Origin of the sequence: Marinifilum sp. RC60d5 (assembly GCF_052400665.1) — a bacterium.
In the GTDB taxonomy this organism is placed as follows: domain Bacteria; phylum Bacteroidota; class Bacteroidia; order Bacteroidales; family Marinifilaceae; genus JBQTGK01.
Genome location: NZ_JBQTGK010000002.1, coordinates 734908 through 850250 on the forward strand (window position 1 = coordinate 734908; position 115343 = coordinate 850250).

At 33.3% G+C, this 115343-nt stretch carries 82 protein-coding genes and 2 pseudogenes (1 of these 84 running past the window's edge); 66 read left to right on the forward strand and 18 right to left on the reverse strand.

From position 1 onward, the window contains the following. Nucleotides 1–234: 234 nt before the first annotated feature. The 11 genes from ACT3CE_RS06990 to ACT3CE_RS07040 all read left to right on the forward strand — a co-directional run bounded on the left by ACT3CE_RS06990 (nucleotide 235) and on the right by ACT3CE_RS07040 (nucleotide 17633). Nucleotides 235–1341 carry a helix-turn-helix domain-containing protein gene (locus tag ACT3CE_RS06990; RefSeq protein WP_444709047.1) on the forward strand — a complete coding sequence of 369 codons (1107 nt, stop codon included), beginning with the start codon at nucleotides 235–237 and terminating at the stop codon, nucleotides 1339–1341. Between the two features lie 597 nt (nucleotides 1342–1938). Beyond that, the gene (locus ACT3CE_RS06995; protein WP_444709048.1) at nucleotides 1939–2481 is read left to right on the forward strand and encodes a 2Fe-2S iron-sulfur cluster-binding protein; all 543 of its coding nucleotides are present in this window, start codon (nucleotides 1939–1941) and stop codon (nucleotides 2479–2481) included. 18 nt (nucleotides 2482–2499) lie between these two features. Further along, nucleotides 2500–3054: a 2Fe-2S iron-sulfur cluster-binding protein gene (locus ACT3CE_RS07000; RefSeq protein WP_444709049.1), complete on the forward strand. Its 555-nt coding sequence runs from the start codon at nucleotides 2500–2502 to the stop codon at nucleotides 3052–3054. Nucleotides 3055–3090: 36 nt separating this feature from the next. After that, nucleotides 3091–3720 carry a hypothetical protein gene (locus ACT3CE_RS07005; RefSeq protein WP_444709050.1) on the forward strand — a complete coding sequence of 210 codons (630 nt, stop codon included), beginning with the start codon at nucleotides 3091–3093 and terminating at the stop codon, nucleotides 3718–3720. Between the two features lie 390 nt (nucleotides 3721–4110). Beyond that, nucleotides 4111–5973: a 4Fe-4S binding protein gene (locus tag ACT3CE_RS07010; RefSeq protein WP_444709051.1), complete on the forward strand. Its 1863-nt coding sequence runs from the start codon at nucleotides 4111–4113 to the stop codon at nucleotides 5971–5973. 37 nt (nucleotides 5974–6010) lie between these two features. Then, the gene (locus tag ACT3CE_RS07015) at nucleotides 6011–8986 is read left to right on the forward strand and encodes a SusC/RagA family TonB-linked outer membrane protein (protein ID WP_444709052.1); all 2976 of its coding nucleotides are present in this window, start codon (nucleotides 6011–6013) and stop codon (nucleotides 8984–8986) included. A gap of 21 nt (nucleotides 8987–9007) precedes the next feature. Continuing rightward, nucleotides 9008–10438: a RagB/SusD family nutrient uptake outer membrane protein gene (locus ACT3CE_RS07020; RefSeq protein WP_444709053.1), complete on the forward strand. Its 1431-nt coding sequence runs from the start codon at nucleotides 9008–9010 to the stop codon at nucleotides 10436–10438. Nucleotides 10439–10524: 86 nt separating this feature from the next. Further along, nucleotides 10525–12066 carry a hypothetical protein gene (locus ACT3CE_RS07025; protein WP_444709054.1) on the forward strand — a complete coding sequence of 514 codons (1542 nt, stop codon included), beginning with the start codon at nucleotides 10525–10527 and terminating at the stop codon, nucleotides 12064–12066. An 86-nt stretch (nucleotides 12067–12152) separates the two neighbouring features. Further along, nucleotides 12153–14510, forward strand: a complete 2358-nt coding sequence (locus ACT3CE_RS07030; RefSeq protein WP_444709055.1) for a zinc-dependent metalloprotease — start codon at nucleotides 12153–12155, stop codon at nucleotides 14508–14510. A 53-nt stretch (nucleotides 14511–14563) separates the two neighbouring features. After that, nucleotides 14564–16750 carry a S46 family peptidase gene (locus ACT3CE_RS07035; RefSeq protein ID WP_444709056.1) on the forward strand — a complete coding sequence of 729 codons (2187 nt, stop codon included), beginning with the start codon at nucleotides 14564–14566 and terminating at the stop codon, nucleotides 16748–16750. Nucleotides 16751–16799: 49 nt separating this feature from the next. Next, nucleotides 16800–17633, forward strand: a complete 834-nt coding sequence (locus ACT3CE_RS07040; RefSeq protein ID WP_444709057.1) for a hypothetical protein — start codon at nucleotides 16800–16802, stop codon at nucleotides 17631–17633. A gap of 137 nt (nucleotides 17634–17770) precedes the next feature. On the opposite strand, the gene ACT3CE_RS07045 is transcribed toward ACT3CE_RS07040, so the two are convergent. Continuing rightward, nucleotides 17771–18517: an NYN domain-containing protein gene (locus ACT3CE_RS07045; protein ID WP_444709058.1), complete on the reverse strand. Its 747-nt coding sequence runs from the start codon at nucleotides 18515–18517 to the stop codon at nucleotides 17771–17773. Nucleotides 18518–18882: 365 nt separating this feature from the next. On the opposite strand from ACT3CE_RS07045, the gene ACT3CE_RS07050 reads away from it, so the two are divergent. The 16 genes from ACT3CE_RS07050 to ACT3CE_RS07125 all read left to right on the forward strand — a co-directional run bounded on the left by ACT3CE_RS07050 (nucleotide 18883) and on the right by ACT3CE_RS07125 (nucleotide 45361). Continuing rightward, nucleotides 18883–21798, forward strand: a complete 2916-nt coding sequence (locus tag ACT3CE_RS07050; protein WP_444709059.1) for a hypothetical protein — start codon at nucleotides 18883–18885, stop codon at nucleotides 21796–21798. Between the two features lie 313 nt (nucleotides 21799–22111). Beyond that, on the forward strand, nucleotides 22112–25246 hold the full coding sequence (locus ACT3CE_RS07055; protein ID WP_444709060.1) for a SusC/RagA family TonB-linked outer membrane protein: 3135 nt from the start codon (nucleotides 22112–22114) through the stop codon (nucleotides 25244–25246). A 17-nt stretch (nucleotides 25247–25263) separates the two neighbouring features. Then, on the forward strand, nucleotides 25264–26784 hold the full coding sequence (locus ACT3CE_RS07060) for a RagB/SusD family nutrient uptake outer membrane protein (RefSeq protein WP_444709061.1): 1521 nt from the start codon (nucleotides 25264–25266) through the stop codon (nucleotides 26782–26784). 20 nt (nucleotides 26785–26804) lie between these two features. Then, complete coding sequence (locus ACT3CE_RS07065) at nucleotides 26805–28571, forward strand: PKD domain-containing protein (protein WP_444709062.1); 1767 nt, start codon at nucleotides 26805–26807, stop codon at nucleotides 28569–28571. A 74-nt stretch (nucleotides 28572–28645) separates the two neighbouring features. Next, the gene (locus ACT3CE_RS07070) at nucleotides 28646–29746 is read left to right on the forward strand and encodes a family 16 glycosylhydrolase (RefSeq protein ID WP_444709063.1); all 1101 of its coding nucleotides are present in this window, start codon (nucleotides 28646–28648) and stop codon (nucleotides 29744–29746) included. A gap of 46 nt (nucleotides 29747–29792) precedes the next feature. Further along, nucleotides 29793–30629, forward strand: a complete 837-nt coding sequence (locus tag ACT3CE_RS07075) for a glycoside hydrolase family 16 protein (RefSeq protein WP_444709064.1) — start codon at nucleotides 29793–29795, stop codon at nucleotides 30627–30629. A 46-nt stretch (nucleotides 30630–30675) separates the two neighbouring features. Then, complete coding sequence (locus tag ACT3CE_RS07080; protein ID WP_444709065.1) at nucleotides 30676–32232, forward strand: sugar porter family MFS transporter; 1557 nt, start codon at nucleotides 30676–30678, stop codon at nucleotides 32230–32232. 63 nt (nucleotides 32233–32295) lie between these two features. Further along, nucleotides 32296–35745, forward strand: coding sequence for a hypothetical protein (locus ACT3CE_RS07085; RefSeq protein WP_444709066.1), 3450 nt, complete (start codon nucleotides 32296–32298; stop codon nucleotides 35743–35745). An 87-nt stretch (nucleotides 35746–35832) separates the two neighbouring features. Next, nucleotides 35833–36720: a glycoside hydrolase family 17 protein gene (locus tag ACT3CE_RS07090; protein WP_444709067.1), complete on the forward strand. Its 888-nt coding sequence runs from the start codon at nucleotides 35833–35835 to the stop codon at nucleotides 36718–36720. Nucleotides 36721–36726: 6 nt separating this feature from the next. Further along, complete coding sequence (locus tag ACT3CE_RS07095; protein WP_444709068.1) at nucleotides 36727–37665, forward strand: glycoside hydrolase family 17 protein; 939 nt, start codon at nucleotides 36727–36729, stop codon at nucleotides 37663–37665. Between the two features lie 15 nt (nucleotides 37666–37680). Next, on the forward strand, nucleotides 37681–38748 hold the full coding sequence (locus tag ACT3CE_RS07100; protein ID WP_444709069.1) for a glycoside hydrolase family 17 protein: 1068 nt from the start codon (nucleotides 37681–37683) through the stop codon (nucleotides 38746–38748). Nucleotides 38749–38821: 73 nt separating this feature from the next. Next, entirely contained in the window at nucleotides 38822–40255 is a 1434-nt protein-coding gene (locus tag ACT3CE_RS07105) for an MFS transporter (RefSeq protein ID WP_444709070.1), read from the forward strand. A 20-nt stretch (nucleotides 40256–40275) separates the two neighbouring features. Further along, nucleotides 40276–41757 carry a glycoside hydrolase family 30 protein gene (locus ACT3CE_RS07110; protein WP_444709071.1) on the forward strand — a complete coding sequence of 494 codons (1482 nt, stop codon included), beginning with the start codon at nucleotides 40276–40278 and terminating at the stop codon, nucleotides 41755–41757. Nucleotides 41758–41917: 160 nt separating this feature from the next. Then, complete coding sequence (locus ACT3CE_RS07115) at nucleotides 41918–42928, forward strand: glycoside hydrolase family 2 TIM barrel-domain containing protein (protein WP_444709072.1); 1011 nt, start codon at nucleotides 41918–41920, stop codon at nucleotides 42926–42928. Nucleotides 42929–43023: 95 nt separating this feature from the next. Continuing rightward, nucleotides 43024–43908: a hypothetical protein gene (locus ACT3CE_RS07120; protein WP_444709073.1), complete on the forward strand. Its 885-nt coding sequence runs from the start codon at nucleotides 43024–43026 to the stop codon at nucleotides 43906–43908. A gap of 94 nt (nucleotides 43909–44002) precedes the next feature. Next, nucleotides 44003–45361 carry an MFS transporter gene (locus ACT3CE_RS07125; RefSeq protein WP_444709074.1) on the forward strand — a complete coding sequence of 453 codons (1359 nt, stop codon included), beginning with the start codon at nucleotides 44003–44005 and terminating at the stop codon, nucleotides 45359–45361. Nucleotides 45362–45529: 168 nt separating this feature from the next. On the opposite strand, the gene ACT3CE_RS07130 is transcribed toward ACT3CE_RS07125, so the two are convergent. Continuing rightward, nucleotides 45530–46417, reverse strand: a complete 888-nt coding sequence (locus ACT3CE_RS07130; protein WP_444709075.1) for a mechanosensitive ion channel family protein — start codon at nucleotides 46415–46417, stop codon at nucleotides 45530–45532. A gap of 210 nt (nucleotides 46418–46627) precedes the next feature. Between ACT3CE_RS07130 and ACT3CE_RS07135 the strand changes: the two genes are divergently transcribed. Then, nucleotides 46628–47536, forward strand: coding sequence for an ATP-binding protein (locus tag ACT3CE_RS07135; RefSeq protein ID WP_444709076.1), 909 nt, complete (start codon nucleotides 46628–46630; stop codon nucleotides 47534–47536). 570 nt (nucleotides 47537–48106) lie between these two features. Here the strand turns inward: ACT3CE_RS07135 and ACT3CE_RS07140 are convergent. The 3 genes and pseudogenes from ACT3CE_RS07140 to ACT3CE_RS07150 form a co-directional block, all read right to left on the reverse strand. Beyond that, nucleotides 48107–48439, reverse strand: a pseudogene (locus tag ACT3CE_RS07140) (inner membrane CreD family protein); the annotation flags it as partial. Nucleotides 48440–48643: 204 nt separating this feature from the next. Next, nucleotides 48644–49246 (reverse strand): rubredoxin-like domain-containing protein, encoded by a 603-nt coding sequence (locus ACT3CE_RS07145; protein WP_444709077.1) that lies wholly within the window; start codon nucleotides 49244–49246, stop codon nucleotides 48644–48646. 133 nt (nucleotides 49247–49379) lie between these two features. Next, nucleotides 49380–49640: pseudogene (locus ACT3CE_RS07150) on the reverse strand (cysteine-rich small domain-containing protein). 250 nt (nucleotides 49641–49890) lie between these two features. Between ACT3CE_RS07150 and ACT3CE_RS07155 the strand changes: the two are divergent. Further along, on the forward strand, nucleotides 49891–51060 hold the full coding sequence (locus ACT3CE_RS07155) for a hypothetical protein (RefSeq protein WP_444709078.1): 1170 nt from the start codon (nucleotides 49891–49893) through the stop codon (nucleotides 51058–51060). Between the two features lie 59 nt (nucleotides 51061–51119). Here the strand turns inward: ACT3CE_RS07155 and ACT3CE_RS07160 are convergent, their stop codons facing one another. From ACT3CE_RS07160 to ACT3CE_RS07170, 3 genes are all read right to left on the reverse strand, one after another. Beyond that, a complete protein-coding gene (locus ACT3CE_RS07160) occupies nucleotides 51120–51605 on the reverse strand; it encodes a hypothetical protein (protein ID WP_444709079.1) in 486 nt (161 codons plus the stop codon). Nucleotides 51606–51748: 143 nt separating this feature from the next. Then, nucleotides 51749–52873 (reverse strand): efflux RND transporter periplasmic adaptor subunit, encoded by a 1125-nt coding sequence (locus ACT3CE_RS07165; protein WP_444709080.1) that lies wholly within the window; start codon nucleotides 52871–52873, stop codon nucleotides 51749–51751. Nucleotides 52874–52885: 12 nt separating this feature from the next. Next, a complete protein-coding gene (locus tag ACT3CE_RS07170; RefSeq protein WP_444709081.1) occupies nucleotides 52886–57229 on the reverse strand; it encodes a CusA/CzcA family heavy metal efflux RND transporter in 4344 nt (1447 codons plus the stop codon). Nucleotides 57230–57778: 549 nt separating this feature from the next. Between ACT3CE_RS07170 and ACT3CE_RS07175 the strand changes: the two genes are divergently transcribed. The 16 genes from ACT3CE_RS07175 to ACT3CE_RS07250 all read left to right on the forward strand — a co-directional run bounded on the left by ACT3CE_RS07175 (nucleotide 57779) and on the right by ACT3CE_RS07250 (nucleotide 76435). Continuing rightward, entirely contained in the window at nucleotides 57779–58141 is a 363-nt protein-coding gene (locus ACT3CE_RS07175) for a response regulator (RefSeq protein WP_320120014.1), read from the forward strand. A gap of 7 nt (nucleotides 58142–58148) precedes the next feature. After that, entirely contained in the window at nucleotides 58149–59351 is a 1203-nt protein-coding gene (locus ACT3CE_RS07180; RefSeq protein ID WP_444709082.1) for a sugar transferase, read from the forward strand. Between the two features lie 10 nt (nucleotides 59352–59361). Continuing rightward, a complete protein-coding gene (locus tag ACT3CE_RS07185) occupies nucleotides 59362–60120 on the forward strand; it encodes a TolC family protein (protein WP_444709083.1) in 759 nt (252 codons plus the stop codon). Further along, nucleotides 60117–62330: a GumC family protein gene (locus tag ACT3CE_RS07190; protein ID WP_444709084.1), complete on the forward strand. Its 2214-nt coding sequence runs from the start codon at nucleotides 60117–60119 to the stop codon at nucleotides 62328–62330. Before ACT3CE_RS07185 ends, ACT3CE_RS07190 begins: the two co-directional genes overlap by 4 nt. Nucleotides 62331–62354: 24 nt before the next feature. Next, on the forward strand, nucleotides 62355–63881 hold the full coding sequence (locus ACT3CE_RS07195; protein WP_444709085.1) for an oligosaccharide flippase family protein: 1527 nt from the start codon (nucleotides 62355–62357) through the stop codon (nucleotides 63879–63881). A 28-nt stretch (nucleotides 63882–63909) separates the two neighbouring features. Then, nucleotides 63910–64908 carry a nitroreductase family protein gene (locus tag ACT3CE_RS07200; protein ID WP_444709086.1) on the forward strand — a complete coding sequence of 333 codons (999 nt, stop codon included), beginning with the start codon at nucleotides 63910–63912 and terminating at the stop codon, nucleotides 64906–64908. A gap of 18 nt (nucleotides 64909–64926) precedes the next feature. Continuing rightward, nucleotides 64927–66069: a polysaccharide pyruvyl transferase family protein gene (locus ACT3CE_RS07205; protein ID WP_444709087.1), complete on the forward strand. Its 1143-nt coding sequence runs from the start codon at nucleotides 64927–64929 to the stop codon at nucleotides 66067–66069. 20 nt (nucleotides 66070–66089) lie between these two features. Further along, on the forward strand, nucleotides 66090–67589 hold the full coding sequence (locus ACT3CE_RS07210; RefSeq protein ID WP_444709088.1) for an O-antigen ligase family protein: 1500 nt from the start codon (nucleotides 66090–66092) through the stop codon (nucleotides 67587–67589). Continuing rightward, nucleotides 67586–68509: a glycosyltransferase family 2 protein gene (locus tag ACT3CE_RS07215; protein WP_444709089.1), complete on the forward strand. Its 924-nt coding sequence runs from the start codon at nucleotides 67586–67588 to the stop codon at nucleotides 68507–68509. The genes ACT3CE_RS07210 and ACT3CE_RS07215 overlap by 4 nt, the downstream gene beginning before the upstream one ends. Before the next feature lie 32 nt (nucleotides 68510–68541). Then, nucleotides 68542–69750 carry a glycosyltransferase gene (locus tag ACT3CE_RS07220; RefSeq protein ID WP_444709090.1) on the forward strand — a complete coding sequence of 403 codons (1209 nt, stop codon included), beginning with the start codon at nucleotides 68542–68544 and terminating at the stop codon, nucleotides 69748–69750. 45 nt (nucleotides 69751–69795) lie between these two features. Next, nucleotides 69796–71001 carry a glycosyltransferase gene (locus tag ACT3CE_RS07225; RefSeq protein WP_444709091.1) on the forward strand — a complete coding sequence of 402 codons (1206 nt, stop codon included), beginning with the start codon at nucleotides 69796–69798 and terminating at the stop codon, nucleotides 70999–71001. A 9-nt stretch (nucleotides 71002–71010) separates the two neighbouring features. Then, nucleotides 71011–72144: a sugar-transfer associated ATP-grasp domain-containing protein gene (locus ACT3CE_RS07230; RefSeq protein WP_444709092.1), complete on the forward strand. Its 1134-nt coding sequence runs from the start codon at nucleotides 71011–71013 to the stop codon at nucleotides 72142–72144. A 63-nt stretch (nucleotides 72145–72207) separates the two neighbouring features. Then, a complete protein-coding gene (locus ACT3CE_RS07235) occupies nucleotides 72208–73347 on the forward strand; it encodes a sugar-transfer associated ATP-grasp domain-containing protein (protein ID WP_444709093.1) in 1140 nt (379 codons plus the stop codon). A gap of 1 nt (nucleotide 73348) precedes the next feature. Continuing rightward, nucleotides 73349–73957: an acyltransferase gene (locus ACT3CE_RS07240; protein ID WP_444709094.1), complete on the forward strand. Its 609-nt coding sequence runs from the start codon at nucleotides 73349–73351 to the stop codon at nucleotides 73955–73957. A gap of 30 nt (nucleotides 73958–73987) precedes the next feature. After that, nucleotides 73988–75175 carry a glycosyltransferase family 2 protein gene (locus tag ACT3CE_RS07245; RefSeq protein WP_444709095.1) on the forward strand — a complete coding sequence of 396 codons (1188 nt, stop codon included), beginning with the start codon at nucleotides 73988–73990 and terminating at the stop codon, nucleotides 75173–75175. A 120-nt stretch (nucleotides 75176–75295) separates the two neighbouring features. Continuing rightward, on the forward strand, nucleotides 75296–76435 hold the full coding sequence (locus tag ACT3CE_RS07250) for a glycosyltransferase family 4 protein (RefSeq protein WP_444709096.1): 1140 nt from the start codon (nucleotides 75296–75298) through the stop codon (nucleotides 76433–76435). Nucleotides 76436–76532: 97 nt separating this feature from the next. On the opposite strand, the gene ACT3CE_RS07255 is transcribed toward ACT3CE_RS07250, so the two are convergent. After that, nucleotides 76533–77660: a hybrid sensor histidine kinase/response regulator gene (locus tag ACT3CE_RS07255; protein WP_444709097.1), complete on the reverse strand. Its 1128-nt coding sequence runs from the start codon at nucleotides 77658–77660 to the stop codon at nucleotides 76533–76535. Between the two features lie 237 nt (nucleotides 77661–77897). Between ACT3CE_RS07255 and ACT3CE_RS07260 the strand changes: the two genes are divergently transcribed. The 5 genes from ACT3CE_RS07260 to ACT3CE_RS07280 all read left to right on the forward strand — a co-directional run bounded on the left by ACT3CE_RS07260 (nucleotide 77898) and on the right by ACT3CE_RS07280 (nucleotide 87486). Continuing rightward, complete coding sequence (locus tag ACT3CE_RS07260; RefSeq protein ID WP_444709098.1) at nucleotides 77898–78440, forward strand: heme NO-binding domain-containing protein; 543 nt, start codon at nucleotides 77898–77900, stop codon at nucleotides 78438–78440. Then, entirely contained in the window at nucleotides 78437–81409 is a 2973-nt protein-coding gene (locus ACT3CE_RS07265; protein WP_444709099.1) for an ATP-binding protein, read from the forward strand. The genes ACT3CE_RS07260 and ACT3CE_RS07265 overlap by 4 nt, the downstream gene beginning before the upstream one ends. 203 nt (nucleotides 81410–81612) lie before the next feature. Continuing rightward, nucleotides 81613–83982, forward strand: coding sequence for a hypothetical protein (locus tag ACT3CE_RS07270; RefSeq protein ID WP_444709100.1), 2370 nt, complete (start codon nucleotides 81613–81615; stop codon nucleotides 83980–83982). A gap of 150 nt (nucleotides 83983–84132) precedes the next feature. Further along, the gene (locus ACT3CE_RS07275; protein WP_444709101.1) at nucleotides 84133–86337 is read left to right on the forward strand and encodes a patatin-like phospholipase family protein; all 2205 of its coding nucleotides are present in this window, start codon (nucleotides 84133–84135) and stop codon (nucleotides 86335–86337) included. A 93-nt stretch (nucleotides 86338–86430) separates the two neighbouring features. After that, complete coding sequence (locus tag ACT3CE_RS07280) at nucleotides 86431–87486, forward strand: DUF6268 family outer membrane beta-barrel protein (RefSeq protein ID WP_444709102.1); 1056 nt, start codon at nucleotides 86431–86433, stop codon at nucleotides 87484–87486. A 56-nt stretch (nucleotides 87487–87542) separates the two neighbouring features. Here the strand turns inward: ACT3CE_RS07280 and lysA are convergent, their stop codons facing one another. The 5 genes from lysA to ACT3CE_RS07305 all read right to left on the reverse strand — a co-directional run bounded on the left by lysA (nucleotide 87543) and on the right by ACT3CE_RS07305 (nucleotide 92105). Further along, a complete protein-coding gene (gene lysA / locus ACT3CE_RS07285; protein WP_444709103.1) occupies nucleotides 87543–88706 on the reverse strand; it encodes a diaminopimelate decarboxylase in 1164 nt (387 codons plus the stop codon). A gap of 26 nt (nucleotides 88707–88732) precedes the next feature. Beyond that, a complete protein-coding gene (locus tag ACT3CE_RS07290; RefSeq protein ID WP_444709104.1) occupies nucleotides 88733–90043 on the reverse strand; it encodes an aspartate kinase in 1311 nt (436 codons plus the stop codon). A gap of 324 nt (nucleotides 90044–90367) precedes the next feature. Then, complete coding sequence (locus ACT3CE_RS07295; RefSeq protein ID WP_444709105.1) at nucleotides 90368–90712, reverse strand: phenylpyruvate tautomerase MIF-related protein; 345 nt, start codon at nucleotides 90710–90712, stop codon at nucleotides 90368–90370. A 128-nt stretch (nucleotides 90713–90840) separates the two neighbouring features. Continuing rightward, on the reverse strand, nucleotides 90841–91188 hold the full coding sequence (locus ACT3CE_RS07300; protein WP_444709106.1) for an arsenate reductase family protein: 348 nt from the start codon (nucleotides 91186–91188) through the stop codon (nucleotides 90841–90843). Nucleotides 91189–91205: 17 nt separating this feature from the next. Beyond that, on the reverse strand, nucleotides 91206–92105 hold the full coding sequence (locus ACT3CE_RS07305) for a LysR family transcriptional regulator (RefSeq protein ID WP_444709107.1): 900 nt from the start codon (nucleotides 92103–92105) through the stop codon (nucleotides 91206–91208). Between the two features lie 94 nt (nucleotides 92106–92199). Between ACT3CE_RS07305 and ACT3CE_RS07310 the strand changes: the two genes are divergently transcribed. The 11 genes from ACT3CE_RS07310 to ACT3CE_RS07360 all read left to right on the forward strand — a co-directional run bounded on the left by ACT3CE_RS07310 (nucleotide 92200) and on the right by ACT3CE_RS07360 (nucleotide 102356). Continuing rightward, nucleotides 92200–92871: a type 1 glutamine amidotransferase domain-containing protein gene (locus tag ACT3CE_RS07310; protein ID WP_444709108.1), complete on the forward strand. Its 672-nt coding sequence runs from the start codon at nucleotides 92200–92202 to the stop codon at nucleotides 92869–92871. A 21-nt stretch (nucleotides 92872–92892) separates the two neighbouring features. After that, nucleotides 92893–94044, forward strand: coding sequence for an iron-containing alcohol dehydrogenase (locus ACT3CE_RS07315; protein ID WP_444709109.1), 1152 nt, complete (start codon nucleotides 92893–92895; stop codon nucleotides 94042–94044). A 201-nt stretch (nucleotides 94045–94245) separates the two neighbouring features. Continuing rightward, nucleotides 94246–94572: an ArsR/SmtB family transcription factor gene (locus ACT3CE_RS07320; RefSeq protein ID WP_444709110.1), complete on the forward strand. Its 327-nt coding sequence runs from the start codon at nucleotides 94246–94248 to the stop codon at nucleotides 94570–94572. A gap of 15 nt (nucleotides 94573–94587) precedes the next feature. Continuing rightward, nucleotides 94588–95010, forward strand: a complete 423-nt coding sequence (locus ACT3CE_RS07325) for an arsenate reductase ArsC (RefSeq protein ID WP_444709111.1) — start codon at nucleotides 94588–94590, stop codon at nucleotides 95008–95010. A gap of 4 nt (nucleotides 95011–95014) precedes the next feature. Then, nucleotides 95015–96088 (forward strand): ACR3 family arsenite efflux transporter, encoded by a 1074-nt coding sequence (gene arsB, locus ACT3CE_RS07330; protein ID WP_444709112.1) that lies wholly within the window; start codon nucleotides 95015–95017, stop codon nucleotides 96086–96088. A gap of 94 nt (nucleotides 96089–96182) precedes the next feature. Next, a complete protein-coding gene (locus ACT3CE_RS07335) occupies nucleotides 96183–97721 on the forward strand; it encodes a sensor histidine kinase (protein WP_444709113.1) in 1539 nt (512 codons plus the stop codon). Nucleotides 97722–97733: 12 nt separating this feature from the next. Then, the gene (locus ACT3CE_RS07340; RefSeq protein WP_444709114.1) at nucleotides 97734–98423 is read left to right on the forward strand and encodes a response regulator transcription factor; all 690 of its coding nucleotides are present in this window, start codon (nucleotides 97734–97736) and stop codon (nucleotides 98421–98423) included. 389 nt (nucleotides 98424–98812) lie between these two features. Beyond that, complete coding sequence (locus tag ACT3CE_RS07345) at nucleotides 98813–99178, forward strand: hypothetical protein (protein ID WP_444709115.1); 366 nt, start codon at nucleotides 98813–98815, stop codon at nucleotides 99176–99178. Nucleotides 99179–99202: 24 nt separating this feature from the next. Continuing rightward, complete coding sequence (locus tag ACT3CE_RS07350) at nucleotides 99203–100279, forward strand: beta galactosidase jelly roll domain-containing protein (RefSeq protein ID WP_444709116.1); 1077 nt, start codon at nucleotides 99203–99205, stop codon at nucleotides 100277–100279. A 3-nt stretch (nucleotides 100280–100282) separates the two neighbouring features. Then, nucleotides 100283–101311, forward strand: a complete 1029-nt coding sequence (locus ACT3CE_RS07355) for a beta galactosidase jelly roll domain-containing protein (protein ID WP_444709117.1) — start codon at nucleotides 100283–100285, stop codon at nucleotides 101309–101311. A 391-nt stretch (nucleotides 101312–101702) separates the two neighbouring features. After that, entirely contained in the window at nucleotides 101703–102356 is a 654-nt protein-coding gene (locus ACT3CE_RS07360; protein ID WP_444709118.1) for a hypothetical protein, read from the forward strand. A gap of 91 nt (nucleotides 102357–102447) precedes the next feature. Here the strand turns inward: ACT3CE_RS07360 and ACT3CE_RS07365 are convergent, their stop codons facing one another. Both ACT3CE_RS07365 and ACT3CE_RS07370 read right to left on the reverse strand, forming a co-directional pair. Beyond that, nucleotides 102448–105705 carry a S41 family peptidase gene (locus ACT3CE_RS07365; RefSeq protein ID WP_444709119.1) on the reverse strand — a complete coding sequence of 1086 codons (3258 nt, stop codon included), beginning with the start codon at nucleotides 105703–105705 and terminating at the stop codon, nucleotides 102448–102450. A 265-nt stretch (nucleotides 105706–105970) separates the two neighbouring features. After that, nucleotides 105971–107758 (reverse strand): C45 family autoproteolytic acyltransferase/hydolase, encoded by a 1788-nt coding sequence (locus ACT3CE_RS07370; protein WP_444709120.1) that lies wholly within the window; start codon nucleotides 107756–107758, stop codon nucleotides 105971–105973. Nucleotides 107759–108080: 322 nt separating this feature from the next. Here ACT3CE_RS07370 and ACT3CE_RS07375 point away from each other — a divergent pair, with 322 nt between their 5' ends. The 5 genes from ACT3CE_RS07375 (at nucleotide 108081) to nfo (ending at nucleotide 114183) form a co-directional block, all read left to right on the forward strand. Then, nucleotides 108081–108776, forward strand: a complete 696-nt coding sequence (locus ACT3CE_RS07375) for an SIMPL domain-containing protein (protein ID WP_444709121.1) — start codon at nucleotides 108081–108083, stop codon at nucleotides 108774–108776. 333 nt (nucleotides 108777–109109) lie between these two features. Then, nucleotides 109110–109691, forward strand: coding sequence for a lysophospholipid acyltransferase family protein (locus ACT3CE_RS07380; protein WP_444709122.1), 582 nt, complete (start codon nucleotides 109110–109112; stop codon nucleotides 109689–109691). A 4-nt stretch (nucleotides 109692–109695) separates the two neighbouring features. Beyond that, on the forward strand, nucleotides 109696–110553 hold the full coding sequence (locus tag ACT3CE_RS07385; RefSeq protein ID WP_444709123.1) for a patatin-like phospholipase family protein: 858 nt from the start codon (nucleotides 109696–109698) through the stop codon (nucleotides 110551–110553). 201 nt (nucleotides 110554–110754) lie between these two features. Continuing rightward, nucleotides 110755–113205 carry a TonB-dependent receptor domain-containing protein gene (locus ACT3CE_RS07390; RefSeq protein ID WP_444709124.1) on the forward strand — a complete coding sequence of 817 codons (2451 nt, stop codon included), beginning with the start codon at nucleotides 110755–110757 and terminating at the stop codon, nucleotides 113203–113205. Between the two features lie 135 nt (nucleotides 113206–113340). After that, nucleotides 113341–114183, forward strand: a complete 843-nt coding sequence (gene nfo / locus ACT3CE_RS07395) for a deoxyribonuclease IV (protein WP_444709125.1) — start codon at nucleotides 113341–113343, stop codon at nucleotides 114181–114183. Here the strand turns inward: nfo and ACT3CE_RS07400 are convergent, their stop codons facing one another. Continuing rightward, the gene (locus ACT3CE_RS07400; RefSeq protein WP_444709126.1) at nucleotides 114184–114927 is read right to left on the reverse strand and encodes a sulfite exporter TauE/SafE family protein; all 744 of its coding nucleotides are present in this window, start codon (nucleotides 114925–114927) and stop codon (nucleotides 114184–114186) included. Nucleotides 114928–115025: 98 nt separating this feature from the next. Continuing rightward, nucleotides 115026–115343 carry the 3' portion of a MarC family protein gene (locus tag ACT3CE_RS07405; RefSeq protein ID WP_444709127.1) on the reverse strand. The gene runs 288 nt beyond the window's last position, so the window shows 318 of its 606 coding nt (coding positions 289–606); its start codon lies beyond the right edge, outside the window; the stop codon is at nucleotides 115026–115028.

The following is a 115343-nucleotide window of genomic DNA, read 5'->3' on the forward strand; positions in this document are numbered from 1 at the left end:
AGAGCGACATTACAATTAAAAAGTAGAAAAGGAAATGTTTTGGTCCTTATTTTTTTTGTTTTCAATTGCGTACTCTTATTTTACTTTTGTTATTAAATTATGTAATAAACATCTGATTTGGTTAATGTAAAGAAAGTATTAAGAGAAATTAAACCTTGCATCTAATTGTTAAAATAGTTAAAATTGCAATGCTTTAGTGGGGGGAGATTTATTAATTAGAAGAGGAAGGAGTGTATGGATTATTTCTTTGTGATTTGTTTGGCTATTTTGGTATATTTTATTGTATCAACTCTATCACGTAATACAAATCATCTTTCCGACCGTATATTTATATTCTGGTTATTTCTTGTAGCTCTGGCTGAAGTTACTTTTTTTCTGTCTTCTCAAAACCTGTTCGAAGATTTTCATACTGTATATGAGTTTGCTTGTGGTAGCCATGTTTTGCATGGAACAGTATTTTATTTCTACATACAGAGTTTAATTAATAAATCTTTTCGTTTCCAAAAAAAGCACCTGCTGCATTTAATTCCATTTACCATTTATATGGGTTATAAAACTACGGTAAAATCGATGGGCTTGGTCGATTGTATTGGCGAAGGTGGATGTTCTCATTCCGATAATATTTATTCGGTCGTTTCTGTCTATATGAAATTTGCTATTACTCTGGCTTATGTTCTGGTTACGTGTGTCAAAATTTGGAAGGAGAGGAGAAACAACATTTTCTGTAAAGAAAATCCTTGTGTGATTAAATGGATCAACAGTGTTGGAAATGGAGTGTTAATTCTACTATCGCTTATTTTTTTAATAAAATTATTATCTGGTTTGGGTGTTAGTTTTCTAATCGATCAGGTAATGTTAATCGATATTGTTGTTACTATTTTTGTAATTTCATTTGTTCATATTTACTCTAGGTATGCTTATGTTTTTGCACAGCCATTTAATGCTGAACTAGGTCAGGTAGTTATTAAAAATGAGATTGAAGAGGAAGACAATACACAACAATTTGACAAGCAATACCAGCAAATTTGCGATTTTATATTGCTTAATAAAGTATATAAAGATGGCGATTTAACATTGCGCAAATTATCGTCTATGATAGAATTGCCTGAGCATATTATTTCGCAATCGATAAATCGTTGTGCTAACCGATCTTATTCCGATTTTATAAATTCCTATCGTGTAAAACACTTTGTGGAGCTTATCGAGCAAAATGCACATAAAAATGAGACTTTATTGTATTTGGCTTATGAATGTGGGTTTAACTCCAAATCTTCATTCAATCGTGTGTTTAAACAATTTTACGATATTACTCCTACCGAATATATTAAAAGTAAAGAGTAGATTGCTGACCATTTGAGAATAACTTATTGATATTCATCATGTGTTTAGCAACTAATTTTTAACAATCTTTCGGATTATTTGGTGGAGTTTACAGTTTTAGAGTAGATGCTTATAGTTTTTTTCGACCTACTCGCAAACTTTTTACAGGTACTCACAAGGTTTTTCTACCTACTCACAATTTTTTTGCAGGTACTCGCAATTTTTTTGTTTGGCTTCGCAAGGCTTTCGTTCGACTGCGTGACATTGTTCATAACTCTGTGTCAGCATACTCGACAGAGAGAGCTTTTCTTTGCGCACATTTTTTGTTTGGCTTTGTTTTTTGATAGAGAAATTTGTTATGGTACATTAGAAATGAGATGCTTTTATTACGCCTATAGTTATTATGTATATATTTTAGAGAGAATATAGATAGTATTGTAATGAAAAGACAATTAACCTATTAGGCGGGGCATATTACGAAATTATACCTTTTTTATAGTGCCATATTACAATATGGCACTTAATTTAGTACATGATTTTGTTAATTAGAAAAGCATAAGCACTGGTTTGCTTATGTGTAAAAACTAACAAGTATTATTAATTTAAATTTTTCTAATTATGAAAAAATTATTATTTGCCAGCCTAATAGGCCTGGTATTGTTTACTGCATGTTCCAATGACAGTCAGGAAGAAGATAAACTTACTTTTGCTGATATTGAGGAGGAGTTTGGGTTTCAAACTCCTTTATCTGATTATGCAAAAAAGAAAATAATTGAGAAGTTTCAAAATGTTAATGACTATAGAGACTTTTTATTGGTAGCGAAAGATAAATTGTCAAAACGTTTATTTGAAACTCAAACTAAGGAAGGAGCTAATAAAGAGGTTACTTTAATTGCTCCAGATGATATCTTGACTATGACTTGTAGTCGATGTGATATCATTTTAGAACGTGCAGAAGAGGAAGGTTTTGATCTTCCAGTTTCTTGCAGAGCAGGAGCTTGTTCAACTTGTGCTGGTAAAATAACAGAAGGAGAAGTTGATCAGTCTGATCAATCGTTTTTGAATGAAGATCAGCTGGCAGCTGGTTTTGTTCTGCTTTGTGTTGCATATCCTAATTCGAATTGCGAAATATTGACCCATAAAGAAGGAGAGTTAGAATAAACTTTAAAATATTAAATTATGAAATATATATACATAAAAGTAGGCATAATAATAATGTTTATATCTTTAATTGGATGTAGTGATGAGTCTAGTAATGATGGGTTGGATAAAGAATTTGATAAAATAGAAAAAGAATATAACTTCCAAAAACCATTAAGTGATTTAGCAAGGGAACATATAATTGAGCGATATCATAATATTGATAATTTCAGAGAGGCAATAGATAATCAAATAGCGAGGATTAAATTGTGTGGTGATACAGTGAAGTCAACAGTTAAATCTGATAAGTATTATAAGGTTACTCTGTATATGCCTGATGGTGAGGTTGATATTTATCCTGATCGTTGTACATATATACTTGATGAGGCTTTATCCGATGGAATAGATCTTCCATATTCATGTAAAGCTGGGGCTTGTAGTTCATGTGTAGGAAGATTATTGTCAGGCGAGGTAGATCAAGATGAACAGACATTCCTGAATGAAGATCAAATTGCTGAAGGTTGGGTATTGTTATGTGTTGCATTTGTAAACTGTAATTGTGATATTGAAACTCATCAGGAGGCTATGTTATAACATATACATTTAAACTAAATTAAAGTATCAAAAATAATGAAAAAAATAGTTGTTATATTATTTGTGTTTGTTGGTTTATATGCAAACTGTCAAAAAATAGATAAAGAGTATTTGAATTATGATTATTTAAATCATGATTATAAATATTTGGACAAGAATTTCGAAATAAATATAGCTTCAGAAACATTTCAGTTTTTAATCAAGAAGTACAAATATTTTCCGGAAAGAATAAACACTTGCAGAGATTCATTGGGGGTTGTTTTAATGGGAGAGTTTAATGATTGGACAAAAGCGAGAATTGCAAAACAAAGAATTCTGTTTAGTCCGTTGAGAGCTAGTTATTATCTGTGGACGACAGAAGATAAAATACGAGAGCTATGTAAAAAGTATGAATATAGATATGTTTATCGCTTTTATGAATATTTCAGTTCTGAGGAATGTAAATGGGATGATGATATGAAGTTGTTCATGTCTGAATTAAGAAAAAAGGTAATTGAACACACAAATAATGAATCTGTATCTGAAATGGCAAACAAGGAATTTTTGAATTTTGCCTTATTGCATAATCCCAAACGAATAAAAGATTACGAAGCAATGAAAGCCAAACGGGCAAAAGGTGATATGTCCTGTGGTAAAAAAGACTGTTGTCAAAATAAGAAAAAGTAGTATTTAAAATGAGTAGTAAGAAGCTTGTAGCATTTAGTTGTTGCAAGCTTTTTTTGTGAAAAATACCAAAATCATGGTATTGATATGCTGATGATATCCCATGATATTTGCATCGGCTTTTTAACAGGGATTTTGTAAGTATATCGAAATGGTAAATGAGAAAAGCAAGGTAGTTTTAGGGGAATTGTGCTGGTTTCATGCTATGAAATAAGTAAATACCTCCTTTTTAGAGTGAATCCATATAGAATTGTAAATAACAGAAAAAGAAAGCTATAGAGGTGTCAAAATACAAAATGACACCTTGCAAAAGGTGTCATATCACAAAATGCGGCGATAGAGCGTGTATCATTTCCCACTTTTCGGTCAGTTTAAAAAATCAATCTAAATCTTATGAGTAAAAAACGAGTTAGCCTTTTCAGGAATATAATACAGTTTTCTGTTTTAGGACTGATTGTACTATTTTTTATAGGAAATCAAGTAGGCTTAAGTGTAGTCGATTTTGAGACTTATTGTCCAATGGGTGGAATACAAGCATTACTTACTTTAATGCAGGATGGTATTATAGCCTGTAATATGACAGTAACACAAATGGTAATGGGAATTATATTCCTATTAACAGTATTGGTGTTGGGAAAGTTATTCTGCAGTCATTTGTGTCCTTTAGGAACAGTAGCCGAATGGTTAGGTAAGTTAGGCGATAAATTAAAAATTCGTAAAGATATAAATGGTGTGCCAGATAAAGCACTAAGAAGTTTGAAGTATATATTACTGTTTTTAACTCTTACCATTACTTTAAAGACAGGTGAATTATTTTGTAAAACTTACGATCCTTTTTATGGAAGTGTAACCATGTTTGGGCATAGAGTAAACTATTTATTTGCCACAATTTCAATCTCTGTTTTTGTATTGGGATCTGTAATTTTCAGATTATTCTGGTGTAAGTATTTGTGTCCGCTGGGAGCAATTTCTAATATTTTTAAATATTGGATAAGTGTTAGTGTTGTAGTTGTTGTTATGACAGCAATGTATTTTTTCGAAGTAGGAATTGATATTGCTTATGTTTTTGGAATTATTTGTTTGGTGGGTTATGTACTCGAGATCTTTAAAATAGATACCAAGCAACAATCAGTACTAAAAATTACTCGTCATACACATACTTGTATCGATTGTGGATTGTGCTCAAGAACCTGTCCTCAGGGAATTGATGTTGCAGACCTTGAAATGGTGAAGCACCCCGATTGTAATCTTTGTGGCGATTGTGTTTCGGCATGTCCTAAAGAAGGAGCTCTTACTTTAAACGAAAAGTTAAATGTAAAATGGTTGCCTTCTTTAATTGTTGTGGTTCTTTTTGTAATCGGTTTAATAATTGCTGGTCAGTTTAATTTACCTACAGTTTCAAAATCATGGGGAACAGCTCCTCAAATGGAAAAATCGAAAGAATTTACCATTAATCACATGAGCCATTTAACTTGCTTTAGTAGTTCTATGGGCTTTGTACGCCAAATGAAAGAAGTTGAAGGTATACTTGGAGTTTCTACCTATATCGGCGATAAAAAAGCAGAGATAACTTATGATACAACAAAAATTGACGAGCTAAGCATTCGTAAAATGTTGTACAGTCGATCAAAGCAATTTATTCATGCGCCAGAATTAAATCAGGAATTGGTTGTTCACAAACTTCGAATAGCAAAATATTTAACCAAAGACGATCTAGCTATTATGGCAGAAGCTCTTAAAGGGGAAAAAGTTTATCAGCTCGAGACACAGTTCGATACAGAAGTTAGAATGCTTGCTTTTTGCGATGCAAATGTAAGCGAATCGGATATTGAAAACTTAATTGCTTCAATTAAATATCGCAGAAGTAATCCTTTCGAAGTTAAAGATGTAGTGAAATCTGCCATCCCAATTAACGGTTTAGGTTTAATGAAGCGAACATTTAAAAAGTATAAAGCAATATTTAACGATTACAAAACTTACCCTAGAGAGCAATTGAGATCTGTAATGTTGGTATTGGAAGATTTTCCTAAAAATGAAAGCAAATTTAAGGAACTGGCCAATCATCTTGCTAAAAAGTACAAAGGTGTTGTTGGTATTACCGCAGACTACGAGACTCAACCAGAAGTAAGATTCTTCTATATCGAAGGTATGGCTAATCCACAGGAAATTGTCGATTGGGTTTCTCAGAAAGAAATGACTTTGGTTTATACAACAGGAGAAACAGCACAAGTTGATAACCCTTATAGATTTAAATAAATATAATCCCCCAATAGAATCATTAAATAACCAATCTATGAATAAAATTTATCTAATAGCACTTCTAGTCTGCCTTCAGTTCCAGGTTTTTGCTCAGGGATTTATGGTAAAAGGAACAGTCACCGAAGCAGGCAATAAACTGGGAATACCAGGTGTTACTGTGCTGGAAAAAGGTACATCGAATGGTGTTACTACCGATATCGATGGAAACTACAGATTAAAACTGACCCAAAAAGATGCAGTATTGCTGTTTTCTTTTATTGGTTACGAAACTCAGTTTATATCGGTAAAAGGTCAGTCTGTAATTAATGTAAAATTAAAAGCTGCCGATCAGAAACTAGGCGAAGTTGTTATACTTGGTTATGGTAGCGTAAAATCTCGCGAAGCAGTAGTTGGTTCTGTTGAGCAGGTAAAATCAGACGATTTATTAAAGCACTCTAATGCACAAAGTGTCGACCAAATGCTCGAAGGACAAGTTGCAGGTGTGTATTTGGAATCGGACGATGGAGATCCAACTAGTCCTGTTAAGGTCCGTATTCGTGGTAATAATTCTTTACCTGATTTAGGAACAAGTTTTACAGCCTCAAGTGAGCCATTGTATATTTTAGACGGTGTGCCATTGATTGATGCATTGAACCCTAATGTAAATACAGGGACGGAAACTGTAGTTAATCCATTAGCTCTGATTAATCCCGAGGATATTGAGTCTGTTTCGATTTTGAAGGATGCTTCAGCAGCAGCAATTTATGGTGCGAATGCAGCAAATGGTGTTGTTATTATTACTACCAAAAAGGGTAAACAGGGCAAAACAAGAGTGACAGTTTCGCAAAAAATGTTAATCAATACTCCCATTAATAAAATTGAGTATCTGAATGGAGAGCAATACGTTGAGTTAGCTTCTGAATTTTATAAAAATACTGGCTATGCTGAAGAAGATATTTCTGATTTAGTGGGTACTACTGATGTTTACACCAATTGGAGAGACTTAACACTTCAAAATTCAGTTTCGAATCAAACTAACCTTACTATCTCTGGTGGTGGAGAAAAAACTCTTTATCGTTTATCTCTTGGTTATAAGGATAATGAAACAACAACCAAGGGAAACGATTATGAATCGATTACCTCTCGCTTAAGTTTAGATAGTGAATTAGCAAAAGGAGTACGATTATCATATTCGGGAGGTATAACTTCTTTTAAAACAAATAAGTACAGTGCTTATGCTACTTATGCCTATAAGCCTAATATTTCGGTTTATGATGACAATGGGGATTATACGCAGATGGAAACTTATGCAAATCCTTTGGCGGCATTAGAACAAAACGAAAACTATTCAAAGAAATTTTATTCGAATAATAGTTTGAAATTAAACGTAAAGATTTCGAAGAACTTTAGTACGAGATCGATGTTTGGTTTGGATTATACCAATACTAAAAACTATACTTTTTACTCGAAAGAGAATGGTTTAGGACGAAAGAAAAATGGATATATTAAAGAAGTCCGTCGTGAAAATATGAACTGGATTGCCAATTCACAATTGGAGTATAACGGAATTTATAGAAACCATACAGTAGGAGTTTCGGCAGGTATTCAGTTCAGACATGATGATACCAATAGTACATCAGTTTCTGAGCAAAATTTAATTACCGAGAAACTAAGAATACCTGGTCAGGCTCAAGATGACGAGTATAGCACAGTTTCGGCTTATGAAAGTGAAAATGCCATGAGATCATATTATGGTAGATTGAACTATGATTTCAATAAAAAGTATTTCATGTCAATTAATTATCGTGCGGATGCATCATCTTATTTTGGAGGTGATCAGCAGGTAGAAAACTTTGCTTCCATTGGTGGTTCATGGATTATTTCAAAAGAGAATTTCTGGATTGAAAATGATATCATCAACTTTGTAAAATTAAAAGCTTCTTATGGTAAGTTGGGAAATGCAAAAGTTGGATCTTATTCAGCTAGAGGATTATATAGTTACAATACTTCGTCAAATTATAATGGTAAACTGATTGCAACGCCTTATGCCGCACCAAATGAAGATTTAGGATGGCAAAAGTCGTTTAAATTCAATACAGGTTTAACCATTAAATTTATGAAGAAATTTAATTTGGATGTTGAATACTACAACAACAAAACTAAAGATGGTATTATGTCTTTAGATGTGGTTCCTGAAACAGGTTGGAATACAATATCAGTTAATACTGCCGATTTAACAAATTATGGTTTAGAAGTTACATTGAAAGCCAGTAATATTAATATTGGTGATGTAAAGTGGAATTCGAATTTTAATGTAGGTTTTAATAAAAGCCGTCTGGATAAACTAAATGCTTATGCGGATAGATTAGTTTCAGGAACTGCAGGTTTAATTGTTGGAGAGTCCACGTCTTTAATTATGGGAAATAAATATGCTGGAGTAAATCCTGAGAATGGTAATCCGCAATGGACAATGAAAAATGGCACTGTAACTGATAATTATAGTGATATCTCCGGTGATATAAATGAGAAGGTAATTATTGGTAAGAGCAATCCTGATTTTACAGGAGGTTTCTCTAATAATTTTAAGTACAAAGGATTCAATTTAGGATTTATGATCGCTTTTGAATATGGTGCCGATAGAATGCTTCCTTATGCTGCAAGAGACATGGAAAATATCAAAACATTCCATTTGTATAACAAGAGTGTAAACTTACTAGATAGATGGCAAAATCCTGGTGATATTACTGATATTCCTCGTTTAGATCAGAATATCTCATTTAATGCTTATAGTGATAGATTTTTATTCGATCAAACAAATATCTCTCTTCGTTCAGTTTCACTAAAATATGATTTTCCTGAGCACATTTGTCAGGTTCTTAAATTAAACAGAGCATCAGTGAGTGCGAATGTTTCGAATATTTACACTTGGTATAAAGATCCGGGTAAATCAAACAGAAACGGATTAAAGGAATATCGTTACACTTTCCCTCAATCAAGAATATTTGCTTTCCAATTGAACTTAGGAATTTAATCAACATTTAAAAAAGAAGAGATGAAAAAATTAATATACATAGGATTACTGGCAATTGGTTTTGCATCATGTTCTGATTTTTTGGATATAGATGACGAAACTAAGATTTCCAACGATAAGTTGTTTTCAACTCTAAGTGGAGTAGAAGAAGCATTGAATGGTGCTTATTATGAAATGGGCGATTTCAATTACTATGGTTGTAATTTAATTATGGCAGCTGAAGTTAAAGGAGGAAATTTAAAATTTAACGACTTAGCTCAGGGCTCACCTTTTGCAGCATATTATTTACCGGCATTTCAATTTACCCATGCCGAGGATGGGCAGGATGATTATTTCGATGATTTTTATGCTGAGATTTATAATGTTATCAGTCAGGCAAACAATGTAATTGAAAATATAGAGTATGTGACTGATGCAACAGATGCAGAAAAGGCACAGGCAGTTGCAGAAGCAAAAGCAATTCGTGCATTGGCTCATTTCGATTTAACTAAGTTATATTCTCAGCCATATACCTATACTGCAAATGCTCAACATATGGGTATACCTTATATGCATAAGAATATTGCCTACGATGAATACACAACAAGAGATCTTTTATTTAATAATTATGAAGATATAATTTCAGATTTATTAGATGCTGAAAATTCTTTAGGAACTGCAATTGGTATAGAAGAAGCCAAGTATGCAAAAGCTTACATGTCAAAAGTAGCTGCACAAGCTCTATTGGCTCGTGTATATCTTTATAAAAACGATTGGGATAAGGCGAAAGAATTTGCTACCAAGGTTATCGAGAATGGAAGTATATCATTGATAAGTAATTCAGAAGTGGTTGACTATTATGCCAATAGCAATCCAACAAGTGAAGATATTTTTATCATTGACAATTCAGGAATGAACCAAGCGGCTCCACTTTCCGATAGAATTGGAATAAAAGATGATAGAACAACATTGTATTTAATTGCAAGTAATGATATTATCGATTTGTATGAAGATGGTGATGTTCGTGCTCAGTTATTTGCTCAGCAACTGGGACAGACTTTAACAAGTAAATGGACAGAATTTAGCGATAAGGATCATTACACTCCAGTAGTTCGTTTGGCGGAAATGTATTTGATTCGTGCTGAGGCTTCCTTAAACCTTCCAGTTAGTGATGAAGTTCAGGCTCGTGCCGATTTGGATGTGATTCGTAAGCGTGCAAATCCAAATGCAGCAAATTTACAATTATCAGGTTCGGCTTTAAAAGAAGAATTATTCCAGGAAAGAAGACGTGAATTAGCATTCGAAGGTCATTTGTTTTTTGATATGGTAAGAATGGGAAGAGACTTACGACGTGTCGATTGTAATGCTCTTCAAAATGTAAATATCGATTATCCAAGTGATTTGTTTGTGTTGCCTATTCCAGAGGATGCTATTGAAGGTAATCCATATATGGTACAAAATGCTGGATACTAATAAACAAGTAAGAAAAATTAATATTTAATCATAGGTATTCCTGATTCCCCTTGGGGATATCTAATAACCAAAAATCTATTAACAAGATGAAGAAAAGTTATTTAAACCTAATGTGGTTAATGGTAGCCACGCTATTTTTAGCAAGTTGTAGTGATGATAATGATCCTGTTATCCCTAAATTATCAATATCTGCAGATGCAGTAGAAGTTTCAGAAACAGCTACTTCTGCTTTGGTTGTAAAAGTAAATGCTGATGCAGTTTTGGAAACTGCTTATACTGTTGGGATTGCTCTTTCGGGAACTGCAGTTGAAGGTGTAAACTATCAGGATATTGCAAAAACAGTAACCATTCCGGCAAATTCTGCTTCTGTTAACATTTTTGTTACTCCTATTAATGTTTCGGCTATTGAGGATAGTAAAGTTGTAACTATTGCTTTACAGCCAGGAACCGATTATGAATTATCGACTCCTGCAAATGTAGATATCACGATTGTTGACAATGCAAATCCTCCTTCAGACGCTCCTGAAGTATCGTTTGCTACATCTAATATTGTAACCAATCCATACCTGGAAGAAGTAAAAACAATTACTGTTGGTTTAAGTAAAACTTATGCTTCTGATCTTGTAATTCCTTTGACTATTGGTGGTGATTTAGTTGCTGATACTGATTTCGAAATTGAAGGTTTAACAAATAATGCAATTACAATTGTTGCCGGTAATGTTTCTGCTGATTTCACAGTAACTATGAAAAATACTGCAGTTGTTGATATGGATAAAACTGTAACATTTGGATTTGCAACTCCAACGATAACTGATTATGCTGTAAAAGCAAGTGAAAATACTGTCGCAATTAATGCTGTTGACCCACAGGTAGATTTCTCTTCTTGGTTTAATGAAGAAAATAAATATGGTTATTTCTTTGGTGATCAGACAACTAGTACAACTACTTATAAAACTGACTTGGTTGGATATGATACAAAACGTTACTACTGGAATGAAACAGATGCTGCCTGGAAGACATTTACGGGAGAACATTATTTTAATATTGCAGAAAGTGATAATAATCAGTGGGGAGAAGTGATTAATACTTTTCAAAAAGTTGTTGGAGGAAGATTTATTTATTCAGATGTTTTTGAACGATATGAAATACAGTCTGGTGATTACTTGGGACTAACAAAGTTTTTTACAAATGAAGCAACTTATTTGAAGACACCTTTTAAGTCTACTGGATGGTTCCGTTTTGCAACAACTGATGCTTCTGCTACAGAAGGAGTTGTTGTGATTCCTGAGCAAACGTTAACCTTTTACAAGGCTGATATGGATGTTTGGAAAGAAAAAACTACGATAGAGGTGGAGATAGATGATGCTGGTACTTTAAAGGATAAGAGCTATTATGCTTGGTATGCTGATTCAAGAGAAACACAAGGTGATGTAACTAAATCAACATTGGTAACTCCTGTTACTGTTCATGTTGCAAAATCTGTTGGTACCTTTGATTCTGTAACAAAAGAAATTCTTGTAGACGTTACATTTACATGTGATGATGCAGATATTTCTTTTGACGAAAAATATGGAACAAAAGATGGAGATACTTATACATTAAAACTTAAGTACATTCCAGCAAAATAAAAAATAGATAAAAGAGTGATTGGGTGTTGATCCAATCACTCTTTCTTATAAGAATTCAACAATTCAGATTAATTTAATCTTACCCAATGTTTCGATTCAAATTATCAACTATCTTCATTATTTTGGTGCTAAGCTTTTCGGTAAGTGCACAAACCAATAATGAAGCCTTAGCAAAAAAATATCAGGCTTTGGTAAATAAAGCAGATCTCAGTGATAACGGTTTTATAAGCCTTCATAAAAGCGATAGTAAGCTGTGGCTCGAAATTCCTGATAGCATAATGAGAAGAGATTTGTTAATTGGCAGCCGGATAGAAGAAACTAGTTCTACAAAAAGTGCGGTAGCGGGTCAAATGATGCACAATCCAATGATGGTACGATTCAGCCATGATAATAAGACTGTGTTTATGCATTTAATGAATAATCCGGTGTCGGTTGATAAGAACGACTCAATAGCTATTTCGTTCGCTCGTAACAATAAGCAAACTGTTATGCATGCCTTTAAAATTGAAGCAGTAAATGCTAAGAATAATGCCTGTGTAATTGATGTGACCAAATTTTTTAATTCTCAGATAACTCAAATCTCACCTTTTGGGGGAGGTAGCCTGGGAAAAGCAATACCAGAAACAACAAAAACAATTGATGCGAGAGCTTATTCACGTAATGTAGAAATTGTTACCCAAATGGGATTTTACGGAAAACGTAAACAGTTTATGTGCAGCATGCATCGTTCAATAGTATTACTTCCTAAAAAACCTATGAGACCACGTTTATCAAGTAAACAAATAGGTTATTACGACGAAGTAAAAAAAGAATTATCCTCAAATTATATGAATTCGAAATCGTATGGTTATATTAAACGATGGAGAATAGAGGCAAAAAAAGAAGATATTAAACGTCATAAAAATGGACAATTGGTTGAACCTAAAAAACCAATAATTTATTATTTAGACAATTCTATTCCTGAAAAATGGAAACCTTATATAAAAGCCGGAATTGAAGACTGGCAAAAAGCATTCGAAAAAATTGGATTTAAGAATGCCATAATAGCAAAGGATTATCCGTTAAACGATACGTCCTTTCATGCCAACGATTTTACGAATAACTGCTTTAGATACATTACAACTGAAAAGGCAAATGCCATGGGAAATGCCTGGATTGATCCACGTTCCGGTGAGATTATTCAGGGAGATGTGTTATTTTATCACAATGTAATTAGTAAATTGTATCAATGGCGTTTTGCACAAACAGCAGCATGCGATCCAGCTATTCGCGGTGATATAAATAATGTAGATGAAAAAATATTAGGAGATTTAATTCGTTATGCTACTGCTCACGAAATTGGACATTGCTTAGGTATGAAACACAATTATCGTGCATCTTATTCGTTTCCTGTAGATTCATTGCGTTCGGCAAGTTTTACTCAGAAGTACGGAACAACAGCTTCGATTATGGATTATGCACGAAACAATTATATTGCTCAACCTAAAGATAAAGGTGTAAAATTGACACCTCCTTTGTTGGGGATTTTCGATTACTTCTCCATTAAATGGGCTTACCAGCCAATTTACGAAGCAAATACTCCAGAGGAAGAAACAGCAACATTAAACAAATGGTTCCAGGAGCGTAGTGAAGATGATATGTATTTGTTCGGAACTAAAAACGGAATGGGCGATGGTACATTAGATCCATCTGTGCTAACCGAATCCTTAGGTAATGATTTGGTTAAAGCAAGCCGTTACGGAGCCGCAAATATTAAAATTATAATGCATAATTTAATTGATTGGACAGATGCAGATAAGTATGGAGCTGCTTATTTAAAGGAGATGTATACTGTGGTAGTAAAGCAATACAATCAATATTTTAAACATGTTGAAGCTCTCTTGGGTGGCGTTTATGAGTATAATATATGCAACGAGACTCATCCCGAAAAATTTGTGGCTGTTCCCCGCGATAAGCAAAAGGAAGCATTAAAATTTGCCATGGAGGAACTATTGTCGCAATACGATTGGTTAAATCAGAATGATTTTATTCAGAGAATGGGTTCTCTGGATCGGGAAATTATGAAAGCACAGGGGAAGACAATTGGAAGCTTAGTTAACAGGAATGTGTTAGTGAGAATGTCTACTTGTTCAAGTCAATCATCCGATCCTTATACAGTTGGCGAATATTTGGGAGATATTACCCATTATCTTTTTAATGTATCTGATAAAAAGCAAAACACAAAGTGGTTGCGAAATCTTCAAATTGAATATGTGAAAGTTTTGCATGAAATGTTGAAAGATAATGCTAAAGATAAAGGGCATGTTTTTAATAATATTATAATGGCTGATATCTATTCGGAAATATTTTCGATATCAAAAATTGCATTGAAACAGAAAATGGAAAAAACTCCCGATGATGTTAGCTATAAACATTTCTCTTTCTTATTGCACATAGTAGAATAACAAGAACTATAAAGGAATAACGATTAATAATTGATGAGTTTTAATTCATCAAAATGGGAAACCTACAATCATATATTAACATGCTTAGACTAAAATTATTATTTATTTGCCTTGTGCTATCGGTTGCATCGGTAAAGGCTGACGAAGGAATGTGGATTCCTGCTTTATTGAAAAAGTACAATATCAAAGATATGAAAAAGGCAGGCTTTAAATTATCTGCCGAGGATGTTTATGATATCAATAAAATTTGCTTGAAAGATGCTATTGTTGGCTTAGGAAGCAAAAGTAATCCTACAACTTTTACAGGAAGTGGATCTTTTATTTCGGAAAAGGGTTTGGTACTGACTAACCATCATACTGTAGTTTCTTATTTGCACAAACATAGTAGCGAAGAGAATAATTATTTGCGAGATGGTTTTTATGCACAAAACAAAGAAGCAGAGTTGCCTGCAAAAGGATTAACGCTTTCGCGTTTAATACGAATGGAAGATGTTACAGATCAGTTAAAAGAGGGTACAGAAAAATTAAGTGCACAAGAGGCAAGTAGATTAATGAATACTCGTGGTAAAAAGTTGGTTAAATCTGTGAAAACGGATGCAACAATAATCGCTAATATTAAAGCATATTTTGGTGGCTCTCAATTGTTTCTTCAGGTGTATGAAGTGTATCGTGATGTTCGTATTGTTGCAATGCCTCCTCTAAAACTAGGTAAGTTTGGTGGTGAGAGCGACAATTGGAAATGGCCACGTCAATCTGCTGATTTTGGTATTTTAAGAGTGTATGGAAATTCAAATAATGAGTCGTTAAAATATTCAATTACTAATCAACCGATTACTCCTGTTAATCATTTGGAACTATCGTTAAAAGGATACGAAGAAGATGATTTTGCAATGGTTTATGGTTTTCCTGGTGGAACAAAGCAATATCTCACAGCAAGAGCTATTCAGCAAGTTGCAGAGGTGAAGAATTACCACGGAATTAAAATTCGTGATGCCAAAATGGAGGTAATCACCAATGCTATGAATTCGAGTGAAGAGCTTTGGTTGAAGTATTCTGATTATATGGCTAAAACTTCAAACAGTTTGTTACGGTGGAAAGCTGAATCGAGAGGAATAGAGAAATTAAACCTTGTAAAAGTTAAACAGGAAGAAGAAAAGGAATTTACCAATTGGGTAAATTCATCGAAAGAATTAAAACTTAAATATGCCGATATCATACCGGGAATAGCATCTTGTGTTGAACGTTTGGATACCATCGAAAAATTAAATGTATATGTATTAGAAGCCGGAATTAAGGGATCGAATTTTACATCCTTTGCCGGAACTTTTGATATGCTGAATGCGATTTGTTCGCGTAAAAATGTAAATGAAAAAAGATTGAATAAAGAGTTGAGAAAATTGCGGGTAGGAGTGTCTAATTTCTTTGCTGAGTATGATTTAGAGACAGAGAAAAAGTTTTTAAAAGTGATGGTAAAATTGTATGATGAGAATGTTGGCGACTCCTTAAAACCAAATTCCATTATCGAAGCTCGAAAGAAGTATAATGGTAATTTCGATAAATTTATTGATGAGGCTTTTGAACAATCGATATTTGCTTCGAAAGATAAATTAAACGATTTTTTAAAATATTTTACCAAAGAGGATGCCAAAAAACTCGATAATGATCCTGTTTTTAAATTGTGTTTAAGTTATTTTCTGATCAATAAAGATCATGTAATGAGACAGCGAGGAAATATAAGAAAAGAATACGGTAAGTATCATAACAGATATCTGCAAGCGATTAAGGAGATGAGAGAAGGTGAAAAAATGATTGCAGATGCAAACAGAAGCCTACGTGTATCTTACGGAAACATAAAAGGTATTAATGATAATGGTGTGCATTACCCATATATGTCGAGTTTGAATGATTTGGTAGAAAAGAATGAGAAAAACCCTAAAATTTATACTGCACCAAAGGGCTATGTTCAAACTTGTAAGGATGCAATAAATAATAGCAAAAAAACAATTCCAACTTGTTTTATTAGTAATTGTCATACTACGGGTGGAAACTCGGGAAGTGCAGTTTTAAATGCCAAAGGGAAATTAATTGGTTTAAATTTTGATAGTGCAGGAAATGGCTTGGTAGGTGATTATAAATTTATGCCGGAATTAACTCGCCAAATCTCTGTTGATATTCGCTATGTTCGATTTGTTCTGGAAAATCAGCTAAAAGCTAAGGCATTATTGGAAGAATGGAAGTAATAAGTTTAGACTTATAATCTTTAAAATGAAAACTGTAAAAGATATATTTATGAAATATTCACTTTATTTATTCATGATTGTTCTGCTGTTATCAGCATGTAATTCTTATGATCATGAAGCTTACATTGCTCAATTCAAAGCTAATTTTGATAATAAGATAAATAATTTTGATTTAAGTGAAGCTGATTCGGCTCGTATTCTTAGCAATAGGAAACAAACCATAGAGGAATTTAAAGTTGAAAAAATTGCCAACGATCGTTTTTATATTGATAACTATTCGTGGTATCAGTTGGGGAAAAATCTGATTCTTTCGCCAGCCAAGGCAAAAGAGGAAGCTATAAAATATGGTTTTAATCGTCCATATTATTTCCTTCAATTTTTAAAGAATGATACAACTACAGGTCCTGCAAAATCTCAAGTAATTGGAAGTATTCGTAATAGATTATACAAAAAGCATAACAGAGATTCTGCTCAAATATTTGCGTGCTCTTCATCAGATTTGTTTCGAGCTGTAAAACGATACGAGAGATCGAAATACTTCTTTTTCATAAAAGTAGATTTTGAGAAGGTGATAAATGCCAGCGATAGACAAAAGAAAGTGGCAGGACAAATGTTTCAGGGGGCGTTAAAAAGGTTATTGGCTAAAACAGAGGTGAAAGATAATTTATATCATATTACAATTACGAAGGGAGAGGAAATTGGTATATCCGAAGAGTTATTTACAATTGGAAAAGGAATGTTGGATGACTCAAATAAAGATTTTCTTATGATGCGCGAGAAACATTCGGATTATGCAATGAACTTAGACCCTAAACAAACTCGTTTGGTTAGAAACGATTGGGATGCTGTATATAGTCTTTATAAACGATATATTAAGCAATAAATATATTAGGTGTTGTAATTTAAAACATCCAATTTTTAGTTAGTGTTATAATGCAAAATAGCCCTTGTTTTCAAGGGCTATTTTTGTGATGTCTAATTTTATTTGCAATTATAAGTCAAGTAATCGTTACTACTTATTTATTCTCTTATTCGAACATAAATATGTTTAATATGACGTTTGCCACTTTCGCGTTCATCTATTTCAAAATGCTTTTGCAGCGATTTAATAAGTGGAGTTAATTTGTTAAAACCATAATTTCGGGGATCAAAATCGGGTTTCTTTTTATTGATAAGAGAACCTAATTCGGCCAGGAATGCCCAGCCATTATCATCAGCAATATCATCAATAGAATTTTTTAGCAGGTTGATAAATTTACGATCGATTTTATCGAATTTTTCCTGCTCAACAGGCGTGTCTGTTTTTTTCTTTTCTGCAACTTGTTTGCCACCAATAATCTCAATGTAAATAAATTTATCACAAGCTACAATAAATGGTTTTGGTGTTTTTTTCTCACCAATACCAATAACTAATTTACTCGATTCTCTTAAACGAGTTGCCAGGCGTGTAAAATCACTATCGCTCGATACCAAACAAAAACCATCAATTTTATCGCTATGTAAAATATCCATAGCATCAATAATCATGGCCGAATCGGTTGCATTTTTACCCGTAGTATACGAATATTGCTGAATGGGTGTAATGGCATGCTCAAGTAAAGCCGGTTTCCATCCCGAAACAGTAGGTTTTGTCCAGTCGCCGTATATTCGTTTAATACTTGGAGTTCCAAACTTTGCAATCTCATCGAGCATTCCTTTAATATTTGAGTAGGGAATATTATCTGCATCTATTAGAACCGCAAGGTTCATATCATTTTGTTCTTTCATTATAGTACTTTAATATTATATTTAACTAAGATAGTAATTTGTTAGGAATTTAAGCGATATTGCCAAAGGAATCATAAAATTAAGCTTGTAGTTCTTAAGAATACAAACCTTCTAAACTTAAATTGCTTTACTTTGTTTTTATAATGTATGCTGTATTATGGCTTTAACTTTTAGAATTTTATTTTTAAGAAAATGGGAATAGATATTTTGTAGGAATTAAATACTTTAACTTGTTTAATTTCAAGTAAAAAAAATATCAGAATTAGCTTCCATATTCAAATAAACATAATAATATTGCTTAAAACTAAAAAATATCTTTACTTTAGAAAATCAATTGTATTAGTATTTACTTAAATCGAACTTTCTTGAAACGGATATATCTATTTATATTAATGTTTTTTTGCTTACAAATAGTAGGTAATGCAAAGATAAAAAGTAATGGAGTCCCTTTTATAAAGAATTATTACAAAAATCAATATCAGGGAGGCACGCAAAACTGGGATATTGTTCAAACTTCTAATGGCTTACTTTATTTTGCCAATAACGAAGGGGTTTTAGAGTTCGATGGAAATAACTGGAGGCTAATATCGATGCCAAACCAGTCGGTTGTTAGATCCCTGGCCGTTGATTCATTAGATCATATATTTGTAGGTGCAGCCAACGAATTTGGTTATTTAAAGCCTGATTTAAAAGGTAAGTTAACTTATAAATCTTTGGTTGATTTATTACCTGAGGGTGAAAGAGATTTTCGCGAAGTTTGGAATATTTATCCTTACCGAAAAGGGATTATATTTCATACGTTTGGTTCTGTTTTTTACTATAAAAATGGGAAAGTATCGCAAATTAAAGCATCAAACGAATTTCGCTTTAGCTTTTTAGTTAACAAGCAGTTTTATGTGCTTGAAAAAGGAATAGGTTTACAAAAACTTGAAGGAAGTACTCTTAAACTTTTGAAAGGTGGAGAAATTTTTAATGAAATGGAGATTTCGGGAATACTTCCTTTTAAAGACAAGTCTATATTAATTGCTACTGCTTTAAATGGATTATTTATCAGCAATGAAAATGGAATTAAAGCCTGGAATGTAGACTTAAACTCTCATTTAAAAAACGAGCAAATATTTTGTTCCTTAAACTTATCGGAATCTACTTATGCTTTTGGAACAGTTCGTGATGGCGTATTTGTGTTGGATAATTCTGGAAACTTAATACAACATGTTAATAAAAAAACAGGTTTGCAGAATAATACGGTTTTAGATCTTTTTTTAGATAGAGATGAAAATTTATGGCTTGCATTAGATAATGGAATTGATTTTCTCGAAATTAGTTCTCCTCTTACGGTATTTCCCCGTTATAAAGACTTAGGTGCAGGTTATGCTTCTATATATTACAAAGGCTACTTATATCTGGGAACAAATACGGGATTATTTGCACGGCCCTATAACTTTTCAAATGGTGCTGACAATGTAAGTGGAAAATTTGAGTTGGTACAGAATACCTCGGGTCAGGTTTGGTCGCTTCAGGAGATTGCTGGTGAGCTAATTTGCGGCCATAATAAAGGAACTTTCCGGATTAAAAAAAATAAAAGTGAGTTATTATCCAATGTGGAAGGAGGATGGAAGTATCTATATAAAAAAGAATTTCCTAATAAAATGATCGGGGGTACTTATAATGGCTTGATTTTATTTGAAAAAGTACAAGGGAAATGGCGTTTCATAAAAAGAATTAGCGGTTTTGAAGAATCATCAAGAGAAATGATTTGGGATAATGACAATAGCATTTGGATGTGTCATGGTTATAAAGGTGTTTATAGAATTTATTTAAATCAGGATTTAACCAAATGCACAAATTATCGGTTTTATGGACTTAACGATGGATTACCCTCTAATCTGAATATCAGTATTCATTTAATAAAAAATGAGAAGGTATTTTCCTCAGATAGTGGATTTTATAAATATGTATCAGAAATAGATAGGTTCGAACCATACAAAAATTTAAATATTTTATTTGGCGATAATGGTAATGTGAATAAATTGTTTGAGCAAGCTAAAGGCGATATTTGGTTTTTTCAAGGGGATGGGGTAGGAATATTAAAACCTCAGCTAGATAACAGCTATAAAATTTATAGAAAACCTTTTTCATCTATAAAGGGAGAATTTATTGATGCGTTTGAAAATGTACTTTCCGTAGATAAGGAAAATGTACTCATTGGAACAGAAAGAGGTTTTATTCATTACGATCCCAGTATTACTAAAAGTTACGATCGTTCTTTTAAAACTTTTATAAGAGAAGTGAGTCTAACTAATTTAGAGGATTCTTTATTGTATTATGGAGGATATAATAAGATTTCTACAGTACAAAATAAAACCAGTAAATCAATAATTTTACCATATAAAGAAAATTCAATTCGGTTTAAATATTCCGCACCTTTGTATACCAATACAGAATTTATTCATTATAAAAGTCAACTAGTTGGTTTTGATAAATTGCCTACAAAGTGGACAAAAAGTTTACAAAAAGAATATACAAATTTAAGAGAAGGAGAATATACTTTTAAAGTTTTAGCCAAAAATCAGTATGGAGTAAGTTCGGTAGCTGATGAGTTTAAATTTTCAATTTTACCACCTTGGTACAGATCGGTTGTTGCCTACATTTTTTATTTTATTGTATTTATTTTTTGTCTCTATTTTGCAGTTTGTTTAGTTCGCAGGAGAATGAAACGCATGCAGGTTTTACTGGAGAAAAAGCAAGCTGAAGAATTAAAAGAAAAAGAACGAAAGTACCGTGAAGAGGCTTTAATTGCCGAACGTGAAATTGTACAGCTTAGAAACGAAAAATTAAGAAGCGAAGTAGATTATAAGAATAAAGAACTGGCTAGTTCTACAATGAATATTATTCACAAAAATGAAGTTCTATCCTATTCGGTAGGCGAGTTAAAGAAAGCCTTAAAGAAAATAAAAGATCCAACGGCACTTGTTCAGGTTCGTCAGTTAATGAAAACAATAGATGCTGAATTTAATAGTAAACAGGATTGGGAACAGTTCGAAATACATTTCGATCAGGTTCATGAGCATTTTATAAAAAGACTAAGAACAAGATATCCGAAATTAACACCTAAAGACTTACGATTGTGTGCTTATTTAAGAATGAATTTATCTACCAAAGAAATTGCTCCTTTAATGAACATTTCGGTTCGAGGAGTGGAAATTAGTCGCTATCGTTTGCGCAAAAAGTTTGAATTATCACGAGACGAAAATCTAATCGACTTTATTTTGGAAGTATAATAAGGGGTAATTCTTTTGATATAGAAAAGGGCTAATGATAAAAATCATTAGCCCTTTTAATTTTTTGATGTATCGAATGTGAATAAAATGTAGACTTGTTAATAAAGGTTAATCCTCTTATAATTAAATATTTAATATTACAAAAAAACATACTGATGTAGTAATGATGTATAGTAGTTTTTCTTCTGTATGGTTTATGATGTAATCGTTTTTTTTGGTTTTGAATAATAACATTGGATATTGCAAACGATATAATTGCTCAGCGAGTTCTTGTATTGTCTGAATTAATTTTTCTAATCTTAACTAATAATTTATGAAAAAAACAGTCTTGTTTTTAGTTATGGCTTTCTTTTGCTTACATACGTTTGCACAGAAACATGTCGTAACAGGTCTAGTTACTTCATCCGAAGATGGTATGACATTGCCATTTGCATCGGTTGTTGTTAAAGGTACTACTATAGGTACTTCTACCGATATGGACGGGAAGTATACTATTGAAGTTTCAAATGAAGATGTTTTAGTTTTCTCTCTAATTGGTTTTACTACACAAGAAATTCCAGTTGGCGATAAGACTGAGATAAATGTAATTTTTGATGTTGAAACAACTGGTCTTGACGAAGTTGTTGTTGTCGGTTATGGTGTTCAGAAAAAGAGTGTTGTAACTGCTTCTATTAGTAGTGTTGATGCTGAAGATTTAGAAAAATCAACACCATCGCGTATCGAGAATGTTCTTAAGGGTAAAGTATCTGGGGTTCAGATTACTCAAAGTTCTGGTCAGCCAGGTGCCGATTCAAAAGTAAGAATTCGTGGTATTGGTACAATTAATAACAGTGATCCATTATATATTGTTGATGGAATGGCTGTTGATGGAGGTATTAGCTATTTAAATCCTTCGGATATTGAGTCTGTGGAAGTATTGAAAGATGCTGCTTCTTCTGCTATTTATGGTGCCAGAGGTGCCAATGGTGTTATCCTTGTTACCACAAAATCAGGTAGCAAAGGAAAAGCAACTGTTAGTTACGATTTTTCTTATGGTTTCCAGAATCCATGGACTAAAAAATCCGTTCTAAACGGACAGGAGTATATGCTTATCATGAACGAAATTGAGTTAAATGATGGCAACAGTGCAAAATATACTTCAGAACAGATTGCAAACGCAGGCAATGGAACTGATTGGCAAGATGAAACATTTAATTATGACGCACCTGTTCAAAACCATCAGGTAAGCATAAGTGGTGGTAGCGACAAGTCTAATTATTTTGTTTCGTTTGGTTATTATAATCAAGAAGGTATTGTTGGTGGAAATTACGATAAATCGAATTACGAGCGCTATAGTTTACGTGTAAACAATACTTACAATATTTTTGAGGAAGATCGTAAATTTTTTAAGAATTTAAAAGTAGGAGTGAATGCTGGTTATTCCCGAATTAAATCTACAGGTATCGAAACCAATTCTGAATATGGTTCAGTTCTAGGTAGTGCTTTGGCTTTCGATCCTAATGTATCTGTTTATGCAAATGATCCAGATGCTGTTATAGCAGCTCATCCAACAGCAGTTACAGATGCTAGTGGTCGTGTGTATTCTTTACCACCATCAGGATTTCAGGAAATTGCCAATCCGGTAGCAATGTTAAATGCACCTGATAATTCAGAAGATAATTCTGATAAGATTGTATCAACACTTTGGGCTGAGTTGGAAATTATTAAAGATTTAAAATTTAAATCTAGTTATGGTATTGATTTAGCTTTTTGGGGTTCAGATGGATATAGATTTGAATATTATTTGACTTCTCAAGGGAAAAATTACGATCGCAGTTCTGTATGGTCTAGTATGAATAGAGGATACAATTGGCAGATTGAAAACACATTACATTATACAAAAACGATTAACGAAAAGCATAACTTCTCAGCTTTACTTGGTCAATCATCTAAAGAGTATACTTACAGATCATTATCAGGAACTGACTACGATTTGTTGGAAGAAAATGCTACAAAAGCTGTTATTGATTACGCTATAGCAGATGAAGATGATTCATCAGTTTCTGGTGGAACAGGTGGTTATACTGCTAAAACGTTAGCTTCGTATTTTGCTCGTGTTGATTATAACTTCGATGAAAAATACATGATTCAAGCAACAGTTCGTCGCGATGGATCTTCAAATTTTGGTCCTGATAACAAATGGGCAACTTTCCCTTCTTTCTCTTTAGGTTGGAATGTTACCAATGAATCGTTTATGGATGGTATGCCAGAATGGTTTGATTACATGAAAATTCGTGCTAGTTGGGGTAAAAATGGTAACGAAAATATCGATGCTTTTTCTTACACCAGTTTAATGGACGGTGGAACAAATTATTATTTTGGTTCAGGTGATTATTCGACCATGCAATATGGTTCAAATGCATCAAGAATTTCTAATCCTAATGTAAAATGGGAGGAATCAGAGCAAATCGATATAGGTTTTGATTTAAGAATGTTTAACCATGCCTTAACTGTAGGTTTCGATTACTTTAAAAAAGATACTGAGGGAATGTTGATTTCTCAACCAATTCCTTCTTATGTTGGAAAAGGTGCACCAATTGCCAATGCTGGTGATATGGAAAATCAGGGTATCGAATTAGAAATTACATATAAAGATAATATTGGAGATCTTCACTATTCAATTAGTGGTCAAGCTTCTTATATCAAAAACAAATTGGTTGATATGGGTAATGATTCTGGCGAAGCTATTTACGAAAGTAACAGTACTTCAGGTGTTGGTAGTTACGTAAAAGGTCAAAACGGCGAAGTATTTCCATTCTTTTATGGATATAAAACCAATGGTTTATTACAAAACGATGCAGAAGCAAGCCTGTATAATGCTACTTATGGTGAAAATGCATCGGCAGGTGATGTTAGATTCGTTGATTACAACAATGATGGTATTATCAATGATGATGATAGAACCAAAATTGGTAAAGGTATGGCCGATTGGACATTTGGTTTAAATATTTCTGCCGATTGGAGAGATTTTGATTTTAGTGCTTTCTTCCAGGGAAGTTATGGAAATGATATTTATGATTTTTCTCAAAGAGCAGATATACCAGCAATGAACCGTGCTGCATGGATTCTTGATCGTTGGACAGGAGAAGGAACTTCTAATTCAATTCCAAGAGTAACATCAGAAGATCCTAATAACAACTCTCGTTCATCAGACTTGTATGTTAAGGATGGATCATTTATCAGATTGAAAACAATTCAATTAGGTTATACGATTCCGGAATCTATAATTAGTAAAAATATTATTAAGAAATTCAGAGTTTATGTAGCTGCTGAAAACCTACTTACATTAACTGATTATGAGGGCTTTGAGCCGGAAGTTGCTTCTGGTGGTTATACCACAATCGGTGTAGATAAAGGAGTTTATCCACAATCACGCACAATTACATTTGGGGCAAATATTACTTTCTAACTCAAAAACGAAAAATTATGAATAAATATATAAAAACATTATTCTTCGCTGCATTAATAGGATTTACATCCTGTAGCGATGATTTCTTAACTGTGGAGCCAACTTCTTCTCAAGAGGCAGGAGGCGATGCAACCGATGGTGCTATCTTATCTAATTTAGGAGCTGCTTATCAGATTCTTTTATTCGATAGTTATGCTGATTATCAATACAACAGTGTTCCTTTGATGTCTGATCTTTTATCGGATGATATTTATAAAGGTGGAGGTTCTGCCGGCGATCAGCAGGTTCTTTATAATATGTCTCAATATAACTTGAATGGTGATTTAACAGCAAGTGGATTGTGGAATATTTATTATGCTGGTTTGAGTCGTTGTAATGGTGTAATTACAGCATGCGAAAATGCAATAGGTGTTGATGAAGCAAGTCTGAATCAATATGAAGCGGAAGCTCACTTTCTAAGAGCTTACTATGTACATTGGTTATGGAAATTCTGGGGAAATATTCCTTATTTCGAAGAAGAATTAGAAGCTCCATATTTTGCACCACAGTATACTGCTGATGAAATTTACGCTCAGTTAATCGAGGATGTTGATTTTGCAATTGCCGGTGATAAGTTACCAATGCAGACAACTGCTGCTAACGATGGCCGTGCTACAAAAGCTGCAGCTATGATGTTAAAGGCCAGAATTGTAATGTATCAAAAAGATCAAAGTAAATATGCTGAGGTTCTTGCTGATATGGAAGCAATTTACGCAAGTAATGAATTTGAATTAGCTGATTATGCTTCAATTTGGGACAGATCAGGTGAGTTTGGATCAGGTTCTATTTTTGAGGCTAATCATTTAGCTGAAGGTAGAGATTGGGGTGCTGCATGGACTGGTTACGGAACCAACTTACCAACTTTTATTTCTCCTAATGAGTTAAGCGGTACTGATTTATTAAGCGGAAGTACAGAATATCAGGGAGGATGGGGATTTGCTCCTGTTCGTTCTGAGATTGTTGATATTTTTGAAGATGGTGATACCAGATTAGCGGCTTCTGTGAATCAGTTTCAGGATGGAACTTATACAGCTCGTTTTCAGAATACAGGTTACTTTATGGCTAAATACGCTGCTCGTGAAGAATACAATGATGCGCCTTATACCGCAGATTTGAATTATGAAAACAATGTTCGAATTTTTCGCTATGCTGAGGCTTTATTAAATGCTGCCGAGCTTATTGTTATTCATGGGCAAGTTGCTTCTACAGGATTAACTGCTGAAACTTGTTTAGATGCTGTTAGATCCAGAGCTGGAGTAGCTTCTATTCCTGCAACAGCCGATAATATTAAACTTGAACGAAGACGAGAATTTATTGGTGAAGGAATGCGTTACTGGGATTTGGTACGCTGGGGAGATACCGACTTATTAAATGAGAGTATTCCTGATTTTTCTTCAGAAAGAACCTGGGATGCTACAAGAAAATACTTTCCAATTCCTCAATCAGAGATTGATAAAACATCAGGAGAATATAAATTAGAACAAAATCCTGGTTACTAATCACATTTAAAGCTAAAATCATGAAGAATATTATAAAATCAGGATTTGGAATTGCATTGGTAATGCTGATGTTTTTGGTTGCCTGCGATCCAAATGAATTTGATAAATCAGAATTAAATGGTAGCACAGCTCCAACTACTGAGCAAATGAGTTTCTCAGTTGAGCAGGGAGAGGATGCATATCATTATAATCTTGAAAACTTAACTCCATTATCTGGAATTACAACGGTAAAGTGGGATTTTGGAAACGGAAGTACTGGAGAAGGCAATAGTGTAATTGCTTATTATCCTCTTCCTGGAACTTATGAGCTTACCTTGACAATTACTGCTGCTGATGGTTCAGAAGGTATCAAAACAGCGACTATTGATCAAACAGAAACAGATTATGAGTTTTTGGATAGCCCTGTGTTGACAATGATTTCAGGTGGTGCTTCGGCAAGCGAAGGAAAAACTTGGGTTGTTGATAGTTTAACTTCAGGTCATTTCGGAATTGGTGATCCTGCTTTAAATACACCAAACTGGTGGGCTGCGACACCTTTGCAGAAAACAGGATCGGGCTCTTACGACGATGAATTTACTTTTAAATTGGTTGATTTTATTTTCGACTATGTGAATAATGGAAATTCATATGCTAAAGATTTCCGTTTAGATGATTCTAATTATTCTAATCCGGTTGAAGTTGATGGTACTGATGCTAAAGTTGACTTTACACCAGCAGATGCAAATTGGTCTTTCTCAGAAGTCGATGGTACTTATTACATCACTCTTTCATCGGAGAAACCTTCGTTTTTCGGATTTGATTATGGTGCAGTTAATAATGAATATAGAATTGAATCTATCACAGAAACTAACATGACTTTAAGTTGTATTGGCGGCGATGGTAACAGATGGTATAATGGTTTAGTTCTTAAAGGATATGTTAAGCCAATAGTATCTTTTAATCTTGACGTAGAAGCTACAGGAGAGGAGAATACCTGGGCAGTTAGTTTAGCTGATCTTGTTATTCCTGATGGATTGTTTGTGAATGGTTTTTCTGTAGACTTTGGTGATGGTGGTGAACTTATGGAAACAGAAGATGTAAATGCTACTCTTGAAAATACATACATGAGAAAAGGTACTTATCCTGTTACTGTAACAGTTAAGGCTTCTAACGAAGATTTAGTATCTACAAGTTCTATTGTTGTTGAGAATCATCACTCTACTTACGAACCATTTTTATTGGATATGATGGTAATGTATGTTGATAACAGTGAAGTTGAATTGTCTCCAGTATTGGGACAAGATTGTGCAGTAAGCTTAGTAGAGAATCCTGATAGAATTTATCCAAATAAAGGAGCAAATGTGCTTCATTATTCAAAGGAAAATCAGGAATGGGCGAATGCATATATGCAATTACCTGCTGGTTACCGTTTTGATATTGGTAACAACAGTGTTTTTAAAGTTATGGTTTATGGTAAAGCCGGACAACAAGTATTGTTAAAGCTCGAAAATACTGATAAAGGTGGAAACGCATGGCAAACTGGAACTTACGATGTGATTTATACCATACAGGAAGATGATACTTGGGAACAAGCTGAATTTGATTTCTCAGGAGTAGCTGCAGGTTACGATTGGACTGGTGATCAGTTTACTTCAGATGTAACTACAGATACTCGTTTTAGTCAGGATTTCTACAATGTGATAAGAATCATGTTGAATCCAGGAAATAAAGATGGTGTTCATGAATTCTATTTTGATGATTTGGCAGGACCTCATGTAGAGGGTGTTAAGTCTGGGAAATTGAACTAATAAAAAAATGTTTAAGAGGGTTTTGAGGCAACTCAAAACTCTCTTATTATAATAATTAATAAAATAATAATTCAATGTCTGGATTTAAGAATAATGTTACAGCAATGCTATTTATCCTATTTGTGTTTGCATTTGGTTTTTTGTCTTGCTCGAGTACTGGTGGTGACGATGAAGAAGAATATACAGCAAGTTTTGAATATGAACTTGATGCAAGTAATCCTAATGTTATAAATCTTACAAATACATCAGTAGGAGATTATCTTTATCTTCAGTGGAATTATGGTAATGGAACAACAAGTTCAAAAGAAACAGATAAAACATCTGTAAGATCAATTCATTATCCACAGAAAGGAACTTATGATATTAGCCTAACTGTATGGGGAAATCTAAATACTTTGAGTGATACAAAAACTGTAACTCATTCTATTACAATTGAGGATAATGATACGGATTATATTGAAGGTGAAACTTTGGTATGGTCGGATGAGTTCGATGGTACAAGTGTTAATATGAACAATTGGACTTTTGAAACGGGCGATAATGGTTGGGGAAATAATGAGCTTCAGAATTATACCAATGGAGATAATGCTCATATCGCAGATGGAAAACTGATACTTACCGCCGAAAAAATTAATGATAATAAAACTACCGGATCATATACTTCTACCAGAATGATTACCTGGGGAAAACAGGAATTTACCTATGGTAGAATAGAAGTAAAGGCCAAATTACCTTCAGGAACAGGAATCTGGCCTGCAATTTGGATGCTGGGTGCAAATCTTGATTCTTATGGATGGCCCGCTTGTGGAGAAATTGATATCATGGAATATGTAGGTTATCAACCCAATACTGTTCATGCAACAGTTCATACTTCTGCAGCATCGGGTGCCGATGGCAATGGTAGTTCTAAAGAATTGGAAACTTGCGAAGAGGAATTTCATGTTTATGGAATGATTTGGGATGCAAATAAGATTCAGTTTTATATTGATACTGAGAATAATATTACTCATACTTACTCACCAACTACTAAAACGGCTAAGAACTGGCCATTCGATAAACCTCAATTCTTTATTTTAAATGTAGCAGTTGGAGGTAATTGGGGGGGAGCTCAGGGAATTGACAATACAATTTTCCCTCAGACTATGGAAGTTGATTATGTGAGAGTATATCAGTAAATAAAAAAGTGTTAAGAGGCTACGGCCGATTCAAAATATACAAATTATGATGCAAACTAAGATCACTCTATTTCTAGTTGGTTTATTGCTTTTATCTAGTTGCAAGTTGAAAACAACGGATGGATCGAAAAGCGATCAGAAGTTTATAGATGAAGAATATCAACTGGTTTGGAGCGACGAATTTGATTATTCAGGATTACCTGATTCAACAAAATGGATTTACGATACGGAAGGTAATGATGCTGGATGGGGAAATCAAGAAGCACAATATTATACGGTAGCTAAAAAAGAAAATGCTTGGGTTGAGAATGGAGTACTGAATATTACTGCACTAAAAGAACAAGTTAAGGGAAAGGAATATACCTCTGCTCGTTTAAATTCAAAAGAAACCTGGCTACACGGAAGAATTGAAGTTAGAGCTAAACTTCCAAAAGGAAGAGGTACTTGGTCTGCTATATGGATGATGCCGAAAGATTGGACTTTTAATGATGGAGGTTGGCCTAGAATTGGTGAAATCGATATCATGGAACATGTTGGTCATAATTTAGGAACAATACATGCATCTGCTCACTCTAAGGATTACCAATGGCAAAAAGACACGCAACAAACCAATACTATTCAACTACCTAATGTTGATGAAAAGTTTCATTCCTACATATTAGAATGGACTCCAGAGATTATGAAAGCCTATGTGGATGACCAACTTTATTTTGAATATAAAAATGAAGGGCTGGGGTTAAGTAAATGGCCATATATAAAACCATTCTATTTGATTCTTAATCTTGCAGTAGGTGGTGCCTGGGGAGGTGTTGAGGGTATTGATGATAGTGCATTTCCACAAACAATGGAAATTGACTATGTAAGAATATATCAGAAAAAATAATTGGCCTTAGAAGAATACTGCATACTATATTAAATACCTGAATTTTATGAATTTAAGATATACTGTTTTTATTTCACTTATTGTAGCCTTAGGTGGATTCCTTATGGGATTTGATGCATCTGTTATATCGGGTGTTGTTAAGTTTATTGAACCACAATTCGATTTAACAAAAATTGAATTGGGTTGGGCAGTTAGTTGCTTAACCTTAACAGCCACTTTGGCTATGTTGATGGCAGGTCCTTTAAGCGATAAATTTGGAAGAAGAACAATTCTTAAATATGCTGCAGCATTATATTTTATTTCTGCAATTGGATCGGCAATAGCTCCCAATTTTTGGTTTTTGGTTTTGGCAAGAATGATCGGTGGATTTGGTGTTGGAGCATCGCTGATTATTGCTCCTATGTACATTGCAGAAATTGCTCCTCCAAAAATGAGAGGTACTATGGTTTCCTTTAATCAGTTAAATATTGTAATCGGAATCACAGTTGCATTTTTTACAAATTATTTGATTTTGCAATTAGGAAAATCAAATGCTGGCTGGGTAGAATTATTACAATTTGATAATTACAATTGGCGTTGGATGTTAGGTCTGGAAGCAATACCAGCAATAATTTACTTTATATTTCTGTTTTTTGTTCCTCGTAGTCCACGTTGGTTGGCAATGAATGGATTGGATGATGAAGCTTTTCAGGTAATGACTAAATCATTAGGAGAAGAAGAAGCAAAAGCCCAATTAAAAACAATTACTAAAAGCATTAAAATATCACCTCAAAAGGAGAAAATATCCTTAAAAGAATTGTTCAAACCTTCCATGAAATTGGTTTTACTGATTGGTATTGTGATTGCTGTTACGCAGCAAATTACCGGTATTAATTCAGTATTCTTCTATGCACCAATGATTTTTGAACAAACGGGAATTGGTACCGACGCTTCCTTTTCCCAGGCAATTTTAGTGGGACTAATCAATTTAGTATTTACTCTTTTTGCCATTTGGTTAGTTGATAAAGTCGGTAGAAAGCCACTATTAATCTACGGACTAACAGGAATTGTAATTTCCATGTTTATACTTTCTGCCGGATTTGGCAGAGCCACTTATCAGTTAAGTGAGAAAAATATTCAGGAATGCTCATTATTTGCAGATCCTGTAGAATTGGAATCAATGAAAAATATTGTATTCCAAAGCGATTTAGAATTTAATAATGCATTAGAAAATAGCATTGGCACAAAAGCATTTAAGGAACACCAATCAGATTTTATATCAAAAGCAATTAGCATTAATCCATGGTTGGTTTTGATTGGTATTCTTGGTTTTGTAGCATCATTTGCTATTTCGATTGGACCGGTTATGTGGGTATTGTTCTCAGAGCTTTTCCCGAATCGTATTCGAGGACTGGCCATTTCTTTTGTCGGTCTTATTAACTCAGGAATCAGCTTTCTGGTACAGTTGGTTTTTCCTTGGGAGCAAATCAATTTTGGAAATGCAACAACCTTTTTAATATATGGAGTTTTTGGGGCTATAGGCCTTGTATTTGTATTTTTTATGTTACCCGAAACAAAAGGGAAATCACTGGAAGAATTAGAGCTAATTCTTGTAAAGGAATAGCTATTAGATAAAAATAAGAAGTTTAAGAGTAAGATAATTGAAGTTAAATCAATTAGAATTAAAATGAAGAAGAATAACATTTATTTGGGAGACACGAGTTTGAATTGCAGCGAGGCTGAAGTTGAGGGGGAATTCGTAGAACTACATAATGAAAAGTTTTACAAGATCAGCAATTCTGATCAAATGTCAGACTTCTTTATGAGTATAGTTAGTGATTCAGATCACTGGATGTTCATATCGAGCAATGGCTCTTTGTCGGCAGGAAGAAAGGACAGAAACAATGCATTGTTCCCATATTATACCGTTGATAAGATTCACGATTACAATGATATAACAGGAAGTAAATCAGTGGTTTTAGTTGAAAAAGATGAGAAAACTTATCTATGGGAACCATTTTCGAAAATCTTGAACGAAATATATAAGATTGAAAGAAATCTTTACAAAAGTATTTATGGTAACAAACTAATTTTTGAAGAGATAAATAAAGATCTTGGTCTCGCGTTTCAATATTCATGGAACAATAGTGAGAAGTACGGTTTTGTAAGAAAATCCACTCTTTCTAATGTAACAGATCAACCTGTAAAGTTGGAGATTCTTGATGGAATTAGAAATATTCTGCCAAGTGGTTTGGATTATAATTTTCAGAATGAATATTCCAATCTTTTAGATGCCTATAAAAAAGGTGAGTTGCTTGTTGATTCAGGATTGGGTTTATTCATGCTTAGTTCAATTCCGGTGGATAGAGCAGAACCTAGCGAGTCGTTAAATGCAACTACTGTTTGGTCTACAGGATTAAATGGTAAGAAAATTTTGTTATCCGACAAGCAATTGAATGGATTTAAAAAAGGTTTAAATGTTGAAACAGAAGTTGATATTAGAGCAAGCCGTGGAGCCTATCTGTTAAATGCAGAATTGGAATTAAAGCCTAATATCACAGAAGAGTGGATGATCGTGGCGGAGGTATATCAAGATAGCGTTGCAGTTGCCAATTTGAATGAATTTATCAAGACAGAAAAGAATATTGAGGATTCGATAAACAATGATATTGAAAAAGGAACTTCAAATTTAATTCAGATTGTTGCCGATGCCGATGGTTTACAAATGGGGAATGATGATTTGTCTTATGCTCGTCATTTTTCAAATACATTATTTAATGCCATGCGTGGTGGTATTTTCTCAGATAACTACAATGTAAAAAGTGCTGATCTTAAATTATTTGTTCAGCAAACCAATACCAAAGTAGCTGAAGAATGCAAAGAATGGATTGATCTATTACCAGCTGAAATTACCTATTCAGAGCTGAATAATTTGGCAGAAGCAACAGGGAATACCAATTTAATTAGAATCTGTGCTGAATACTTACCATTAACTTTTAGCCGGAGACATGGAGATCCAAGTCGTCCTTGGAATCAGTTTTCTATTGAAACTAAAAACGAAGACGGCTCTCCAAAACTAAATTATCAGGGAAACTGGCGCGATATTTTTCAAAATTGGGAAGCATTAGGATTGTCCTATCCTGAATTCCTAGAAGGAATGATCAGCAAGTTTGTGAATGCATCTACTGCTGATGGCTATAATCCATACCGAATTACTCGAGAAGGTATCGATTGGGAATGTCCAGATCCGAATGATCCGTGGGCATATATTGGTTATTGGGGAGATCACCAGATTATCTATCTGCAAAAGTTTTTAGAGTTGTCAAATCATTATCATCCTGGTAAGTTAGATGAGATGCTTACAAATGAAAACTTTGTGTATGCAAATGTTCCTTACCGAATTAAGCCTTACGGCGATATTGTAAAAAATCCTCAGGATACAATTGATTTTGATTTTGATTTAAACGATAAGATTAAAGAATTGGCTGCCGAAATAGGAGCCGATGGCAGAATGTTAAGAAAGGGTGAAGCGGGATTGTATCAGGTGAATCTTACTGAGAAAATACTGGTGACTTTATTGGCTAAATTAAGCAATTTTATTCCTGAAGCAGGTATTTGGCTGAATACACAACGTCCGGAATGGAACGACGCCAATAATGCTTTAGTAGGTAATGGAGTGTCGATGGTAACTTTGTATTACTTGAGACGGTTCCTGAAATTCTGGTCTGAAAAATTCAGTACTCTTTCCATAGAAGAAATTGCTATTTCGGAGGAAGTAAACACATTATTGGATCGTATTTTTGATCTTTTCAAATACAATGTATCACTTCTTGAAACTGGTTTTTCTGATGAAGACAGACGACGTTTTGCCGATATATTAGGAGAAGCAGGAAGCAACTACCGCAACGAAATTTATGCAAATTCTTTTTCAGGATTGAAGAAAACTGTAAAAGTTAAAGATTTGCAGGAGTTTGCCGATTTGGCATTGAAATACATGGATCAATCTATAAAAGCAAATAAGCGCAAGGATGGATTGTATCATGCTTACAACTTAATTTCATTTACCGATCAGACAGTTTCAGTTCGTTATTTATACGAAATGTTAGAAGGTCAGGTAGCCGTGTTAAGTTCGGGATATTTAGATGCTAAAGCCAGTCTTGGAGTATTAGATGCATTAAAAGCAAGTGAATTGTTCCGTGAAGATCAGTATTCATACATATTGTATCCAAACAGACAATTGCCACTTTTTACCGAGAAAAATAATATCCCTGCAAAACAGGTAAAGGAATCGAAATTGTTAAGCCAATTAATTGCTGATAATGATGCTTCAATTCTAAGCGCAGATAATTTAGGGAATTATCATTTTAATGGAGCTTTTCGAAATGCAAATGTTTTGGAGAATGCTCTTGAGAAGTTAAATTCATCTGATTATTCAGAGCTACTTGCAGAAGAAAAAGAGCAGGTTCTTGCAATTTTCGAAGAGATGTTTGATCACCAGTCTTTTACTGGTCGTTCGGGAACTTTTTACGGATTTGAAGGATTGGGAAGTATCTACTGGCACATGGTTTCAAAACTATTGCTGGCAGTGCAGGAAAACTATTTTGCTGCAGTAAATGAAAATGCTGATCCAGTTATTATCGGACGATTAAAAGATCATTACTACGAAATAAAAGCAGGTATTGGTTTGTATAAATCACCAGATTTGTATGGAGCATTTCCAACTGATGCTTATTCGCATACACCGGGTAATGCAGGTGCCAAGCAACCTGGTATGACTGGTCAGGTAAAAGAAGATTTTATCTCACGAATGGGAGAGCTTGGTGTTCAGGTTCAGAACGGAGAAATTGTTTTTGCTTCTTCATTATTGAATCATCAGGAAGTATTAACTAAAGATGAATGCTTTGTTTTCTACAATTTAAAAGGAGAGAAACAACAGCTGAAACTTGCCAAGGGACAATTGGGATTCACCATTTGTAAAGTTCCTGTTATTTATTCTTCAACCGGGAAAAATCAAATAACAATTTCATTTAAAAATGGAGAAACGAAAGTGATTCCTGGTAATACAATTGATGGTCAGACGAGTGCTTTGATATTTAATCGAGGTGGCGAAGTTGAGAAGATTGAATTATCGATTTAACAAAAGATAAAGTACTGTATCTGTATTAACACAGTTTAAACAGTTGTTAATACAGATACTTCAAAAAACCTATAAAGCGAAAACCTAATGTCAGTAAGAAGCGAATATTTAATGTCTTTGGCAGGTGTTGACTTGGAAGAAAGAACGAAAGACGAATTAAAGACTTTATATCATCAATATTTAAAAAGTGGAATGCATGGCATTTGCTTTAGTCCTTATATGGAAGGGCAAGAGCCTGGGATAACACAGATTACTGAAGAGCAAATTCGCCGCAGAATGAAGATTATTGCTCCACATACAAAGTGGATTAGATCTTTTTCCTGCACAGAAGGAAATGAATTGATACCAAAAGTAGCTAAAGAGTTTGGTCTTAAAACTATGGTTGGTGCCTGGTTGGGAAAATACCAAAGCATTAACGAAAACGAAATTAAGGGTGTAATTGAAGTTGCAAAAGCTGGATGTGCTGATATTGTTGCTGTGGGTAACGAGGTTTTGTATCGCGAAGATTTAAGTGAAGAGGAACTGTTAAATTATATCTATAAGGTTAAAAAAGAGTTATCGGAAATTCCTGTCGGATATGTTGATGCTTATTATGAGTTTGCTAACAGACCAAAAGTTACTGAGGCATGCGATGTTATTCTGGCCAACTGTTATCCGTTTTGGGAAGGTTGCAGCCTCGAGAATTCATATTTATACATGAAAGATATGTACAACCGTGCATGGAGAGCAGGAAAGGGAAAGAAAGTAATTATCTCAGAAACAGGATGGCCAAATGTGGGAGAGAGATTTCATGGTGCTGAACCGTCGAACGAAAATGCTATGAAATATTTTATCCAGACACAAAACTGGTCGAAAGAAGAAGACATTGAAATTTTCTATTTCTCATCCTTCGATGAAGATTGGAAAGCATCTGATGAAGGTGATGTTGGTGCTTTTTGGGGAATATGGGATAAAAATGAGAAGTTGAAGTTTTAGGTGGAGATGAAAAGTAAAGGAAAATTAAATATAGAATTAGGTAATGCAATATGTTATTCTGGTTTTAGAGAAGAACAAAGTCCTGATACAGGAGTTTTTCCAACTTACGATCAGATAAAAGAAGACTTATTGTTGTTGCAGGGACAATGGAAATATCTCCGCTTGTATGCTTGCGATAAACAGTCGGAAACTGTTCTTAGGGTAATTAGGGAGGAAAAACTTGATTTTAAGATAATGTTGGGAGCATATATTGGTGCCGAAGTAAACAATTTTGGTTGTCCGTGGGGAGGTGTTTACAGCGAAGAGCAGTTGCTTCAAAATAAGGTAAATAACCTTAAAGAAATTGAGCGCCTGATTGCTTTTGCAAACGAATATGAAGATATCGTTTTTTCCCTGTCGGCAGGTAACGAAGCTTCGGTTAGCTGGACCGATCATTATGTGCCGGTTGAGAACATTATCAGTTATGTAAAAATCATTAAAGAAAGAGCTAAGCAGCCGGTAACATTTTGCGAAAACTATGTGCCCTGGTTAGATCATCTGAAAGATTTAGTTGAAGCAGTTGATTTTATCTCTATTCATACTTACCCGGTTTGGGAATACAAAAATATTCATGAAGCCTTGGAATATACCAAACAGAATTATAGCAGTGTTGCTGATAAATACCCTCATAAACCTGTTGTAATTACCGAAGCTGGTTGGGCAACCAACTCAAATGGAAGAGGAATAGATCCGCAGAATGTAAGTGAAGATTTACAGGAAATCTATTATAAAGATTTAATGAAATGGACACAAGAGGAAGAAATTTTATGTTTTTATTTCGAAGCCTTTGATGGACCCTGGAAAGGATCGCCCGAACCATTGGAACCGGAAAAACACTGGGGATTATTTACCGTTGACAGAAAACCTAAGAAAGTAATGCAAAAGCTATTTGCTGATATATCTTAAAATCTATACAGAACTATGAAACAGAGAAATGTAAAATATTTGGTGTTCGCTGGAGTTGCTTTGTTGGCAATATCATTAGCATCATGTAAAAATAAGAATAAAAAGTTGCAGGATAAAAAGGCAGTTAGCATGGAGATTAATCAAGAGAAAAGTGATTTGCTAAATGGAACATCAAGAGCTGTTGCTTATTCAGGCTTTCGCAGCGGACAGCACCCCGACAGAGGAAATGGAGCTGTGAATCCAAGCGATGCTGAAATTTTAGAAGATCTTCAAATTATATCTAAAGATTCCCTTTTTAACATGATTCGTTTGTACGATTCGGGAGAGAATTCGCAGTCAGTATTAAGAATTATCAAAGAAAATAAGCTGAATATTAAAGTGATGCTGGGAGTTTGGTTAAAAGCTGAATTGAGTGCTCATGAAACTTGTAGCTGGCTTACCGAGCCAATTGCTCAGGAGGTATTGGATAAAAATAGTATCGCAAATCAGAAAGAAATCGATACAGGAATTTTGCTAGCAAATGAATATCCCGAAATAGTTATAGCTGTAAATGTTGGTAACGAAGCTCTGGTGGAGTGGAACGATCATAAAGTCGATACCGATAGTATTATTTCTTATGTGCAAAAAGTTCAGAAAGAGATTAAGCAACCTGTAACTGTTGCCGATAATTACGAGTGGTGGGCTGCTCATGGTCAAAAATTGGCTAAAACAGTCGATTTTGTGGCAATTCATGTTTATCCGGTTTGGGAAGGTAAAGATATTGATGAAGCTATGTCGTACACAATTGAAAATGTTCAGAAAGTTCGCAATGCTTTGCCTGATAGCAAACTTGTAATTACCGAAGCAGGATGGGCAACTGTGGCATCAGAATTTGGCGAACGTGCCAGTGAAGAAAAACAGGAGAAATATTATCATGATCTGCTGAAATGGAGTAAAGAAATGAATATTACTACTTTCTTTTTCGAAGCATTCGATGAAGATTGGAAAGGTGAAACGGCAAACCCTCTAGGAGCCGAAAAGCATTGGGGATTATTTACGGTTGATCGTAAACCCAAAAAAGTAATGGAAGATTTTTACAAATAGATTACCAGAGTAAAGATTCTATTTGAATATCATCAATTCAGAACTCCTAATTTTTAATTCGTAATTCAAAAATATGGCACATTATAAAACAGCACAGGAAGATATCGTTCCTTTTGGACAAAAAATGGCATTTGGTTCAGGACATTTGGCCAATCAGTTATTCCCTGCGGCTTTGGGAGTATTCATGGTTGTATTGGTCATGTCCTTAAATATGAATCCGGTTCTCGCTGGTATTTTAGGTGCCTTACCTCGATTGCTTGATGCATTAACAGACCCAATTATGGGTTTTATTTCCGATAACACCAAATCAAAATGGGGAAGACGTAAGCCATATATTTTGTTGGGAAGTGTGATTACCGGTATAGCCTTTATGGTAATGTGGCAATTGGATCCGCAGGCTTCACAAACCTACAATTTTGTTTATTTTTTAATTGTATCCATATTTTTCTACATAGGTTATACCATTTTTGCCACTCCATTAATTGGTTTGGGTTACGAAATGACTTCAGATTATAACGAACGTACTCGTTTAATGGCCGTTTCGCAATGGATGGGACAGGTTGCCTGGATGATAGCTCCCTGGTTTTGGGTGATAATTTACGATCCAAATATTTTTGCCTCTGCTCCTGAAGGAGCTCGTATTTTGGCGATTTGGGTAGGTGCTATTTGTATGATATTGGGAATTTTACCAGCTATTTTCAATAAAGAAATGGTGGTGCCTGATAAAAGTAAAATGGCCGATTTAAGCATGAAAGATTTGGCTGTGAATACTAAAGAATTTATTAGAGGAATAAAACTTACCATTAAGAATAAGCAATTTATGAAATTGTGTGGTTCCACATTTTTTATTTTTAATGGATTTCAAACAATCGCGCAATTTGCCATGTTTATTATTGTCTATTATTTGTTTAATGGAGATAAGGTGGCTGCTGGGTCTTGGCCTGCATGGTTCGGAACGATAAGTGCAATGGCTACTGCTTTTCTTGTAATTCCTATTGTCACAAAATTGTCAGAAAGAGTCGGAAAGAAAAATGCTTTTGTAATTGCAACTTTTGTTTCGATTATTGGATATGCTTTAAAATGGTGGGGATTTAATCCTGCAAATCCGTGGTTAATGTTTATGCCTATTCCATTTCTATCATTCGGAATAGGTGGTTTATTCACCTTAATGATGTCGATGACAGCTGATGTTTGTGATCTGGATGAATTGAATAATGGAGAGCGAAGAGAGGGAATGTTTGGAGCCGTTTACTGGTGGATGGTGAAGCTGGGAACAGCTTTGGCATTGCTAACAAGCGGAATTGTCTTGCAAATGGTTGGTTTTAATGAATCTGTGGATCAGCAAAGTGTTGAAACATTAACCAATCTAAGGATCGCTGATATTGTAATTCCTATTGTAACAGCATTTATTGCAATTTTATTGGTTTGGAAATATGATATTACTGAAAGCAGAGCCTTGGAAATTCGTGAAGCTTTAATTGCAAAAAGGGGAAAAGTAAAGCATTAAAAATATTTAATACATTTATTATGAAATCAAAATACATTGTTGGGTTTTTTTTAAGTCTTGTTACTATGGCTTGTAATACTAAAGATAAAAGTTTACCTGTAGATATTTTCGAAACATCAGCAACAGGAAATCAACTTACAAAAATTGAAAAATCTTCTGCCGAAAATATCGATGCGGAAATCAAAATTAATCCAGATCAGAAATATCAGGAAATTATTGGTTTTGGAGGTTCGTTTACCGAGTCGACTGCCTATTTGATGAATAAAATTGGCAAAGAAAATCGAAAGCTAATTTTGGATGCTTATTTTGGTGAGAATGGAGCAAAATATTCCTTAACAAGAACCCACATGAATTCTTGCGATTTTTCGTTGAGTAATTATTCTTATGCTCCTGTTGAAGGCGATAAGGAATTAAAGCATTTCTCTATCGACGAAGATCGTGATGATATTATTCCAATGATAAAAGAAGCAATGGCGGTTTCGAAAGATGGATTTAAAATTCTCTCATCGCCATGGACAGCACCAATTTGGATGAAAGACAATAAGGATTGGAAAGGGGGTAAGCTATTACCAGAATATTATGATACTTGGGCCTTGTTTTTTTCGAAGTATATCGAAGAATATAAAAAAGAAGGGATTGATATTTGGGGATTTACCGTAGAAAATGAGCCATTAGGAAATGGCTACAACTGGGAAAGTATGCATTACTCTCCCGAAGAGATGGTTGATTTTGTAAACAATTATATGGGACCAAAGCTGAAAGCAGATGGTCATGATGTTAAGATTTTAGGTTACGATCAAAACCGAGATGAATTAAAAGAATGGGCAGATATCATGTATAAAGATGAGGAATCGTCTGAATATTTTGATGGCATGGCAATTCACTGGTATGCGAGTACTTATGATTATATGCCTGAGGCTTTACAGTATACATACAATAAAGCACCCAATAAACTGATGATTCAATCGGAAGCATGCGTTGATGCAGAAGTTCCTCATTGGAAAGATGATGCCTGGTATTGGAAAAAAGAAGCAACCGATTGGGGAATTGATTGGGCGCCAGAAGAACAGAAGTATTTACATCCTAAATATGTTCCGGTTTATCGTTATGCACGCGATATTATTGGTTGTTTAAATAACCATGTACAAGCTTGGATCGACTGGAATATGGTTTTGGACACCAAAGGCGGACCTAACTGGGCAAATAACTGGTGTTTGGCTCCTGTTATTGTCGATCCTGAAAAAGATGAGGTGTATTTTACGCCTATGTACTACACTTTAGCACATTTTAGCAAATACATTCGCCCGGGTGCAGTAAGAATAGGATTCGAATTAAGCGACGATAGTCTTATGACTACAGCCGCACAGAATCCTGATGGATCGATTGCTGTGGTGATTTTGAATATGAATAAAGAAGCAAAGCAGTTAAAATTAGCATTGGCAGGAAAAGAAACTTTCTTTAAAATTGATGCTCAGGCTATTCAAACAATTATAATTAAGTAGGATGTAATAAAGCTGAAAGTCTTAAATATAATAGCCCGGGGCATCGCCCCGGGTACTAAAATAAATTGTAATCGTAGCTACAATATTTGATAGGAGAAAAATAGTTGTTTGCGACGAAATTAGATTAGGTAGATAAAGTTTGTTTTAAAGTACGACTCAGATGAAAATCCATATAAGCATTCTTATCCTCTTCATTTTAACCGCATGTAAGTCAGAGGGAATTAGTAACAAAGTATCTGTTGCAGGAAGAAATGTACATGTAAATGATTCAGCTTATTTAATAAAAGGGATTTGTTATCATCCGGTTCCCAAAGGAAGCAGCGAACGTAATTTTGAAACTCTTTCGCAGGATTTAGACTTGATGAATGAGGCAGGCATAAATACCATTCGTTTGTATTCTCCGCTTGATGATATTACAGTTCTTGATAAAATTAATGAGGCAGGAATAAAAGTCATCGTGAGCTTTGGATACAATCAGAAAGGCTATTTTGATATTCTATCCGGAACATTTATCGATTACATTAACAAATACAAATCGCATCCGGCTATTCTTTTTTGGGAGTTGGGAAATGAATACAATTATCATCCTGAATGGTTTGAGGGAGATGTGAAAAATTGGTACAACGCTTTGAATGAGGCTACAAAGTTAATTCATGAGCGAGATTTATTTCATCCGGTGGCAACAGCTCACGGAGAACTTCCCGATTCTTTAGCACTTTCTGTTTGTACTGATATTGATATCTGGGGAATGAATGTTTACCGTTGGGATAATCCTGAAAAGTTATTTTCTGAATGGAAACGTATTAGTGATAAACCAATGTATTTATCTGAAGCAGGTGCCGATAGCTATATGACGATTGCCAGGAGTGGTTATGAGCAAGGAGAAAATCAAATAGCTCAGGCCGATGCTACTAGAAAAATTCTGGATGCTACGTTCAGAAATCAGGACGTTTGCATGGGCGTAACTCTGTTCGCTTTTGTTGATGAGTTTTGGAAAGCAGGAAATTTGGATACCCAGGATCCTGGAGGATGGGCGCCAAATAGTAGCGGTGTTCCTTACGATGGAAGTCCCAACGAAGAATATTGGGGAATTGTTGATATCAATAGAAACAAGAAGGAGGCATTTCTGGTTGTGAAAGAAAAATACAACAATTTAGTTGGTGTCAACTAGTTTATATCAAGCCTATTATAATGAATAAAACAATATTATTTTCACTGATGTTTTGTGTGTTTATAAGCTGTACACAAGAAAGGAAAAATACCAATATGGTGCATATTTTAAAGAATGAAAAGCTTGAAATTCATATCGATTTGCCATCGGTGAACTATCAATTTTCAAGATTCGATTGGACAGGTAAAATTACAGCCGTAAAATATAAAGGTATTCCTGTATCTACTCAGGAAAAAATAGATGGAGATCCGAAACATATATTTGGAAAAGGCTTTTACAATGAATTTGGAATTGAAATGCCCGTAGGTTTCGATGAGATAAATAAAGGTGAGAGCTTTCCTAAAATCGGTGTTGGTTTGTTAAAAAAAGACGTAAAAGACTATCATTTTAGCCATCCTTATAGGATTCAGCCTGCTACTTTTAAAATTTCTGAGAATGCTAACAAGCTAGTTGTAGAATGTGAATCAAAAAGTTTAAGCGATTATTCCTATGTATTAAGAAAAGAAATCGAATTGTTGGAAAGTAGTTTTGTAATTCATTATAAACTTGAAAATACGGGAGCAAAAACCATTACTACCAATGAGTATTGTCACAACTTTTTAGCCATCGATAATGAGCTAATGGGTAGCAATTATATTTTAAAATTTCCATTTGATTTAAAACCTGAAATATTCGATGCAGCCTTAAATCCGGAAAAAAAAGTGCTTGTAGATAGAGAACAAATTACTTTTAATAATACTCCGGAAGAGCAATTCTTTTTTGGAAACCTGTCAGGGAATAAAATGGTTCAGGCCAGTTGGGAGTTAATTAATACAAAAAGTAAAATTGGAATCAGGGAAACCGGAAATTTTAAAACATCCAAAATTAACCTTTGGGGATGGAAACATGTAATTAGTCCTGAACTGTTTTTCGATATCAATTTAAAACCCAATGAGGAAATTGAGTGGAGTAGAACATATAATATTTACGAGATAGATTGATTACTGAAACGAATCCCGAGATTTTAAGTATTCATTTTGCGTCTTAGAGTCTCCGCGTTTATAATTCAAGCCAACTTCAAAAGAACTAACAATAATGAAAAAAACAGACTCAAAACTATCAATAAAAGAAAAAATAGGATATAGTTTAGGCGATACAGCCTCCCATTTTGTATGGGATATGGTCGGTTTCTGGATCCTGATTTTTTACACCGATACCTTCGGAATATCGGCAGCAGCAGCCGGAACAATCATGTTGATTGCTCGTTTTTGGGATATGATTAGTGATCCAATTATGGGGATTATTGCAGATCGTACTAAAACACGATGGGGAAAATTCAGACCTTATATCTTATGGATGGCTTTGCCTTATAGTGTTTTAGCAGTGCTCACTTTCACAACTCCAGATTTAGGATCTACCGGGAAAGTGATTTATGCTGGCGTAACCTATATTTTATTGATGTCGGTTTTTACAGCTATCAACCTTCCATATTCATCTTTAGGAGCCGTTATGACTTCTGATTCTTATGAACGAGCAGGCTTAAACTCGTACCGATTTATCTTCGCTTTTGTGGGTCAGTTTATTGTTTCGGGAACCGCCTTAAGTTTGGCACTGTATTTTGGTGGAGGCGATAATGCCAAAGGATATCAGTACACCTTAGTACTGTTTTCGGTAATCAGTTTTATCTTGTTTATGATTACTTTTAAAACAACTAAAGAGCGAGTACAACCGCCAAAAGAGCAAAAAGAAAACTTAAAGGAAGATTTCAAAAATCTTTTTAAAAACAGACCTTGGGTAATTTTATTTTTTGTTGGAATCATATCATTTATCATGTTTGCCATGCAAAATTTATCCATAGCCTACTATTTTAAATATTACATAGGAAATGAAGAAAATGTACAGCTATTTAATGTAATTGGAACCATAGCCTTAATTGTGGCAATTCCTTTCTCTAAACCGCTGGCAAAACGATTCGGTAAACGCAATGTGTTTTTGGCTAGTTCATTGCTTTCCGGATTTTTCTTCATCTGCCTGTACATTCCATCTGCCGAGAATACAATTATGATTTATGCCTTTACTATTTTGGCTAAAATGTCTTACGCACCAGCAGTTCCTTTACTTTGGACCATGCTTGCCGATACCGCCGATTATTCGGAGTGGAAAACCGGACGACGTTCCACCGGACTCGTATTTTCGGCAGCTACATTCGCACAAAAAGCAGGTTGGGGTATTGGTGGAGCTTTGGCAGGGTGGCTGTTGGCAATTTTCCAATTTACGCCAAATGTAGAACAAAGCGAAACGGCCATTACAGGCATTAAGTTGATGATTTCAGTAATTCCAGGAATCTTGTACATGTCTTGCGCCATTCTCTTGTATTTCTATACCATCGATCATGATACCTGTGTGGTCATGAAAAAAGATTTAGATAAGAGGCGATTGGCGGAGAATTATTAAAAGTTTTAAATTACTCCTCCATTTTGAGTCGTCCTAAAATAGGTTGACAGTTTTTAGAACTAATAATATGATCCAGTGAGGCTAGCCTCACTGGATTTTAAATAACGAATAAATAATGGGTTATAGAATAAACACAATTCTCATTATAGATTATATTTTATAATTGACTTACTCCTTTGTTATTTTAAGAGGAGTTTCTTGTCTAAGATAAACGGTTTGATGAGGAAATGGAATTTCGATATTATTCTTATCAAATTCTTCCTTAATAGATTTATTTAAATCGCATTTCATAACAAAACTTTTACCCGAATCTGCAGCCCAAATATAAGCTCTTAAAAGAATACCAGAATCACCTAGGCTAATAACTCTAACAATAACAGGAGGTATGTTCTCTAACTTATCTGTATCACTTCTATTGTCTAAAAAATTTGGATGTTCAAGGGCCTGATTTTGGATAATTTCAATTGCTTTATCGATATTAGAATTGTAGCTAATACTAAGTTCAAGAAAAGCACAAATTTTTGCATCTCCAATGGTAGAGTTCAAAATGGTTTCCGAACTAATTACAGAGTTAGGGATAATTACCCTTCTGTTTTCAGGATTCTTAATAATAGTATGACGTAAGGTAATGTCTTCAACAGTACCAAAGTGAAGTTCTCCAATCTTAATAAAGTCACCAACACGAAACGGCTTGAATATAACAATAAAAATACCACTAACAATGTTAGAGAAAGCTTGCTGCGACGCAAAACCGACAATGGCAGCCAAAATACCCGCACTAGCCAATAGACTCATACCAAGGTTTTTTAACTCAGGTATGGAATAAAAGATAATGATTATAACAACGATAAAAATTAAGAAACTTACCGCATTTTTTAAAAAATTATAGTTGGTAGGATCTACATTTAATTTGTTAGCAGCTTTTTTTAACATGCGATTCATAAAGAAATGAATCAATTTTGATAGAATTAATCCTGCAGCTGCAGCCATAAGAATAAACAAAAGCTTATAGCCTATTCCGAGATCTTTAATTAATGTTTCAAGCGTTTCTAACATTGTTTCTAGTAGTTGATTAATTTAAAGATACAATTATTCAAATTTATTTTATGATACCAAAGAGAAAAAGGAAATATGAGCATAGATTATTTTATATTTTAAGACACAAAATTATTAGCTAATATTTTGTGTTCTTTAATTTGTTAATTAGACTTGTATGTGCAATTTGATGTTAAGCTTAGTTTTGTTAATAATAATGAAATTTATAAAATGAGTAATTATAAAAAAGATCAATATAGTTCTGAAAAACCCACACCTTATTCCAATACACTTCAAAATGAAATTATTCTTGTTAAAAAAGCTTCAGGCGAGGAAGAACCTTTTATTTTGGACAAATTAGCTCGTTCTTTAAAAAATGCAGGAGCAGATTCTTCTAGTATAGAAAATATCCTTTCAAATATTGAGGAGTGGATTTTTTCTGGAGTAACGACCAGACAAATTTATTCTCGTGCATTTAATTTATTGCGCAAGGAAAGGAAATCTTCGGCCATGCGTTATAAACTAAAGCAGGCAATTATCGAATTAGGTCCTACCGGATATCCTTTCGAACAGTTTATTGGCCAGATATTCGAAAAACAAGGTTGTGAAATAAATGTTGGAGTAGTGGTAGAGGGATTTTTTGTTAATCATGAGATGGATGTTGTTGCCACACAAAATAATATTCAACATCTTGTCGAGTGCAAATATCATAAAGATCAGGGTAAAAATGTAAGTATTCAGGTGCCATTGTATGTTCACTCGCGGGTAGGTGATATTGTTCATAAAAGAAACCAATTACCGAAATACAAAGGGCTTAGTTTCCAGGGCTGGCTTATTACAAATACAAGATTCTCAGAAGATTCTATATTGTACGGAACAGGTTGTGGTTTAAATCTTTTAGCCTGGGATTATCCAAAGCATCGAGGTTTAAAAGAAATTGTGGAAGAGCTTCGTTTGTATCCTGTAACCATACTACATAATTTAACCAGGAAACAAAAGCAAGAGCTCTTAAATAAGGGAATCGTAACTTGCTTTCAGTTAAAAGAAAATAAAGAGATTTTAGGTACTATTTCATTAAGTGATAGGAAAAATAAACAGCTAATGAAAGAGCTTCAGGATATTTGTGTTGATTGCTTATAGAACTTATTTGCATTATAATTTGATTAAATTATAAAGATCATTTTAGTACAAGGCAATAATATAAATCATTTATTTTCAACAAAATAAGCTTCTATAAATCTATATAAAGCGTTGGTTTTATTATCTTAGAAGAATAACACCACTCATTTTTCTAATAAAGAAAATCAACGTCGAGAATAAAAGTAGGGAATTCATATCTATATTGAATATCCAATTTGAAGGAAAAAGTTAATTGAACACGTCTGAAACTTATTTCCATGTTCGTGTTTGCTTTATGAAAAGATCAGCCTGTAGGTTTCGAAAAATTAGCTAATGCATTTGATAGTAAGGCGCGTGCAGAATCATGTTTAAGGCGTATTCAATGTTTTATCGCACAGTTCTTTTTAGATTCTGATTTAGGTGCAAAACTCATTTTTAGATTATTACCCCAAAAAGAGAACTTGAGACTTAGTATTGATAGAACTAATTGGAAATTTGGGAAAACTGATATTAATATCTTCATGCTTGGTTTCACTAATGAAGGAGTAGCTTGCCCTCTACTATTTTTTATGCTAGATAAGCGTGGTAATTCTAACTGCCAGTAGAGAATTGTGAAAATAGGAAAATATAAATGCCCAGTACGGTAGCACCTAACACGGCTGTAAATTTATTCGATTGAAATACGCTTTTGGCATAAAGCAATCTCATAAGCGAGGTAATTCCTGCCGATATTAAATACGCTATATTAAAATTCGAATGTTCTGAAATTGAGATTAGTAAAACGTAGAAAACACATAAGGCTACACCTACAAGAGTATACTGAAATGGATGAATTTTGCGTCCATTTAGAATTTCAACCAGAAAGAAAATCAAGAATATCAGGGCGATAGTCATTGCTGCATATTTCGACGATCGCATTGATTTTTGGTAATATCTAAAGGCATTATTAAATCAACACCCAAAGCAGAATACTGCATTTCTTTACGCATATCACATAGTTTCTTGTTTAACGAATATGCTATAAATTTTATTTTAGGAATATTTTAATGGCGAGTAGGCTAAAACAAAAACAGGACTTTTCTACAAGTGAAAAGTCCTGTTTTGTTTACTTTTTGTGTGATGAGTAGTTTAAAATTTTCGTCCCCAGATTTTAACAGCTCCACCCATTCCAATATTCATTAATCGTTTACCAGCGTGCCCCAATACAATGCCGCAAAATAAAGCAATAGAACCACATATTAGTAGCGATATTTTAGATGTTAAATTATCGATATCATTCCAGATTAAAAAAGGTGTGAATAAAGCAGCAATGGTCATAATTACGCTGTAAATAATTTTCTTTTTTAGGATCGGTGTTGTTACCGACTTAAATCTTAATTTGCCATCAATAAGTCCACTTATAAAGGCTGCAACTACTGTAAAAGGGAAAATTGCCCCAGCAAATCGTGCTGCACCTAACAATACTTCAGGGAAAAAATTCGGAAATATCAGATTAATAATTAATGCTTGTAATATAAAAACCAATAAGGTTTGAGGAAAATGAACCGCAATTGGATGCATGTCTAAATGTAAAATTTTACTTCTACCAGACGACATTCTTTCTTTGTACTGTTCAAAAACTTTTTTAGGTAAGCCGCATGCAGGACATACTTCTCCTAGTTCACTTTCTTTCATTACATATCCGCATGGTTTGCAGATATAAAGTTTTTCTTCTTGGCTTTCTTTTTTCATGTTAATATGTGGGCTTAAAATTGTCTATTATCTTTGAAGTATAAAGTTGTAAAAAAATATTACCATTTGTATGATAAATTAAATTAGAATCTATTTAAATTTCTATTTACTGGCGTTTATTAAAATAAAGTTCTTATTCTTTTTCGCTTCCTATTTTAGTGACAATACTCATTTTACTCATCATACAGTCATGCGAGTTTCTTGTTTGAGGAATGGTACAGTCAGAGCAATTTTTAATTCCATTAGGATATTTAAAATTACCTTCGCATTTATCTTTTAGCATTTATAAAGGGCAAAAACAAAATAAACAATGAAAATCTTCCTCTTTTATTCCTTTATGACAAGGGAAATATTCACACTCCCGGTTTTGGAAAAATTTATAATTTTTCGACATAATTTTATTTTTTCTGATTTTTAGGATAACGTTTGTTTAGTGTAAGTTGTTTTGCAAATCTAAATGAACATATAAATATTAGGAAATATAATTGAGAATTTTTTGTGTCGATAGCTTAATTAAATAGTTTTAATCTAAATAAAGTTTGAAACTTAATTTTTAATACTTAATTAAATTGGAGAAATGTATCTTTGAGCGCAACCATTATAAATCCCAAATTTACATTACTAACACATAATAATTTAATCGGATGTTTAAATTAAAAGTTAAAGTTTTGGCTTTTGCCGAAGCTAAACAGGACTATATTGAATTGGGAAAAGAGAGATTGTGTACTATGCTTCCCGAATTTGCAAATCAGTTTCAATTTGTTGATGATAATGCTGATATTTTATTTGTTTTAAGTGGAGGAAGCGAGCAAGCGGCTAAACAAATGGCCGAAGAAGGAAAATTCTATATCATTTTGTCTAACGAACTGGATAACTCAAATGCAGCTGCATTTGAAATAAAAGCATGGATGAATAGAGAGGGAATTTGCTCTAAATTGCTTACCAATCCGGAGGAAATGAAATCTTATTTGACTTCTTATTTTGAAGTTGCAACAGCAATTGAATCTTTAAAAGGCAAACAGTTAGGTTTAATAGGAAATGTTTCTGATTGGTTAATTGCTTCTAAGGTTGAAAAAAATATTCTGGCAAGTAAATTAGGTATAAAGCTAAGGCAGATTGACTGGAAAAGCTTATGTTCTTTTGAAGATGCTCAAGTTAATGAAGAGTTCCTCACAAAGTTTGAGTACAAAAATGAAGTAGAGAAAGAAAATGCTTCTAAGATTTATAATATACTTAACGATTGCGTTTTAGAAGAGAAATTAGATGCTATTACAGTTGAGTGTTTTCCTTTGGTACGCCAAAAAGCGGTTACAGCATGTTTGGCTTTGTCGCTTTTTAACGATCAGCAAATACCAGCCGGTTGCGAAGGCGATTTAGCTAGTATTGTAGGTATGATGTTTGCTAAAGCGGTAAGTGGATCAATTCCTTGGATGGCAAATGTCGCTCGAATATCAAAAGAATCTACTTTGTTTGCGCATTGCACCATAGGTAAAAATTTATTATCCGACTGTAAAGTTACTACTCATTTCGAAACTGGTTTAGGAACCGCTATTCAGGGAATGTACCGATACAATGATATTACTGTATTTAGAATGAACAGTAGTCTCACAAAAGCATTTATTACAACCGGACAGGTTTTGGATCGCCCACAATATGCAACTGCCTGTCGTACTCAAATTGAGGTGAAATTAACCGATAATGCTGTAGATACTTTAAAAGAAAATCCATTGGGAAATCATCATCTTATTTTACAGGGAAATCAGACTGAGAAATTAAAGCTTGCCTGTTCTTTAATTGGGGTAGAATTGGTATAAAATAGTAAAAGGAGATTTTCATTTATTGATGATCTCCTTTTTTTATGTTTAAAAAATATTTAGTCAACCTTTTCCATTTCTAACATTTTTAACTCTGTAATATCATCGATAATAACGACAATGTATTTTTCTTTATTATAGATAAATAAACGTGTAGAGAATTGTAAATGTTTGTCCGATTTAATCCCATTATGATCTATAAAAGATTTAATGAGATGTTTGTTTTCAACAGGTTTATTTTCAATGTATGAATAAAGTGATGCCATTCTTAGTTCGCATTGGCTGCAATGGGAAGTTGAACCGCAGGCTTTATTTTCTTCAATTTGGTGAGCACATCCAATGGCTTCACCACATCTGCGGTATAAAATATCAGTTCCACGTTTGTTCGAAAAAATTGTGGTTAATGGATTGTTAAAAGCTCTAAGTTTTAGTTCATTATCTAATAACATTACACAGCTATTAATATTATCCAGAATAATATTTAAGAAGTCGCTACTTTTGCTCAGAATTTTAAATCTTTCATTTGTATGTGTAATATCTGTCATTATATCTACTTAATTGTATTGGTTTTTAATATAACATAAAGCAAGTTAAATGTTTTTCCGATATAAAACAAAATAAATTAATGGGTTTTTTTTATAAGATTTTATGAACTAAATAGACTTTCTAAAAAAAAATTATGTAAATGTTATTCGGCGGAGATATTGTAACCTCCTTTTACCAAAATATTGTTCGTTGTTTTTGAATTTAAGATTTCGGTGTAGCCACCAGATTCATTACCTGTTTCTATTTTTTCTTTGCGGAGATAGTATTTATTATTTTCGTGTTTCTCTACAATAAAAATATATCGGTTTAATCCTGATTTTATTATTGCCTGACTTGGTAATGCATTAGCTTCTTTGCTATTTATAATTATATCCGCATTAATGCAAGCGCCATTAAATAGTTTATTTTTGGCTTTTTTATCCAATTTGGCAAAGCAAGTTATTGTTTTGGTTTTAGGATCAATAGATTTACCAATACTGCTAATGCGCGCCGTATACAATTGAGTAGGATTGTTTTGAGCGTTAAAATGCAACAGTTGACCGATTTTTATTTTGTGAATGTCTTTTTCGAATAAGGAAATTTGAACTTGAATTTGTTCTGTATCAATAATTTCGATTAATGATTGTTGTGGTTCGACATATTTTCCTAATACCAAATTATGATGTGTAATATAGCCACTAATTGGAGCTGTTATATTTAGTGAAGGAACAAACTTGCCATTTTCAACTTGAGTTTTATTAAGATTTAGTAGTTCTAATTTTAATTTAAAGCCTTCGTATATAGCATTACTTGCGCGGTATTTACTTTCTGCAGTAATTAAATCTTTATTTGCGCCTATATTTTCCTTCGAAAGCGTTTTACATCTCTCATAATCAGCTTTGGCTTTCATTAATTCTACAGAACTTTCCGCATAATTTTGTTGTAAATTAATTAATTCTTGCGATTCAATTTCACAGATTAACTCATGTTTTTCCACGTAATCGCCAATAGTAAAATGAATATTTTTAACTATCCCCGGTATAGGTGTACTTATTTTTGCAATACCATTGGTGGGAGCACTAAGGGATCCGTTGCAAGCTAAACTTGTTTCGAATAGCTGTTTCTTTAAGCTTCCAATTTTCATATTGTTGAATGTAAATTGCTCCTGACTAATAATATTTAAGCTCTCTGATGTGTTAGAATTTATTTCGTTTTTAATTTCTTTTTGTTGGCAAGCTATTAGAAAACTTGCAAAAAATATTGCGATAAGAATATTTAGATTTTTCATAATGGTCTTTTTTTACTTGCTTAAATAGTTTACCTCGATAGCCAGCTGATTGTACTTCGCCAGCTGATCGAGATTTATAAGATTTAGATTTACTGAGTTTTCTACGCTGAAAACAAATTTGAAAAAATCAATTTCGCCTAATTGATATGATTTTTGAGCTGTATTTAAAAGTTGTTCACTTAATTTTCGACCCGTTTCTTCATAGTTTTGAATGGACTCATCGTATTTTTTCAATTCCAGAAGTAGCTCTTTTTGTTGTGCAGTTCTACCAATTAAAAAATTAGTTCTTTTATTTTGATTGATATCTATGGCAATTTTATTGGCTTTAATTCGTGCTTTTTGTTCCCCAAAAAATAATGGCAAAGACAAGCCAATTTGGAATCCTTCGTAAGTTTGAGCATTCGAATAGGAATTACTCCCTCTAAAATAAGCCAAAGATATATCGGGAAGCAATTTGTTTTTTTCCAACTGATATTGTACCTGTTGTTGCTCGCTTTTTAGTTTGAGAATTTCTAAATCGGTGCAAGTTTCTATATTGTTAATGATAATAGGAATTTTTGTAAGTTTTTGTTTTGCAATAGAATATATGCTATCGGATTGTAGAATGGCATGTAATCTCGATTCGTAAATTTTTAAATTATAGTTTACTTCCTGCAGTCTTATTTTAGCTTGTTCGTGTTTCGATTTTGCTGTAAGTAGGTCAATTGGGCTTGTCTCACCGTGCTTAAAACTAAGTTCGGCTTTTTTTGTGAAGCTTAGGTATAGCGAATCTAAAGATTTAAGAATGTGCAGTTTGTTTTTTAGGTAGATAATTTGGTAGTATGCTTGAGAAACATTTTTACTGATTAATTGTTTGTTCCGGATATATCTGATTTGAGAAATGGACACATCTTTTTTTAATATTCTCGATTTAGAAGTGTAAACACTGGGAAATTTGAAATTTTGTTCCAGCCCGTAAATACGCAAAGGATGACCATTTTCAGCGATGTTATTTTGATCGTATGCATAATAAAATAGCGTTTTTTCCGGCGAAAAGGCACCTCCTTTTAAAGCTTTAAACTGATCTATTTCAAGAGTAGATGCATGAAGTTCTTTATTGTTATCAATAGCAATTTGTATGGCTTGTTCAAGTTTTATAGTTTTTGTTTGGCCTTTAGTAGTAAACGAAAAGCCCAAAATAATTAGAATAATCATAGATGGTTTTGATCGCAGAAAACGTAAGGGTTTAAAGCCAATTCCTGTTACATTATAGAAAATTTCGAAAAGCAGAGGTAAGGCGATCATGGTAAGCATAGTAGAGGTAATAAGTCCGCCAATTACTACTGTGGCTAATGGGCGTTGTACTTCTGCTCCGGCTCCGGTAGAAATAGCCATCGGAAGAAATCCCATTGCAGCTGCAGCGGCTGTTAATATAACCGGACGCAAGCGATCTTTTGTGCCAGTAAGAATAAGCTCGCGCATATTGCTCATGCCTTTTTTCTGAAGGTCTTTTAAATGTTCAATTAAAACAATGCCATTTAATACCGCAATTCCAAATAAGGCAATAAAACCAATTCCTGCCGATACACTAAACGGCATTCCCCTTATCCATAATAAAATTACTCCGCCAACAGTAGAAAGAGGTACAGCGGTAAAAATTAATATGGCATCTTTAAACGAATTAAAGGCAAAATGTAGAAAAATAAATATTAAAAGTAAGGCAAGAGGTACTGCAAATAATAGGCGTTTCGATGCATTTTGTAAATTTTCAAATTGTCCTCCATAAACAATATAATTACCTGGCTTAAGAGATATATTGGCATCAATTTTTGTTTGTATATCTTCCACTACCGATTGCAGATCTCGATTTCTTACATTTACACTTATGGCCATCATTCTATGGGTGTTTTCTCTTGAAATTTTAGCTGGTCCTTCGGAGTAAGAGATATCGGCAATTTCATGAAAGGGAATTTTACCCCCATTGGCAAGAGGAATCATTAATTGTTTAATGTTATTAATGTCTTTCCGGTTTTGCTTTTGTAAGCGGACCTCTAAATCGAAGCGTTTTTCTCCTTCAAATACACTTCCGCTCGATTCGCCGCCAAATGCCATTGCTAAATAAGTATTTAGTGTTTTTATATCTAAACCATAAAGTGCTATTTTATTTCGTTTGTAAATTACATTCATTTGAGGTAAGCCTTCTGTTTTTTCTAAAATAATATCAGCAGCTCCGGGTATATCTTCAATAAGTTTTTTAATTTCACTTGCTTTTTGGTTTAAATAGCTTAAGTTTTCACCAAAAATTTTAATTGCAATATCGGCTCTAACACCTGTAATTAGTTCGTTAAATCGCATTTCTATGGGTTGAGTAAACTCATACTCAATTCCAGGAATTATCGAAAGGGCTTTTTTAAATTCATCGGCCAGTTCTTCTTTACTGTTTGCATTTGTCCATTCCTTGCGTGGATTTAGTTTAATAATCATATCTATTTCTTCCATGGACATTGGGTCTGTAGGAACTTCGGCTGCTCCAATTCTACACACAATTTGATCGATTTCAGGAAAACGATCGATTAAAATATTCTCCATTTTTGTACACATCTCAACTGTTTTAGATAAAGATGTTCCTGTTTTTAGTACGGGTTGAATAACAAAATCACCTTCATCTAAAGTTGGCACGAATTCGCCACCCATTTTAGAGAAAAGAATACCCGTAAGAATTAGAACAATAAGAGATGATCCTAAGACTAATTTTTTGTGAGAACAAGACCATTTCATAACAGGGGTGTAAGAATGGTAACAGAAGTTCATAATTTTATTGGAAATATTCCTGCTGCCTTTTTTTTCGGGTTTTAAAAATAGTGCCGATGCAACCGGTAGCCAGGTAAATCCTAATATCATAGCACCAATAATGGCAAAACTAAAGGATAGAGCCATTGGTTTAAACATTTTACCTTCAACACCTTGTAGTGATAAAATTGGGATAAATACAATAAGAATTATAATTTGTCCAAAAATGGCAGAATTCATCATTTTTGATGCTCCTGAAAATGTGATTTTATCTAAAAGTGTTTTTTGTTCTTCAGGCTTAGATTTCTGATATTCATCGGAGTTGGCATTTATTCGTATGGCTATGTATTCAACAATTATAACAGCTCCGTCTATAATTATTCCAAAATCGAGTGCTCCCAAACTCATTAAATTGGCATCGATTCCAAAAACATACATCATCGATAGAGTAAAAAGTAAAGCCAAAGGAATCATAGAGGCAATAACTAGTGCTGAACGAATATTTCCCAAAAGAAGAATTACGATAAACATTACAATGATACATCCCAATAGTAAATTTTCAATTACTGTAGTTGTGGTTTTTCCAATTAACTCGCTTCGTTCTAAAATTGGATTTATAAAAACTCCTTCAGGCAGATTTTTCTGTATTTGGGCGACTCTGTTTTTTACTTCGTTAATAACCAGTTTCGAGTTGGCTCCTTTTAGCATCATTATTTGGCCCAATACTTTTTCGCCTTGTCCATTGGCGGTAATTGCCCCATATCTATTGGCATACCCTAAATGTACAGTGGCAATATCTTTTATTAGAATAGGAATGCCATTGTTGTTTTTAACAACAATATTCTCAATATCTTTAATCGATTTTACTTGCCCATCGCTACGAATAAAATAGGATTGATTGGTTTTTTCGATATAGGCACCCCCTGAAATGCTATTGTTGTTTTGTAAAGCATTAAAAACTTCGATTAAGTTTAAATCCATATACTGCAATTGATTTGGATTTATGGCTACTTCGTATTGTTTTAAAAATCCGCCCCAGCTGTTTACTTCTACTACGCCAGGTATTCCAGATAATTGGCGTTTTACTATCCAATCTTGTATGGTGCGAAGTTCCATTGCCGAGTATTTATTTTCATAGCCTGGCTTAAGATCTAAGATGTATTGGTATATTTCTCCAAGTCCTGTGCTTATTGGTCCCATTTCTGGAGTTCCAAATCCGTCTGGGATATTGGCCGATGCCGATTTAATTTTTTCGGCTATCAACTGTCGGGGCAAATAAGTTCCAATTTTATCACTAAACACAACAGTTACAACAGATAAACCAAATTTAGATACGGATCTGATTTCAATAACATCTGGTAAATTTGCCATTTCCAATTCAACCGGAGCCGTAATAAATTGCTCAATTTCCTGTGTAGAAAGATTTCCGGATGTAGTAATAACCTGAACCTGGTTATTAGTGATGTCGGGCACTGCACCAATGGAAATTCTGCTGATAGAATAAAATCCGAATAAAACAATTGATAAGGTAAACAAGATTACCATAAATTTGTTTCGAATACTAAATGCAATTATTTTTTCTAGCATAGTGGAGAATTGAAGTGGTTATTATAAAATCCAGATTTATGAATAAATACTGGTAAATGTTTGAATATTATTCAACAGCTCAATTCTCTCTCTTCAATATTCAGATTAAGTACATTAGTTATACAATTTCAAGTTATAAAAATATCTATCTATGGGCAATAGATTTTTCATAAAGATTAAATAAATTAAAATGCTTTTGTTTTTTTTTGATAAAGAGAAAAATAAAGCTTTATAGTTTATAATAATGCTGATTATCTTTTATTATATTAACAGTGTGGGAATTTTTAAAAAAATTACTAAAAATATCATGAGTAATTTATTCTCGCCAGAATATTAAATATGAGAGGATTGTTTAATAGATAGATTATCGAGTTATTTTAAATTTTGTATTGTTATATAAATAATGAGTTTTCCTGAGTATAAAAAAGGAAACAAAATTAAGATATCGACGTAAATTGAATTTTAGATTTATACTTTAATATATAGGTGTCCAAAAGCCATATTATTTGAGATTGACTAATGCTTTAAAAAAAGCCAATTAAATTACTTATGAAGAAAATACTAGTTGTTGACGATAAACCATCTATGAGCCAATTGATGGTTCGTTTCTTGCAAAACACATTCGACGTAACTACAATGGAAGATGGTCTTAAAGCTATTTCATGGCTACAAGATGGTAATATCCCGGATATTATTCTTACCGATTTAGAAATGCCAAATATGGATGGTATTGAATTAATCAAACGAATTAAAGAAAGTGGATATTTTAATGATATTCCAATCATTGTTTTAAGCAGTCAGGAAAGCAGTAATGTACGTGTGCAATGCCTAAAACTGGGAGCAGAGGATTATATTATGAAACCTTTTAACCCGGAAGAATTAATGATAAGAATTGAGCGTTTGATTAAATAGATACATTATGGAGACAGTTAGCAGACAAATGAAAATAATGTACATTGGGTCTGACGATACTGTTCTTGAAAGTTTTCGGGGACAGAACGTAAGAGTTAATCTAGTGCATCTTAACAATCCATTGCAAGCCTCGGAATGGTTAGAGGAAAATATTATGGTCGATGGAATTGTTAGTGATCTTGAATTGCCAGGTAGAAATGGTTTGGATTTTCACAATGTATTTGTTGAAAAATTTGATGCTGAGAAGGCAGTCCCATATATTTTGTTGGTAAATGAAAAAAGACCTGAAATAATAAAAACAGCCATAAAACAGGGAGTAAGCGATGTATATGCGAAGCCAATAAATGCAGAAACTCTTATGAATCGCATTAATTTTTTGAAGGTACTTCAAGTTCACATGAGGTTTAATAAACCCGAGAAAAGTAAGAATATTAAGGTATATACAACACCTTTTTTTAAGAGATCTTTTGATATCGTATTTGCAAGTCTGGCTTTACTTTGCCTTTCTCCTTTGTTAATTGTTTTTTTAATTGCTATCCGATTGGAATCGAAAGGAAAAGTATATTATATCTCCAAAAGAGTGGGTACTGGTTATCGTATATTTAATTTTCTTAAATTAAGATCGATGTATCCCGATGCCGACAAACGATTAAAAGAGCTTGAGCATTTAAATCAATATCAGAGCGAAGAGCAAGAAGAAGAAGGTAAGATTGCCGCTGAGCTTGAAAATATAGAGAGTAAGGATTTGGATGGAGCAACGATACTTTTTGGCGATGAGGAACAAGTAGAAGAAACTACCCACATTCAAAAACGGAAACAGAAGCAAGATAAAGCTTTTGTAAAATTTGAAAATGATCCTCGAATTACCAAAGTAGGACATATTATTCGAAAATTAAGCATCGATGAATTGCCTCAACTAATAAATGTGATTAAGGGTGATATGTCGATTGTAGGAAATCGTCCTTTGCCACTTTACGAGGCCGAGATGTTAACAACCGATGAATGGACTGATCGGTTCAATGGTCCAGCAGGAATTACAGGATTATGGCAGGTTGAAGCCAGAGGTAAATCCTCTAAAATGTCTCCAGAGGAAAGAAAAGGTTTAGATAATACTTATGTGGAAATTGCCAATAGTAAATATTCATTTTGGAAAGATATCTGGATTATTCTAAGAACAATTCCTGCAGTTTTTCAGAAAGAGAACGTGTAATTTTAATTCAATGAAAGAAACCATTCATAAATTCTTACTATTAGCTATCTTTATATGCATGTCTGTAATTTCTTATGGACAAGAAATTGTGACTGATATTGAAGATCAACTTGAGGTTAACAATTTAAAGGAAAAATTATTGCCTTTAAATGAATTACTTACTTTGGCAGAGAGGCATTCCCCTTTACTTAAAATGATTGATGCTGATATTCACATTCAGGATTTAAGAATAAAATCTGAAAAGAAAGACTGGTTATCTTTTTTTAGCGTAACTGGAACGGCTAAATATGGAATGTTTGAGAATTTGATTGTAACAGACGAATTTGAGCTTGAAGATTCAGGAGCAAGCAGCAGTACCAAACAAACTAGATATACAGTTGGTATGTCTCTTAAAGTGCCACTAAATGAAATTTTTAACAAACTGAATCGCGATGTTGCTTTAAGTGAAAAAATGAAGCTTCAGTATCAAAAAACAGAAACCATTTCTGAATTGCGAAAATTGGTGATTACTCAATATGGAAATTTGCTAAGAGCCCATTCTAAGTTGATAATCAAAACCTCGGAGTTGGAAACTGTAAAAATGAAAATGATTGATACAGAAGTTAATTATAGGAATGGTAAATTGTCATTAGGTGATTTTACAAACCAAAAGAGTGAAATTTTAAAATTACAATTAGCTTACGAAGAGACTAAAATTGAGTTTATTGTTGCAGTTCATATTTTACAAGAAACAATTGGTGTTAGTTTGAACTTAAATCCAAAGATTTGAATATAGTTTATTTTATACGATTATTGTTAAAACACTACATACCTATAATGGTATGTCCTGTTATATTATTTGTTATCATTTTTGTGTTAACCAAAGATGAGCCTAAGGTCTATACTTCCTATACAAATATCTATACGGGAATTGCTACAGGTGCTAATTTAATGTCTCTGGAAAGTTCAAAAGTTGATAGACTGGGAACCATTACGGCTTTTGATAATTTGATCAATATCATTAAATCAAGAGGTGCAGCGGAAGAGGTTGGCTTGCGTTTGTTTACTTATCACATGCTTTTAGATAAACCTGATCCTGATAGAATTTCAAAGGAATCGTTTGTTAAATTGATGGGAATTGTTCCCAAGGATGTTAAAAAGCTTGTTGTTAAAGGTGATTTTGAAAAAACTTATGCAGCCTTTATTGATTATAAAAATAAGAATTTTGAGAATTTTATTTATGAACTTATTTACCTAAATCATCCCGATTACAGTTATGAAAAGATACTTTCTAATTTAAAAGTGAGGCGTATTTCTTCGAGTGATATGATAGAATTGAGTTATAAATCTGATGATCCTGGAATTTGTCAGCAAACATTGGAGATTTTTAATGAGGTGTTTATAAATAAATATTCGGATGTAAAACTGATTCAATCAGATGCAATTCTAAAATATTTTAGAGATCAGTTGGACGATGCTCAATTAAAACTTGATGAAGCAGAGGATCAGCTTCTGGATTTTAACAAAAAGAATAATATCATTAACTACTACGAGCAGTCTGAGCATATTACAATTCAAAAAGAGCGTTTTGCGGCGTTTTATAATGAGCTAAAAATGGAGCATAAGGCTGCAGTTGCTGTGCTAAGTGTTTTGGAAAATAAATTATCGGTACAACAGCAAAAAGAACTAAATAATAGCGACATTATTGGTTTGAGGAATAAAATAGCCAATTTGAATATACAAATCTCAATTAAGGATTATCAGGCAGAACTTGATACGATTAATCGCAAAAAAATTCTTGATGAAATTGCAGATATGAATATTGAATCATTCAGCCTGCAGGAAACTCTTAGGAAATCAATAAATAGAGCCTATTTTATCGATAATACCGTTGAAGGTATTGCATCATCAAATGTACTAGATCAATGGCTCGATAATGTGGTGATTTATGAATCGACTCGTGCAAAACTATTGGTTGGTGAGGAAAAAATTCAGGAGTTTAATCAATTGGTAAAAGAATATGCGCCCAAAGGTGCAACGATGAAACGTCTTGAACGAAAAATTGATATCGCAGAACAAGAATACCTCTCCATTCTGCGTAGCTTAAATGTTGCAAAATTAAAACAGCAAAATTTGGAGTTAAATGCAAACTTAAAAGTATCAGAAACTCCAAATTATCCGCTAAAATCAGAGCCTAGTAAGCGTAAAATTCTATTGCTGATTGGATTGGTACTTGGATTTATGATACCTGCTTTTGTAATTATTGTATTCGATTATTTGAATCAAAATATAAGAACTGTTTCCAATGCCGAAAATCTGATTAAGCTTCCAGTTGTATCAGCTTATCCTAATATGGTACAAAAAAGTAAAACGAAGAACTATGTTGAGATTGGTAGATTGTCTGTGAATAAATTATTCCAGAGTGTGTTAAACCTATCCAACAGCCTTAGGACTGATGAGCCTTTAAAAGTATTGATATATAGTGTACAGGATAACGAAGGTAAAACGACCTTGGGAACAAAATTAGCCCAGCGTTTATCTGCTAATGGTTATAAGAGTTTATTTGTTAACCATGAAGAGGTATCCGGAGATCCTGTTTTTGATTGTCAGAAATATGAAGTCAATAGTGAGTTTATAGCCTGCAAGTCTATTGCAGATTTATATAGGAATAATATAGAAGATGAATCTAAATATAGGGTAGTGTTACTTGAATTACCATCTATTGGATTGAATAATTATCCTGTAAATTTATTTAATGATGCTGATCTAGCATTGCTTACCGTAAGAGCTAATCGAGCGTGGAATGCAGCAGATAAAGATAGCTTAGAGAAGTTATCTGAGCTAACACAGAATTTGAAGCAAGGGGTGTTGCTAAATGGAGTTGAAATAAGTGAAATGGAAAAAGTCATTGGTGAGTTGCCAGGGAAAAGATCATTGATTCGTAGATTTATTAAACGACTGTTTTCATTTCAGCTGCATTCTAAAAAGACAATTAAGTAGTTAAGGAAATTAAAATCGAGAAAGATGAAGATCAATCAGTTAAAGGCGGGGGCAGTGTTGTCCTATGGAATTCTCGGTTTGAGTAATTTAGTGGCTTTGTTTTATACGCCATATATGCTTCGAATGATGGGGAAGAGTGAGTATGGACTTTATGCAATTGTAGCTTCGGTAATGGCATACCTAACAGTCCTCGATTTTGGATTAGGAAATACAATTGTAAGATATACGGCTAAGTATAGGGCAGAAGGAAAATTGAAAGAATTGCATTCAATGTATGGGATGTTTATTGTTGTTTATTCGGTAATTGGAGTAATTGCTGTTGGACTAGGGTTGGCATTATATTTTAATATTGAACTGTTTTACAGTAAGGCATTAACGGCAGATGAAATTCGAAAGGTTCAGATAATGGTGTTGTTAATGACTATTAATCTTGGATTTACATTTCCTTTAACACTTTTTAAATCCATAATAACAGCCTACGAGAATTTTATTTTCCAAAGAATATTACGTCTGGGATACATTATCTTTAATACTACTATAATGATATTGTTACTGGAAATGGGGTATAGGGCTATTGGAATGGTTGCTTTGATGACTGTGTTGAATGTTATGATACAGATTTTGAGGTTTTTATACTGTAAATATCGAATAAAAATAAAAGTTAGGTTTAGAGGATTTCAGAAAGACTTGTTTAAAGAGATTTCTGGCTATTCGTTTTTTATATTTATAGGCGTTATTGTAGAAAGACTTTATTGGAGTTCCGGTCAGATAATTTTAGGGGCAACAGTAGGAACCGCTGCAGTTGCTGTATTTGCAGTAGCTATTCAGCTACAGCAAATGTACCGTAACTTTTCTACCGCCATACCAGGTGTATTACTTCCAAGAATAACAGCAATGACAACCAGAGAGTCCTCAGAAAAAGAAATTTCAGACTTGTTTATTAAAACAGGTAGGATTCAGTTTATTATTCTTTCAATTATTCTGTTTGGATTTATTCTGTTTGGAAAACAGTTCGTAATTATTTGGGCCGGTCCTGATTATGCGCAAACTTATATTATTGCATTACTTTTAATTGTACCTCTTACCGTTCCATTGATTCAAAATATAGGAATTACAATTCTATTTGCAAGGAACAAGGTGAAGTTTAGAGCTATATTTTATTTGTGCCTGGCTTCATTTTCTGTTTTGCTACAATTGCTATTAGTAAAGCAATACGAAGGTGTAGGGAGTGCTTTTGCCATTGCAGTAGGCTTAATACTTGGACAATGGGTTGGAATGAATATTTATTATTACAAAAAAGAGAATATTGACATTCCAAGGTTTTGGAGAGAGATTGGTCGCATGTCCATTGCGCCTCTAATTATAAGTCTGATTACATTTTTTGTTCTAAGGTTTATTGAACTGGATACAATTATAAAATTGGCTGCTGCAATAGTTTGCTTTGTAACGATATATTTGCCATTTTTTTGGAAATTATCTATGAATCAATATGAAAGAGATCTTTTATTTAAACCATTTTTAAAAGTAAAACAAAAAATATTTGCAAAATAAATTTAACCACGATTTAAGGAAGTACTTTATGACCATAAAAAGAAAACTCAAAAGTAAATTGCCTAAGAAAGTCCTTTATTGGTATTATTTGCGATCGGCTAAAAAGGTTGTTGCACCTGATTTAAGAAGAAGGGTTCATGATAAAGTTTATAACGACTCGAAGGTTGATAAGGTAAAGCGAAACCTTACGTTGGAATATCATATTATTGAAAAGGGCTTGACAATGCCAGTACCAAGGCCTGGTTTTGGAAAGACTGTTGTCTTAAGTCTGGAAAGAACCATTTTTGAGTATCATAAATTGAAACTTTCAAAGAATGATTTGGAGTTTAAGCAGTCGGTTTCTGTATTGAAAGAATATAAAGAATTTCATCAAAAAATTGAGTTTGATTTAGACAATGAAGTAACTCTTGCTTTAAATAGAGTTGTTGATACATTTTCTAACCTTGAGGGAATTAAACAAATAAAAACGACTAAAGAAGAATATTTTAAAAGTATAGATGCTCCTTTTGAAGAGTTTTGTAATTCAAGATATTCGGTGAGGAATTATACAGATGAGGAAGTTCCATTGGATGTTTTATATAAATGCGTAAATATAGCACAGAAATCACCATCTTTTTGCAATAGGCAACCTACTAGGGTATGCATTGTGAAATCTGCGGAAAAAAAACAAGCTATCTTATCTATTCAAAATGGGAATAGAGGATTTGGTCATTTAGCTGATACTTTATTGGTTATTACATCAGTAATATCTACAACCAAGGATATTCATGAAAGAAATGAAAATCATTTAAACGGAGGAATGTTTAGTATGACTTTGCTTCATGCACTTCATCAAAATAAAATAGGAGCATGTTCTCTTAATTGGAGTGTAAGCAATGATAAAGAGGAAAAATTGAGACGATTACTTAACATTCCTGAAAATGAGATTGCTTTATTGGTTATCTCCTGCGGATATGTGCCTGATGTGCTGTCAATTGCATCTTCTCCTAGGAAAGAGGCTAAGGAAATAATTACAGAATATCTTTAATCATTAAAATCCGATATTATGAAGATTGGAATTGTAACATTACCATTTAATTCAAATTATGGAGGGATTTTACAAGCTTATGCCCTTCAATCGATATTGAAGAAAATGGGACATCAGGTGGTTACCGTAAACCGTATTTCTAAGGGAATGCCATTACATCTTAAGATTCTTTCTTTCGGAAAGAGGTTTGTAGTTAGATATTTGCTTGGCAATAAAGTGGTTGTAAGAACATGGCCCAATAAAAAGGAAAAAGCAATTACAGCTCAATATACAAATCGATTTATTGATGATTACATTCATCGGACTTACTTTCTTAAAACGGAGAAAGAAATGGAATTATTGGCAAAAGACAATTATGAAGCTTGGCTTGTTGGAAGTGATCAGGTGTGGCGGCCTAAATACTCTCCAAGTATTACCAATCATTTCCTTGGTTTTCTTCCCAAAGATGATCCATCTAAAAAGCTATCTTTTGCGGCTTCTTTTGCCGTTGATCATTGGGAATATACAGAGAAAGAAACTATCGCATGTAAAAAATTAATCAGCAGATTCGATGCGGTTTCGGTTCGCGAAGTGTCAGGAATTGAATTGTGTAACAAATATCTGGATGTGAAAGCAATTCAAGTGTTAGATCCTACCTTTTTAATTGAGAAGGAAGAGTATATTGGATTGGTTGAAAAAGATAATTTACCAGATCAAGAGAAGAAATTGTTGACCTATATTCTCGATAAAAGTTCTAGAGTAAAAGGAATTGTTAAAATGGCTGAGGACCATTTACAGACGGAAGCTTTCTCTACTACACGAAAAAAATCTTTTAAAGAAGCAGGAAAACACAATTTGAAAGATTGTGTTTTTCCTCGCGTAACTGAATGGATCAAAGGATTTATGGATGCTGAGTATGTAATTACAGATTCGTTTCATGGAACGGCATTCTGCATTATTTTTAATAAACCATTTATTGCATTGGGAAATACCAAAAGAGGAATGTCAAGATTTACCTCTCTTCTTAAAATTTTTGGTTTAGAAGATCGCTTGCTAACAGAAAAAGACAATGATCTAAAAGAAAAATTAGATACAAAAATAGATTTTGAAAGGGTAAATAAAATTTTGGCATCAAAGAAAAAGGAAGCAATGGATTTCCTGAATACAAATTTGAATAAATAGAGTAGGATAAAATAATTCATGTGAGATCTGATGAGATAAACATATTTAATGATGAGGGAGGTGCAAGTTATTTGCAAAAACCTGTGCCTTTTTTTCTGTTACTTTTAACAATTGCCATAATTGGTTCGTTGGTTGGAAGTGGTGGTATGATTACTGGTATTGCCTTTATGGCAATTCCTTTTGTTCTTACTTATGTTTATTTTATTTTTAAGTATCCAAAATTTGCCATTATTGGATTATTATTATGCAATTACGTTATACTTGGTTTTAATAGATATATTAAAGGGCTACCACTTGGGATGACAGTTGATTTTCATCTGGTTATTATGTATGTTGCTTTATTTTTTAAATCATTTTTTGATAAAGTACACTGGAAAGATGCAAAGGGAGATTTGCTGGTTCTTACAGTAGTCTGGTTTGGATGGATTTTATTTCAATTGGTAAATCCGCAGGCAGTAGCCAGAGTGTTGTGGTTCAATTCAATGAGGAGTGTTGGTTTGTATATGATTTTAACTATTCCCTTGATTTTGATCCTTTTTAATAAGAGGAAAGATATACATTTATTTTTTACGATTTGGGCAGTACTTGCAATTCTTGGAGCCATAAAGGGAATTGTTCAAAAGTTTGTTGGCTTAGATCCTTTTGAATTTAAATGGTTGATGGGATCGGCAATGGAGACTCACTTACTTTTTGGTAAAATCAGATATTTTTCATTCTTTTCAAATGCCGGACAATTCGGTGCGTCAATGGGGCATTCGGGAGTGATTTTTGGAATTTTGGCTTTCAATCAAAAAGAATCGAAAAAACTTAAATATTTCTACGCAATAGCATCAATATTTTCTCTTTATGGAATGATGATTTCAGGTACCCGAGGTGCAATTGCTGTACCTATTATGGGTTTTGGTTTGTATACAGTTCTTCAAAAAAATGTAAAAGTTTTAATCTTGGGAGCCATAATGGGAATTGCTGTTTTAGTGTTCTTTAAATATACAACTATAGGACAAAGTAATTATACCATTAGCCGGATGCGATCGGCTTTTAATCCTGAAGATGCCTCTTTTCAAGTTCGTCTCGAAAATCAACGTAAACTTAAATCTTATATGGCTTCCAGACCATTTGGAGCTGGCATTGGTTCTACCGGTAAGGAAGCAAAAAAACTGGCACCCGGTTCTGCTGCAGCTCAAATTCCTACTGATAGTTGGTATGTTCTTATTTGGGTGGAACAGGGGATTATCGGTTTAATGATTCATTTGTTTATTCTTTTATACATTGTGTTTAAAAGTTCGTATGTCATAATGTTTAAGTTAAAAGATCCCTGGGTGAAAGCCCAGCTGGGGGCATTGGTTTCCGGACTGTGGGGTGTCATGGTCGCTTCCTATGGGAATGCGGTTCTGGGACAAATGCCAACAGTAATAATCATTTATGTTTCAATGGCTTTTTTATTTCTTGGACATCGATACGAAAAAGAGATTGAAGATGAGCATCAAAAAGGTTTAACTCCTCAAATTGAAATGACATGAGTATAGAAAAGAAAATATTTCCATTGGTTTCGATTATAACGGTAAATTATAATCAGAGAGGAGTTACATTAGATTTGTTAAAGACGCTCAGAAATGTGAGCTATCCTAATTTGGAAGTTATTGTTGTGGATAATGGTTCTCCAACTGATGATCCGAAAGTAATGAAAGAACAATACCCAGAGATCAATTTAATTTTGAGTGAGGATAACCTGGGATTTGCAGGAGGAAATAATCTTGGAATTAGGGCATCAAAAGGAGATTATTTATTCTTTGTTAACAACGATACTGAAGTTACAGAAGGTCTAATAGAACCTTTGGTTGATTTATTGGAGAATGATCATTTAATTGGAATGGTTAGTCCAAAAATTAAGTTTCACTGGAATCCTGATTTGATTCAATACGCAGGATTTACCAAAATGAATCCTTATACAATTCGAAATTCAATTATAGGATTTCATCAGCCAGATAATGGAGATTACAATGAGTTAAAAGAAACAGAGGCAGCTCATGGTGCAGCTATGATGGTGCCTAGACGGGTTATAAAGGAAGTAGGATTAATGCCTGAAGTGTACTTTTTGTATTACGAAGAACACGATTGGGCAGCAATGATAAAGAGAGCTGGTTATAAAATATTTTATCAACCCAAAAGTGAAATTCTGCATAAGGAATCCATTTCTACAGGAAAAGGAAGTCCATTCAAAACCTATTATATCAATCGCGGAAGACTTTTGTTTACCAGGCGCAACATTAAAGGACCTAAGAGGATACTAAGTTTCTTATTTCAACACTTTGTTTCCTTGCCAAAAAATGTCTTGGTTTTTCTTTTAAAAGGACAGTTTAAGCATTTAACATCATATTTAAAAGCATATGCGTGGAATTTAACCCATTATGATGGTGTTTATGTGAATATAAAATATTAGAAATTAATAGATAATAAGAAAAAAATCTCAATATGGAAGCATTGATAACTATTATAAAAATAATTGAGCTGGTATTGTTTATTTATTTAGCAATGGCAACAGTTTATTTTTTTATTTATGCATTTGCAGGAATCTTTAAGATCAGATATAAAAAAGAAATCAATGATAAGCAGCATAAATTTGCTGTCCTTATTCCAGGATACAAAGAGGATTCGGTGATCTTGAATGTTGCAAAGGATGCAACAAAACAGGATTTTCCGGCAGATAAGTTTGAAATTGTAATTATTGCAGATTCTTTTCAGCAATCTACTCTGGATGAACTCATGAAACTCCCGATACGTTTAATCGAAGTATCCTTCGATAAGAGTACAAAAGCAAAAGCATTAAACAGGGCAATGGAGATTTTAGGTGATGATTATGATGTGGCTTTGATATTGGATGCTGATAATATTATGAAACCAGATTTTATATCTAAATTAAATGTAGCCTTTCAGCGGGGATATAAGGCTGTACAGGGACATAGAGTCGCCAAAAATACTAACACCGCATTTGCTATTTTAGATGCTGTAAGCGAGGAAGTAAATAATCACATTTTCCGAAAAGGGCATCGCGTTTTAAATATGTCTTGTGGTTTAATTGGTTCGGGAATGGCATTCGATTATTGTTTTTTTAAAGAAATTATGAGCAATGTTAATGCAGTTGGAGGTTTCGATAAAGAGTTGGAGCTAAAACTTTCAAAAGCCAAAATAATGGTTGAGTATTTGCCTGAAGCTTATGTTTTAGATGAAAAGATTCAAGATTCAAAAAATTTCTCAAACCAGCGTCGTAGATGGTTGTCTGCTCAGGTAGTCTACTTAAGACGATATTTCTTTAGTGGTTTGTTTCATTTGTTTTTTAGAGGTAATCTTGTGTTTTTCGATAAGGTGTTTCAAATGATGCAACCTCCTCGTATTTTATTGTTAGGTTTTACTGGCCTTCTTGCTATTTTACATACAATTGGATTAATTTTTAGTATAGAATTAATCAATAATCCACTGATTTCTTCGATGCAATGGATAGTAGTTTTTGTCTTGGTGTTTGTATCATTTTTATTGGCTGTTCCTCGTAAATTTTATAATGTTCATACTCTTAAAGCTGTTTTAACTTTGCCCAAAGGGTTTATCTTGATGTTGATCTCCTTGCTGACAATCAAAGGTGCAAATAAAAAATTTATTCATACCGAACATGGTGCAGATGAGTAATTTATAAGAATTGTTGGTGAAATAGGATTTAAATATTTTCTAAATATGAAAGAAAAAAAAGATATCATCTGTATATCAAATACAACCTGGCATGGTGAGTTTACCAAATCGACAGTTCAGTTAATGTCTCGCCTGGCAAAAAATAATCGTGTTTTGTTTGTTGAGTATGCTTTTACCTGGAAGGATATTTTTACCACTTTTATTGGAAAAAGAAATGCTCCAGTAAAACGAATGCTTGGATTAAAGTCTAGGTTAACAACAATTAGAACGGATCAGGGAACAGACGTGTTTCACTTGGTAGTACCACCTGTTTTTCCGGTTGACTTTATTAAAAATGATAAACTATTTTCTTTCTTTTTCGGTTTAAATATCACATCCTATAAAAGAACTTTGAAGCGTACGCTACGAAAAATTGGCTTCACAAATCCATTGAATATTACAGCATACAATTCTTTTTATGGTTTACCTTTAATAAATAAATTAAGCGAAGCCTTAAACGTTTATTATTGCTACGATGGATTAAATTTAAGACGACATGGTAAGAGGATTTTAAAAATTGATGAGGAGTTTTCAAGAAAAGTAGATGCTGTTATTGTTACTTCAGACTTTTTAAAAGCCAGCAAAGAAAAATTCAATTCTAATAGTTTTGTAGTCAAAAACGGTGTTGATTTTAATGTGTTTTATGCATCAGCAAAAAAAGATCTGACTAAAAACAAAAGAAAAAAAGTTGGTTATATTGGTAGCCTGGACAGACGTTTCGATATTGATACATTAGAGTATGCCGTTCGGCAATTGCCTGATTATGATTTTCATATTACAGGTAATCTAAGAAACCTGAAAATTAAGGAAAGGCTTGGCCCATATTCAAATGTTGAATTTTCTCCCCCAGTAAAACCTCATGAGGTACCAGCTCTTTTGGCCACTTATGATGCAGGAATCATTCCTTACATAGCTAACGAACTCAATAAAAATATTTATCCCTTAAAAATAAATGAATATTTAGCGGTGGGAGTTCCTATAGTTATGACTGCTTTTGCTGATCTTCCTGACTTTGATGGTGTGATTTCTGTAGCAGCTACTAAAGAAAATTTTGTTCAGATGCTTAAAAAAGAAATTCGTAATGATTCAAAGGAAATGATTGCATCGAGGATAAAATTTGCTGAAAATAATTCGTGGGAGAACAAGGCATTCGAATTTAATAATCTTTTGGATGCTTTTTTAAAAGAGAAAACTTTAAGTAAGAACGAATAGAATATAACTATGAAAAAAAATATATACTGGTTTTGGAAAAAGCTATCTGAACGAAAATCTCGTGAACATTATAGAGAGCATTATAAAGCAGAGATTGAATATTTCGAGAATTATAAGGATAAAAAGTTGGCTTTTACCATTAAAAGAGAAATGAAAGCCTTGCAAAAGTATTGGGGATGTTATCCATTTCAATATGTAAGGTATGGTATGTATAAAAATACGTGTAATATGAGTCTCACAGAGATGAAAGAGTATGTGCCAAACTATTTTGCTTATTATCTTTTTTTTCCAAAGAAAATTAAATGTTACGGTATTGTAAGCGAGGATAAAGAATTGTCCCATCGGCTTTTTGATTCGTATCGGGTTGCTCAGCCTGAGATGTTGTTTCAGTATAAACAAGAGTTATTTTACGATCATGAAAAAAATAACATTGATGATTTTGATGTTGATAAGATTATTGCAAATTCGAAGGCTGTAAAGTTATTCTTAAAACCCACCACAGGACTTGGGGGACAGGGAATTATTGTTTTTAATAAAAAAAGTAGTTTTGTTGATAAGGAGGGGACCGAACTTACTGCTAATTTTGTTCGCAAACATCTTAGCAAAAAAGATAACTATATTGTTCAGGAAGGTTTAGAACAACACGATGAAATAAATAAAATTTATGCGCATTCGGTAAATACGTTTAGGGTAAAAACCAGATTGATTGATGGAAAGGCAGAGATACTTTTTGCTATGTTACGAATGGGGCAAGGAGGAAATCAGCTCGACAATGCAAGTTTGCAAGGCTTGGTGTGTAAAGTAGATGTAGATACCGGAGAATTTGATAATTTGGGGTATACCAGTTTAGGAAGAACCATGAAATCACATCCCGATTCAAATTTTGTTTTTGAAGGTTATACCTTCCCATACTGGAAGGAAGTAAAAGAATTTGTTTTGATAGCGGCCCAAAAAATGGAAACTATTGGATATATAGGCTGGGATATTGCCTATACCGTAAACGGCCCAGTTGTTATTGAAATGAATGCTGCTGCTGGTTTGGAATTTCTTCAGGATTGCCATGGTGGAGTGCGAAATGCTTATGGAATAGAAAATCCTAAAGAATATTGGTATAGTGATAATTATGCTATTAAAGATTTGTAATAAATAGAATGAATAGAAATCGAATGAAAACAAACTTAGAATCTTAACGATAAATCGCATCAAATGGAGTTGAAAAGCAAATTTTATAGATTTTGGAAAATGCTTGCTGAACGAAAATCAAGGGAGCATTACAGAGAGTTGTATAAGGCGGAGTATGAGTATTATAGTTCGTATGCTGATAAAAAACCTGCTTCTGTAATGAAAAGGGAGATGAACGTGCTTCAAAAGTATTGGGGTTGTTATCCTTTTCAGTATATACGGTATGGTATGTATAAAAAAGATTGTAAGTTAAGCCTTGAAGAGATGAAGGATTACATTCCTAATTTTTTTGCCTATTTTCTGCTTTTTCCGAAATCATATAAAGAATATGGTATTATATCAGAAGATAAAATACTTACCTATCTGGTTTTTGAAACCCTTGGGGTTAAGCAGCCAACACTTTTATTACAATATAATCACGGATTGTTTTATGATTTTAGGAAGAATCCAATTGGAAATAAAGAGGTAGATGAAATTATAGAACAGACTATAGCTGATAAATTATTCCTAAAACCATCTTTGGGACTTGGTGGACAAGGAATTTTAGTATTCAATAAAAAAGAAAAATTTATTGATGAAGAGGGGAATCAAATCTCGGCGGAGTTTATTAAGAAAAATCTTGATAAAAAAGAAGATTACATCTTGCAGGAAGGAATTAGACAACATGATGAGTTAAATCAAATTTATCCACATTCGGTGAATACTTTTCGGGTGAATACAAGGATAATTGAAGGGAAAGCTCATATTTTATTTTCCTTTTTACGAATGGGACGGGGTGGAGGTCAGCTTGATAATGCCAGCCTTAAGGGATTTGTGTGCAAAGTTGATCCAGAAACAGGAGAATTTGCCCCCGAGGGAACTTCGAAACTTTTTACCAGAATTGATAAACACCCGGATACAAATTTTGAATTTGCAGGTTATAAATTTCCTTATTGGAAAGAAGTAAGAGAGTTTGTCTTGAAGGCAGCAAATAAATTGGAAAATATTGGTTGCATTGGATGGGATATTGCTTATTCGGTTGATGGGCCAATGGTTATTGAAATTAACGCAGGAGCAGGTTTACAAAGTCTGCAGGATAACTACGGTGGAGTACGAAAAGCCTTTGGTGTTGATAATCCAAAGACATACTGGTACAGTAAAAACTACGGAATAAAAGATATGTGATATGCTTGATAAGATAAAATCAAATTCCAAGTTAAAGGCTTTTGTACTTTGGAGTATTGCTCCAAAACGAAATCCAAAACCTCGTTTATGGGTGCGCTGGTTTGTAAATCCATTTATACATAAAAAAGGAAAAGGAGCTACTGTTAGAAGAAGAAGTCGGATTGATGTTTTTCCATGGAATCGTTTTGAAATAGGGGCATTAACAACTATAGAAGATTTTTGTACTGTTAATAATGGCTCTGGTCATGTTTTACTTGGCGATAAGGTAAGAATAGGAATAGGTAGTGTTGTAATTGGTCCGGTAGAAATGGGTAATGGTTCAGGATTAGGGCAACATGTTTTCGTGTCTGGATTTAATCATGGATATAAAGACGGTAGTAAAAATTCTAGTGTTCAAGCTCTCGATATTAGACCAACACAAATTGGAGAAGACTCGCATATTGGTGCCAATTCAGTTGTTTTGGCAGGAGTTAAAATTGGTAAACGTTGTCAGATTGGTGCAGGAAGTGTGGTGACCAAAGATATTCCCGACTTTTCTGTGGTAGTTGGTAATCCTGCAAGAGTAATTAAGAAATTTAATCTTGAAATGAATCAGTGGGAAAAAGTTTAAACAAACTGAGAAAATAATACTACTTGACTTATGAAATATATTGAAATAACATTTTGGATTGCACTTTTTATTATTTTTTACTCGTATTTAGGTTACGGAATACTTCTTTATTTAATAATTAAGTTAAGACGATTGTTTGGCTTGTCTAAAAAATTTACCGGAAACGAAAATTATGAGCCCGAGGTAACCTTGTTTGTAGCCGCATATAACGAAAAAGATTATGTAGACCAAAAGGTAAAAAACTCGAAGAGTTTAAATTACCCGCAAGAAAAAGTTCGACAAGTATGGGTAACCGATGGTTCGGATGATGGAACTCCTGATTTACTGCGTAAATATGATGGAGTAGAAGTGTACCATGAAGATGTACGTGGTGGCAAGATTGGTGCTATGAACCGCGGAATGAAATTTGTTAAATCGCCAATTGTTATTTTCTCTGATGGAAATACAAATCTTGGAGAAGACTCTATTCAGGAAATTGTCAATCTATTTAAAGATCCTAAAGTGGGTTGTGTATCGGGAGAAAAGCGAATTTACCAAAAAGATACTGATGCGGCAGCTGGTGCCGGTGAAGGTTTATACTGGAAATATGAATCAACCTTAAAAAAATGGGATGCAGAATTGTACTCAGTAGTTGGTGCTGCGGGAGAGTTGTTCGCAATTAGAACTGAGCTTTGGCAGGAAGTAGAGAAAGATACTTTGCTTGATGATTTTATCATTTCTCTGCGAGTGGCCATGGCCGGATATACAATAGGATACAATCCTAATGCTTATGCAATTGAAACTGCTTCGGCAAATGTAAAGGAGGAATTAAAACGTAAGGTACGTATTTCAGCTGGTGGCATTCAGTCTGTTGTTCGATTGAGTCCACTTTTGAACTTGTTTAAATATGGGACTTTATCATTTCAATACATTTCACACCGAGTATTGCGCTGGACTTTAACACCATTATTATTGCTGTTAATTATTCCTTTAAATTTTGTTTTGGCATACAATTCCGGAATGAATCCAGTTAATATTTATACAATTCTTTTTTATGGGCAAATTGCTTTTTATGTAGCTGCATTAATAGGTTGGTTTTTAGAGTATCGAGAAATAAAAATAAAAGTTTTGTTTGTGCCTTATTATTTCTTTATAATGAACCTTTCGGTGTACCTTGGTTTTCGTAGGTATATAAAAGGAAATCAATCTGTTAAGTGGGAAAGAGCTAAGCGAGGATAAATTATAATGCTATTACTAACAAGACTTACTTCATGGTAAGTCTTCTTTTTTATGATAATACCAACATATAAAGTTAGTTTAAAAGTATGTTCAGAAGAATTACTTTAAAAATATTTCGAAATGAGAATAGGTATTGAAGGACAAAGGTTATACCGCAAGAAGAAACATGGTATGGATATGGTTGCTTTAGAATTAATTAAAAATCTACAATTAATTGATAAAGTAAACGAATATGTCATTTTTGTAAAGCCCGATGAAGATAATACCTGTATTCCTTTAGCACCAAATTTTAAAATTGTAGAGTTAAAAAGAGTCCCATTTCCTTTTTGGGAGCAATGGCTGCTTCCTAAAGCTGCACATGCTGAAGGGTGTGATATTCTTCATTGCACAAGTAATACCGGTCCAATTTGGTCGTCGGTTCCATTAGTTACAACACTTCACGATATTATTTATCTTGAAAGTTTAAGTATCTTAAAAAAAGAAGGAAGTTGGTATCAGAAACTTGGTAATTTATATCGCAGGTGGGTTGTTCCATTTGTAATTCGTAAAAGTATAAAAATAGTTACGGTCTCTAATTTTGAAAAGCAAAGGATACAGAATTTTTTAGAGGTTAAGCATGATTTAGCGATGATTTACAATGGAGTAAGTGATCATTTTAAAAGAATAAGCAAAGCGGAAATATTAACAGAAGCAAAAAATAAATATAAATTACCAGATAATTTTCTGCTGTTTTTAGGAAATACAGCACCCAAGAAAAATACACCCAATGTTCTTCGTGCTTTTGCTGATTTAAATGCATCAAATAACACCGATCAAAAGTTGGTGATGCTTGATTTTGAGGAAAACCAACTACAGAAAATTTTATCTGATATTGGTAGTCCCGAGATTCGTAAAGACATTTTATTGACAGGCTATGTTGTTAATTTTGATTTACCTGCCATTATAAATCAATCTCAATTACTATTATATCCATCATTACGAGAGAGTTTTGGTATTCCAATATTGGAAGGAATGGCATGTGGAGTTCCTGTAATTACGTCAAATACCTCATCGATGCCAGAGATTGCTGGAGATGCTGCATTACTTGTTAATCCAGATGATTCGCAAGAAATTACAAAAGCAATTTATAAAATTTTAGAAGATGATGAATATAGAGAAGATCTTTGTTCTAGAGGAATGAAACGAGTAAAAGAGTTTTCCTGGAATAATATGGCTTTAGAATATCTAAAATTATACGAAGAGGTATATTCGAAATTATAGCTTGTTGAGAACGTATTTTTTAGTGTGAATAGTTTTACATTGCAAGTAAACAAATCAAAAAAATAAGCCATCTAAAATTATTGATGGCTTTCGTTTTTTAATTTTCACCAATAGGTAATTCCAAAATAAATTTACTTCCTTTTCCTGCTTCACTTTCCACAAGAATTTTTCCCTGCATTTTTTCTGCAAAATTATTAGCAACTTTTAATCCCAGGCCGCTGCCCGATTCTCCATTTGTTCCATAGGTAGAAAGGTGTTCGTTTTCGTTAAATAATTTTGGAAGATCTTCTGCAGGAATTCCAACACCAGTATCTGATATTACAATTCTAAAATCTCCATTTATGTTATCGGTTGAGATACTGATATCACCTCCTTCAGGCGTAAATTTTATGGCATTAGATACGATGTTTTTAAGTACCATTTTTAACATGTAAGTATCGGTATGGACTTTTAGTTTCTCTTTAATTTTAGGAGAGAAACTAATTTTTTTCATGTTCAAGTTATTTTTGAACATAAAATAGGTGCTTTCCACTAATTCTTCTAAGACAATATCTTCGGGATGAAACTTTAGAACTCCGCTTTGTGATTTTGCCCATCCAAGCAAATTTTCTAATAATTCCGAAACATCTTCGCTCGATTGAACCAGAGTTTTCATTGTTTCTTTATAATCATCGCTGCCATATTCAAAGAAATCTTTATCCAAAAAATCTAAAGTCATTTTTATATTACCCAAAGGTCCGCGTAAATCATGACCTATTACCGAAAACATTTTATCCTTTAACTTATTTAGATCGCTTAAATGATCGCTTGTTTCCTGCAATTCATCTCTGGTAAATTTTAATTCTAGATGAGTTTTTATTCGAATAATTAGTTCTTCTTTATTAAAAGGTTTGGTTATATAATCTACTCCACCCAGCTCAAAACCTTTTACAATTTTTGATTTTTCGCCCACAGCCGTTAAAAATATAATGGGTAAATTCTCATTTTCTTTTTTTGATTTTAGAATTTTACAGACTTCGAAACCATCCATTTCCGGCATCATAATATCTAAAAGAATCAAATCAGGATTTGTTCTTCCCACTAAGTTTAATGCATCTTTTCCGTTAGTGGCGATAACTATTTTAAAGTTTAGCTCTCGAAGAGTTAAGGCAACAATTTTAAGGTTGTTTGGATTGTCATCAACAACTAAAACGGTAGGTGTTTTTCCAGGTAGGTCTATTTTCATATTATAGTAAATAAATATTGAGTAGTATTTTTGTGAATTTTGTTATGATCTTCAAATTTTCTACGAAAAATCCCTACGTAGGTTTTGAAAAATATTGATTTTATTTTTAATAAAGTTAATAAGATATTGAACTATGTTTGTTTTTTCTCGTAATAAAATTTAATGTCAAAAGCCTTAGCTTTTTACCATTAACTATTACACAATAAATTTTAACTACTTATATATTTACTGTCGCTTATGAAAGGATTAGTTTTTTGTGAATTTCTGGATATGATTGAAAAGGAATTTGGATACGAAACTGTAGATCATATTATCGAAAAATCTGATTTACCCAGCAAAGGTGTTTATACATCGGTGGGCACTTATTCTCATGAAGAAATATTTACTCTTGTTACAAAACTAAGTGCGAAAACCGGAATATCAGTAAGTAAATTATTTTATACTTATGGGGTATACGTTTTTGAGGTATTTGTAAAGTCATATAAAAAAAATAGTTTTTTACACATCAATGCTTTTGAGTTTTTAAATAGAGTTGAAGATACCATCCACGTACAGGTTTTAAAATTATATCCCGAAGCTGAGTTACCAAAAATAGAGGTGAGAAAACAAACATCTACTTCTATGGAGTTGATATATACTTCACAGCGAAAAATGGCCGATTTTGCAGAAGGATTAATTCAAGGTTGTTTAAATCATTTTAATGAAAAAGCAATAATAAGTAAAGAATTCCTTAATCAGGATCAATCCGAAGTATTATTTATTATTCAGAAAAGTTTATGAGTAAGGAAAATGAAATAATGCGACGTAGGTTAGAAAGAGAGAAAGCAGCTCGTTTTCAGGCCGAAAAACTTTTGGAAGAAAAGTCTCTTGAACTTTATGAATCGAATCTGCAGCTTAAAAGTTTAAATAATAATTTAGAGCAGCTTGTAGAAGATAGAACACTGCGTTTACAGGAAACAGAGCAGGAATATTTTACTTTGGTAGAAAGTATTACCGATATAATTTGTAAAGTAAATCTGAAAGGAGAAATTATATTTGTAAACCAGATTGCCAGTCAAATACTGGGGCAATCCAAGGAAAATTTGTTGGGAAAAAGTGTTTTGAGCTTTGTACCGGATGAATATCGAAGAAAGATTTTTCAATATTTTGCCCGACAGTTCATCACAAATAAATGTATTAGTTATTTCGAATTGCCAATTCTTACCCGAGATGATAATGTTTTATGGGTTAGAGTAAACGTGCAATTTACCGAGGATAAGTGTAAAAATTGTGAACTAAAAAGGTGCTTTTTAGCGGGTACTCTTGAGGAGGTTACTTCACAGAATAATTGTAATTTTAAAGAAATTATAATTGTAGCTCATAATATTACCGAACGAAAGAAAAATGAATTTGAAATAGCCCGCAATTTAAAACAACAGCAAATTTTAACCGAAATATCGGTAAATTATAATTCGCTCGACGATTTTGAAAGTAGTACTCGCGAAACAGTAAGAATTATTGGAGAGCATACCGGGGTTAGTCGAGTGTATATTTTTGAAGATAGTGTCGATAGAAAAACAACAAGTAATACTTACGAATGGTGCAATAAGGGTATACAATCTAAAAAGAATGAATTACAGAATATCCCCTATAACACAATTCCATCATGGAAAAAATTACTAAAAGAGGAAGGAATTGTATATTCCGATACTATTGTCGATTTGCCTGATGATTTGTGGAAAATGCTCGAGTCTCAGGGAATAAAATCAATTATTGTTTTGCCCCTTGTAATTTCAGGTAAAATGTTTGGCTTTATTGGCTTTGATGAATGTGACACGAATCATTTATGGACAAAGTCGGAGATCGAATTGCTACGAACCATTAGTAGTATGATTTCGACAGCATTTTTAAGAAATCAAATTCAAACTAATCTTGTTTTAAGCGAAAGAGCAAATCGTGGCATAATAAATTCAATTCCTGATGAAATTTTAAAGTTAAAACGTGATGGAGAAGTAATTTCATTTCAGTCGAAATTTGAATATAGCTTATTTGATAAATTAAAAAATAAGGATGTTAACTCTATTTGCGATGTTTTAAACGACGAATTGTGTAATTCTTTTATATCGGCAATTGAAGAATGTTTGGTAAAGGGGAATTTTGAATTTAATTATAGCAGTTTTAACCGAGACAAAATGCTATATTCTGAAGCTCGTTTTGTTAAGTTAAATACTGAAGAAGTGTTAGTTATCATTAGAGATGTTACCGACCTTAAAGAGAAAGAGCAGCAACTACAAATAGAAAAAAATAAAGCAGAACAAGCCTCTAAAGCAAAATCGGAATTTCTTGCCAATGTGTCTCACGAAATTCGTACACCGATGAATGCTATTCTCGGATTTAGTGAATGGTTACATTCTAATGTTGAGAATCCTCAACATAGAAATTATTTGCATACAATTTTAACTAGCGGCCGTAATCTTCTTGCTTTAATTAATGATATTCTCGACCTTTCAAAAATTGAATCAGGTAAGATGAATATCGAGTTAGAGCCTATGCAATGTAAAATTGTAATCAATCAAATTAAACAGGTATTTAAACAGAAGCTTGAGATTAACAATTTAGCATTTAATATTACGGTAGATAGCTCGGTACCTCAATATATTTATATGGATGAGGTTCGTTTTTATCAAATTTTATTTAACCTGGTAGGAAACTCAATTAAGTTTACTGCGAAGGGATATATCCATGTATCGGTTTCGGCTGTAAAAACAAGTGATCCTAATGCAATAAATCTATTTTTAAATGTAGAAGATACAGGAATTGGAATTAAAAAAGATCAGCAGGAAAATGTTTTTAAAGCATTTACTCAGCAGAGCGGACAAAGTAACAGGTATTACGAAGGAACAGGCTTGGGTTTAACAATTGTAGGAGGTTTGCTTAAGAAATTAAACGGGGAAATAAGTTTGCAAAGCGAAGTTGGAAGAGGATCGAAGTTTACTATAAAATTTAAAAATGTAAAAATAGCAGAAGTATCGTGCGATGAGGATTTAAAAACAAAAGAATTAAATAATTTCACTTTAGAACCATGTAAAATACTAATTGTTGATGATTTAAAATTTAACATATTGGTGTTAAAACGAATTGTTGAGTTCGAAAATGTTACTTTTTTAGAAGCAGAAAGTGGAGAACAAGCCATCGAATTAATGGAAACTGAAACACCAGATATTGTATTTATGGACATTCGAATGCCTGGAATGAATGGATATGATGCTACAGAAGTAATTAAAAATAACGAAGAATGGAAAGATATTCCGGTGGTTGCGTTTACAGCTTCGATAATGAATGACGAGTTGGATAGAATTCATGCATTATTTGATGAATATCTGCAAAAACCAGTTTTTAGAAAAGATGTATTTGCTGTACTTAAACGATTTCTTCCATACCGATATCTTGATGAAGAAGAAAATGAAGTGGTAGAACAAGAGATAAAATTCTCGGAAGAATGTATTCGTATTTTACCAGAGGTTATCTCTAAACTGGAAGATGAGTTTTTTGGCGAATGGAATAAAATTAAAGGTGATTTGATAATTTATGAAATCGAGAAGTTTAGTGAGGATTTATCAGCATTTGCTTTCAAAAAATCATGTAAAATTTTAGATGTTTATTGTAAAGAGTTGGATATGGCAATTCAATCTTTCGATATTGAATTAATAGAAAAACAATTGAATGGATTTGATAAAATGATCGAAGATTTAAAATCATATTTAAAATAAATAAAATTATAAATATAAAGCCCGCTGCAGTATTTGTTGCGAGCTTTGTTATATCTGATATCTAATAAATAAACAAGTAATTAAGAGATGTTTTGTAGCGCAATTCTAATTATTAAAAAGACTTTAATAATTTAAGTTTTAGTGAGGATAGATAAAAAACAACTACTTTAGTGCTTTGTATTCAGGCCAATTTAAAAATAACTATGAAACTTGATAGAATTAAGCTTAATATAGAGGAAATACCCTTTAAAAAATCACTTAGTTTTCGTCCTTTAATCAACAAAATTAAAGAAGAGCAGAAAGCAAATGATTATCCTAACATACAAGCCGAGGCGATACTAAAAATGCTAAAGGAAAAACCCGAATTGGAAACATCCGATTTTGATATAAAAGAGGTGTCTGCATATAGGGAAAGTATACATATTTTAATGAGTTATTTTTATACTCCATCTCAATACCGAAACTCAATTGGAGTGGTTGCTACTCCTTTCGACGATGAAAATTTCTATTTTACGCCCAAATACAAGGAACTGTATGGGAACGAAAATTTAAAGATCGAGCTTGTAGGACAGAGTGAGCAGGACCAGTGTTACAAGACTTTTACATTGTTATTTTATGCATATTCGATGATACTGGAAAAGTTCTACGGTAAACAACTCGGAGATGAATATTTCTTTTTATACAAAATAACCGATAAATTAAATGATCTTGTAAAATATTATAAACTAGAGTTTGATAAAACATGTATTGATATTTCTCATCAGGGAGAGTTGCCAAAAATAAGTGAAGAACAGTTCTATACCATGCTAAATAATCCCTTAGATATGGATTTTTGGATGAAGGTACTTCCATTAAATAACTTTACATTTTGTGGATTTTTACCTTTTCAATATGTCGATGTTAGTCAAATTGAAATTATATCTTCCTTAAAATCTCAATTGCTCGAAAAAGCATCAATTATAAAAAAAGAAAATTTTGAACAGTTGGAGCAAAATATTCGCTCATTACTGCAGTTGCCAAATTTGAACCTGGGAATTATTTCTTTTAGTATGAATCAGGGTAATGTAGAGAACCGAGCAAATTACTGGCACGGTTTCTTAAGTCCCGAAAAGTTTAATTGCGACGATTACAGGGGAACAATTTACGAAGAAGCAGCGAGCTTAAAATCGGTTGTTTTGGTAAATGATCTTTCAAAAAGAGAAAATCTTATGCCGCTTGAGCAAGCTTTATTAGATCAGGGAATAAATAACATAAGTATTATTCCACTTTATAATGGTCAGGAATTGGTTGGCATTATGGAAATAGGATCTACTCAGGCTCATGATATTACATTCTCGAAACTGAGAGTTATAAAGGATATTATTCCCGTTTTTTCAATTGCAATTCAGCGTACCACTGAGGAGTTGCAAAATAAAATCCAGGCAATTATAAAAGAAGAGTGTACCGCTATTCATCCGAGTGTTGAATGGCGATTTTTAGATGCAGCCTCAAATCTATTGCTTGCAAAAGAAACTGGTGTATCTTCAAAAATGGAGGAAATTGTGTTTTCAAATGTTTACCCATTGTATGGTGCCATTGATGTACGTCACTCTTCCGATATTAGAAATCAGACCATTCAGGATGATTTAGTGGAACAATTAAATTTGGCAAAAGAAGTGCTGCTTAGGGTATATGATAATATAAATATGCCTATTTACGATCAGTTAATTTATAAGGTCGATTATTTTATAAATGGAATAAAGGAGAATTTATCTTCGGGTGATGAAATGAATGTTTTGGGTTTTTTGAGAAGTGATGTTGAACCTCTATTCGATCATTTTAACGAAAATGGAGAAGAAGTACATCAGGCAATTTTAAATTATCGAAATAATATCGATTCAGATCTTAATATTGTTTACAAGCGCCGAAAAGATTTTGAAGATAGTTTAGCCTTTATAAACGAATGTGTAACTTCTTATTTGGAAATCGAAGAGGAGAAAGCTCAGGCAATGTTTCCGCATTATTTTGAAAAATACCGTACCGATGGAGTAGAGCATAATATTTATATTGGAGATAGTATAGCCAATGGAAAAAGCTTTGATCTTATATATCTTAAGAATTTAAGATTATGGCAATTGATTGTAGGTGCCGAACTGGCAAGAAAAACTGAAAAATTAAAAGAAACTTTACCGATACCACTCGAAACTACGGGTTTAATATTGGTACACTCGCAGGCTCTAGCCATTCGTTTCCGTCAGGATGAAAAGAAATTTGATGTAGATGGTGCCTATAATATTCGTTACGAGATTGTTAAAAAGAGAATAGATAAAGCCCTTATAAAAGGTACAAACGAGAGATTAACTCAGCCAGGAATGCTGGCAATTATTTTTAGCGAAGAAAAAGAAATAGAAGAGTATAAACGCTATCTAGAATATTTAATTGCTTTTGGATATTTTGAAGATAATATCGAATCATTGGTTCTCGAAGATTTACAAGGTGTATATGGTTTAAGAGCAATAAGAATAAAGGTAAAGAAAGGAAAAGAGGAGAAAGATGTACTTAAAATGGTAGAGAATTTAAAAATGAATAATTAATTTTATCGTATAATTATCCAATTGATATAAAAAGAAAATTAAATTTGATTGCTTCTGTAATTAGGTCTACAAGTTTCCTGATGAAAATCGTCTTATTCAATTAAGTTATAGGCTAATGTTTAATATCTCAATTGAAAGAAAATATTGAAAATGAAATACACCATTCTGTTTGCTCTTATTGTTTTTTATGCTTTTACAACTTCTGCACATAATATTCAGGATTCCACTGTAAATAGTAAAAGGCCAAAAATCGGTTTGGTACTAAGTGGAGGCGGAGCCAAAGGATTTGCTCATGTTGGAGTGCTTAAAGTTATTGATGAGTTGGGAATTCCGATTGATTATATTGCCGGAACCAGTATGGGAAGTATTATTGGTGGATTTTACGCAATTGGTTATTCGGCAGTTGATATAGAAAAAATGATTTTAAGTCAGGATTGGGATAAGCTGCTTGCTGATGAAATTTCACGAAAATACGTTCCTTTTCATGAAAAAGTAAATTATGAAAGAAGTGTTTTGTCCTTTCCAATAAAACCGAAAGGAATACAGTTGCCAAGTGGAATTGTAAATGGGCAAAATATTATTAATTTATTTGAAAGGTTATCAATAGAATATCACGATGTTAACGACTTTAAAAAACTTCCTATTCCGTTTGTTTGTGTTGCCACAGATATAGAAACCGGAGATGCAATTGTACTTGACAAAGGATATTTGCCCGAAGCCATGAGAGCTAGTATGGCGATTCCAACAGTATTTTCACCTATCGAAATTGATGGTAAACTTTTGGTTGATGGAGGAATGGTTAACAATTTTCCGGTAAAGGAAGTGATCGATATGGGTGCCGACATTGTAATTGGGGTAGATGTGCAATCGGGGCCTAAATCAAAAGAAGAATTGCATTCATTTCTGGATATTATAAACCAGACTGTATCTTTAATGGCACTTAAAGAGTTTAAAAAGAATGTAAATTATGTTGATGTTTATATTAGACCTGATATTGGCGATTATTCGGTTGGGAGTTTTAAAAATGCTGATTCTTTAATTTATAAAGGCGAAAAAATTGGACGAGAATTTATTCCTGCCTTAAAAAAATTAAAAGAGAAATACCATCTTAAAAAGAATATAATAAAGAAATATGAACCACCTGTAGATACAACAAAATATTATCTTAAAAATATTGAGTTTCAGGGTTTAAATGAAGTAAGTAAATCTTTACTGGCAGGAAAATTGAATTTAAGTACTCCTGGAGTAGTCTCTTTGTACCAGTTGCAGAAAGGTATTAATCGTAGTTTTGGAAGTAAATATTTCGATAATGTAGATTTTAAATTACTTGGCAATAAAACAAAATCTTTACAGGTAAGAGTAAAAGAGAGAACTACAAAACGATTTAATGTAGGATTAAGATACGATTCTGATAACAAGGCAGGCGTGCTTTTGAATACAACATTTCGTAATAAATTAAGAAGTGGATCTCATTTATCCTTCGATTTAAAATTGGCCGAAAATCCTAGATTCGTAACAACTTACGCAATAGACAATGGATTAAAGCCAGGCCTTACTTTACAAGCTGAGTATAATGATTGGGAAGTTAACGCTTTTGAAGATGGTGACAAAATTGGGAGTTATGATCTCGATTATATTAAATTAGATGTGAATTTTCATTCGATTTTCAGAGAATCATATTCCATAGGTTTTGGAGCAAAAGCAGAGTACTACAATTTAAAATCGAATTTTAACATATCAGATTTAAATTTAGTTAAAGAAGATGATTACTTTTTTTCGTATTATGCATTTTTAAGACTCGATTCTCACGAAAAAGCATACTATCCTAAAAAAGGAATAAGTTTGTATGGTGAATATAAATTGGTAACGAATAATGGAGCAAGTCTCGAAGGAATGGAACGACCAGCCTCTATTGCTTATTTAAAGTTTCAGAAGGCCATAAGTTTGAATTCAAATTTTACTATTTACCCTAAAATATATGGTAGAGTGGTTTGGGGTAAAAATATTCCCGACTTTTTTAATACTTATACGGGTGGAATAGACCAAACCGATTATTTTGATATTCAAATTCCATTTGTAGGATTAGAAAGGATGGAGATGAACTCGACCAATTCAGTTGTGTTTAGAGCAGATTTTCAATATGAATTATTCCGAAATAATTATCTGATTTTTAAAGCTAACATAGGAAGGTTAAGTGAGGATATTAATCGATCGTTTGAGAGTGGAAAATGGGTAAGAGGAGTTGCTTTAACCTATTCGTACAATAGTTTAATAGGACCAATGGAATTTTCTTTAATGTATTCCAATAAAAAAAATAAGGTCTTAAGTTATGTAAGTTTGGGATACTGGTTTTAATAGTGAGGTGTTTGGTAATATAAATTTGTAAAAAAGTTAATTAGAGTATAACCTTTTGATCTCCTTAAGATAAATATCATGTAAATTTAATTTATGTTAAAATATTGTTTCTTTTTTGTTCTTTTGCTTTTTATATCATCCGGGCTTATTGCTCAGAACGGAATTGATACGACTAAATATGACTGGAACCCCAGAATAAAAGGAGTAGGGCCAGTTCGTGGATTATCTGCATCTCTTCATACAAATTCAGCATTCGATGTAAGATCGAATTCAGATACTTATGGTAATGGACAGGGAAAAATAAAATACAATCGTATTTTTAAAACGAAAGTGCGTTTCCCATTGTATTTAAACGATAAGATAAAACTAGCCGGTAGTTTTGAATACAGCGACGAAGAAATTCATTTTGAGAATATCGAGCAAAACGATTATCCTCTTTATAAAAGTTTGGATGATAAAAATATGAAAAGTATTGGTGGTAGCCTGTATTTAATGACTCATTTGAAACGAAACAGGTATTTTATGCTTCGTTTTAATGCAAAATTAAAAGGCGATTATTGGAAGGAACATATTGGAAATGTAAGGAAATATACTTTTCTAAAAATGGAAATATCTCCCGTAATTGGTTGGAAAGTAAATAAATATAAATCATGGGGTGTTGGTTTAGCCTTTTCTTATACGTTTGGAGACCCTTTGGTATTTCCAACTTTTATTTATAACCATACTTTTTCTGATAAATGGGGTGTTGAGGCATTTTTACCTGCTAGACTTAAGTTGCGATATCAGCCATCGAAATTGTGTTTTTTATATGCAAAAGCAGGCTTAAAAGGTGGCAGTTACAGTATCCATTTAGACGATTCGGAATTAAGTGAGTTTAAAACATTGGAACTTAGAAAATCAGATGTTAATTTTTCTTTCGAGATAGAAAAAGGATTAACAGATTGGTTGTGGCTTTCGTTTGAGTATGGCTATCGGGCAAATATTAATTTCGATGTTACAAACGAAAATCATACATTAAGTTTATCGGGTAGTAAAATAACTCACGAGAATAATATTATCGATTCTTATGCCAAAGGAGGAATGTTTTCTAATATTACTTTGTTTATAACTCCATCTAAATCATTACTTAAAAAAATAGGTATTAAATAGAAAAGGCAATATTCAAGTAAGAATATTGCCCTTTTTAATAGGTAATATATATTTGTTTACGCTGGGTCTATTTCGTCAGAAAATACTGCATTGGCAATATTTCTTAAATTGTATTGCGAAGCCATTGCTTCTCCGTAAGCACCGGTTGTTCTTAAAGCAATTAAGTCGTTTCTTTTTGTTTTTGGTAACTTTACCGATTTGCCAAAACAGTCCGACGACTCGCAAATAGGTCCCACAACATCGTATTTATCTGTTTCGCCATTGGCGCTTACATTTTCTATTTTGTGATAAGCCTGATACAATGCAGGACGCAATAACTCAGTCATTCCGGCATCTAAAATGGCAAATTTTGTGTTTACACCATTTTTCACATACAAAACTCTTGACATTACGCTTCCACACTGGGCAACAACAGAACGTCCCAATTCAAAATGCAGTTCCTGATTTGCTTTTAGATTCAAAAATTCATCAAAGATTGCAAAGAAAGTAGTAAAATCGGGAATCGGATTTTCATCCGGGTTTTCGTAATCTACACCAAAACCACCACCAACGTTAATAAGATCTACAAAAATTTGTCTTTCCTTAAACCATTCCTGAATTTCGTTTATTCTTAGGCAAAGACCTTTAAAAACACTTAAATCGGTAATCTGCGATCCAATATGAAAATGCAGACCAATTAATTTAATATTTTTAAAAGTTTTTAAATTCTCTATAACACTATCGAACTCCCAGCGGTTAATTCCAAACTTATTTTCCTCAATACCAGTTGTAATATAATGGTGAGTGTTGGCATTTACATTTGGGTTAATACGAATTGCAATTTTTGCAACTTTACCTTCCTGTTTGGCCAACTCGTTAATTAATTCCATTTCTGGAATCGATTCACAATTAAAACAAAAAATATCTGTTTCCAAAGCGGTTTTTATTTCCTTATCGGATTTACCTACTCCTGCATATACAATTTTACTGGCAGGAAATCCGCATTCAACCGATCTGGAAATTTCATTGCCACTAACACAATCGGCACCAAAACCATACGATTGTATTTTTTGCATGATTTTCGGGTTCGCATTTGCCTTTACAGCATAATGAATATGATATCCATATTTCGAAGATTCGGATTGAATTGAATTAAGAGTTTGCTCCAATATATTCATATCGTAAAAATAGAATGGAGTTTCTAATTGGTTGAATTTATCTATTCGCGTACTATTAAACATGATAAAAATTGATTGTAAGTGATACTCTAAAACAAATGATTACTTAATGCCTGAAGTGCGGCTACTTTATCTTCTTTGCTTACTAAAACAGAAATGTTGTGTAAGCTTCCTCCGTACGAAATCATACGTAATGGAATGTGCTCAAGAGCCTCTAATACTAACTTTGCACTTCCGGCCGATTCCGAAATAAAATCGCCAACAATACAAATAATCGATTGGTCTTTATCAATTTCCACATTGCCATATTTTACCAATTCCGATTCTATTTCCTTAAGGTTCGAGTCGTCGTCAATGGTAAGCGATACTGCAACCTCTGATGTTGTAATCATATCGATAGGAGTCTTGTAAATTTCGAAAACCTCGAATACTTTTCGCAAGAAACCATAAGCCAGTAACATTCGTCCCGATTTAATTTTAAGCGCAGTAATCCCATCTTTGGCAGCAATAGCTTTTATGCCTTTTCCTATCGAGTCATCGGATATTAAAGTTCCTTCATCTAAAGGACTTAGTGTGTTTTTTAAACGCACCGGAACGTGATTTAATTTGCAGGGCACAATACTCGATGGGTGCATAATTTTAGCCCCAAAGTAGGCTAGCTCGGCAGCTTCGTCGAATGATAATTGCTTTAATGCACTTGTGTTTTCAACATACCTTGGGTCGTTGTTATGGAAACCATCAATATCAGTCCATATCTGAACCTCTTCCGATTGAAGTACCGAACCAATTAAAGATGCAGTATAATCACTACCACCTCTTTTTAAGTTATCTACTTCTCCGTAAACATTACGGCAAATAAATCCCTGAGTAATAAATAATTTATGTTCCGATTCCTCAGATAAAATACGTTCTAGATTTTCTTTTATATAGAAATAATCAGGTTCTCCATCTTTGTCGATTCTCATGAAATTTAAGGCTGGCAAAAATGTTGAGTTAACACCAATTTCAGATAAATAGTAGTGAAACATGGCTGTCGAAATCAACTCTCCCTGTGCTAAAATTGCCTTTTCCTGAAGTGTGGTAAAGCTTCTATAGACAAAATTTCTGATATAATTAAAATGAGAATTTATGAGTTCATTACCTTTCGACTTATATTCTTCGGTGGTGTATAATTCTTCAATACGTTTTCTGTATTGAGTCTCTAGCTCAGAAATTTTTTCATTAGCCAGATCATTATTCTCTTTGTATAATAAGTCAGTAATCTCAACCAAAGCATTGGTTGTGCCTGCCATTGCTGATAAAACAATAATTCTTGATTCATCTGCCTGTACTAGTTCTGCCAGATTTTTAATTCTTTCAGGTGATCCAACCGAAGTACCACCAAATTTTAAAACTTTCATTGGTTAATAGTTTTTTAGTTTTTTCAGTTTTCCAGTTTATCTGGAGTGTTGCTTAGTATAAAATAAATATTCAAAAAAAGCCTGCAGAATTCTGCAGGCTTCTATATTTTAAGAGCATCACATTATTCTACAAATCTACAAAAACAGCAACTGTTTATTGCGTTTATAAAGCTTTTTATATTTGTAAATTAATGTTTTCATCTCTGCTTATCTCAATTTTTCGATGTAAAGGTGTGTAAAATTTTTATTAAAGCAATAAAAAACATGTAAATTGTTAAAAAATTAACTGATTATTTATTTTCAAACGTTTGCTTTGTTGGTAAATCAAAAAAGAATACCATTCCAACCCCAAAAACCTCTTGGTACATCCATAAATTCAACCTGCACTCTGTCTTTAGGGATTTTTAGTTTTTCTTCAACTAAATTGGCAAACTTTTTTGATAAGTCTTTTGTTTTGGTATCAGGTAAACCAATACTTTTTAGCTGAAGAAAAATGGTAGAATCGTTGTTTCCACCTAATGTCATTTCAATTTTTGGTTCAAAAACAGTCATTACATATTTTTCAGGTTTTCCTAGCTCGAAAGAAATAAGAGCTGAACATTCCTTTAAAAAGTTTTGCTGCTTTTTGCTTGAAAAGCTTTTGTTAGTTTGAACTTTTAAATAAGGCATAAGTAAAAGTTTTAAGTTTAGTAACAATCAAAAAAAACGATAAAATTTTAGTGTGGTATCTTAAAAACAGAGGATAAGTTATTATTTAATAAGCTATTTACAAAATTACAGCCATACTTCTTATTTGTTTAGAGTGCCGATTTTGCATTTTCCACGGTCTTTTTCGAGTTACCTATAAATATATTATCATCAACGATTAATACTGGTCGCTTTAAAAAGGTATATTCCGAGAGAATATAATTTTTGTATTCTTCTTCGCTTAGTTTTTTATCTTTTAAGCCTAATTCTTTATATTTCATTGCGCGTCGGCTAAATAAACTTTCGAAACTCCCGGCCATTTTAGCCATCTCTTCCAATTGTTGTTTGTTAATTTTTTCGGTTTTAATGTCTTGATATATAAATTCGGAACTCAAATTTAATTCTTTAATAATTCTGGTACAGGTCGAGCAAGTTGATAAATAGTATATTTTTTTCATCTGTTTATATTTTTTAATTATTGATTTTCCTTTTCTAAAAGGATTTTTATTATCTCTTCAGTTTGTTTTAAATTTTTACTTTGAGTTTGAATTGCAAAATATTTATTGTTATAAGTAGTTTTAACTCCTTGCCATAACTCTTTAATTTCTTTTTTAATGAGCAAATCTTTACACAAGCTCGAGGGCAAAATACAAATGCCTTTGTTGCGTTGAATTGCCTCTAGCATTGCACTTAAATTAGGGATTACATATCGTGGTTTAAAATAAGGTTTCTTTTTAAAATTTTGAGACCAAAACGATTTTATGGTTTCCATTTTATAGGTGTAGGAGTACCAGTTTTGCTGACTCAACCATTTTTCGGCTTCATCTAACTTTTTCTTATATACAAACTGATTAAATGGAATTGTATCCAAATTTTTGCTGCAAACTAATAAAACAGCCTCCTTACAAAGGTGTTTGTATTCGATATTTTGATGATTGTGTTGTAGTGTGGTAATGGTTAAATCCAACTCTTTAGCGAATAGTTTAGACTGTAAGTCTTCATTTTCTCCAAAAGTAAATTCAACGTTCATTGCAAGTTTATCAAGTATATCGGCAAAAGCATGAGTAAACATTTCTATTGACATACCAACTTTTGCTGATGGTAGGTTTTTAAGGTTTCTTCGTTTAAAATTCTCTTCGGTTTTTTCAAGTTGAAGAATGGCCTCCTCAATTTGATTGTAAAGCTGTATTCCATTAGGCGTTGGCAACATTTTTCGGGGTTTACGCTCAAATAGCTTTACTCCCATATAAGTTTCAAGAGCGGTTAGTTGTTGGCTAACACCTGGTTGGCTTAGTAATAAAGTTTCGGCTGCTCCTGTTAATGTTCCACGTTCGTAAATGGCTTTAAAAGTTCTGTACCACTCGAGATTTACCATATTGTATAAATTAATTTATACAAAAGTATAAAAAGAATAATTTTTCTTATAGAAAAAGTCCACTTAACTTTGTTCTAAATAATAAATCAGAAGCATGAGTAAAGTATTATTTGCGGTAACTAGTCATTTTAAAGATAAAGACGGGTGGGAATCTGGTTGCTATGTGCTAGAAGTAGCTGTTCCTTATTTTTATTTGCTTAAAAATGGAATTGAGATGGATTTTGTATCTCCAAAAGGAGGAGCAGTTCCCGTTAAGAAATTGGATTTAGATGATGCAAAGGTGAAAAGTTTTCTCGTAGATAAGAAAGGAGGCGAAAAATTTAGAAATAGCTATTCTCCGCAAGATATTAATGTGGATGATTACGATGCAATCTATTTTCCAGGAGGATTTGGTGTAATGTTTGATTTGCCAGACAACAAAAATATAGCAGAGATAACCCGCAAAATATACGAAAAAGGAGGTGTTGTGTGTTCGGTTTGTCATGGCGGTGGCGGATTACTTAATGTGAAACTTTCTGATGGATCCTTTTTGGTAGAAGGTAAAAATATTACAGCATTTAGTAATAACGAAGAAGAAGCACTGGGTACAGAATCTAAATTACCTTTTCTTTTGGAGACAAGCTTAAAAGATAGAGGTGCAAATTATTCATCTGTAGCAAATTGGCAGGAGTATGTAGTGGTGGATGGTAGATTAATAACAGGACAAAATCCCGCATCGGATCTTTTAATGGCAAAAGAACTTGTGAAGGCTTTAAATAAATTATAATTAAAACAAATAAAATATAAGATGGAAAATTTTGATTTTTATAATCCGGTAAATATCCTTTTTGGAAAAGGTAAAATTGCAGAATTAAATAAGTATGTTCCAAAAAATGCAAAAGTATTAATGACTTATGGTGGTGGAAGTATCAAGAAAAATGGTGTTTACGATCAGGTTATGAGTGCTTTGGAAGGATACGATATAAAGGAATTTTCGGGTATTGAGGCAAATCCGCATTTCGAAACTTTAATGAAAGCAGTAGAAATTGTTCGTTCAGAGAAAATAGACTTTTTATTGGCCGTTGGAGGCGGATCGGTTGTGGATGGAACTAAATTTATTGCAGCAGCAACTTTTTTCGAAGGCGATGAGTGGGATATAATGGCTAAGCGTGCTCCTATTACCAAAGCGGTAGATTTAGGTGCAGTTTTAACTTTATCGGCAACAGGTTCCGAAATGAATAATGGTGGAGTAGTTACAAAAGCTGCTACCAAAGAGAAAAAAGCATTTGGTAATCCTCTATTGTTCCCTAAATTTTCGGTTCTCGATCCGGAAGTGACTTATTCTTTACCAAAGAGACAGGTGTCTAACGGTATTGTTGATGCATTTATTCATGTAATGGAACAATACTTAACATATCCGGTAAATTCTCCTGTTCAGGATCGCTTTGCTGAAGGTTTACTGTTAACATTAATTGAGGAAGGACCAAAAGCAATTGCAGCAGAAACTCCTGATTATGAAAATAGAGCTAACCTTATGTGGGCGGCAACTATGGCCTTAAACGGTTTAATTGGAATGGGAGTTAAAAGCGATTGGGCAACTCACATGATTGGTCATGAATTAACAGCTTTTCATGGACTTGATCATGGAGTAACTTTGGCAATCGTTCTTCCTGGTTTGTTAACTAAATTAAAAGAGAAAAGAGGAGAGAAGTTGCTACAATATGCCGAAAGAGTTTGGAATATTACCGAAGGATCTGATGATGAGAAAAAAACACTTGCAATTCAGAAAACAGAAGAGTTTTTCCAGAGTGTTGGCATTGCTACTCGTTTAAGCGATTATAATGTGGGACAAGATTCTATTGATATTATTTCCAAGAGATTTATCGAACGTGGATATGTAGGTATGTTGCCTGATGTTGAGGTGACTGATGTTGCTGAAATTTTAGAAGCACGTTTATAATAGATTATTAAGAAAATAAACAGAGTCCCTTTCGGTTGAAAGGGACTTTTTTTGTACTGTAATTTGTATGTAAAGATGAGTTATGCATAAATTTTTCTAAGATTGATTTAGTGTTAATAAATTGTGATTTTATTTGAATTCATTTTTTTATTCAAATCAATGTCGTATGTTTGCGTCATTAGAAATTAAAATTACATTACAATGAAAAAGTTGGAATTGTTTGAAGAGAAACAGCAGGAGATTGCCTTTTTAGCAAAGGCATTATCACACCCAGCCCGAATTGCAATTTTGCAGTTTTTAGCATCAACTCCAGCTTGTATTTCAGGAGATATTTCAGATTTTCTTCCTTTAAGTAGAACAACGGTTTCTCAGCATTTAAAAGAACTAAAATCCATAGGATTAATTCAGGGCGATGTGGAAGGATTGAAAATAAAATATTGTTTAAATAAGACCGGAATAGATAAATTAAAAAATGTGTTTGGAGCTTTATTCGATGAAATAACTCCCTGTGATAATAAGATCTGTTAATAAAAAAATAAAAGAATGAAAGTATTGGTATTGTGTACAGGAAACTCTTGCAGAAGCCAGATGGGTGAAGCAATTTTAAGAGATATTAATCCAGATTTAGATGTTGTTTCGGCAGGAACAAAAATTGCTGATCAGGTTCATCCTTTAGCAGTTAAGGCAATGGCTGAAATTGGTGTTGATATTAGTAATCAGCGTCCGAAAATGGTAGATGAATTTTTGGAAGATGGAGTAGATTTCCTAATCTCTGTATGTGGTGGAGCAAAAGATGCTTGTCCTGCTTTTTTAGGTCCTGTTGGAACTCGTGTTCATATAGGTTTCGACGATCCGGCTTATGCCGAAGGAACTGAAGAGGAAGTATTTGAAGTGTTTAAAAGAGTAAGAGACGAAATACGCAGAGATTTTGCAAAATTTAATCAGGAGTATATCCTAAATAAATAAGAAAATGGGAACCTTAAATCAGAAATTATCTTTTTTGGACAGATATCTTACCTTATGGATATTTGCGGCAATGGCCATAGGAGTTGGAGCCGGTTACTTTTTTCCGGCAATGGCAGGATTTTGGAATAAATTGTCGGTAGGAACTACTAATGTGCCAATTGCCATTGGACTGGTAATTATGATGTATCCGCCTTTGGCAAAAGTAAAATACGAAGAATTAAAAGATGTATTTAAAAATCGTAAGATTTTAATTCTTTCCTTGGTTCAGAATTGGTTGTTGGGACCGACATTAATGTTTGTTCTGGCAATTATTTTTCTGCAGGATTATCCCGAATATATGACCGGATTAATTCTAATTGGTTTAGCCCGATGCATTGCCATGGTAATTGTTTGGAACGATTTGGCTAAAGGTGATCCTGAATATGCAGCTGGTTTGGTAGCATTCAATAGTATATTCCAGGTCTTGTTTTTTTCGGTTTATGCTTACGTTTTTATTACCGTGTTACCAGGATATTTCGGATTAGAAGGATCGGTTGTGGATGTAACAATGGGTGATATTGCCGAAAGTGTAATGATTTACCTTGGAATACCGTTTTTTGCTGGAATGATTACCCGTTATTTTGGGATTAAAGCCAAAGGTAAAGATTGGTATCAGAAAAAATTTATACCTAAAATTAGCCCGCTTACGCTGATAGCATTGTTATTTACAATTTTTGTGATGTTCTCATTAAAAGGAGAGTATATAGTACAATTGCCATTCGATGTTGTGCGTATTGCTGTGCCTTTGGTAATCTACTTTGTTATTATGTTTGTGATTTCATTTTTTATGGGACACAAGTTTAAGGCCGGATATTCGAAAACGGCAAGTTTATCGTTTACCGCAGCAAGTAATAATTTTGAGCTTGCCATTGCTGTGGCTATTGCAGTATTTGGTATTAATTCAGGAGTTGCATTTGCTGCCGTTATTGGGCCTTTGGTTGAGGTACCGGTTTTAATTGCTCTTGTTAATGTTTCACTTCGGTTAAAAGACAAATATTTTGGAGGAAAAGTGAAAGCTGTAAAATGTGCAAATGATTAAATAAAATATTGTTAATTGATAGTTAATATTAAAGCCATGATTCAAATTGAATCGTGGCTTTTTCTGTATATTTGGCTAAACAAAAATATTTGTAATGATAAAACCCGGTATAAAAATTGGAATTGTTCTTACCCTGATACTTGTGCTTCCATCTTTGTTTTTTACGACTTACGAAATTAGTAATTTAAATAAAAATGAAGCTGTTATCGATTCTATTTATTCCGGACAGTTAGAATCTATATTATTTTCTATTAATCAATATTCCGATGATGTACTTAGTGGTTGGGCTAATCAGGTAGAACGTGAGAATAGCGATATCGAAAATATTTTGATTAAAAACTATTCGCTTGATGCTGTTTCTATTGTCGATACTTCTGGTTTTTTATTGCAGACCAAAGAAAAAATTCCTGAAGATAGTCTTTCTAAAATCACAACAAAATTAGAGTACGATTTTACAAGTAATTTAAAGAAAGTAGAACTTTTACAACGATACATAAAAAGTGGATATCGTAAAATTGAAAATTTACCAACTACATTTAAGCGTAAAAGTCTTTTTGCCTTTGCCCATTCAAGCGATTCGGCTAAGGTAAAAACAGTTCTTTTTTTAATAGATACAGAGAAGTTTATAAAAGAGAATCTGGGGCCAAAAATTCAATCGGTTGCTAAGGATCGTTTTTATATTTCGGTGTTTAGGGAAAATAGTTCGCAGGAAGTTTACTTTAATACTTTTCAGGATGTTGAGGATAAAAATATCAAGCAAAAAAAAGAAATTTGGCTTTTGCCTGAATTTGATTTGGGCATTCAGATGAAAGGAAATACCATTGAAAATTTGGTTCGTAACAGAACAAGAACCAATATTATTCTTTTAATTGCTATGGATATAATTTTACTTTTAGCTGCCTGGTTTGTATTTAAAAATATAAGAAAGCAAATTCGATTAAATCAGTTAAAAACTGATTTTATTTCCAATGTTTCGCACGAAATTAGAACGCCACTGGCTTTAATAAATATGTATTCCGAAACTTTGGAAATGGATAGGCTAAGAAGCGAAGAAAAGAAAAAAGAATACTATAAAGTGATTAATACTGAAGCTAACCGATTGTCGAGAATGGTTAATAATATTCTTAATTTTAATAAGATTGAAAGTGGTAGAAGAGAATATCATTTTACAAATTGTAATTTAAATGAGGAAATTGAAAATCTGATTTTTAATTATAGGCAACATCTCGATAAGAATGGTTTTGAAATTAATTTGTTGAAAAATGAATCTTTACAATTGATAAGTGCCGATTGGGAAGCCGTTTCTGAAGCAATAATTAATTTAATTGATAATGCTATAAAGTACAGTACAGATGTGAAAAAAATTGAAATTCGGACTTTTACAGATGGCAATTTTGCTGGTATAGATGTGATTGATTATGGTATAGGAATTGAAAAAAAAGATCAGAAACTGGTATTCGATAAATTTTTTAGAGTAACAAGTGGTAATTTGGCACATAAAGCAAAAGGTTCGGGTATTGGTTTAAGCATAGTAAAACATATAATGGATGCCCATCAGGGAAAAATTAAACTGGATAGTACCGTAGGAAAAGGATCTTGCTTTACTTTGTATTTTCCAATTAACAGAAGCTAAAACAGATTAAAAATGTATTCGATATTAATTGTAGAGGATGAACCTGGAATGCTAATGGGTTTGAAAGATAATCTGGAATTTGAATCTTATCAGGTAGATACGGCCGAAGATGGAGAAATTGGTCTGCAGAAAATTATCAATAACAAGTATAATTTAGTCTTGTTGGATGTGATGCTGCCTAAAATATCTGGTTTCGATATCTGTAAAAAGGCGAGAGCCAAGGGAATTCAAACACCTGTTATTTTATTAACGGCTAAAGGTGAAGAAATTGATAAGGTTTTGGGTTTAGAACTGGGTGCTGACGATTATATTACAAAACCTTTTAGCTTAAGAGAATTATTGGCAAGAATTCGTGCTGTTTTGCGTAGAACTCAATCTCCTGCAGTTAATCAGGAGCTTAAAAAAATAAATATAGGTCGTTTACAAATCGATTTTAATTCTTTTGAAGGAACAGTTAATGGTGATGATGTAAAAATGTCGAGCAAAGAAGTCGATATTCTTCACTATTTGTGGGATAATCGCAATAAAACCCTTAGTCGCGATGATTTATTGGATAAGGTTTGGGGAATGGAATATCAGCCAACATCGCGTACCATTGATAATTTTATATTAAAACTAAGGCAAAAAATAGAAGATGATCCTAATCATGCTAAAATAATTTTAACAGTTCATGGAGTGGGATACAGGCTTGTAAGTAATTAATAATTAGAAATTAATAATGAAAAATTGATAGTTTTAAACGTTAACCTTTTTACTTTAAGCTTATCTCCATGACATTTATTGGATAAGGTTTGAGGAACGGAATATCAGCCAACACCTCGCACCATAGATAATTTTAACAGTTCATGGAGTGGGGTGTAAACTTGTAAATAATTGATAATTAAAAATTATATCTTTAAACTTTATCCTTTTTTACTTTAAATTTATCTTCATGACAATTTATGACAATTGCTGATTTTGCTATGACACAAATGATGTTTAGTCGCCCTAATTTTACAGTAGAAATTTAAGATTAGAAAAGAACAGAAGGCGCGCGATTCTGTTCATCTAAAAAAATTTCTGCCGAAATATAAATCATAAAAATTAGGGGCATGAAAAGTATAAAAATAGCAGTAGTAGTTTTAGCAGCTTTGTTAATTACAAATTTAGGAATGGCGATTACGCCCGATACATTAAAAATAGAAAAAGAAAGCATACTTGCTTTAAAAAAAATAAAAAGAGCTGCCAGTAGAACCAGTTTTGTAGATTTTCTTCGCGATGGAGAATCGGAATTAATAGTTTTAAGATGTACCATTAACGAAAATAATGAAGTTAAAGTGAGTAAAGTAATTGGTTTTAATGAAGAATTAATGGAAGCTGTTCGTGAAAATATGAGTAAAAAACATATTAAAGTAAACGAAGCACTTATTGGAAAAGAACTTGCTTTACGATTAAATTTTACTAAACGCGAAAAATAGTAAGCATTAAAATTTGAATTGTATATGAGCACAAGAACTTACATATTATCAGGTTTAAAAATTATAATACTTACACTTGTATTAGGATTACAAGCGGGTAGTGCTTCGTCCGAAAATTTACGAAGTCTTGTTAATTTAAAAGGATATTGGAAATTTTCAGTTGGAGATGATCCTGCCCGCGCTAAGCCTAATTTTAATGATAGCAAATGGGAAAAAATTTTTGTTCCTCAAAGTTGGGAACATGGCGGATTTGAAGGATACAACGGATATGCCTGGTATCGTAAACATTTTACATTATCGATACCAAATAATCTTGATTTTGTGTATTTATATGTTGGATATATCGACGATGCCGATGAGGTGTATGTTAATGGACAATTAGTAGGAACTACGGGACAATTCCCGCCAAAAGCAGAAACAGCTTATGATATTCCGAGAATGTATCCGGTGCCAAGTTATATTTTAAATTCTAATGGAGATAATATTATTGCCATTCGTGTTTTCGACGATTTTCATGAAGGGGGAATTATTAATGGTAATATTGAAATTGCATACGATTTAGATCAGAAAAGAATGAATCTTGATTTAAGTGGATACTGGAATTTTGAAAGTTCCATAGAGGTAGATTCAGCTAATAAATCGGTGATTACAAGTAAGCTGGGGAAAATATTTGTTCCGGGATTTTGGGAAGCTCGCGGATATAATAATTACAATGGGAAAGCTGTTTATTCAAAGGAATTTAAATATCCATTCGATTTAAACAGAAACGATCAGGTTTTATTTATGGGTGTAATTGATGATGTGGACGAGGTATATTTAAATGGGCAGAAAATTGGAAGTGTTCGCGATATGAAAAGAAAACGATTTTCTTATGCGGGTAATCATTTAACACTTAGGGCCTACGAAATTCCTGATAATCTTCTTAAGCATAATAGTATAAATAGTATAGAGGTAATTGTTGAAGATTTCTCTGGTCCAGGAGGAATTTATAAGGGACCTATTGGAATTATTGGAGAAAATGAGGCGATGTCTATTAGTAAGAAAAGCTTTAAAGATACACGAAGTCCATTTCAGAAACTTATTGATTATTGGTTCGATTAAATTATGTGGAGAAATTACGATATAAAGAAATCTGTAAAGAGTGTAATTCTGTTGCTGCTTGTTTTTGTAGGAATAGCGATGAATACAAGTGCGCAGGAATTTAAGAAAGTTGTAGATTTAAATCAGCGATGGAAGTTTTCGGTAGGGGATAATAGCGAGTGGGCTTCTCCAAATTTCGATGATTCAAATTGGGAGCGCATAAATGTTCCTTCTTCGTGGGAAAATCAAGGGTTTTATGGATATGATGGCTATGCCTGGTACAGAACTAATTTTTTGAGTGTTGATATTCCACTAGATCAGTCTTTGTATCTTAACTTAGGAAATATAGATGATGTTGATGAGGTTTTTGTAAACGGACAAAGAATTGGGCAAACGGGAAGTTTTCCCCCGAGGTTCAGTACTGCTTATACTTCCAATAGGTTGTATCATCTGCCAGCTAAATTCATTAAAAAAAGAAATACAATTGCGGTTCGTGTTTACGACGATGTTGGCGAGGGGGGTATTATTAGTGGCGATATTTCCTTAATGATAGATAGGGATGCAATTCCTGTGGATATTGATTTACAGGGAAACTGGAAGTTTAAAACCGGGAAATATGCTCATGAAAATATCGCTCAGATGGAAAATTGGGATGATATTATTGTTCCGGGATACTGGGAAAATCAGGGATATAAAAATTACAATGGCTATGCATGTTATGCTCTCGAATTTAGTTTGGAAAAGGAAGTGTTAAAAGAACGAATGGTGTTGGTATTGGGAAAAATAGACGATATCGATCAGGTTTATGTAAATGGAGTTTTAGTAGGTCAGTCTGGAGAATTTACAGAACAAACTGTTCGTGAAAGATCAGAAAGTTACAAGCAAATGCGAGGCTATTACTTGCCTGTAAACTTACTTCGCAGCAATGAAAAAAATAGAATTATTGTTCGGGTATTCGATATGATGGAAGGTGGTGGAATTTATACCGGATCGGTTGGCCTTCTTTCGCAGGATAATTACATAAAATATTGGAATGCTAGAAGAAAAAGATAAAGTCAATTTTCAAAAGTTTAGATCTCAAATTTCAATGTAAAAAAAGGAAAAAGGTGAAAATTTGTTTTTTTTACAAACCATGCTTCTGCAAATTTATAATTTGCAGCTAAGTAGTTCAGGATAGTGTCGGATTTTTAATCCGTAAGTAAAGGGATCTATAAAAAACAAGCTTATTTAGTTTCCTAATCTGTTAATACCATTCACATTTCATATCCTTACAACAGCTAAGAGTGAATCATTCACTGTATAAAATATTTTTACATATAATTCTTTATTTAAATCTTATTCTGCTGAGAATTAAGTAAGCAACATCTAATAAAATGTTACTTTTGTTGTACAAATACAAACACACAAACATTTAACAAATAAGATGAGTATAGATTTTATATTTATGTTGACAAGGAATGATCAGACAGTAACTGATGCTAGGAAGTATGTTAAGGAGATTGCTCAAGAAGGAGTAAAACATATTGGTTTTAAAGACATTGGTTTGCCTATTAGTGAATTAAAAAATCTTGCCAACGATTTAAGAAAAGAAGATGTTAAGATTTATTTAGAAGTGGTGAGTCTCGATGTTGAGAGTGAAAAACAATCGGCACAAATAGCCATGGATTTAAATGTAGATTATTTGCTGGGCGGCACAAGACCCGATATTATTGCCCCTTTGGTAAAAAATCATGCTTTAAAATATTATCCTTTTGTAGGCATTGTAGAAGACCATCCAAGCATTTTAAAAGGAAGCATTTCTGAAATTACTGCCAATGCCAGACAGGTGGCTGCTATCGATGGAGTAGATGGTTTAGATTTATTAGCCTATCGTTTTGTGGGTGAGGATGTTCCTTTGTTAATTCGGGAGGTTTGTAAAACATCTGCTAAGCCTGTTATTGTAGCAGGAAGCATCGACCAAAAAGAAAGGATAGATGTTGTAAAAACTACTGGCGCTGCGGGTTTTACAGTCGGAACTGCCGCATTTGGAATGGAGTTTCCTTCAAAAAAAACAGGAATTTCGGGTCAGGTAGAAAGCATATTAGAAATGAGCAGGTAGTTTATTGTTAATTGCTGCTAAGCATTCAAAATTAGTTATAAAAAAAACCGCTGAGTTAAACTCAGCGGTTTTTGTATTGTAAATTGTGCTTTTATTTACACTCTTCCTGTAAAGCCTTAACTGCAGCTTCCAATTGCTCATCGATACCATTATCAATTTTTCCAGGCATATTTTTCACCTGAATTTCTGGTACCGTTTCGTTGTTTTCCAGCCATTCGCCAGCTTTATTTTTTGCACTTACCGGAATCGATCCCCAAAGAACTCTTCCGTTTTGTAACATTTCCCAGCCTGCATAACTGCAAGTTCCCGGAACGGGCATTCCAATTAGCTTGCCAATTCCCAAATCCTGATAAGCACAAGAGAAACAGTGTCCGTCGCTGTAATTGGCTTCGTTAATCATGGCAACCGAAGGTTTTGTCCACCTGTATCCAGGTTCGTAGCCAATTGTTCTGTCTTCAATGGCATATTCCATAAAAGTTTCACCAGTTAAAAACATGGTAATATCACCTACCAAATCGCCACCACCATTAAAACGTGTATCTATAATAATACCATCCCGGTCGTAATATTTACCCATTACTTTTTCGTAAGTATTACGGTAGGCACCATCGTTCATTCCCGGAATATGAACGTATGCCAATTTGCCATTGCTTAATTTATCTACTTCTTTTTCGTTTATTTTTACCCATCGCTTGTAAAGTAAAGCACTTTCCGTTCTATTCGAAATTGGTTTAATGGTAATATTCTGATATTTTTTACTTGCCGGATCGAAAATGCGAAGTGCAGTAAATTTTCCTTCTTTTCGGTTCAGGAATTTTGCGTAATCAACATCATTACCAATTTTGATACCATCGATTTGCTCGATAATCATTCCTTTCGAAACCTTTATTTTATTTTTATCTAGAGGGCCATTTTTTATAATACCAGCAATTTTAATTCCTTCGCCCATGTAATTGTAATCGATAAAAATACCCAGCGATGCAGTTTTGTCGCCATTGGCCATTCCTCCGTAATAACGAGCCCCACAGTGCGAAACGTTTAGTTCACCCAACATTTCCGATAGTAATTGTGAAAACTCAAAGTCATTGCTGATCGATTGTAGTTTGGCTTCATAATTTTCTCTTAATGCGTCCCAATCTGCTCCGTGATAATTCGAAATGTAGAACATACTTTTATTACGTCTCCAAACATGATCGAACATTTGCTGGCGTTCAGCAGCTACATCCAAAGTCATTTCGCTATTAACAGAAATAGGCTTGGTCGATTTAGCTGCTAAATCAACGGTAGATATTGTGCCATCCGATAAAAGGAATAATTTTTTCATCTTTTTGTCCCACATTAAGCTACCACCGTCAGATCCTAATTTGATCAACATTTTGGTTTCCTTGGTACGTAATTTAGTGCTCCATAAATTGTATCCTTTGTCGAACTTAGCCAAATAGTAAAGTGTTTCGCCATCTTTTGAAAGAACCGCATCGCTTAATTTCGATGAATGAAGAGTCAATCGTTTTTTACGATCTTTCATACCATCCCAGTCGAAAGTTAAGGTGCTGTCTTTTTCTACATTTTTCTTTTTGTTCTTTTTCTTCGATTTTTTCTTGTCTTTATCGGCATCTTTTTTCGCTTTTTCTTTCGCCTCTTTCTCTTTTTTCTCAATTTCTTTAAGTAAAGCATATTCATCTTTGCTCATATTGAAACGATCCCATCCATCTTTGGTGAAAAATAGGGTATAAACATCCATTTGGCGCGAACCACTGTTGGCATAAGAACGTAATCCATCGCGGTCGCTAAACCACAACATTTGCTTGCCATCGTTTACCCAAATTGGAGCAGTATCGCCATAACCACTTTCGGTAAGGTTAATCATTTTCTGTTTGCCATCGGCAGCAATTAGCACTGCTTCGCTGTTGGCTAAAACAGGAGAATATTCAACCAATAGCCACTTACTGTCGGGGCTCCACGAAAAATACTGATCGCCTTCGCCCATATAGAATAGTTGATCTCCATTCATAATGGTGCGGATATTTTTGTTCTCCAGATTATAAATTTTTAATGAGCGTTTATTTTCGATAAAGGCAATTTCTTTTCCATTGGGCGAGAATTTTGGTTGATAGTTTCCATTCTCGTTTACAATTAGTGGTTCTTCCTTTAAAAGGGTAGAGGCGTAGAAATAGGGTTCTGTATCACTAACCTTCTGGCTTTTATAAATACCCCATTTAGTATTTCTTTCGCTGGCATAAATAATACTTTTACCATCGGGCGAGAAGCTCACAAAGCGTTCCTGTGCAGGAGTTGTTGTAATGCGCTTGGTCATCTTACCTTCAACCGACGAAACAAACACTTCGCCACGAACAATGTAGGCAACTTCTTTTCCATTGGGCGAAACAGCCATTTCTTTTACATTTCCTTTTACCGGGATAATTTGTTCGTTGTTACTTTTATCTTCGGTAGTAATATTTACCGATACTTTTTGTTGATTTCCATTGCTCATGGTAAATAACTCGCCATTATGAGTATAGCATAAAGTACCATTGTTTGCCATGCTTAAATAGCGAACCGGATGCATTTCGAACTTGGTAATTTGTTTTTTATTTGCCGGATTTTCCAACTCTAGTTTGTGAACATTAAAACAACCGCTTTCCTCGCTTAGGTAGTAAATACTTTTTTCATCTTTACTGTAAACAGGATTTCGGTCTTCTCCCTTAAAACTGGTTATCATTTTATGGATATTGCTTTTTTTGTTATAAAGCCAAATGTCGCGTGTAATAGCAGAGGTATGATGTTTACGAAATTCGTTTTCACCACCTTTTTTATCATGATAAATCATCTGCTGTCCGTCTTTGCTTACCTGTACATCTTCGGCAGGAATGGTCCAAACCTGATTCACACGTCCGCCTTTTGCAGCAACCTCGTACAATTCGGGTTGTGATTTTGTAGGGTATTGACGGTGATTTATGGCATCTAGTCTTTGAGCGCCAAATATTACATTCTTGTCGTCCGAACTAAAGGTATAGGGATATTCATTAGTTGAATGATAAGTTAATCGTTTTGCAGTTCCTCCATTTGCATTAATTACGAAAATATCGAAGTTCCCATATCGCTCCGAAGCAAATGCAATTTTACTTCCATTATGACTCCATACTGGCATAAAATCGTGAGCTTTATGAAAGGTAAGTGGACGAGCCTTGCCACCTTTTGCTGATACCAAATAAAGATCTCCTCTATTGGCAAAAACAATTTGTTCTCCGTCAGGAGAAATTGCTGCGTAGCGAATCCATTCTGCATTACCTTTTGCCGAGATAAATCCACTAAAAAAAACAGCGAATAATAAAATAATTGTTCTTTTCATTTTAATGTGTGTTGTTTAAACAATATGGGTAAAAGAATAATTCTGTTAAATTCTTATACCCGTGGGTAAAATTAGAGAAAAATAAATACTTAACAATTAAAGGCAGAATTAATCGGGCTTTCTTTGGTGTGAGATGAATTTTGGTGTGTAAATTCAGTTTACAAACATATAAAAAATAGAATTGCAATTTTTAATTTAATTTTTCCAAAAGGCAAAAAAATCACATGCAAAATGAATGGGATTTAAAGTATTTAATGATAATTTATTAATTGTATTTGGTGACAATTTCATCTATTTTCGATAGATCTTTTTTTATCCATTTTGCAAGGAAGTATTTATTTGCCTCTTCCTTAATTTCTTTAGCCAATTGTTTAATTTCCTTAATATTTTTTTGTTCTGGAGTTTGTGACTGCAGTTTATCGTATGCTTTTAATAGATCTATTTTTGTGTAAAATTGGTCTGCGGGCGATAATATTGCATGTTCTAGCATCTCATCAATTGTGCTGATCACAGCTTTATAATCTTCAAAATTATTTAGAATATTAATTTTGGTAGTATACGCCGAATTATATTTGGGTCTATTCTCAATGTATTTATTGGCAAACTCTAAGGCTTTATCTTGATTTTTTATATTGGTATAACAATTGGCAATTAATTTATATTTGTAGGCAGCTTCAAGTGTAGAGTTTTTTGCATAATTGATTAAAGCCAAATAATACTTATTATCATGCTTCTTTTTTTTGCTAAGATTTTTTCGATACCATTTGTAATAAGCTAACTTACTATTTAAATCTATTTGAGTTTGGCTGGTTTTTGCTTCTTTAAAAAGAGATATTTTTTGCGTGCTAATATCATATTCTAAAAATTGGCCTAAACCAGCTAATTGTTCCGCATACGAAAAATAGATTTTATTATTGGTGTTATCCATAATACAGCTTTTTACAGTCATATCATTATTAATAGCGATATAATACGGATCATGTTGAAGATGATAATATTCGGTAGAAGAAATCATTTGATATGCTTTTTCGGTTAAATCTTTGTTATCCCACTTTTTATTTAACTCTTTTAGTTTGTTTTCTCTTGCTATATTTGAATCGCCATGCATATTAATCGGACTGTATTTATATCGTCCTTTATCAGATAAGGAAAGATTGGTAACGGCTATCATATTGTTCTTCATTTCATTTTTAATGAATTCGCCGCGTGTTAGTTCATATATAGCTCCTGAATGATCTTTTTTACTTCCAACAGTAATGAACCATGCATGGGTACTATAGTTTTTAAATAGTTCATCGACTTCCGATAATTCGTCCGCATTTTCCATTACCTGTCTTAGTTTATAAGGAATTGGCATGTCTGTATTGTAATCGCTACTTTTTTTACCTTCCGGAACAGGGCAGTCATTCATATTAATAGACATACTTAAACCATTGTGATTCATTCCGGTGTAGGCTCCAGGATAACTAACAAAAGTTAAGATACTGGTTGGGATTTTTCCTTTGCGATGATAATTTACAATTAAAGGATAGTGAGTAAATATTTCAATATTGGGCCAATCCAGATTTCGACCATGAACAATTTCATGTTCATTTTTCAGTACAAAGGAAGTACAACTGATATCAAAAAATAGTTGAGGAAAGTAAGCTATTGTTTTTACCTCTCTTAAATTCAGTTCACACCCTTCTGCCATTCCTTCTAATTCTTCAATAAATTCCTTTGGCATTCTTTTTTCTATTTTTCTTATTTTAGCTTTTAAGACTTTATTGGCAATCCATTTTTTCAAGAAAAATTTACCTGCAAAAGATTCTACAATACTATCAATTTTCACATCTAATTTTAAAATCTGATCCTTCATCAGGACGCCGTATTGTAAGCCCATTTCGTATGATTCACCTTTTACTGTTAAAAAAGGGACTCCTTCTTTTGTAAAAACACTTCCTTCATGAAAAGTTCGAACACCATTTTTTTCTTTGTAACTGTATTCTTGCGAAAAGAGAAGTAGTGAGGATAAAAGATAAATTGAGATTAGGACTATTTTCTTTATGTTCATGGTTTAGTAATAAGTTGTTAACACGAATTAATTTTGAAATATTGTGATATTTTTAACAAAAAAAGGCTCTTTTTTTGTGGAATCTAAATTAATCATATTAAAAATATAAAGCATGAATAGTTTTATTAAAAATATTGGTAAGCATGATTTTATAAATTGTTTATTATTTTATAGATAAGGAGATTTAGTAAGCTGTTTTTCTATTTTTAAGTTTAATTTAAACAAATAGAACCTAAAAAAACATTACAGTGCATATATTTAGCACGGTATTTGTTTATGTATTATTTTAAGTATATAGATTTTAACAATTAAATAATTAAGGATGAAAAAAAAAATTATCATTTTACTAGTGTTGTTTTGCGGATTAAAGTTAAGTGCTCAAGTGCAAAAGAATTTTATCGATCAGAATTATATTGAAGTAAAGGGTGTTTCGAAAATGGAAATTGTTCCCAACGAAATTTATCTAAATATAGTTTTAGATGAGAAGGATACCAAAAACAAAGAGAGCGTTGAGCAGTTAGAGCAAAAAATGTATGTGGCCCTCGAAAAGGCAGGAATAAATTTGGAAGAGCAATTATCGGTTTCCGATTTCGCCAGTAATTTAAAATTGCATTTCATAAAAAAATCTAATATTCAGAAATCGAAAGTTTTTGAGTTACTCGTGCATGATTCTAATGTTTTGGCAAAAGTATTTGTGGAGTTAGAAAAAATAAGAATTTCAAATATTAGTATTATCAGAGTAGATCATTCTGAGATAGAAAAATTTCGCAGACAAGTAAAAGTAAATGCTGTAAAAGCGGGTAAAGAAAAAGCTGAAGATCTAACAGAAGCTTTAGGACAAAATATAGGACGCGCCATTTACATTAATGAATCATCGTCGCGATATAGAAACGATTACGCAAACGAAACTTTTAGAATTAGAGGAGCTTCCAGTTTAGCTAAAATGAAGACACCCGATTTAGAGTTTCAAAAAATACAATTGGAATATTCTGTTGTAATGCGTTTTGCATTAGAGTAAGCTAATAAGTTTACAGGAAATATCGGAATTCATAGAGGTTGGAGGGCCCTGTGTTTTCTGATGTTTTTTGTAATCTTATAAATATTTGCAGTTTGACAAACTGCTTTTTTTAATGCTCAATTTTTACTGGTAAACTATTTTTTTGTTCTTTTGTGAAGAATAAATCATAGCAATTAATCGATGTTGAATATTTTATCCTATTTTTTAACCACAGTATTTTATCTTTTATTTTTTTTATTGTTGGTTGTTTTTCACCCAATACAGGTGATTTGTTTAAAGGTTTTTGGTTATCAGGCGCACAAAACGTCGGTCGATATTTTAAACTTTTTTTTGATGCGCTTAGTCGGTATTCTTGGGGTTAGAATTACTTACGAAGGTAGTTTCGATTTGCCACAAAACCGACCTGTTATTGTGGTATCAAATCATCAGGGAACCTACGATATACCGCCAATAGCTTGGTTGTTTAGAAAATATCATATTAAATTTATCTCTAAAATTGAATTGGCAAAAAATATTCCCAGTGTTTCCTACAACCTTCGAAATAGTGGAGCTGCCTTAATAGATAGGAGAAATAGAGCTCAGGCTATTCCTGAAATCTATAAACTTGGAGAACTTATTGCTAAAAATAACTATGCCGCATGTATTTTTCCTGAGGGAACTAGAAGTAAAATGGGAAAAATGAAGAAATTTAAATCTGGCGGAATTGAAGCTTTATTAAAAGCTGCTCCAAATGCGTTAATTGTTCCTTTTGTAGTGGATGGTAACTATAAAATTGAAAAAAAAGGCATGTTTCCTCTTTGTATAGGTCAGCGGGTAAAATATAGTATTTTAAGTCCAATCGAAACAAAAGGAAAATCGGCAAATGAAATTTGCGAAGAAGCTGAAAATGTGATTCGTGAAAAATTAAGGAATTAACAGAATGAAAACTCCGCTAAAAACAGCATTAGTTATAGAAGGAGGCGCCATGCGTGGTATTTTTGCAGCAGGTGTACTCGATACATTTATTGATGAAGATTTTAATCCATTCGACTATGTTGTGGGAGTATCGGCAGGATCGATTAATGCTGCAGCATATTTGGCAAAGCAAAAGGAAAGGAGTCTAAAGGTGTTTACTGATTATTCTTTGCGGCCAGAATATATTAGCTGGAAAAAATTTATTCGGGGAGGACATTTAATGGATTTAGATTGGTCTTGGGAAATAACCTCCCGAGAATTACCTATCCCTATTGATAAGGTATTTGCCAGTAATCTGGAATTTGAAATTGGCGTTACCATGAATTCCGATGGCCGATCTGTTTTTATTAAGCCCGATGCAGATAACTTAAGTCATGTAATGAAAGCCAGCTGTACAGTTCCACTTTTCTATCGTAATTTCTTAAAAATAGAGGATGAAGTAGTTGCCGACGGTGGCGTTTCAGCTCCAATTCCTATTTATCGAGCCTTAGAAAAAGGAGCTAATAGAATTATGGTGATCCGTTCCCGAAAAAATAGTTTTCGCATGAAAAACGGATTGGAAAATAAATTGTCTAAGTTTTTATTTCACAAATATCCAGGTTTATCAAAAGCAATTCAAAATAGACCTGCGGTTTACAATAAGGCTATCGAGGTAATTGAAAATCCTCCTAAAGGAGTTAATTTTATTGATGTTTATCCACCAAGTAATTTTGAAACCAAACGTTTTACAACCAATTATAATGTATTAATGAAAGATTATGAATTGGGGAGGATAGCTGGAAAAGAAGCCATAAAAAACTGGAAACATCTATCTAAAAATTAAACTGTAAAAAAAATCGCATAAATATTCGCCTTCCTGATTAAACTATTTCTTTTTTTTTAAGTCTATCTACAGGATAGAACTTCTTAATTGGATTCCTTATCGGTTAAATGTTAATAAATATCTAAAATGCTAGATTGATATATAATTATTGGCAGAGGAATGGTAAGTTTGTTAGTGTTAAAAAAAAATCAACCTACTACTATGAGTAAATATACATTATTGTTATGCTTTATTTTTGCAGCTATCACTGTTAAAGCTGTCGAGCCTGTTGTTAAACCTGAATTACAAGGGGGAGTAATTAAAGGTATTGTACAAGACAATTCATTGGGAATACCGGTCGAATATGCCACTGTTTCGGTATATAATATGTCTGATTCTGTTTTAATTGATGGTACAATTACAGATGCAAAAGGGGGCTTCGTTCTTAAAAAACTTAAACCTGGAAATTATTATGTCGAGGTGTCGTTTATAGGTTATAACAAAGCCGCAGTAAGAAATATTCCAATCACTAAAAAAAGAAAAGTTGTAAATCTTAAAACGGTAAGTTTAAGACAATCAACAGAATCTCTTGATGAGGTTATGGTAACTACCGAGCGTTTGCCTGTTCAATATCAAATTGATAAAAAAGTAATTCCTGTAAGTCGCCAAATTACTGCAGCTAGCGGTACAGCGGTAGATGTTCTTGAGAATGTACCATCGGTAAGTGTGGATATCGAAGGAAATGTTAGTCTGCGTGGAAGTTCTAACTTTACGGTTTTGGTAGATGGGAAGCCTTCTATTTTAGATGCCGCTGATATTTTGGAACAAATGCCTGCCAGTGTTATCGATAATATCGAGATTATTACAAATCCTTCGGCAAAATACGATCCCGAAGGTACAGCTGGTATTATTAATGTAATCACAAAAAAGAATAAGGATTCCGGACTAAATGGGGTTGTTAACCTTAATTTGGGAACTCAGGAGAATTATAGTTCGGATATTTTAATGAATTATCGAAGTAAAAAGTGGAGCTGGAATTTTGGCTTAGATTATCGAAAACGTGGTTTTAAAGGAACAATAGAGTCCGAAAATAGAACCATTTCCAATGGTTTAACCAATAATGTATTGTCCGATGGAGATACTGAAAGAAGTAGCAGCGGATATGGAATACGAACTGGTTTTGATTACGATATAAATGACAAAAACCAGATTTCTTTTGGGTTTAGATACGGTAAACGTGATATGGAGAGAGAATCTACTTTAGATTACGAAGAATTTACCGATAATCAAGATTCTGATTTTTATGATAGTGAAGATTCATGGGAACGTGATATGGATTTTATAAATTCCAATTTGTCATATACCAAAAAATTCGAAAAGAAAGGTCACGAATGGTCTACTCAGGTGAGTTTATCGCGCAGATTTAATAGTAATGAAGAATCTACCAACGAGCTTTTAATTGGCGAGGAAGTTCAAAGCGGTCAGATTTCTACAGAAACAGGTCCCGGTCAGCGAATTGAAATTAGATCGGATTATACCTTACCATTAAGTAAGGATAGTAAGTTAGAAATTGGATATCAGGGACAGATTCGTGCAAGTGAGGCTGATACAAAACAATACGACTATGTTCCTACTGGGACTTATGAATTTCAGCCTAATTATAGTCACGATGTTGAGTATGATAGAAATGTGCATGGTATGTATGCAACGTTTGCCAATAAAGTTGGAATGTTAGGATACCAGCTGGGTTTTCGATCGGAGCATACTAAGCGTGAGATTAAGTATAGTGGTGAAGCCGAGAAATTTACCATTAACCGATGGGATTTCTTTCCTACTTTTCATGCTCAGCTCGATTTGGGTTCTAAAAACCAGTTAATGGCGAGTTACTCAAGAAGAATAGATCGTCCGCGTGGTTATTATTTAGAACCTTTTGTAACCTGGACCGATGCTTATAATGTGCGTCAGGGAAATCCTTCTTTAGATCCTGAGTATATTGATTCTTACGAAATTGGATACATGAAAAGGTTTGGAGATCAGGCAATTTCTATTGAGTCATATTATAAAGTTACCCATAATAAAATAGAACGAGTTAGAACTGTTTACGATGAGAATGTAATGTTAAGTACTACAGCAAATGTTGGAGTGGATTATTCTTTAGGTATTGAGGCAACTTTAAACTTATCTTTCTCAAAATGGTTTAAGAACGACTTAATTGGTAATGTTTATCATTATAAGGAAGAAGGCGACTTTACTACCGAAAATTTTGCTGGAGAACTGCTTTTTCAGGATTTTTCTACCGAAAGCTTCAACTGGAGTATCAGAAATAATTCAACTTTTATTGTTGATAAAAGTACAAGGTTACAATTGAGTGTTAATTATAATTCTCCAACAGATTGGGCGCAAGGTAAAAGAGAAGGTTTCTTAACTACCTCGGCAGCGGTTAAAAAAGATTTTTTCAATAAAAAATTGTCCGCAACTTTTCAGGTAAGAGATATTTTAGGAACATTTAAGCACGACACGGAATATTCGGGAGTAGATTTCTACAATCATAGTAAGTTTGAAATGAAATCGCCAACTTTTCGTTTGAATTTGAGTTTTAAAATTAATAACTACAAGCAAAAGCGAGGAAAAGGATCTGCAGATGGAGTTGATGTAGAAGAATTTGAAATGTAATATTAATTTGTAATTGGATTTGAGGAAACAGATCCCACAAAATTGAAATATTATCGATAATATTAATAAAACTCACGGAATTAATTTCGTGAGTTTTTTAATGTATCTATTTTAAGAATAGCATAAAAAGACAAAATGAAATATATAGGAGCACATGTAAGTACAGTAGGAGGAGTGGAGAATGCGCCTAAAAATGCACATAAAATTGGGGCCAAAGCATTTGCCTTGTTTACGAAAAATCAACGAAAATGGTCGGCAAAGCCGTTAAGTAATAATAATATTGAGAAATTTAAGAGTAATTGCGAAAAATATGGATATCAGGCAAAGCATATTCTACCGCACGATAGTTATTTAATAAATCTTGGTCATCCCGAAACTGCGGCTCTAGAGAAATCAAGAGCTGCTTTTTTAGACGAAATGCAAAGGTGTCAGTTGTTAGGTTTAGATCGCTTAAATTTTCATACTGGTAGTCACCTAAAAAAAGTGTCGGAGGCAAAATGTTTGCAAACAATTGCCGAATCTATAAATCTTACTTTGGATAAAACGACTGGAGTATCTGCTGTAATCGAAAATACTGCTGGACAAGGTACTAATCTGGGATTTAATTTTGAGCAAATTGCTGCCATAATTCATAAGGTGGAAGATAAAAGACGAATTGGCGTTTGCATAGATACTTGTCATGCCTTTACAGCTGGATATGATATATCAACAAAAGAAAACTTTTCGAAAGTGTTTGCCGATTTTGAACACATAGTTGGTTTCGAATACTTAAAAGGAATGCATTTAAACGATTCTAAAAAAGAATTAGCCAGCAGGGTAGATCGACACGAACTTATTGGTGAAGGTTTTATCGGATTAGAAGCTTTTAAGTGTATTGTAAACGATAATCGTTTTGATACTATTCCTATGGTATTAGAAACACCCAATGCTGAAAGTTGGGCTCAGGAAATTAAATTGTTATATAGTTTACAGAAATAATTAGTGGATCAGAGAGGAAACCACAATAAAAGCACCTGTTACAATATTAATTCCAATCACAATTTTACGAAATTTCTCAGGTTCAATTTTCCCAGCGAATTTAGATCCGAAGTGAGATCCAAAAAATAGAATGGGTAAGCAAAACAAAGCAAGGTGTATCGATTCTTTTTCTATCATTCCATTCATTACAAAAGCTGCTGTTGTAAAAAAGGAAGAAAAGGTGCTGAACCAGGCAAATACTCCACGAAAACGATCTTTAGAGTATCCTTTTCGATTCATAGCTATAACCAAAGGTGGTCCACCTACCGAAATGCAACTGTTAAGCAAGCCACTAACAAAACCAGCAAAAACTATTGGAAAATTAAGAAAGCGTTTAGCTAAAGTCTCTTTCCCTAACATTCTAACAGAGAATAGTATAACTAATATTCCGGTAATTAAACGTAGGTTTTCGCTACTCATATATTCCAATGCATAAACACCTAGAGGTATACCTCCCAAGCTGGCAATAAACATTGGAATAAACAGTTTTGCTTTGATTTTTTCCTGTAGCTTAATAAGAATCACTAAGCTTGTAATTAGATTAAACAAACTCATGGCAGGAACCAAAACCTGCATCGGGAATAGTAATGATAAAAATGGAACTGCAAGTAAAGCAAATCCAAATCCTGTCATTCCTTTAATAAAAGCTGCCGATAGAATTACAATGCTACACAGTAAAATTTGTATGAGAGTAATATCATGCATTTGTTATTTTCTTTTGAGTTGTCTATTACAAAACAAAGTTATCTCAAACATCTAAAAATTCAATGTTAAATAAGCTTAAATAGTGTGAAAGACAAATGTTAGAGAGCTTGTTTTAAGAATGGAAATAAGGAGTGAATTTGAATTGCAACATTGCTCATAAATAGCTTAATAGATATCGCCAGCAGAATAATACCAAATACCTTTCTTAGAATATGAATTCCTCCTTCGCCAAGAATTTTTTCAACAAAATTGGTCGACCTTAATACCGTATATACAAATAGAAGATTAAGAACAATTGCTATAATAATATTTTCCACAGCATATTCGGCTCGAAGAGATAAAACTGTTGTAAATGATCCGGCACCTGCTACCAGAGGAAATGCAATTGGAACAATTGACACGCCGCTTGGCCCATC

What these genes read in the sequence shown, in the direction of transcription:
- ACT3CE_RS07225 (WP_444709091.1), top strand. Translation starts at nt 69,796, where the DNA reads ATGAAAGAAAAAAAAGATATCATCTGTATATCAAATACAACCTGGCAT.
- ACT3CE_RS06990 (WP_444709047.1), top strand. Translation starts at nt 235, where the DNA reads ATGGATTATTTCTTTGTGATTTGTTTGGCTATTTTGGTATATTTTATT.
- ACT3CE_RS07080 (WP_444709065.1), top strand. Translation starts at nt 30,676, where the DNA reads ATGAATTTAAGATATACTGTTTTTATTTCACTTATTGTAGCCTTAGGT.
- ACT3CE_RS07240 (WP_444709094.1), top strand. Translation starts at nt 73,349, where the DNA reads ATGCTTGATAAGATAAAATCAAATTCCAAGTTAAAGGCTTTTGTACTT.
- ACT3CE_RS07110 (WP_444709071.1), top strand. Translation starts at nt 40,276, where the DNA reads ATGAAATCAAAATACATTGTTGGGTTTTTTTTAAGTCTTGTTACTATG.
- ACT3CE_RS06995 (WP_444709048.1), top strand. Translation starts at nt 1,939, where the DNA reads ATGAAAAAATTATTATTTGCCAGCCTAATAGGCCTGGTATTGTTTACT.
- ACT3CE_RS07085 (WP_444709066.1), top strand. Translation starts at nt 32,296, where the DNA reads ATGAAGAAGAATAACATTTATTTGGGAGACACGAGTTTGAATTGCAGC.
- ACT3CE_RS07320 (WP_444709110.1), top strand. Translation starts at nt 94,246, where the DNA reads ATGAAAAAGTTGGAATTGTTTGAAGAGAAACAGCAGGAGATTGCCTTT.
- ACT3CE_RS07250 (WP_444709096.1), top strand. Translation starts at nt 75,296, where the DNA reads ATGAGAATAGGTATTGAAGGACAAAGGTTATACCGCAAGAAGAAACAT.
- ACT3CE_RS07065 (WP_444709062.1), top strand. Translation starts at nt 26,805, where the DNA reads ATGAAGAATATTATAAAATCAGGATTTGGAATTGCATTGGTAATGCTG.
- ACT3CE_RS07215 (WP_444709089.1), top strand. Translation starts at nt 67,586, where the DNA reads ATGAGTATAGAAAAGAAAATATTTCCATTGGTTTCGATTATAACGGTA.
- ACT3CE_RS07125 (WP_444709074.1), top strand. Translation starts at nt 44,003, where the DNA reads ATGAAAAAAACAGACTCAAAACTATCAATAAAAGAAAAAATAGGATAT.
- ACT3CE_RS07015 (WP_444709052.1), top strand. Translation starts at nt 6,011, where the DNA reads ATGAATAAAATTTATCTAATAGCACTTCTAGTCTGCCTTCAGTTCCAG.
- ACT3CE_RS07335 (WP_444709113.1), top strand. Translation starts at nt 96,183, where the DNA reads ATGATAAAACCCGGTATAAAAATTGGAATTGTTCTTACCCTGATACTT.
- ACT3CE_RS07025 (WP_444709054.1), top strand. Translation starts at nt 10,525, where the DNA reads ATGAAGAAAAGTTATTTAAACCTAATGTGGTTAATGGTAGCCACGCTA.
- ACT3CE_RS07265 (WP_444709099.1), top strand. Translation starts at nt 78,437, where the DNA reads ATGAGTAAGGAAAATGAAATAATGCGACGTAGGTTAGAAAGAGAGAAA.
- ACT3CE_RS07400 (WP_444709126.1), bottom strand. Translation starts at nt 114,927, where the DNA reads ATGCATGATATTACTCTCATACAAATTTTACTGTGTAGCATTGTAATT.
- ACT3CE_RS07375 (WP_444709121.1), top strand. Translation starts at nt 108,081, where the DNA reads ATGAAAAAAAAAATTATCATTTTACTAGTGTTGTTTTGCGGATTAAAG.
- ACT3CE_RS07390 (WP_444709124.1), top strand. Translation starts at nt 110,755, where the DNA reads ATGAGTAAATATACATTATTGTTATGCTTTATTTTTGCAGCTATCACT.
- ACT3CE_RS07260 (WP_444709098.1), top strand. Translation starts at nt 77,898, where the DNA reads ATGAAAGGATTAGTTTTTTGTGAATTTCTGGATATGATTGAAAAGGAA.
- ACT3CE_RS07195 (WP_444709085.1), top strand. Translation starts at nt 62,355, where the DNA reads ATGAAGATCAATCAGTTAAAGGCGGGGGCAGTGTTGTCCTATGGAATT.
- ACT3CE_RS07180 (WP_444709082.1), top strand. Translation starts at nt 58,149, where the DNA reads ATGGAGACAGTTAGCAGACAAATGAAAATAATGTACATTGGGTCTGAC.
- ACT3CE_RS07120 (WP_444709073.1), top strand. Translation starts at nt 43,024, where the DNA reads ATGGTGCATATTTTAAAGAATGAAAAGCTTGAAATTCATATCGATTTG.
- ACT3CE_RS07315 (WP_444709109.1), top strand. Translation starts at nt 92,893, where the DNA reads ATGGAAAATTTTGATTTTTATAATCCGGTAAATATCCTTTTTGGAAAA.
- ACT3CE_RS07185 (WP_444709083.1), top strand. Translation starts at nt 59,362, where the DNA reads ATGAAAGAAACCATTCATAAATTCTTACTATTAGCTATCTTTATATGC.
- nfo (WP_444709125.1), top strand. Translation starts at nt 113,341, where the DNA reads ATGAAATATATAGGAGCACATGTAAGTACAGTAGGAGGAGTGGAGAAT.
- arsB (WP_444709112.1), top strand. Translation starts at nt 95,015, where the DNA reads ATGGGAACCTTAAATCAGAAATTATCTTTTTTGGACAGATATCTTACC.
- ACT3CE_RS07035 (WP_444709056.1), top strand. Translation starts at nt 14,564, where the DNA reads ATGGGAAACCTACAATCATATATTAACATGCTTAGACTAAAATTATTA.
- ACT3CE_RS07340 (WP_444709114.1), top strand. Translation starts at nt 97,734, where the DNA reads ATGTATTCGATATTAATTGTAGAGGATGAACCTGGAATGCTAATGGGT.
- ACT3CE_RS07230 (WP_444709092.1), top strand. Translation starts at nt 71,011, where the DNA reads ATGAAAAAAAATATATACTGGTTTTGGAAAAAGCTATCTGAACGAAAA.
- ACT3CE_RS07205 (WP_444709087.1), top strand. Translation starts at nt 64,927, where the DNA reads ATGAAGATTGGAATTGTAACATTACCATTTAATTCAAATTATGGAGGG.
- ACT3CE_RS07160 (WP_444709079.1), bottom strand. Translation starts at nt 51,605, where the DNA reads ATGACAGATATTACACATACAAATGAAAGATTTAAAATTCTGAGCAAA.
- ACT3CE_RS07030 (WP_444709055.1), top strand. Translation starts at nt 12,153, where the DNA reads ATGTTTCGATTCAAATTATCAACTATCTTCATTATTTTGGTGCTAAGC.
- ACT3CE_RS07060 (WP_444709061.1), top strand. Translation starts at nt 25,264, where the DNA reads ATGAATAAATATATAAAAACATTATTCTTCGCTGCATTAATAGGATTT.
- ACT3CE_RS07020 (WP_444709053.1), top strand. Translation starts at nt 9,008, where the DNA reads ATGAAAAAATTAATATACATAGGATTACTGGCAATTGGTTTTGCATCA.
- ACT3CE_RS07270 (WP_444709100.1), top strand. Translation starts at nt 81,613, where the DNA reads ATGAAACTTGATAGAATTAAGCTTAATATAGAGGAAATACCCTTTAAA.
- ACT3CE_RS07380 (WP_444709122.1), top strand. Translation starts at nt 109,110, where the DNA reads ATGCGCTTAGTCGGTATTCTTGGGGTTAGAATTACTTACGAAGGTAGT.
- ACT3CE_RS07005 (WP_444709050.1), top strand. Translation starts at nt 3,091, where the DNA reads ATGAAAAAAATAGTTGTTATATTATTTGTGTTTGTTGGTTTATATGCA.
- ACT3CE_RS07360 (WP_444709118.1), top strand. Translation starts at nt 101,703, where the DNA reads ATGTTGACAAGGAATGATCAGACAGTAACTGATGCTAGGAAGTATGTT.
- ACT3CE_RS07385 (WP_444709123.1), top strand. Translation starts at nt 109,696, where the DNA reads ATGAAAACTCCGCTAAAAACAGCATTAGTTATAGAAGGAGGCGCCATG.
- ACT3CE_RS07300 (WP_444709106.1), bottom strand. Translation starts at nt 91,188, where the DNA reads ATGAAAAAAATATACTATTTATCAACTTGCTCGACCTGTACCAGAATT.
- ACT3CE_RS07130 (WP_444709075.1), bottom strand. Translation starts at nt 46,417, where the DNA reads ATGTTAGAAACGCTTGAAACATTAATTAAAGATCTCGGAATAGGCTAT.
- ACT3CE_RS07175 (WP_320120014.1), top strand. Translation starts at nt 57,779, where the DNA reads ATGAAGAAAATACTAGTTGTTGACGATAAACCATCTATGAGCCAATTG.
- ACT3CE_RS07070 (WP_444709063.1), top strand. Translation starts at nt 28,646, where the DNA reads ATGTCTGGATTTAAGAATAATGTTACAGCAATGCTATTTATCCTATTT.
- ACT3CE_RS07090 (WP_444709067.1), top strand. Translation starts at nt 35,833, where the DNA reads ATGTCAGTAAGAAGCGAATATTTAATGTCTTTGGCAGGTGTTGACTTG.
- ACT3CE_RS07115 (WP_444709072.1), top strand. Translation starts at nt 41,918, where the DNA reads ATGAAAATCCATATAAGCATTCTTATCCTCTTCATTTTAACCGCATGT.
- ACT3CE_RS07350 (WP_444709116.1), top strand. Translation starts at nt 99,203, where the DNA reads ATGAGCACAAGAACTTACATATTATCAGGTTTAAAAATTATAATACTT.
- lysA (WP_444709103.1), bottom strand. Translation starts at nt 88,706, where the DNA reads ATGTTTAATAGTACGCGAATAGATAAATTCAACCAATTAGAAACTCCA.
- ACT3CE_RS07290 (WP_444709104.1), bottom strand. Translation starts at nt 90,043, where the DNA reads ATGAAAGTTTTAAAATTTGGTGGTACTTCGGTTGGATCACCTGAAAGA.
- ACT3CE_RS07010 (WP_444709051.1), top strand. Translation starts at nt 4,111, where the DNA reads ATGAGTAAAAAACGAGTTAGCCTTTTCAGGAATATAATACAGTTTTCT.
- ACT3CE_RS07310 (WP_444709108.1), top strand. Translation starts at nt 92,200, where the DNA reads ATGAGTAAAGTATTATTTGCGGTAACTAGTCATTTTAAAGATAAAGAC.
- ACT3CE_RS07165 (WP_444709080.1), bottom strand. Translation starts at nt 52,873, where the DNA reads ATGAAAAATCTAAATATTCTTATCGCAATATTTTTTGCAAGTTTTCTA.
- ACT3CE_RS07245 (WP_444709095.1), top strand. Translation starts at nt 73,988, where the DNA reads ATGAAATATATTGAAATAACATTTTGGATTGCACTTTTTATTATTTTT.
- ACT3CE_RS07345 (WP_444709115.1), top strand. Translation starts at nt 98,813, where the DNA reads ATGAAAAGTATAAAAATAGCAGTAGTAGTTTTAGCAGCTTTGTTAATT.
- ACT3CE_RS07235 (WP_444709093.1), top strand. Translation starts at nt 72,208, where the DNA reads ATGGAGTTGAAAAGCAAATTTTATAGATTTTGGAAAATGCTTGCTGAA.
- ACT3CE_RS07055 (WP_444709060.1), top strand. Translation starts at nt 22,112, where the DNA reads ATGAAAAAAACAGTCTTGTTTTTAGTTATGGCTTTCTTTTGCTTACAT.
- ACT3CE_RS07095 (WP_444709068.1), top strand. Translation starts at nt 36,727, where the DNA reads ATGAAAAGTAAAGGAAAATTAAATATAGAATTAGGTAATGCAATATGT.
- ACT3CE_RS07325 (WP_444709111.1), top strand. Translation starts at nt 94,588, where the DNA reads ATGAAAGTATTGGTATTGTGTACAGGAAACTCTTGCAGAAGCCAGATG.
- ACT3CE_RS07280 (WP_444709102.1), top strand. Translation starts at nt 86,431, where the DNA reads ATGTTAAAATATTGTTTCTTTTTTGTTCTTTTGCTTTTTATATCATCC.
- ACT3CE_RS07200 (WP_444709086.1), top strand. Translation starts at nt 63,910, where the DNA reads ATGACCATAAAAAGAAAACTCAAAAGTAAATTGCCTAAGAAAGTCCTT.
- ACT3CE_RS07135 (WP_444709076.1), top strand. Translation starts at nt 46,628, where the DNA reads ATGAGTAATTATAAAAAAGATCAATATAGTTCTGAAAAACCCACACCT.
- ACT3CE_RS07075 (WP_444709064.1), top strand. Translation starts at nt 29,793, where the DNA reads ATGATGCAAACTAAGATCACTCTATTTCTAGTTGGTTTATTGCTTTTA.
- ACT3CE_RS07100 (WP_444709069.1), top strand. Translation starts at nt 37,681, where the DNA reads ATGAAACAGAGAAATGTAAAATATTTGGTGTTCGCTGGAGTTGCTTTG.
- ACT3CE_RS07365 (WP_444709119.1), bottom strand. Translation starts at nt 105,705, where the DNA reads ATGAAAAGAACAATTATTTTATTATTCGCTGTTTTTTTTAGTGGATTT.
- ACT3CE_RS07355 (WP_444709117.1), top strand. Translation starts at nt 100,283, where the DNA reads ATGTGGAGAAATTACGATATAAAGAAATCTGTAAAGAGTGTAATTCTG.
- ACT3CE_RS07255 (WP_444709097.1), bottom strand. Translation starts at nt 77,660, where the DNA reads ATGAAAATAGACCTACCTGGAAAAACACCTACCGTTTTAGTTGTTGAT.
- ACT3CE_RS07040 (WP_444709057.1), top strand. Translation starts at nt 16,800, where the DNA reads ATGAAATATTCACTTTATTTATTCATGATTGTTCTGCTGTTATCAGCA.
- ACT3CE_RS07155 (WP_444709078.1), top strand. Translation starts at nt 49,891, where the DNA reads ATGTTTAAATTAAAAGTTAAAGTTTTGGCTTTTGCCGAAGCTAAACAG.
- ACT3CE_RS07305 (WP_444709107.1), bottom strand. Translation starts at nt 92,105, where the DNA reads ATGGTAAATCTCGAGTGGTACAGAACTTTTAAAGCCATTTACGAACGT.
- ACT3CE_RS07370 (WP_444709120.1), bottom strand. Translation starts at nt 107,758, where the DNA reads ATGAACATAAAGAAAATAGTCCTAATCTCAATTTATCTTTTATCCTCA.
- ACT3CE_RS07275 (WP_444709101.1), top strand. Translation starts at nt 84,133, where the DNA reads ATGAAATACACCATTCTGTTTGCTCTTATTGTTTTTTATGCTTTTACA.
- ACT3CE_RS07045 (WP_444709058.1), bottom strand. Translation starts at nt 18,517, where the DNA reads ATGAAAGAACAAAATGATATGAACCTTGCGGTTCTAATAGATGCAGAT.
- ACT3CE_RS07000 (WP_444709049.1), top strand. Translation starts at nt 2,500, where the DNA reads ATGAAATATATATACATAAAAGTAGGCATAATAATAATGTTTATATCT.
- ACT3CE_RS07170 (WP_444709081.1), bottom strand. Translation starts at nt 57,229, where the DNA reads ATGCTAGAAAAAATAATTGCATTTAGTATTCGAAACAAATTTATGGTA.
- ACT3CE_RS07145 (WP_444709077.1), bottom strand. Translation starts at nt 49,246, where the DNA reads ATGAAAAAAGAAAGCCAAGAAGAAAAACTTTATATCTGCAAACCATGC.
- ACT3CE_RS07105 (WP_444709070.1), top strand. Translation starts at nt 38,822, where the DNA reads ATGGCACATTATAAAACAGCACAGGAAGATATCGTTCCTTTTGGACAA.
- ACT3CE_RS07295 (WP_444709105.1), bottom strand. Translation starts at nt 90,712, where the DNA reads ATGCCTTATTTAAAAGTTCAAACTAACAAAAGCTTTTCAAGCAAAAAG.
- ACT3CE_RS07220 (WP_444709090.1), top strand. Translation starts at nt 68,542, where the DNA reads ATGGAAGCATTGATAACTATTATAAAAATAATTGAGCTGGTATTGTTT.